This is a genomic window from Roseovarius lutimaris (assembly GCF_900115165.1).
GTDB classification, from domain to species: domain Bacteria; phylum Pseudomonadota; class Alphaproteobacteria; order Rhodobacterales; family Rhodobacteraceae; genus Roseovarius; species Roseovarius lutimaris.
This window is the reverse complement of record NZ_FOVP01000001.1, coordinates 169,817-280,588: the sequence shown is the minus strand read 5'-3', so window position 1 is coordinate 280,588 and position 110,772 is coordinate 169,817. Positions and strand designations below refer to the sequence as shown.

Genomic DNA, 110,772 nt, shown 5'->3' with positions numbered 1-110,772 from the left:
CCAGCCGGCCGCATTGCCCGCCCGCCAGGTTTCGCTGCCTTCGGTATAGCGGCGCAACCACTCTGCGGCAGGGCGCAGGTGGCGGGCACGGGTGTCGGGCTCTGCTTGCCAGAAATGCTTTAGCAGGGGCTGACCCGGCACATGTTCGATCGCCAGGATGCCATGCTCCGGCAGATGCAAAAGCGGCTCGGCCACGCGGTAGGGGCCGCTGTTCATATAGGGCCATATCCGCGTCATTTCGCGCCATTCGCGCGTCGAGATATCGCCTTGCTCAGGCTCGAAGATGCGAAAGACGGCTGCGCGCCCGGCAAGCGTGCCTTTCAGGATCGCGCGCTTGCCGGGCACAATGCGTAGCACCTCGCCGAGGTCTGCGGTTTCAAGTTCCGGGCAGGCGTTGCGCGCCGCTTCAAAGCGCCGATGCAGGGCAAGCAGCCTCTCAGGGTCGGGCAGAGGGGCAGGGGTCGGCAGGTCACTCATGGCGCCAATGTCCCGCAGCCGCAAACGGGCGTCAACCGAATTGCACCCCCCGGCTGACATGGTTATGGTGATGCGTGAAAAACCAGCAACAGGATGCCCGCAATGCCCGATACTCCCCTGTCCGAAATGTCGTTTGAACAGGCGATGAAAGAGCTCGAACAGGTTGTCGGACGGCTGGAGCGTGGCGATGTGGCGCTTGAAGAATCAATCACCCTTTACGAGCGCGGCGCAGACCTCAAGAAGCGCTGCGAGGCCAAGCTGAAAGAGGCCGAGGAAAAAGTCGCCGCGATCACGCTTGACGGCGACGGCCAGCCCACCGGCACCACCCCGGTCGAGGGCCTTTGAAGGCGATGAAAACCGGGCTTTCCGGGGATGCGGTGCTTATTCAGGCGCATTTTGACAGCGTTCTGGCGGGTTTCGGCAGTGGTGACGTGGCGCAGGGCATGGGCTATGCGACGCGCGGCGGCAAACGCATTCGCGGCTTTCTGGTGATGGAAACCGCGCGCCTTCACGATGTGGCGGGCGAGCGTGCGATCTGGCCTGCCTGCGGCATCGAGGCGCTGCATGCCTATAGCCTCGTGCATGACGACCTTCCGGCGATGGATGACGATGATCTGCGCCGGGGCCAGCCGACGGTGCATGTCAAATGGGATGAGGCAACGGCGATTCTTGTGGGTGACGCCCTGCACTCGCTGGCGTTCGAGTTGGTTACCCACCCCGACGGCGCAGAGGCCGCCGACATTCGCGCCGACCTCGCCCTCAGCCTTGCGCGCGCCGCCGGTGGCCAGGGCATGGTTCTTGGTCAAGCGCTTGATATCGCAGCCGAAACCGCAGCAACCCCGCTAAACCTTGCCGAGATCACAACCTTGCAGGCGGGCAAGACCGGCGCTCTGATCACCTGGGCCGCGACCGCCGGGGCGCGCATGGGGGCAGGCGATCTTGCCCCTCTGACGCGCTATTCAAAGGCGCTTGGGCTGGCCTTTCAAATTCAGGACGATGTGATTGACGTGACCGGCGATGCGGCGCAGGTCGGCAAGGCCGTGGGCAAGGATGCCGCGGCCGGCAAGGCCACCTTCGTGTCGCATCTCGGGCTTGATGGCGCGCGTGCCGAGGCCAGGTCGCTTGTTGACGCGGCCTGTGATGCGCTATCATGCTATGGTGACAAGGCCGACACCTTGCAGCAGCTTGCGCGCTTCGTTATCTCGCGCCAGACCTGAGTTGCCACCGCCGTGACTTTCACCCCGCAAGGAGGGGCCCCGCAATGCCGAACCGCCCAGACACACCGCTGCTTGATCAGGTCGCCACGCCTGCCGATCTCAAACGCTTCTCGGATCCCCAGCTGACGCAGCTTGCGCATGAATTGCGCGCCGAGACGATTTCGGCGGTCTCGGAAACCGGCGGCCATCTTGGCGCCGGGCTTGGCGTGGTCGAACTGACCGTGGCGCTGCATGCGGTGTTTGATGCGCCCCGCGACAAGATCATCTGGGACGTCAGCCACCAATGCTATCCCCACAAGATCCTGACCGGGCGGCGCGACCGGATCCGCACCATTCGCCAAAAGGACGGGCTGAGCGGCTTTACCAAACGCAGCGAGAGCCCCTATGACCCGTTCGGCGCCGCCCATAGCTCGACCTCGATCAGTGCCGCGCTCGGCTTTGCCGTGGCGCGTGATCTTGGTGGCAATTGCCCCACCGGGCATGGCGATGCAATTGCGGTAATCGGCGATGGCGCGATGAGTGCGGGCATGGCGTTTGAAGCGCTGAACAATGCCGGCCACCTCAAGAAACGCCTGATTGTCATTCTCAACGACAATGAAATGTCGATTGCCCCGCCGGTGGGGGCGTTCTCGTCCTATCTCTCGCGGCTTTATGCGGGCGAGCCGTTTCAGGAATTCAAGGCCGCCGCCAAGGGCGCCGTGTCGCTGTTGCCGCCGCCCTTTCAGGAGGGCGCGCGGCGCGCCAAAGAAATGCTCAAGGGCTTGGCGGTCGGCGGCACCTTGTTCGAAGAGCTTGGCTTTTCCTATGTCGGCCCGATTGACGGCCATGACATGGATCAGCTTTTGCCGGTTCTGCGCACGGTGCGCCAACGCGCCACCGGGCCGATCCTCATTCATGTGATGACCAAAAAGGGCAAGGGCTATGGCCCGGCCGAAAGCGCAAGCGACGGCGGTCATGCGACGGCGAAATTCGATGTTCTGACCGGCGAGCAGAAAAAGGCGCCCTCGAACGCGCCAAGCTATACCCGCGTCTTTGCCGACGCTCTGTTGGCCGAGGCGGCGCGGGATGACAAGATCTGTGCGGTGACGGCAGCGATGCCCGATGGCACCGGGCTTGATCTGTTCGCAAGCCGCCACCCGTCGCGCTGTTTTGACGTTGGCATCGCCGAGCAGCACGCGGTGACTTTCTCGGCGGGGCTTGCGGCGGGGGGCCTCAAGCCGTTCTGCGCGCTTTATTCCACGTTTCTCCAGCGCGGTTATGATCAGGTCGTGCATGATGTGGCGATCCAACGCCTGCCGGTGCGCTTTGCGATTGATCGTGCCGGGCTTGTCGGGGCCGATGGCGCGACCCATGCGGGGGCGTTCGACATCGCCTTTCTTGCCAATCTTCCGGGCTTCGTGGTGATGGCCGCCGCCGATGAGGCCGAGCTTGTCCATATGGTCGCCACCGCCGCCGCGCATGACGAGGGGCCAATCGCTTTTCGCTATCCGCGCGGCGAGGGGATGGGCGTCGAGATGCCCGAATGCGGTGAGGCGCTTGAGATCGGCAAAGGCCGGATCATCCAAGAGGGCAAGCGCGTCGCGATCCTGTCGTTCGGCACCCGTCTTGGCGAGGTTCTGAAATCCTCCGAGGCATTGCGCGCGCGCGGCATCACGCCAACCATCGCCGATGCGCGCTTTGCCAAACCGCTCGACGCGGTGATGATCCTTGATCTGGCTGCCAATCACGAGGCGCTGATCACCATTGAAGAAGGCGCCATCGGCGGCTTTGGCAGCCATGTCGCGCAGTTGCTGGCCGAACATGGCATTTTTGACCGGGGCTTCAAATTCCGCTCGATGGTTCTGCCTGATATCTTCATTGATCAGGCTAGCCCGGCGGATATGTATGCGGTGGCAGGGCTTGGCGCGGCCGAGATCGAGGCCAAGGTGCTTGATGTGCTCGATATCGCGCAAATAAGTGGAAAACGCGCCTGAGACCCCCCATATGACTGCGATGCACCTGTGTTATCGCATCTGAATAGGGAGGGTCATGTCCCGTTTCGCCGCAGCTCTTCTTGCCCTGATCCTGGCGGTCGGCCCCGCCCATGCCCTTGACAGCAGCGTCGGCACGCTGACCGTGACGCCTGTGATCAAAGGGCTGGATCAGCCCTGGTCGATCGGCTTTCTGCCGGATGGCGGCGTGTTGATCACCGAACGGGGCGGGCGGCTTTTGCTGATCGACGACAAGGGTCGGCAAAGCGTCAAGGGCCTGCCCAGGGTGGCGACGGGCGGGCAGGGCGGGTTGCTCGACGTGCTTGTGCCGCGTGACTTTACCCGGAGCCGCCAGCTCTATTTTACCTACGCCAAACCGCAACAGGGCGGCGAGGGCACGGCGATTGCCCATGCTCGCCTTGCCCCCGGCGCGGATCGCCTCACCGATTGGACGGTGATTTTCGAGCTTACGCCCGGTTCCTCGGGCGGGCGCCATTTCGGAAGCCGCCTTGTCGAGGGCCGCGACGGGTATCTTTACGCCAGCATCGGCGAACGCGGTGACCGGCCTTCGGCACAGGATCTTTCGCGCGAAAACGGCAGCATCATCCGCATTGCCCGCGATGGCAGCATTCCCAAGGATAACCCGTTCACCGATACCCCCGGCGCACAGCCTGAAATCTGGTCTTACGGCCATCGCAACCCGCAGGGCGCGGCGCTTGATCTTGAGGGCGACCTCTGGGCGGCTGAACACGGCGCGCGCGGCGGCGATGAGGTGAATCGGATCAAATCCGGCGCCAATTATGGCTGGCCGGTGATTTCCTATGGTCGGCACTATTCCGGCCTGAAAATCGGCGAGGGCACGGCCAAGCCGGGGATGGAGCAGCCGGCGCATTACTGGGACCCTTCGATCGCGCCCTCGGGGTTGATGATCTATTCCGGCGTGCTCTGGCCCGAATGGCGCGGCGATTTCTTTGTCGGCAGCCTCAAGTTCGGCTATATCTCTCGCCTCTCGGGCAGCCCGCTCACCGAGGCCGAACAGCTCAAATCGCCCGAGACCAAACGGGTGCGCGACATCCGCGAAGCCCCCGATGGCAGCATCTGGTTCCTAAGCGTGGCCCAGGGCGCGGCTTACCGGATCACCCCCGACTAGGCTCTCTCATGCTCTGGTTTCTTCTGGCGTCAAATATCCCGGGGTGTGGGGCTGGCCCCACTGACTCCGCCTGCGTCGTCAGACCGAGAGCCGCGAGGCCTGCGCGCCGCGTTCGCGGTAAGGCGTGGTGTTGTAATGCGCCCGGTAGCATTTCGAGAAATGCGAGGGGCTGGCAAAGCCACAGGCAAGCGCGACATTGATCACCGTCATATCGGTCTGCATCAACAGGTTGCGCGCTTTTTGCAGGCGCAGTTCCATGTAATACCGCTTCGGGCTGCGGCTTAGATAGCGGCGAAACAGCCGTTCAAGCTGGCGGGTCGACATGCCGACATCCTTGGCCAGGATCGACGGGCTGATCGGCTCTTCGATATTGCCCTCCATCATCTGGATCACCTGGCTCAGCTTGGGATGGCGCACCCCGATGCGGGTTGGCACCGAGAGGCGCTGCGTGTCCTGATCGGTGCGAATCGAGCTATAGATAAGCTGATCGGCCACCGCATTGGCCAGTTTCTCGCCATGATCGTCGGCGATCAGTTTCAGCATCAGATCAATCGAGGATGTGCCCCCCGCCGTGGTCATCCGGTTGCCGTCCACCACAAAGACCGATTTGGTAAGCTCGACCTCTTCAAATTCTTCGAGGAAACTGTCGTGGTTCTCCCAGTGGATCGTCGCGCGCTTTCCATCCAGCAGACCGGCCCTGGCCAGAACATAGGCGGCCGTGCAGAGGCCCCCCATCCTGACACCGCGCCGCGCCTCGCGCCGGACCCAGTTAAGGATCCGTTTGGTGGTGGCCGCCTGCACATCCATGCCGCCGCAGATCATCGGGATATCGTCCCGGCCAAGCTCTCCAAGCGGGAAATCGACATGAAACCGTGCGCCCGCCGAACAGGTTACCGTATCCTCGGTGTCGCCGGTGACAGCCCATTGATAAAGCTCATGCCCCGACATCCGGTTGGCAATCCGCAGGCATTCCACGGCAGAGGCAAAACTCAGCAAGGTAAAGTTGTCCACCAATACAAAAACAAAGCGTTTTGCCGTCTTGGGGGCGCTGACTTGGATTTTTGTGGCTTCGGATTTCATGCTTGTCGAATCCCTGCATAAATAGGCCGTTTATCGGGTCTGTCACAAAAACAGTCTTATTGACAAGACATACGGGCGCGAATTGCATGAATTCCTGCAATACATATATGGTCACTTGAGGGTCACCTTAGTATAGACCAAGCCTGTAATTCGACAAAGCGGAGAAAGACAATGACGCAATGGCAAAAATCGGACTGGCGCGCGAAACCGCGGATCCAGATGCCAGAGTATACCGATGCCGCCGCACTTTCGGCGGCCGAGGCCCGGCTGACGCAGTATCCTCCGCTGGTTTTTGCAGGCGAGGCACGCCGCCTGAAAGAGCAACTTGGCGCGGCGTCGCGCGGCGAGGCCTTCCTGCTTCAGGGCGGCGATTGCGCCGAGAGCTTTGAGCAGTTCAGCGCCGATGCGATCCGCGACACCTTCAAAGTGATGCTGCAAATGGCGATGGTTCTGACCTATGGTGCCAAGGTGCCGGTGGTCAAGGTCGGCCGGATGGCCGGGCAATTCGCCAAGCCGCGCTCGGCCCCGACCGAGGTGGTCAACGGTGTCGAACTGCCAAGCTATCGCGGTGATATCATCAACGATCTGGCCTTCACGCCCGAGTCGCGCATTCCCAATCCCGACAAGATGTTGCAGGCCTACACCCAGGCGGCGGCGACGCTGAACCTGTTGCGGGCCTTTTCGACGGGGGGGTATGCGGATGTGCATCAGGTCCACGCCTGGACGCTCGGCTTTACCGAATCCGAAAAGGCCGCGAAATACCGCGAAATGGCAAATAACATCAGCAATGCCCTGGATTTCATGAAGGCGGCCGGCATTGACAGCGATCGCGCGCATACGCTCAAGACGGTCGATTTCTATACCAGCCACGAATCCCTGTTGCTGGAATATGAAGAGGCGCTGACGCGGCTTGATTCGACCTCTGGCAAATGGCTGGCGGGATCGGGTCATATGCTCTGGATCGGGGATCGCACACGCCAGCCGGATGGCGCGCATGTGGATTTCCTGAGTGGCGTGCTGAACCCGATTGGCCTGAAATGCGGTCCGACCATGACAAGCGAAGATCTCAAGCTGCTTCTGGCCAAGCTCAATCCGGGCAATGAGGCCGGTCGCCTGACCCTGATCGCGCGGTTTGGCGCGGGCAAGGTCGCGGACAACCTGCCGCGTCTGATCAAGACCGTAGAAGAAGAGGGCGCCAATGTGGTCTGGGTCTGTGATCCGATGCATGGCAATACGATCAAATCGGCCACCGGATACAAGACCCGACCGTTTGAATCGGTGCTGCGCGAGGTCCGCGAATTCTTTGCCATCCACAAGGCCGAGGGCACCATTCCCGGCGGTGTGCATTTCGAGATGACCGGTCAGGATGTAACCGAATGCACCGGCGGCATGCGTGCGCTCAGCGATGAAAACCTGAGTGATCGTTATCACACCGCCTGCGATCCGCGCCTGAATGCAAGCCAATCGCTTGAGCTGGCGTTTCTGGTCGCCGAAGAACTTTCGGCGCTGCGGGTTGAACGTCAACAGGCCCAAGCTGGATGAGCCTGGCGCCCTAACGGTTTGAAATTAAATTAAAAGGCGGCGCAGGATTTTCTTGCGCCGCCTTTTTAATGAGGCAAACATGGGCCAATGCCCTTTGACTTATTTGACCACGCGCAGATAATCGCGGCTGTTTTTGCTGACCGGGGAACTTCTGGGGTCGGTCAATCCACCGGGCAGGGCGCGCATGCCATTGGGTTCAACCCTGGCGACGAGCGGCTCGACATGGCTGTTCACGATCTCGAACCGGCGCGAGGCGCGCCCGATCTGGCCTTTGCTTATGAGACACCCAAGCGCGCGTGACACATCGCCCAGATCGCTGCGCAGCGGCAGCAGGATCAACGTGCCGGTCAATTCCGGGCGCCCGACACCGGATTTGCTGCGCAGATCGAGGCGCAGCGCCGCGGGGCGATCAAACACATCAACCAGGTTGAGCGCGAAATTGTCACGATCGGCAGGCGCGATGAAGCTGCTGAGCGGCATGCCGCGCACTTCCATCCCCATGAGATCACTCAGATGCATGCCCGCGATCCGCAAACGTGTGACACCCGGCGCAATCCGCTCGGCGATAAAGGCGTTGGACAACAACGGCTCAATCCGGCGCGGGTCGATATCCGAGCGACGCGGCACATCATGGCCCTTGCGCATGCTGTTCCAATAGGCGCGAAAGGCGCGCATATGCTCGGCCTGCCGGTCATCCGCACTACCTGGGCGGGGGGGAACCACTGAACTGATTACGTCGTCCTGCATGTGTCAAAACCTTCTCTGAACGTCATTCTCCGTCTGCTGCGACGGTCATCGGCTTGCCTTAATTCTCACATGACTCACCGTACTATGACTTAAATGTGCCATATTTCAGCCTCTATTTGTCTAAAAATCGTCGTAATTGGTTAACTTCTCCGAAAGGCTTTGCCTTTGCCAGCCGCTTGCCAGCCGCCAGACCAGTGGCTAGGACAGGGCAAGACCGCAACAAGGAGCCAACCGCCGATGTTATATTCCATGACAGCCTTTGCCGCCGCCAAAGGCGAGTTTGAGGGTCAGAGCTGGGCCTGGGAATTGCGCAGTGTGAATGGCAAGGGGCTTGATCTGCGCTTGCGGGTGCCCGACTGGATCGAGGGGCTTGAGGCGGGGTTGCGCGCGCGTCTGAGCAAGGCGATGGCGCGTGGCAATGTCTCGCTGTCCCTGCGGGTGCAAAGCGATGAGCGCGGCGGCGCGCTGAGCGTCAACGAGGCACTGCTTGAGGATGTGCTTGCGGCCATGGCCGGGATCGAGGCCCGCGCGATGGATCGCGGGCTGTCGCTGGCGCCCGCCAATGCCGCCGATATCGTCGGCCTGCGCGGGGTGCTTGAAACCGGCACCAGCGCGCAGGACACCGGTGCGCTCGGTCGCGCACTCCTGGCGGATTTCGAGTCCGTGCTGGAGAGTTTCCTGGACATGCGCCGCGCCGAAGGCGCCGCCCTGGCGCAGGTTCTGGGCGCGCAGCTTGACGAGATCGAGACGCTGACCAAAGAGGCCGCCGAGGTTGCCGAGGCGCGCAGGGATGATCTGTCGCAAAGCTTTCGCGCCGCTCTCGCGCGGGTGATCGAGGGTGCCAGCGGCGCCGATGAGGGGCGCGTGGCGCAAGAGCTTGCGATGATGGCCGTCAAGCTTGACGTGACCGAGGAAATCGACCGCCTGCGCGCCCATGTCGGTGCCGCGCGCGAACTGATCGCGCAGGGCTCGCCGATGGGGCGTAAGCTTGATTTTCTCAGCCAGGAGTTCAATCGCGAAGCGAACACGCTCTGTTCCAAGGCGCAGAACACCGGCTTGACGCGCATCGGTCTTGGCCTCAAAACCGTGATCGACCAGATGCGTGAACAGGTGCAGAATGTAGAATGATCAGGCGCCGGTGTGACGTGAGGCGGCGGTGAGTTTGAGTATTTCTGGAAAGATGAAAGACAGGGCATGACAGATGTGATGCCAAACGGGAAAGTGAATGCAATGAGTGATCGCCGCGGCCTTTTGATTATTCTGTCGTCGCCCTCGGGCGCGGGCAAATCCACCCTGTCGCAGCGGCTTCGGGCCTGGGATCCGACGATTGCGTTTTCCGTTTCGGCCACCACCCGCACGCCGCGAGAGGGCGAGGTTGAAGGCCAGGATTACTTTTTCCTGACCCAGGATCAGTTCAAGCGCGATGTGGCGGCCGGTGACATGCTTGAGCATGCGCATGTGTTCGGCAATTTCTATGGTTCGCCCAAAGGGGCCGTGCAAAGCGCGATCGAGGCCGGGCGCGATGTGCTGTTTGACATCGACTGGCAGGGCGCGCAGCAAATCCGCAACTCGGCGCTTGGCGCGCATACGCTGTCGATCTTTCTGCTACCGCCCTCGATTGGCGAGTTGCATCGCCGCCTTGAAACCCGAGGTCAGGACAGCGCCGAGGTGATTGCCAAGCGGATGGAGAAAAGCTGGGATGAGATCAGCCATTGGGATGGCTATGATTTCGTATTGATAAATGACGACCTTGACGCCACCGAGCGCAAGCTGAACACGATCATCGAGGCCACCCGGCTGCGCCGCAGCCAGCAACCGGGGCTTATCGCACATGTGCGCCAATTACAGACCGAATTCGAGGAGACAAGATGACCCTTTATGCGCTTGACGGCCACGCGCCGCAGACCCCGGAAGATGGCGATTTCTGGGTTGCCCCGGATGCCAGTGTGATCGGCAATGTGGTGCTTGAAGCCGCCACCTCGGTCTGGTTTGGCGTCACCTTGCGGGGCGACAATGAGGTGATCCATATCGGCGCGGGCAGCAATGTGCAGGACCACACCGTCATGCACACCGATCCGGGCTATCCGCTTGTCATCGGGGCGGGCTGTACCATCGGGCACAAGGCGATGCTGCACGGGTGCACCATTGGCGAAAATTCCCTGATCGGCATGGGCGCGACCATTCTGAACGGGGCAAAGATCGGCAGGAACTGTCTGATCGGGGCCGGGGCGCTGATCACCGAGGGCAAGGAAATTCCTGAGGGCAGCCTTGTGATGGGCGCGCCGGGCCGGGTGATCCGCACTCTGGATGCGGCGGCCATCGAGGGCCTCAAGGCCGGTGCGCTGCATTATCAGCGCAACATGCGCCGCTTTCGCACGGGCCTGACAGCGCTTTGACAGAGGTGCCGGACCAGGGCATCGCCTCGGTTCTGGCCGCGCTTCCGCTTGCGGCGGTTCTGATCGGGCCAGACGCGCATATTTCGGCCGTCAACACCCTGGGCGCCGATCTCTTGGGGCGTGCGATCGAAGGGCGCCATTTCATGACCGCCCTGCGCCAGCCCGATGTGATCGACGCGGTCGAGGCGAGCCTGGCCGACCGCCAGCCACGCGATACCCAATACCACAGCAGTGATGCCGGGCGCGACACCAGCTTTGCCGTGAGCCTTGGCTTTGTCGAGATCGGAGCCACGAGCGGCGTCTTGCTCTGCTTTGAGGATCTGTCGGAAAAGGAACAGGCAAGCCAGATGCGCCGCGATTTCGTGGCCAATGTCAGCCACGAGTTGCGCACACCGTTGACCGCGCTGATCGGGTTTATCGAAACCCTTCAGGGGCCTGCGCGGCACGACGACAAAGCGATCGACCGCTTTCTGGGGATTATGCAATCCGAGGCCGCAAGGATGGAGCGGCTGGTGCGCGATCTTCTGTCGCTCAGCCGGGTGGAAAGCGAGGAACGGGTGCGCGCCAAGGACCCGGTCGATCTTGGCCGGATCATCGGCTCGGTGCTGCATACGCTGCGCCCGCTGGCCAAAGAGAGCGCCTGTGAGATCGCATTTGATCCGCCCGATGGCGTGCGTGTTCCGGGCAATTCCGATCAGTTGCAGCAGGTTTTTACCAACCTTGTTGAGAACGCGATCAAATACGGTGGCAAGGGCAACGCGATCACCATCACGCTCGACCCGAGCCCGCCAGAGACAACCTTGCGCGTGCCTGCCGTGGTGGTGCGGGTCAGGGATCGCGGGCCGGGGATTGATCCGCGGCATATCCCGCGCCTGACCGAGCGGTTTTACCGGGTCGACACCCACCGCTCTCGCGAGAGGGGTGGCACAGGGCTTGGCCTTGCGATCGTGAAACACATCGTCAATCGCCACCGCGGGCGACTTCGAATCGACTCCACGCCGGGGCAGGGTAGCGCGTTTACCGTGATTTTGCCGCGCTGGACGCACAGCGCATAAAGCTTTTCGCGGTGTCAACCGCGCGAATCCCCGAGAAATCTCCTCCTGTCATAAAACGTTTACAAAAACGTAACAAAAGCGTCGTTGCAACCACCTAGCAGGGCCGCAGAGGTCGCCAATACGGGCGCCCCGTGAACCGAACCCAGGAGCACTCCATGTCGCTTTTCAAACTGACTGTTTCCACGCTGGCCCTCTCTGCCGCTGCTGTAGGCGCCGCACAGGCGCGTGACGAAATCCGCATTGTCGGCTCGTCCACCGTGTTTCCATATACCCAGGCCGTTGCCGAGCAATTTGCCAATGTGACCGGCGCCCCCTCGCCGATTGTCGAATCGACCGGCACCGGCGGCGGCATGAAGATTTTCTGCGCCGGCATCGGCGAAGCACACCCCGATCTGACCGGGGCCTCGCGCGCGATGAAGGCCTCGGAGTACCAGCTTTGCCAAAACAACGGCGTGACCGATATCACCGAGGCGATGATTGGCTATGACGGTCTGTCGATTGCAATCTCGCGGGCGGCCGAGAATGACTGGGATCTGACGCTGGAGCAGGTGTTCCTTGCGCTTGCCGCCGAAATTCCGGGCGAGGGTGGCTGGATCGCCAACCCCAACAAGACCTGGGCCGATGTCGATGCAAGCCTGCCTGCGGTTGAAATCCTGGCCTATGGCCCGCCGCCCACATCGGGCACCCGCGACGCCTTTGTCGAACTGGCGATGCATGCCGGCTGCGAGGCCACCCCGTTCATGAAAGCCCTGAAAGAGGCCGACAAGGCCGGATATAAGGCAACCGTCAAGGACAACTGTTCGCGGATGCGTCAGGATGGCCCGTTTGTCGAGGCGGGCGAGAACGACAACCTGATCGTGCAGCGCCTGAACGCCGACGAGCATGCCATGGGGATCTTTGGCTATTCCTTCCTTTACGAGAACATGGATACGCTGAAGGCCGTCAGGATTGCCGGTGTCGAACCGAGTGCCGAGACCATCGGTGATTTCTCCTACCCGATCTCGCGCCCGCTCTACTTTTACACCAAGAACGCGCATCGCGGTGTGATCCCGAACTTTCAGGAGTTCATCGAGGAATACATGTCCGATGACGCGATGGAGCCGGGCGGCTATCTGAGCGAGCGCGGCATGGTGGCCCTTCCCGACGATCTGCGGGCCGAAACACAGGATGCTGTGATCGACGGCAAGACAATGGCGCCGAAAGAGTAAGCGCCCAAACCTGTCGCCGCCCGGCCAAGCGTCGGGCGGTGTTGCATTTTAACAAATCCCGAGAGCGCCATGACAACCGCCGCCTTTGCCTGCCTCTTTGTGTTTTCCGTGATCGGCTATGTCTGGAACCGTCAGGCGGCCACCGCGATCCGGCGTGACGGGGCGCGGCTTCACTCGCTGGTCGGGTTTCATGGCGCCTATTCGCTTTTGGTGGTTCTGGTGCCCGTGCTTGTTCTGATCCTGCTGTGGTTGCTGCTTCAGGGGCCGGTGATTGACCTGATTCTAAAATCCAAGATCGCCGCGCATTTGGACGGGTTTGGCAGCGGCGAGGTGCAGCTTATCGTCGCCGAGATCAAATCCGTCGCCCGAGGCGTTGTCTTTGGCACGCCCGAGCCGTGGAAGACCGAGGCAGCCCAGTATCTGACCGCCCTACAGGCGCGCGCGGGGCAGCTCTTGCTGGTGGTTGTCACGGCACTGTCGTTGGTGCTTGTGGCGTTCAGCCGCCGCAAGGTCAGCGCCGGGTTTCGCGCCCGCCACGGGGTCGAGCGATTCATTTCGGGGCTGATGATCTTCTGTTCGGTTGTGGCGGTCTTTGTTACACTCGGCATTGTCGCCTCGCTGATGGTCGAAACCTCGAGGTTTTTCGCCAAGGTGTCTTTTGTCGAGTTTCTGTTCGGCACCAATTGGGAGCCGCAGATTCCGCTGCGCGACGATCAGGTCGCCGCCGAGGGCGCCTTTGGCTGGTTGCCGGTCATGCTTGGCACTCTCGTGATCACGGTGATCGCGCTTGTGATAGCGGTGCCGGTGGGGTTGATGTCGGCGGTTTACCTCAATGAATTCGCGCCGCGAAAATTTCGCGCGGTGGCAAAGCCGCTTTTGGAAATCCTCGCCGGAGTGCCCACTGTCGTCTACGGCTTTTTCGCCATTCTCGTGGTCGCTCCGGCGATCCGCAGTTTTGGCCAGTCGCTTGGGCTTGATGTGTCGCCCAACACGGCGCTCGCGGCGGGCGGGGTGATGGGGATCATGCTTATCCCGTTCATTTCATCCTTTGCCGATGATGCGCTGTCGGCGGTGCCGCAGAGCTTGCGCGACGGGGCGCTTGGCCTTGGGGCGACGCGGGCCGAGATGATGACCGGGGTTCTCTTTCCCGCCGCCATTCCCGGCATTGTCGGCGGTGTGTTGCTGGCCGTAAGCCGCGCCATCGGCGAAACCATGATCGTGGTCATGGCCGCCGGGTTGATCGCCAAGATGACGATGAACCCTCTCGATAGCGTGACCACCGTCACCGTGCAGATCGTGACCCTGCTGATCGGCGACACCTCGTTTGACAACCCCAAGACGCTGGCAGCCTTCGCGCTTGGGATGATGCTTTTCCTTGTGACGCTGATGATCAATATTTTCGCCCTGCGCATCGTGCGCAAGTACCGCGAAGCCTATGATTAAGGACCCCGCGATGACCGATCTTTCAAGCCACAGCGCGCGCAGCCATCTCAAGCGGCGCAATCGCCATCAGACGATGATCAAGGGCTTTGGCATGGCCGCCATCGGCTTTGCCGCGCTGATGCTGTTTATCCTTGTGTCATCCTTGGTCAGCTCTGGCTACAAGGCCTTTACGCAAACCCATATTACCGTCGATGTCTTCGTCGACCCGGCCGAGATCAAGGATGATCGCCTGCCGCGCGGCGGGTTTGACGATGTGCTTTTGGCCAGCCTCAAGACCTATTTTCCGGACGTCAGCGGGCGGGCCGATGAAAAGGCGCTTGAGGGGATATTTTCAAACGGCGCGCAGTTTTCGCTGCGCGACCGCATCGTTGCAGACCCCTCGCTGATCGGGCAGAGCGTCACCGTGACGGTGCCGGTGTCTGACCCCTTCGATCAGCTGGCCAAGGGGTTGGTCAAGCGCGACACCCCCGAGGCACAGCGCCGCGTCAGCGACCGTGAAATCGGCTGGTTCGACACACTGGATCGGGCAGGCGCGATTTCACAGCCAATCAATTGGGGATTGATCACAAATACCGATAGCCGCTTTCCCGAACTGGCCGGCCTGAAAGGCGCGCTTGTGGGAAGCTTCTGGGCGCTTCTGGTCTGCTTCGTGATCGCCTTCCCACTTGGCATAGGAGCCGCGATCTATCTTGAGGAATTTGCACCGCGCAACCGGTTGAGCGATTTCATCGAGGTCAATATCAACAACCTCGCGGCGGTGCCCTCGGTGGTGTTTGGCCTGCTCGCCCTGGCGGTGTTCATCGGCTGGATGGGCCTGCCGCGCTCGGCGCCGCTTGTGGGCGGGATGACGCTGGCGCTCATGACGCTGCCGACGATCATCATCGCGACGCGCGCCGCGCTCAAGGCGGTGCCGCCCTCGATCCGCGAGGCGGCGCTTGGGGTCGGGGCCTCAAGGCATCAGGTGGTGTTTGGCCATGTGTTGCCGCTGGCCATGCCCGGTATCCTGACCGGCACCATCATCGGCCTCGCGCAGGCGCTTGGCGAGACCGCGCCGCTTTTGCTGATCGGGATGAACGCCTTCATCACCTCGGCGCCGGACACACCGTTTGATAGCGCCACCGCACTTCCCACCCAGATATTCATCTGGGCCGACAGCCCCGAACGCGGCTTTGTAAGCCGCACCTCAGCCGCCATTCTGGTGTTGTTGACCTTTCTCATCACCATGAACGCCATCGCCATTTATCTGCGCAGCAAGTTCGAACGGAAATGGTAAAGAAGGACAGACCGATGTACGACGCGCCAACCCCGGAGAGCCCCGTGACCACCGAAACAATGAAATTTTCCGCCCGCAACGTGCATGTGTTCTATAACGAGGCCGAGGCGATCAAAGGGGTCGATGTCGATATCCTCGACAAGACCGTGACCGCCTTTATCGGCCCGTCGGGTTGTGGCAAATCCACCTTTCTGCGGTGTCTGAACCGGATGAATGACACCATTGCGATCTGTCGCGTGACCGGCGATATCCGCCTTGACGGGCAGGATATCTATGACCGCTCGATCGACCCGGTGCAATTGCGTGCCAAGGTCGGCATGGTGTTTCAGAAACCCAACCCGTTCCCCAAGTCGATTTATGATAATGTCGCCTATGGGCCGCGCATTCACGGGCTTGCCAACACCCGCGCCGATCTTGAAGGGATCGTCGAGAAATCCCTGCGCCGCGCCGCGCTCTGGGATGAGGTCAAGGACCGGCTTGATACCCCCGGAACGGGTCTTTCGGGCGGGCAGCAACAACGGCTTTGCATCGCCCGCGCGGTGGCCACACAGCCCGAGGTTCTGTTGATGGACGAGCCTTGTTCGGCGCTTGACCCGATTGCCACCGCGCAGGTCGAAGAGTTGATCGACGAATTGCGTCAGGAGTATTCGGTCGTCATCGTTACTCATTCGATGCAACAGGCCGCCCGCGTCAGCCAGAAAACCGCGTTTTTCCATCTTGGCCATCTGGTCGAGTTTGGCGAGACCAGCCATATTTTCACCAACCCCACAGATGAGCGCACCGAAAGCTATATCACCGGGCGCATCGGCTAAGGACGAACCCCATGTCAAACCAACATATCGCCTCGGCTTTTGACCGCGACCTTGAAACCATTCAGGCCCGGATCATGAAAATGGGCGGGCTGGTGGAACGCGCCATCAGCGACGCCGCCCGCTCGCTTGAAACCCGCGACGAAGAACTTGCCGAAGAGGTCCGCGGGCGCGACAAGGCCATCGACATCCTCGAAGAGGAGATCAACGAAGAAGCGGCCCGCGTGATTGCCCTGCGCGCGCCCACGGCCGGCGATCTGCGGATTGTGCTGTCGGTGATGAAAATCTCGGGCAATCTTGAGCGGATCGGCGATTATGCCAAGAACATGGCCAAGCGCACCTCGATCCTGACCCAGATGTCGCCGGTCAGCGGCTCGCCCGCGGCGCTGCGCCGGATGGCGCGCGAGGTCGAAACGATGCTCAAGGACGCGCTTGATGCCTATATTCAGCGCGACATCAATCTTGCCCATGAGGTGATACAGCGCGACCGGGATGTCGATCAGATGTACAACGCGATCTTTCGCGAATTCCTGACTTTCATGATGGAAGACCCGCGCAATATCACCGCCTGCATGCATCTGCATTTCATCGCCAAGAATACCGAACGGATGGGCGATCATGTGACCTCGATCGCCGAACAGGTGATCTATCTGGTCTCGGGCGAGATGCCCGATGATCCGCGCCCCAAAGACGATCAGACTTCGACTGACCCGTCTATTTCATCATCGTCCTGAACAGGAGAGCCTGACAATGGCCGTCGATCAACCGACCGTCCTTCTGGTCGAAGACGAACCCGCACAGCGCGAGGTTCTGAGCTATAACCTTGAGGCGGACGGGTTTCACGTGCTCGTGGCCTGCAATGGCGAAGAGGCTCTCTTGATCGTGGAGGAATCGCCGCCCGATATCATCGTGCTCGACTGGATGATGCCGAATCTGTCGGGCATCGAGGTCTGTCGCCAACTCAAGACCCGCACGCAAACCCGCGCCATTCCGATCATCATGCTGTCGGCGCGCTCTGAAGAGGTGGATCTTGTGCGCGGTCTTGAAACCGGCGCTGATGACTATGTGATCAAACCCTATTCGGTGGTCGAGCTTTTGGCGCGGGTGCGCGCCCAATTGCGCCGCACGCGCCCGGCGACAATGGGCGAGCGGCTTGAATATCTTGATATCGTACTGGACGCCGAAACCCACCGGGTGACGCGCGCGGATGAGCCGTTGAAGCTTGGTCCGACCGAATTTCGCCTGCTCTCGACCTTCATGGAAAAGCCGGGCCGGGTCTGGTCGCGCGATCAGCTTCTGGATCGGGTCTGGGGGCGCGATATCTATGTCGATACCCGCACCGTTGACGTCCATATCGGACGGCTGCGCAAGGCGCTCTGCCAGTATGGCGGCGACGATCCGCTGCGCACGGTGCGTGGCGCGGGCTATGCCCTTGGTTAGGCGATTGACTTATCGGGGCAGGGGATCTTCATCCTCGGCCTGACCGGCCAGCCAGTCGCGAAACTTGAGCAACGCCGGATCGCGTGCATTGCGTAGCGGCCAGACCAGATAGTAGGCCCCGGGCGTTTGCGCGGCCCCACCCCATGCACAGACCAGCCGTCCGGTCGCCAGATCCTGCTCGGCCAGGTAGTCGGGCAAAAGTGCCACGCCCAACCCATGCAGCGCGGCCTGGGTGATGGTTGAGAATTGGTCATAGACCGTGCCAGTCACCTGTGCGCCCATCACCCCATGCGCCGCAAGCCAGGCCGCCCAGGCTTGTGGCCGGGTCTCGATATGCAAAAGCGGCAGGCCAAGCAAATCAGCGGCACCTGCAAGGGGCGGTCGAGTGGCCAGCAACTCGGGCGTGCAAACCGGCAGGACCGCCTCGGTCTTGAGCCGCAGTGCCTGTGTTCCGGGCCAATCCGATTTTCCAAAATGTATCGCTGCATCAAACGGTTCACTGGCAAAGTTAAACGGCTTTAGGCGCGTCGAGAGGTTGATCGTCACCTCCGGGTGCAGGCGCGCGAAATCCGCCAGACGCGGCACCAGCCACCGCATGCCGAAGGTCGGCAAAATGGCCAGTGTCAGGCTTCCGCCGACCGGGTTGACCGTCAGTTTTAGCGAGGCCTGCGTGATCTGCTGCAAGGCCCCCCGGATTTTATCGGCATAATCCGCCGCCTCGGGCGTCAAAACCAGGCTGCGCCCTTCGCGAATGACAAGCGTCACGCCAAGCTGTTCTTCCAATGTTTTCAATTGCCTGCTGACCGCACTTTGAGTTTGCGACAGCTCTTGTGCGACCGCCGTCGCACTGCCAAGGCGGTCAAGCGCCTCAAGGGCGCGCAGCGAGGCTATGGAGGGCTGGAAACGGCGGGACAGGCTCATACTTGCGCTTTGCTCATGGGTTAATGTGTAAATATCGCTATTCCATGCCGTTTTACCAGTGTAACCTAGGATCAACCTGAAAAAAACTCATAAGGATGTCTCCCATGAACGCCAATACGCCCGTCCTGCGCGCCAAGGATGCGCCGGACCTCAATAGCTTTGAGTGGGCCGATCCGTTTCGCATGAATGATCAGCTTAGCGAAGAAGAGCGGATGATTGCGGAAAGCGCGCGCACATTTGCCCAGGAAACGTTGCAACCTCGGGTGATTGACGCCTATCGCGAAGAACGGGTCGATCCCGATATTTTCAAGGAAATGGGCGATATGGGCCTTCTGGGCACGACCATCCCCGAGGAATATGGTGGCCTTGGGGCGGGCTATGTCAGCTATGGCCTCGTTGCCCGCGAGATCGAGCGCGTCGATTCCGGCTATCGCAGCATGATGAGCGTGCAATCGAGCCTTGTGATGTATCCGATCTATGCCTACGGCAGCGAAGAACAGCGCCGTAAGTATCTGCCAGGGCTGGCAAAAGGCGAGTTGATCGGTTGTTTCGGTCTGACCGAACCCGATGCCGGTTCTGACCCCGCAGGCATGAAGACCCGCGCTGAAAAGACCGAATCGGGATACCGTATCACCGGCACAAAAATGTGGATTTCCAACAGTCCGATCGCCGATGTCTTTGTTGTCTGGGCGAAATCCGATGCGCATGACGGCAAAATTCGCGGCTTTGTTCTTGAGAAGGGCATGAAGGGTTTGAGCGCGCCGAAAGTGGGCGGCAAACTTAGCCTGCGGGCCTCGGTCACGGGCGAGATCGTGATGCAGGGCGTCGAGGTGTCGGAAGACGCTATTTTGCCGAATGTTCAAGGCCTTAAAGGGCCTTTTGGATGTTTGAACCGGGCCCGCTATGGCATCGCCTGGGGGGTGATGGGCGCGGCAGAGTTCTGTTGGCATGCGTCACGGCAATACGGGCTGGATCGGCGTCAATTCAACCGTCCGCTGGCGCAGACCCAGCTTTTCCAACTCAAGCTCGCCAATATGCAGACCGAAATTACCCTGGGCCTTCAGGCTGCTTTGCGGGTCGGGCGGCTGATGGACGAGGCCAATGCCGCGCCTGAAATGATCTCGATGATCAAGCGCAACAATTGTGGCAAGGCGCTTGAGATTGCCCGCCATGCGCGCGACATGCATGGCGGCAACGGGATTTCCGAGGAATTTCAGGTCATTCGCCATATGGTGAACCTTGAAACCGTGAATACCTACGAGGGCACGCATGATGTTCATGCACTTATCCTTGGACGGGCACAAACGGGGTTGCAGGCGTTTTTCTAAGGCGGCACAGTCGGCGCAAACGTTTGATACAGGGCTTGCATGGATCGCGCAGAAATTGTTCACGAAAACTTCCTGAAACGCGTCAGCGCGGGCGATTTGCCCGCGCTTTCGACGTTGACGGCGAAACAGGCCGGGCTTGATCACGCAGCCCTGTTGACCTTGTTTCGCGCTCAGGTCATCAGCCGACAGCTCGACCGCGTCGCGCGCCAGCTTCAGGCGCAGGGGCAGGGGTTTTACACCATCGGCTCCAGCGGGCACGAAGGCGTCGCGGCGGTAGCACGCGCGCTGCGCCCCAGTGATCCGGCGTTCCTGCATTACCGCGACGGCGCGTTTCAGGTGGCCCGCGCGCAACAGGTGCCGGGGCAGGATCCGCTTTGGGATATGCTGCTGAGCTTTACCGCCTCTGCCGAGGACCCGATCAGCGGCGGGCGGCACAAGGTGCTGGGCAGCAAAGCCTTGAATATTCCGCCACAAACCTCGACCATCGCCAGCCATCTGCCCAAGGCGGTTGGGGCGGCCTATTCCATCGGTCTGATGCGGCGCTCACCGCCGCCCGCGCCGGAATATGCGCCCGATGCGATTGCCTTTTGCAGCTTTGGCGACGCCTCGATGAACCATTCCACCGCGCAGGGTGCGCTGAATTGCGCCGGTTGGACAAGCTGGCAGGGCGCGCCATTGCCTTTGCTTTTTTTATGCGAAGACAATGGCATAGGGATCTCTGTTAAATCACCGGAAGGCTGGGTTTCGGCGGTGCTTCAATCGCGCCCCGGCCTGCGGTATTTCGCCTGCAACGGGCTTGATCCGGTTGAAACATATTCAGTCGCCCGCGAGGCCGCCGATTGGGTACGGCGGATGCGCAAACCGGCGGTTTTGCACATGTCCTGCGTGCGGCTTTACGGGCATGCCGGACCGGATGTCGAGGCGGCCTATCGCCCGATGGCTGAGATCGAGGCCAATGAGGCCCATGATCCGCTGCTCTATTCTGCGGCGCGTTTGATTCGCGAAAAAGCCGCGAATCGTTCTGAAATTCTCGATATTTATCAGTCTGTTTTCGAGGAAACCTCATCCATGGCCAAAGAGGCGGTCAAGCGCCCCAAGCTGACAACTGCCGCCGATGTCATGGCCTCGATCATCCCGCCATCTCGCAAGGCCACCCGCGCCAACGGCCCCGACCCGGCGGCGCGCGCGGCCTGTTTCGGCGCGTCGGACATGCGCGCGCTTGGAACGCCGCAGCCGATGAACAAGCTGATCAATCTTGGCCTGACCGACCTTATGCTGGAGTATCCCGAGATCGTCATGGCAGGCGAGGATATCGGCCGCAAGGGCGGGGTTTACGGCATCACCAAGGGCCTGCAATCGCGCTTTGGCGCGCATCGGATGATCGACAGCCTGCTGGATGAGCAAAGCATTCTTGGCCTGTCGTTGGGCTTGGCACAGAACGGTTATATTCCAATGCCGGAAATTCAGTTTCTGGCCTATCTGCACAATGCCGAGGATCAAATTCGCGGCGAGGCGGCGACGCTTTCGTTCTTTTCCAACGGGCAATTCAGCAACCCGATGGTGCTTAGGGTCGCTGGCCTTGGCTATCAGAAGGGCTTTGGTGGGCATTTTCACAACGATAATTCCCTGGCCGTTCTGCGTGACATACCGGGCATCATTATAGGTTGCCCGTCAAATGGTTATGATGCGATCCTCATGTACAGAGAAGCCGTCAGACTGGCCCGCGAGGAGGGCCGCGTCGTGGTCATGGTCGAACCGATCGCGCTTTACCCGATGCGCGATCTGCACGCGGCGGGGGATGGCGGCTGGATGCGGCGCTATCCCGAGGCGCAGGCAAGCGCGCCCTTGGGGCAGGTGGGCGTCACCGGCACGGGCAATGATCTGGCAATCGTGACCTATGGCAATGGCTGTTACCTGAGCCATCAGGCCCTGGCAGAGCTGGGCGATGGGGTGCGGGTGGTTGACCTGCGCTGGCTTGCGCCGCTGGCCGAAGAGGCGCTTCTCAAGGCGGTTGAGGGCTGTGAACGCATCCTGATTGTCGATGAATGCCGCCGCACCGGCGGGCAGGCCGAGGCGCTTGCCGCGTTCTTTGCCGAACGCCTTGATGTGCCGGTGGCTCGCGAGGTGGCCAAAGACAGCTTTATCGCCACCGGCCCTGCCTATGGCGTCACGATGCCGTCAAAGGCCTCGATCATCGCCGCCGCAGAGCGGATCTTGCGCGGATGAGCGGGCTTGGCAATCTTTGGCAAGAGAGTGCCGCAGAAACCTTTCAGGCGCCCGGATTTCAAGGCGAACTTGGCGTCGATCTCGTGATTGTCGGCGGCGGTTTTACCGGGCTCTCGGCCGCGCTTGCCGCCGCAGGGCAGGGCGCCGAAGTGGCGGTGCTTGAGGCCAACACCGTGGGTCATGGCGGGTCGGGGCGCAATGTGGGGCTGGTCAATGCCGGGTTATGGCTGGCGCCCGACGATGTGTGCCGCGCCTTGGGCGAGGCGGCGGGCGAGCACCTTAATACCGTGTTGGGCGGCGCGCCGGATGTGGTGTTTGACCTGATCGCGCGCCATGCCATTGACTGCGAGGCGACGCGCGCGGGCACCTTGCATCTGGCGCATGCCCCAAAGGGCGAGGGTCAGCTCAAGGCGCGCCTGGCGCAGATGCAGGCGCGCGGCGCGCCGGTGCGCTATCTTACGGCGGATGAGGTCGCGAGACGCACCGCAAGCACGGCCTTCGGTGGCGCGCTTCTTGATGCGCGCGCCGGCACGATCCAGCCGCTTTCCTATGCGCGCGGCCTTGCCCGCGCCGCTATGGCACAGGGCGCGCGGATTTACGAGAACAGCCCCGTCACCGGCGCCGCGCGGCACGGCGGTCAATGGGTTGTGACAAGCCGGTCGGGCAAGATCCGGGCGCGCCACCTTTTGGTGGCGACCAATGCCTATCACCAACCGCTGGCGCATATGGCGATACCTTCTGTGCCGGTGGTGCAGTTTTTCCAGCTGGCGACCACACCGCTTGGCGCGAACCTTGCCGGCGATATTCTGGCGGGGGGCGAAGGGGCCTGGGATACCGGGCTGATCATGTCCTCGATCCGCAGGGACAAGGCCGGTCGTGTGATCATCGGCGGCATGGGAAGCGAGGCCGCGACCCACGCCAACTGGGCCGAACGCAAGCTCGCAAAGCTGTTTCCCCGGCTTGCCGGCTCCGAAATCGAGCACGCCTGGAGCGGCAAAATCGCCATGACCGAGGATCACTTGCCACGCATTTTGCGGCTTGGGCGCGACGGGCTAGCGGTGTTTGGCTATTCCGGGCGGGGCATCGGGCCGGGGACGGTGTATGGCCGCGCGGCGGCTCTGGCCTTGCTCAATGACGACGAAAGCGGGCTGCCGGTGCCGGGCGTGGATGCCTATGCCGAAAGGTTCTGCACCCTGAAAACGCTATTCTATGAAACCGGCGCGCGACTTGTGCATCTGGGGGCGGCGCGCAGCTAGCCATCGGCGCACAATCACTGTGTGTTGACTTGTTTCCCATTGCGCTGACGCAAGACAGCTATATGTGCTGCCTCCAGACCAGATATCGGAGCAGGACATGGCCGTTCAGGATACAGGCGCAAGTTTCACCTCAGGCAGCCTTATGCGGCATGTCTCTGTCATGTCGTTCACCTCAAGCATCGGGCTGATGGCGATTTTCGCGGTCGATCTGCTGGATATCGTGTTCATCTCGATGCTGGGGCGCGACGAATTGGCGGCGGCAGCGGGCTATGCCAGCACGATCATGTTCTTTTTCAGCGCGGTGAATATCGGTCTGTCGATCGCGGCAGGCGCTCTTGTGGGGCGGTCCATGGGCGCGGACAAGCCGCTTGATGCGCGCGAATATGCCACGAGCGTGGCGGTGGTTTCGGTTCTTGTGGGGATTGCCCTTCCGGCCCTGGCCTTGCCCAACATCGCGGCCCTGCTGGCCCTTATTGGGGCGACCGGGCAGGTGGCAGAGCTTGCGACCGGCTATCTCTGGATCATACTGCCCACGACCCTGGTCTCGGGGCTGTCGATGGTCGCGGTGGCGGTTTTGCGCGCCTATGGTGATGCGCGCGGTGCGATGTATCCGGCGCTTTTGGGGGGCGGGGTCAATGCGGTGCTGGACCCGCTCTTGATCTTTACGCTTGGCATGGGCCTTAATGGGGCGGCCCTGGCCACGGTGGCGGCTAGGATCGCGACAATGGCGATGGCCATGGGGATTGCGGTGTTACGCTACAGGGCCTTTGCCGTGCCGCGCCCGCAATGCGTGGCACGCGATTTCCGCGAGGCCGTCGGCATCGCCTTGCCGGCGGTGCTTGGCACCGTCGCCACGCCCGTGGGCACGGCGATTGTCACCCGGGAAATGGCAAAATACGGCCATGACGCAGTCGCGGGTCTGGCGGTGATCAACCGGATGGTGCCGGTGGTGTTTTCGGTGGTTCTTGCGCTGTCGGGCGCGATCGGGCCGATCTTTGGCCAGAATTTCGGGGCCGGGCGTCTGGACCGGGTGCAGCAGACGTTTTTTGACGGGCTGAAATTCCTGGCAATCTATGTCCTGGTGATGTCGGCACTTTTGTTTTTATTGCGCGCGCCGATTGCCGGGCTTTTCGATGCCACCGGTACGATGCGCTCGCTGCTTTATCTCTATTGCGGTCCGCTGGCGCTTGCGTCGTTCTTCAACGGGGCGATTTTCGTCTCGAACGCCTCGTTCAACAACCTTGGGCATCCGGGCTATTCAACCGGCGTGAACTGGGGGCGCCAGACCCTTGGCACCATGCCCTTTGTTCTGGCCTTCGGCGCGATCTGGGGCGCGCATGGCGTTTTGATCGGTCAGGCCGTCGGCGGCGCGGTTTTCGCCGGGGTTGCGATCTGGCTTGGTCTCAGGGTGATCCAGGCGCCCTGCCGTGATCCGCTTCGGGGGCAATACACATGCCCGGACATGCGGATGCAGGTGATGTCGAACCGCTCTTTCAGGTAAGCGGATCTGTAACGGTTCGATGTGACCGCTGTGGCTTTTGCGACCTTGTTTCGAGTATTTTTGGAAAAGTGAAAGGATCAGGACGCCTTGGATTTGGCGCCGCTTTCGCCGTTCTTGGTCTGACCGGGATAGACAAGGCCGGCCGAAATCACCAGTTTCGCCGCATCCTCGATGCTCATGTCGAGTTCGATCACATCCTCGCGCGGAAAGAACAGTAGGAAACCGGAGGTCGGGTTTGGCGTTGTCGGCACGAAGACACTGACCAGATTGCTGCCGGTCTGGGCCTTTTGGTTGATCTCGCCCTTGGCCTCGATCGAAATAAAGCCGACCGCCCAGATATCCTTGCGCGGATATTGAATGAGGCAGGCCTTCTCGAAGCTGCTTTCGGATTGGGCAAACACGGTTTCGGCGATCTGTTTGACGCCAGAATAGATCGAGCGGACCACCGGCATCCGGTTCACCAGCGATTCGGCAAAGTGGATCAGCGAGCGCCCGATCAGCCCCTTGGCAATCCAGCCGACAATCACGGTAAAGATCAGGAAGATGACCACGCCCACGCCGCGCAGGTTGATACCGATGTATTCTTCGGGCTTGTAGCCATGCGGGATAAGCGGCAAGACAAAGCCGTCGACCCAGCCCACCACAGACCACATCAACCAGAGCGTCAGGCCGACCGGCGCGATCACCACCAGGCCGGTCAGGAAGCTGGCGCGCAACCCGGCAAAGCGGCGCGGTTTCTTGGCAGGGACTTGCAGTTCGTCAAAGGGGGTGGTCATCGGGTATCCAAATGCTGAGCCTTGCAGGTATCTAAGGGCAATGGCGCCCTGCGACAATGGCCCAATGCGCGCGCTGCCACGCGCGCGTGTGAAAAACCCGGGGCAGGGGTTGCGGCGGCGCGCAACGGGCGCTATACGCGCGGCATTGTAATCCGCAGGTAGGGGCGGGCCAATGGGGGAGACATCCCTGTTTGTCCACCGGTTGAAGCACCCCGCTTCTCATCCCGTACCGAGGCGAAAACCGGAAAAGGAAACGACCATGGCTCTTCCCGAGTTCACCATGCGTCAGCTGCTTGAAGCTGGCGTTCACTTTGGCCACCAAACGCAACGCTGGAACCCCCGTATGGGCGAGTTCATCTATGGTGCGCGCAATGGCATCCACATCATGGACCTCACACAAACCGTTCCCATGCTGGACGCGGCGCTGAATGTGATCCGTGAAACCGTTGCCAAGAACGGCCGCATCCTGTTTGTCGGCACCAAGCGCCAGGCCGCAACGCCGATCGCCGAAGCCGCAGACAAATGCGCACAGTATTACATGAACCACCGCTGGCTTGGTGGCACGCTGACCAACTGGCAGACCGTGTCGAAATCAATCCAGCGCCTGAAGCACATCGACGAAGCCCTTGAAGGCGGCGCCGAGGGTCTCACCAAGAAAGAACGTCTTGGCATGGAACGTGACCAGGGCAAGCTTCAGGCCTCGCTTGGCGGGATCCGTGAAATGGGCGGCGTGCCGGACCTTCTGTTCGTCATCGACGTGAAAAAAGAAGCCCTTGCCGTGGCCGAAGCCAACAAGCTTGGCATCCCGGTTGTGGCTATTGTCGATACCAACTGTTCGCCCGACGGCATCGACTATATCATTCCCGGCAACGACGACGCGGCCCGCGCCATTGCGCTTTATTGCGATCTGGTAAGCCGCGCGGCACTTGACGGCATGACCGCCCAGATGGGCGCCGCCGGTGTTGATCTTGGTGCGATGGAAGAGGCCCCGATGGAAGAGGTGCTCGCCGAGGCCGCACCTGCCGAGACCGCCGCCGCCGAGAGCTAAGCGACGTCGCAACATTGACATGGGGGCAGGGGACGATCCCGCCCCCAATCCCTGACTGATTTGAGGAGAGCCGAGATGGCGATCACTGCTGCAATGGTAAAAGAACTGCGCGATTCGACGGGCGCAGGTATGATGGACGCGAAAAAGGCGCTGACCGAAACCGATGGCGACATGGAAGCCGCGGTTGACTGGCTGCGCACCAAGGGCCTTGCGAAAGCAGCCAAGAAATCGGGCCGCACCGCGGCCGAAGGTCTGGTTGCGGTTCAGGTCGACGGCGGCCGCGGGGTTGCTGTTGAAGTGAACTCGGAAACCGACTTTGTCGCAAAAAATGCCGACTTCCAGAAGATGGTTGCCGGGATCGCCACGGCGGCCCTTGGGGCGGCAGATCTTGAGGCGCTTCTGGCGACCGACATGGGCGGCAAGAACGTTGCCGACACCGTGAACGCCAAGATCGCCACCATCGGCGAGAACATGTCGGTGCGCCGCGTGAGCGCGATCGAGGGCGACACGGTTGTGTCCTATGTCCACAATGCCGCCACTGACGGCATGGGCAAGATTGGCGTTCTGGTCGCTCTGAAAGGCGACGCGGGCTTTGGCCGTCAGGTTGCGATGCATATCGCCGCCACCAACCCCGCCGCGCTGGACGAAGCCTCGCTTGACCCGGCGGTTGTCGAAAAGGAAAAGCAGGTTCAGATCGAGATCGCCCGCGAATCCGGCAAGCCCGAGGCCGTGATCGAAAAGATGATCGTCGGTCGCATGGCCAAGTTCATGTCCGAAGTCACCCTTATGGGCCAGGGCTTCGTGATGAACCCCGACCTTACCGTCGAGGCAGCCGCCAAAGAAGCCGGTGCCGAGATCACCGGGTTCATTCGCCTTGAAGTTGGTGAAGGCATCGAGAAAAAAGAAGAAGATTTCGCTGCGGAAGTGGCCAAGGTCGCCCAAGGCTAAGGCCCGCGACCCAAGGAAATATCAAAGGGCGTCTTCTCGCGGAGGCGCCCTTTTCCGTTATATGTCGATGGACCGAAAAAGCGGTGCCACCTGTGATGGCGACACCGCTTTTATGACCGGTCGTCTATTGGGGATGAAACGACGGTCAAGGTGCGTCGACCGCCAACCCTGAAAAATAAGGGCTGACGGCCGACATCCGGTAAGACCGGAAGGACGGCTTTTCCCATAATAAAAGGTAGAACCACCCCAATGCTCCCGGGCTATAAAGCCACCACTCACGGAACTTGATCATAATGCTATTTTCCGTAAAGTCATGAAAGTATGGAATTCCATACCCAATTATAACCTGTTGTTATCGAACAAGTTATTTTTCAAGAATAAATATCTGATTCTGAAATGCGGCTTTTAACACCGCCTGCGCCGTGGTTTCGACATTCAGCGCCGCGCGCGCCAGCCGCAAATGCTTTTCGACGGTGGCCGGTGTGAGGCCGATCAAAAGAGCGATGTCCTGAACGGTCTTGCCATCGCCGACCCAACCCAGCACTTCACGTTGCCGAGCGGTCAATCCACGGCCCGGCGCAGCATAGGGCAGGGACAGGATGCGCAGATGCGTCAGGTTGTTCAGCGCCAGAATAATTTCGCCGTCCCGGTCCCACATCTCATCGACGTCGCGCTGGCTCAAGCCGCGACGCGCGGTCAGAGCAATCGCGCCTTTGGTGCGAGGCGACAGAGATTTGAAGCTGATCGAATAGCCCGCAGAGATATTCTGCGTCCGGTTGAAATCGTAAACCTTTTGTTCCTCCGGGGACATCGTACCGCTGGCCGTCATTTCCTTAAGTCGAGACCATGAACAGGCACCATCATTTTCAAGCGCCCAACGTACCATCGGCGCATGAAAGTAGAGACCCTCACCAATGAAAACATCAGTATAGTCGTTGCTGTGATTTGTCAGAATCACAAAATCATCAGGATTGCCCAAGGATGTCGCCGTGCGATAGCGCGTATAGCCGTAGATCAATCTGTCGAAACCATAGTCGGCCATATACTGAGTATGGAGGTTCCATAACTCTTCGATGCTTGAGGAATTCAGCAGCGAATTGACCTTTTTGGCTTCGATCATCCGCTGCTCTCCAGATGACCAAGCATAGCCTCAAGCGCCAGAGCATAGCCCCTGGCGCCAAAACCGCAAATCACACCCACGGCAACGGCCGAGATGAACGATTTATGACGGAATTCTTCGCGGGCATGCACGTTGGACAGATGCAGCTCAATCATCGGCACGTCAACCGAACTTATCGCGTCGCGCAGCGCGACCGAGGTATGGGTATAGGCGCCGGCATTCAGGATGATGCCATCAAAGCGCCCGCGCGCACCATGGATCTCATCGACTAAAGCGCCTTCGTGGTTGCTTTGGCCAAAGCCAAGCTCGATCCCAAGCGCCTTTGCCTTGTTGCGGCACATGGCCTCGATATCGGCAAGGGTGGTGTGGCCGTAGACATCCGGTTGGCGCGTGCCAAGAAGGTTGAGGTTCGGGCCGTTCAGGATCAGAATTGCAGTCATGTCAGTGCTCCTAGACATCTGTCATAAACTGCTAATCGTTGACCTGTCGAGACCCGCCAGGCGCTGAAATCGCTTACATTTTGCGGTGTGACTTGCATGCTCAACACACTACATCGCGTGATATCAATTTTCATCAAGCCGACCGTAAAAGGATAACATGAAGTATGGTCGCTAGATGTCCGTAAATAAATGTAAATACTTAAAATATTCGGATACTTCCCTGCCTTGCTTGGCAGTGTATTAACATAATACTGATTATGCGTTTTTCCTCTGTAGCCGGGCACATTCTAAACTGGGTTGCGACAAATCCCCTATCTTGCTGAAAAGAAAGCAGATGAAATCACAGAACCGGCTGAGGTGAACCGAATATCGGAACTTGCACTTCACCGTGAGGTCACCCCCTCAGACCCGATGCTTTGCGCCATCACCTCAATCATCTGATCTATGTCGGCGGCGGTGCAGATATATGGCGGGCTGATCGCAAGTGTGTTGTTGATAATGCGAAACAGAACGCCCCGATTCTCGACCGCTTCACCGACGCGGCGGGCACGGTCCGGGTCGGGTGCGCCATCCCGCGTGAATTCTATCCCGGCCACCAATCCGATACAGCGCACATCGCCCACTCCATCCATGTAGACGAGAGACTCCAACACGGTCGCAAGATGGCCTCCCAACTTGCGCACATGTTGCGGAAGGTTCATTTCGTCATAAATCGAGAGCGTCTCAATGGCGGTGTGAACTTCAGCCGATCGGCAAAGGCCGGGATGATGACACGACCCTTACCCCAACCTTTGCCTTGAGCGCGAGCGCGTCGCGTTCATTTGAATGTACGCGACACGCCCTAACGTATTGATTTCGCGTGTTCGCGAAGTTTTAAAGCGCGGTCCAGCCGCCATCGACACTGATCGTGGTGCCGGTGATTTGCGCCGCCGCATCCGAGCACAGGAAAAGCGCCGTGCCGCCAAGCTGTTCCACCGTGGCAAATTCTTTCGAGGGCTGGCGTTCCAGCATCACCTTCTTGATCACCTCATCGCGGTCCATGTCGTATTTTTTCATGGTGTCGGGGATTTGCGCCTCGACCAGCGGCGTCAGAACATAGCCCGGACAGATCGCATTGGCGGTGATCGGCTCTTGCGCGGTTTCAAGCGCCACAACCTTGGTCATGCCGACGACGCCGTGCTTGGCGGCGACATAGGCCGATTTATACGGGCTCGCCGTCAAACCATGGGCGCTTGCGATGTTGATCACCCTGCCCCAGCCCGCGGCGCGCATCTTGGGCAGCGCAGCGGCGGTGGTGTGAAAGGCCGAAGTCATGTTGATGGCGATGATCGCGTTCCACTTTTCGGTGGGAAATTCGTCAATCGGCGCGACATGCTGAATGCCGGCGTTGTTGATCAGGATATCGCAGGTGCCGGCTTGTTCGATCAGATTGCGGCATTGCTCGGCGTCCGACATATCCGCCTTTATATAGCGCGCGGTAACGCCGTGCTCTTTGGCGATCTCTGCCGCAAGGGCGTGATCCTCGTCCGAATCGGTAAAGGAATTGAGAACGACGTTCACGCCCGCGCGTGCGAGCTCTTGGGCGATGCCCAAACCGATGCCGGAATTCGATCCGGTGATGACTGCTGTTTTACCTTTGACGCTCATGGAGATTCTCCCAATGCATGTTGCAGGCGCAGCGTAAACGCTGCAGATGCGAATTGCACGAGGCTTGACAGTCACGTCCCTGAGAGGCGGAAATCCGGGGCAAGCTCTGGCCAAAAAAAAACGCCCGCGCGAAGCGGGCGTCAAGTTATTGAGGCAGGTTTCATACAGGCAAGAAACCTATCGAGCAGTAAGACCTTTATAAGCAATCCGACGCCGCAGTCCAAGCTAAAAGTTTGATAATGCATGAATCCGCCTCTAGGGTCCGGGCCAGCGAAACAAGGACTATCGGGGATTGTCGCCAAAATGAGATCAGATATTTTCCGCTTTGTCCGGGCAGGATTGCTTGTTTGCGGGCTGGGCCTGGTGGCCACACCGGGCGCGGCGGCGCCCGCCCATGGCATAGCTATGTATGGCGATCCCGCCCTACCACCTGATTTTGTGTCCCTCCCCTACGCCAACCCCGACGCGCCCAAGGGCGGTGAGGCGGTGACCGGTAATGTCGGCGGCTTTGATTCGCTCAATCCGTTCATCCTGCGCGGCTCCGCGCCCTGGCAGTTGGCAAGCCTCACCCACGAGAGCCTGATGGGGCGATCCATGGACGAGCCGTTCACGCTTTACGGTCTTTTGGCCGAATCGGTCGAGACCGGACCGAATCGCGATTGGGTCGAATTCACCCTGCGCGAGGGGGCGACATTCTCTGACGGAACGCCAGTCACGGTCGAGGATGTGATCTGGTCCTACCGCGAACTTGGCAGTAACGGGCACCCGCGCTATCGCGGATTCTGGCAAAAGGTCGGCGAGATCGCCCAGACCGGCCCGCGCAGCCTGCGCCTGACCTTCAACGAGGACGACCGCGAGCTTGCGCTTCTGGCCGGGTTGCGCCCGATCCTGCAAAAGGCGCAATGGCAGGGGCGCGACATAAGCGAGGCGGGAATCGAGGATATCCCGCTCGGCACCGGCCCCTATGTGGTTGAAAGTTACGAGATTGACCGCTCTGTCGTCTTGCGTCGCAATCCCGCTTATTGGGGCAAGGATCTGGCGTTGCGGCGCGGCACCAACAACTTTGACGAGATCCGGATCGAGTTTTACGGCGACGACACTGTCCTTAAAGAGGCGTTCAAAGCCGGGCTGATCAGCTATGTGCGTGAGTTCAACGCCGAGGCCTGGGCCAATCAGTATGATTTTCCCGCCGTTCAGCGCGGTGAGATCGTCAAATCAGAGATACCCCATCAAAAGCCCTCGGGCATGACCGGTTTCGTGATGAACACCCGGCGCGCGCCGCTGGATGACTGGCGGGTGCGCGAGGCGCTGATCACCGCGTTCAACTTTGAATATATCAACGACACCCTGACCGGCGGGCGTCAGCCGCGCATCACCTCGTATTTCTCGAATTCTGAACTGGCGATGGATCACGGCCCCGCGACGGGCCGGGTGCGTGACCTGCTTGAGCCGTTCAAGGCAACGCTCTTGCCCGGTGCGCTTGCGGGCTATGACCTGCCCATCGGCGATGGCACCGCGCGCAACCGCAAGAATATCCGCCGCGCCATGGCGCTCTTGAAAGAGGCCGGCTGGCGGGTGCAGGACGGTCGTCTTGTGAATGCGCAAGGTCAGCCGCTTGAATTGACGGTTCTGCTGCAACAGGACGGCTTGATCGGTCAGGCGACGGCGATGATGGATATCTATGCCCGCGCGCTTGAACGGCTTGGCATTACCCTGACCACCCAGATGACCGACAAGGCGCAATACGCCGAGCGCGAGGCACAATATGACTTTGATCTCACGCTCATGCGCCGCTCGCTGTCGCTCAGCCCCGGCAATGAACAGATGTTCTATTGGGGATCGCAAGGCGTCAACCAACCCGGAAGCCGCAATCTGATGGGCTTGGTATCGCCCGCCGCCGAGGCGATGATCACCCATATGCTTCAGGCCAGGGACCGCGATGAATTCGTCGCCGCGACCCGCGCGCTTGACCGGGTGCTGACCACCGGGCGCTATGTGATCCCGATCCATCAATATAGTGTCGGGCGTATTGCCCATAAGTCACAGTTGAAATACCCAAAGGACCATCTGCCGATCTACGGGGATGGAATTGGCTTTCTTCCCGAGGTATGGTGGTACGAGGCAGACTAAGAAAACAGGCAACAAACTATAGGCAGGAGCTATGCGAAAACTGATTGCATTCGCCCTTATCGCCCTGATGGCCGGCTGTGCCACGGTGGATGGCGTGGGTCGTGACATATCCGGTGCAGCGCGCGGCGTTCAAAGCTGGTTCTGAGGATACAGCAGTTTTGCACGCCTTATTCTCTTTCGTCACCTCGGGCCTCTGGGGGCCGGGGTGCTTTGTTGCGCCTGCCATATCCGCCTGACGGCGGTGCGGCGACGCGCTTTCCCCTTGACCCTCACGCCCATCCTGTCAAAACCCAGCCATGAGCACCGCAATTCTGACCATTGATCTTGATGCCATTGTCGCCAACTGGCGCGCATTGGATGCCATGACCGCGGGTGAAACCGCGGCCGTGGTCAAGGCCGATGCCTATGGGCTTGGCCTTTCCCGCGTCGCCCGCGCCCTCGCGCGCGCCGGTGCGCGTACCTTTTTTGTCGCCGTCGCCGAAGAAGGCGCCGCGCTGCGCGAGGCGCTTGGTCCGGGGCCGACAATCAACGTGTTTTCCGGGCATATGCGCGGTGACGCCGATATGATCGGCGACATGGATCTTGTGCCGATGATCAATTCGCTCGATCAGCTTATCCGCCATGTCGAGGCCCTGCCCGGTCACCCGTTTGGCATTCAGCTTGACAGCGGCATGAACCGCCTCGGTATGGAGCCCGCCGAATGGTCCGCCGTGCGCCAGATCGCAATGGCGCAAAAGCCGCAACTGATCATGAGCCATCTTGCCTGCGCCGATGAGCGCGATCATACGATGAACCCGCAACAACTCGCGACCTTCCGCGAGATGACTGATGATATCGACGTGCCGCGCAGCCTTGCCAATACCGGCGCGATCCTGCTTGACGAGGCCTATCACTTTGATCTCGCCCGTCCGGGGATCGGCGTCTATGGCGGGCGCCCCTTCGTCGATGCGCGCCCGGTGGTCACGCTTGATGTGCCGGTGATCCAGTGCCGCGATCTGAGTGCCGGGGAAACCGTCGGTTATGGCAATAGCTTTAGCGCCACCCGAGACACGCGGATCGCAACGATTTCAGGCGGCTACGCCGATGGCATCCTGCGCGCGATGGGCCCCAAGACCATGCTCTGGGCCGAGGATACCCCCTGCCCCATTGCCGGGCGCATTTCCATGGACCTGATTGGCGTCGATATCACCGATCTGGGGTATGATCCGAAAACGCTTGAACTTCTGGGGCGGCATCAGTCTATTGATACGCTGGCCGACAACGCCGACACCATCGGTTATGAAATTCTGACATCTTTGGGGGCGCGCTATATGCGGCGATATCTGGGCGGATGACGGTGGCCATGTCATTCTTGGCCGCGATCGGGCGGTATGTGCTGGGCACATTGGCGGCGATCGGGCGGATCGGGCTTTTTGCTGCCCGCACCATAAGCCACCTTGCGCGCCCGCCGTTTTACTGGCGCGAATTTGGCCATGCTCTTGTTCAGATCGGCTGGCTGTCGCTGCCGGTCGTGGGCATGACCGCCGTCTTCACCGGCGGCGCGCTTGCGCTTCAGATCTACGCGGGCGGTGCGCGCTTTAACGCCGAAACCGTGGTGCCCTCGATTGTCGCCATCGGCCTTACCCGTGAACTTGGCCCGGTGCTTGGCGGCCTGATGGTGGCGGCGCGCGTCGCCTCTAGCATTGCCGCCGAGATCGGCACCATGAAGGTGACCGAACAGATCGACGCGCTCACCACCCTGTCGACCAATCCGATGAAATACCTCACCCTGCCCCGAGTTTTGGCCGCCACGCTTGCGGTGCCGCTTCTGGTCGCAGTGGGCGACTCTCTCGGGATCATGGGCGGGTTTCTGGTCGGTGTCGGGCGGCTTGATTTCGGCGCGGCGACCTATCTGCACAACACGATTGATTTCCTCGAACAATGGGATGTCATCTCTGGCATGATCAAAGGCGCGGCGTTCGGCTTTATCGTGGCGCTGATGGGGTGCTATTACGGGATGAATTCGAGCCGCGGCGCACAGGGTGTCGGCAGCGCGACCAAGGCCGCCGTGGTGGCCGCAAGCGTGCTTATCCTTGCGTCCAACTACCTTCTGACAGAGTTGTTTTTCTCGGCATGATAGAGCTCACCGACGTTCATAAAGCCTTTGGCAACAATCACGTGCTTCGCGGCGTGAACCTGACCGTTGAATCGGGCACCTCGATGGTCATCATCGGCGGGTCTGGCACCGGGAAATCTGTTGCGCTGAAAAGCATTCTTGGCCTTGTTACGCCCGATAGCGGCAAGATCACCCTTGATGGCAAGGACGTCACCACCGGCGACCGCGACGCGTTTCTGGCGCGCTTTGGCATGCTGTTTCAGGGGGGTGCTCTGTTTGATTCACTTCCCGTCTGGCAGAATGTCGCCTTTCGCCTGTTGCGCGGCTCGCTGGCCCGACCCCGGGAAGAGGCCCGCGAGGTCGCGATAGAAAAGCTGCGCCGCGTCGGGCTCAAGCCGGATGTGGCGGATAAATTCCCGGCCGAACTGTCGGGCGGCATGCAAAAGCGCGTCGGCCTTGCCCGGGCCATCGCCGCCGAGCCCGAGATCATCTTTTTCGACGAGCCGACCACCGGCCTTGATCCGATTATGGCGGGCGTTATCAATGACCTGATCCGCGAGATCGTGGTCGAGATGGGCGCCACTGCGATGACCATCACCCATGACATGACAAGCGTGCGCGCGATTGCCGACAATATCGCGATGCTGCATGACGGGGTGATCAAATGGACCGGCCCGGTGGCCGACATGGACAATTCCGGCGATCCCTACCTCGATCAGTTCATTCATGGCCGCGCCGAGGGGCCGATCGAGGCGGTCCGGTGAAACCTCGGCAAGCGGCCAATTGGGCGCTCAGACTTGCCAATCTTTCGCTGCTTATCCTATTCCCTATCGCCTGGTTCGCGCCGCTTATCCGTGCTGGCATTCTGCCGTTCTTCGCCCTTGACGAGATTAGCGTCATCACCGGGTTGCAAAGTCTCTGGCAGGCGGATGTTTTCCTTGCGCTGCTGGTCACGGTCTTTGCCCTCTTCGCGCCCTATCTCAAGACCATCGGCCTTGCCCTGATCCATTTTAATCTGTTGGAAAGACGGGTCTTGCCGGTGCTTCAGGTGCTGGGCAAGCTGGCGATGGCGGATGTTTTTCTGGTTGCGCTTTATATCATCCTGTCGCGCGGTGCCGGGCTAGGCCGGGTCGAGACGGCCTGGGGGCTTTACCTGTTCAGCTTTTGTGTAATTGCCTCGGTTGTCATCGGCTGGCTGACTGGAAAATACGGCGAAAACCGCAGAATTGTTGAGAAACCGGAAACAAAAAACGTGCGGTAACGCCCGGATTTCCAAGACTTTACCGGTAGTTGATCAAATTAATCCTTTGCGTTTCCGACAATAAGCGTAAACTTGCCTATATTAAGGAAATGATCTTTCAGGGGGGAAGTCATGGCCGGACATTTGAAATCTGTCGCGCTGCTGACCCAATATTTACTACATCGGCTTGCCGTTATTGTCTTTGTTTTGTCTGCGCTCGGATTGAGCGCGATCACGATTGCCAGCTTTTTCGGCCTCTTGCCATGGCTTGAATTCAACGTGAGCTTTGGTGGCGTAACATATGAAAACGCAGGACAAATTGCTCAAATAGGCCTGACCGCTTTGGCCGTTCTTCTGTGTTTTTACCTGCCTGCGAATGGGCGCATCATGGCACTGGAAAACTCGCATCGCCGGTTTTCGCTCGGCATGCAGGACGTGGCGCGCGCCTATGCCGCCGCCCATGCCGCCGACAGAACCGGCGTTTTTCAGCTTTCGTCAGAATTTGACGCGGTGCGCGAACGCCTTGCCTACCTGCGCGATCATCCCGATCTTGGCGGGCTTGAGCCGGATCTTCTTGAGGTCGCGGCGCAGATGTCACACATCAGCCGCGAGCTTTCCGACGTCTATTCCGACGAAAAGGTGGCCCGCGCCCGCGCCTTCCTGACCCAACGCCAGCAAGAGATCGAGGCCTTCAATGCCCGGCTTGATCAGGCCAAGCAGATCAGCCGCGAACTTAAACACTGGGCGCATGAGGTCGATCTTGAGGAAAGCGTCGCCAGTAGCCAACTGACGCGCCTGCGCGACGATCTGCGCGATGTGCTGCCCGAGCTTGGGCTGGAAGAGATGATCCGCCAGGATGGCCGGGTGATCGACCTGACCCAAAAGGCGGCGGAATAGGCCAGAGCCCGCTTTCGGGTTTGACCGGACGCGCCAGTTGGGGCATCACCCGGGCATGGCGAAATCCAATTCCTTTTCCTGCACGTCCTGTGGTGCGACGCACTCGCGCTGGTCGGGGCGCTGTGATGCCTGTGGCGAGTGGAACACGATCGTTGAAGAGGCGCCGCTGTCCACCGGGCCCAAGGGCAAATCGCTTGGCGGCAAGCGCGGCTCGTTCCTGACGCTGACCGACCTTTCGACCGAGGAAACCCCGCCGCCGCGCACCCTCTCGGGCATTGGCGAGCTGGACCGTGTTCTGGGCGGTGGGCTTGTGCCGTCAAGCGCGGTTCTGGTCGGCGGCGATCCCGGCATCGGCAAATCGACGCTTTTGCTTCAGGCGGCGGCGCGCTTTGCCGCCGCGGGCCTCAAGACGTTTTACATCTCGGGCGAAGAGGCAAGCGCACAGGTTCGCATGCGCGCGCAACGCCTTGGGCTTGGCGAGGCACCGGTCAAGCTGGCGGCGGCGACATCTTTGCGCGATATCCTGACCACGCTTGAGGCCGAGCGCCCCGATCTGGTGATCATCGATTCGATCCAGACCGTGTGGTCCGACACCGTCGAGGCCGCCCCCGGCAGCGTCAGCCAGGTGCGCGCCGCCGCGCATGAACTGACCAGCTTTGCCAAGCGCTCCAACACAAGCGTCATTCTTGTCGGTCATGTCACCAAGGACGGCCAGATCGCCGGCCCGCGCGTGGTCGAGCACATGGTCGATTGCGTGCTTTATTTCGAAGGCGAACGTGGGCACCAATTCCGCATTCTGCGCTCTGTCAAGAACCGCTTTGGCCCCGCCGACGAAATCGGCGTGTTTGAAATGACCGGCGCGGGGCTTGCCGAGGTCTCCAACCCTTCTGCGCTTTTCCTGTCGGGGCGCGGTACGCCAAGTCCCGGTTCGGTGGTGTTCTCCGGTATCGAGGGCACCCGCCCCCTGTTGGTGGAAATGCAGGCGCTGGTCGCGCCGACCCCGCATTCGCAACCGCGCCGCGCGGTCGTGGGGTGGGATGGCGCGCGCCTTGCGATGATCCTCGCGGTGCTTGAGGCGCGCTGTGGCATTCCGTTTGCCGGGCTTGATGTTTACCTCAACGTGGCCGGCGGCCTCAAGATAAGCGAGCCGGCCGCCGATCTGGCGGTTGCCGCCGCGCTGCTGAGTGCGCGCGAAGATACCGCCCTGCCCGCCGATACGGTGGTTTTCGGCGAAATAAGCCTGTCTGGCGCGCTCAGACCGGTGGGACAGACCGAAAACAGGTTGAAAGAAGCGCAAAAACTTGGTTTCACAGCCGCAATTACCCCGTCTGGTGGAAAACCGGGTGGTGACAGCGGGCTCAAACTCACGCATATGGGCGATCTGACCGCGTTTGTCGGTGACATTTTCGGCGCAGGCTAGGCGCCCAGAGGGACAGGAAGAGACGAATGGAAGGTTTCACCATCATTGATGGCGTCGTGGCGCTGTTTATCGTTTTATCGGCGCTCTTGGCCTATTCGCGTGGCTTTGTGCGCGAGGCCCTGGCGATTGCCGGCTGGGTCGTGGCGGGCATTCTGGCGTTTCTGTTTGCCCCACAGCTTGAACCGCTGGTCAAAGAGGTGCCGGTTGTGGGCGATTTCATCGCCGACAGTTGCGAGCTGAGCATGATCGCCGCCTTTGCGGTGGTCTTTGCCATCGGTCTGATCGTCGCTTCGCTGATCACGCCGCTGTTTTCATCGCTGGTCCAGCGCTCCGCGCTTGGCGGGATTGATCAGGGTCTTGGCTTTGTCTTTGGCGTGGCGCGCGGTGTGCTTTTGGTCGCGATTGCCTATTTCGTTTATGAAACGGTGATCACCTCGCAATCCATCGACATCATCGACGATAGCCGCTCGGCGCGGGTGTTCGCCAAGCTGACCGGCTCTGTCGAGGACGGCAATCCCGAACAGGCGCTTGGCTGGATCACCCGGCAATATGAAGAGCTTGTAGGCGCCTGCGACACGCCGCAATAGACCCCGCAATGCCGCAAAGCCCGCTTCTTGCATTGATCTTTATGGCGGTGGCCGGTGTGGCCATCGCGCTTCAGGCGCCGATCAACTCGGCGCTTGGGCGCAGCATCGAAAGTTCTTTGGCGGCGGCGACGATCTCCTTTGGGGTCGGCTTTGTCGCGCTTCTGGTGCTTGTGGCGCTTGGCGGCGAGGCGGGGGCGATCGCGCGCGTTGCCACCCTGCCTAAATGGCTGCTGCTGGGGGGCGCACTTGGGGCGGTTTACGTCTGGGCCGCGCTCTGGAGCGTGCCGATCCTTGGGGTTCTGACCACAATCACGGTTTTGATCCTCGGCCAGATGGTGGCGGCGCTGGTGCTTGATTACATCGGCGCCTTTGGCCTTGTGGCGCGCGATCTGTCGCTGACCCGCATCCTCGCGGCGCTTTTGGTGGCGGGCGGGGTGATCCTGTCGCGCTATTGACAGGGCCAAACGCCACGTCGCCCCCGATATTTTGTGATAGTTTCGTGACACGGCGCGCCCAAGGGCGTAAGAGAGGCCCCAAGCGAAATGACCGGATTTGGAGTTGCACCGCTTTGTCCAGACAAATGCCCCCCGCGCACCCTTTTGATGATGACAAGCTGAAGGAGGAATGCGGAGTTTACGGCGTCATCGGCGTGACCGATGCCGCGAACTTTGTCGCCCTTGGCCTGCACGCCCTGCAACATCGCGGACAAGAGGCCGGCGGCATCGTCAGCCACGACGCCGAGCAGGGCTTTAACAGCGTGCGCCGCTTTGGCTATGTGCGCGACAATTTCACCCGACATAGCCTGATGGAAACGCTGCCGGGGCCGCTGGCCATCGGGCATGTGCGCTATTCCACCGCCGGCAGTAAAGGTGCTGCGATCCGCGACGTTCAGCCCTTCTTTGGCGAGTTTTCGATGGGCGGCGCGGCGATTGCCCATAACGGCAATATCACCAATGCCAATGCCCTGCGCAAAGAGCTGGTCGAGCGTGGCTCGATTTTTCAATCAAGCTCGGACAGTGAATGCATCATCCACCTGATGGCGCGCTCGCTTCAGCGCAATATCCCCGAGCGGATGGAAGACGCCCTGCGCCGGGTCGAAGGCGCGTTCTCGATCGTTGCCATGACCGGCAGTGAGCTTATCGGTGTGCGCGACCCGCTTGGGGTCCGCCCTCTGGTGCTTGGTCAGGTTGCCGATGGCTGGGTGCTCAGTTCGGAAACCTGCGCGCTTGATATCATCGGCGCGACCTATGTGCGCGAGATCGAGCCCGGCGAGATGGTGGTGATCTCGGAAAAGCATGGCGTCGAGAGCCATTACCCGTTCCGCCGCGTGCCCGCGCGCTTTTGCATTTTCGAGCATGTCTATTTCTCGCGCCCCGATTCGATCATCGGCGGGCGCTCTGTCTATGAAACCCGCCACCAGATCGGTGTCGAGCTGGCGCGCGAAGCCCCGGTTGACGCTGACCTTGTCTGCCCGGTGCCCGATAGCGGCACCCCGGCGGCGATCGGGTTTAGCCACGAATCGGGGATCCCCTACGCCATGGGCATCATCCGCAATCAGTATATGGGCCGCACCTTCATCGAGCCGACCGAGCAGATCCGCAACATGGGGGTGCGCCTCAAGCTCAACGTGAACCGCGCCCTGATCAAGGGCAAACGGGTCATTCTGGTGGATGACAGCGTCGTGCGCGGCACAACCAGCCGCAAGATCAAGGAAATGATCCTCGATGCCGGCGCGAAAGAGGTGCATTTCCGTATTGCCAGCCCGCCGACCGCCTGGCCGTGTTTTTACGGTGTGGATACCCCGCAGCGCGAAAAGCTGTTGGCGGCGACCATGACCGAGGATGAAATGCGCGACCATCTTCAGGTCGACAGCCTCAAGTTCATCTCGCTCAACGGGCTTTACCGCGCCGTCGGCGAGGCCGAGGGCCGCAATTCCAATTGCCCGCAATATTGCGATGCCTGCTTCTCGGGGGAATACCCGGTGGCGCCAAGCGATATGATCGAACAGGGGTTTGAGCTGAAAGCCGCCGAATAACACCCCGATTGTGGGCCTTTTGGCGGGCCTCGGCGCCAAAAACCGCGAGGGAATGCTGCAATGCGGCATCTTTCCGCTGGTGCGCGAGGAGCGCCCCTTTGCATTTCCCCTGACCTCGACTAGATGCCCGGCTCACGATTCAACGCCAGAGGCACAAATGTCAGAGACCACCCAAACCTCGGAGGCCACGCTGGCCGCCGCCACCACGCAAGATGCGCTGCCCGATGCACGGCTGTCCTTGCTTGGCACCCTGCTGGGCCCCGATATGTCGCATGCGCTTATGCGGATCGGAAAATCCACGGTTGCGCGGGTGACGGTCGGCGATGTCATCGACGGCGCAACCGTGGCCGCGATTGGCGAGGGCGTGGTCATGCTGGCGCGGGCCGGTCGCACCGAACGCCTCAGCCTGCCGACGATTTAAGCCCAAGCGGTTTGGACATCGCGAAATTCTCAAGGGTTACCCCGGCGCGCTGAACGCTCTGCGCCTTGTCCACCTGCCAGCCCTGACGCTGAAAGAACCGGCGCGCGAGGTGGCTTGCCTCGGTGCTCAGGCGCGGCAGGGACGCGGCGCAGGCATGGGTCTCGACCTCCTCATAAAGGGCCTGCGCCACGCCCTGCCCCATGACTGCAGGCGCGACAAAGGCGAAATCCATGTGTCCGTTGGGCGCAAGGGTCATGAAGCCGATCACCTGATCATCCACAGGCGTTACAGCAACCCAAACCCCCAACCCGCTTAGCCGCGCGGCCATCGCATCGGCATCGACAAGGGCCGCCGCCCAGGCCGCGCGCTGAGCGGTGTCATAAAACCGCGCCGCCCCTTTGGTGATGGCCGCCTGAAACACCCGCAGCACGGCGGGCGCATCGGCTTGGTCATAGGCCCGGACACGGATATTCGGCGCAGGTCTGGCGGTTGTCTGGTCATCCTCGCCCATGGGCGCAGTCCCTTTCCGGCGGTGCCATACCGCCCGACTTTTTCGCGGTATCTGCAATAAAGTCAACGAAGCCTCTTGATTTATACCCCGTCTGGTGGGATTTGCCCCACTATGAGCGAAAACACACCCCCCCCTATCGCCCTTGTGACCGGCGCCTCGCGCGGTCTTGGGGCGGCCATGGCCGAGGCCCTGGCGAAAACCCATCATGTGGTCGCGGTGGCGCGCACCACCGGCGCATTGGAAGAGCTGGATGACCGCATTCAGGCCGCTGGCGGACAGGCGACGCTGGCGCCGATGGATATCACCAACAAGGATGCCATGGCCCAGCTGTGCCGCTCGATTCACGATCGCTGGGGCGAGGTTGCGATCTGGGTACATGCGGCGGTGCATGCCGCGCCGCTGATGCCTGCGGCCCAGCTTGTCGAGGGCGACTGGACCAAATCGCTCACCTGCAACGTAAGCGCGACGGGCATTCTCATTCCCTTTATCGCGCCGCTTCTGGGTGAGGCCGGTCAGGCGGTGTTTTTTGACGACACCCACGCGGGTGAGAAATTCTTCGGGGCTTATGGCGCCACAAAGGCCGCACAGATTGCCCTTGCCCGAAGCTGGCAGGCCGAGACCGCGCGCACCGGTCCGAAGGTGCATGTGCTCAACCCCGCGCCGATGGCCACCGCCACCCGCGCCCGGTTTTTCCCCGGCGAGGACCGCGCCGCGCTCGCCGCGCCGAAGGATGAGGCAAAGCGCCTTCTGGCCCTGCTCGCCTGAAGCGGGGGCCAGTGCCCGCTTGCCGCTGGGGCGGCGCGAGGATAGACAGGGGGCAGAGCAACGCAGGGGGCAGGATAATGCGCATTCTCATCACCAATGACGACGGAATCAACGCGCCGGGTCTTGCGGTTTTGCACGAGATTGCCACCGATCTAGCCGGCCCGGACGGCGAGGTCTGGACCGTGGCCCCCGCCTTTGAGCAATCCGGCGTTGGCCATTGCATTTCCTACACGCGCCCGATGATGATTGCCAAGATGGGCGAACGCCGCTTTGCCGCCGAAGGCAGCCCCGCCGATTGCGTGCTTGCGGGTCTGCATGACGTGATGAAGGATGCGCGCCCCGATCTGGTACTTTCGGGGGTAAACCGGGGCAACAACTCGGCCGAAAACGCGGTCTATTCCGGCACTGTCGGCGCGGCGATGGAAGCGGCGCTGCAAGGTGTACCCGCCATCGCGCTCAGCCAGTATTACGGCCCCGACAATCGCGATCTTGACGACACATTCGAGGCGGCGCGCGTGCATGGGCTGCAAACCCTGCGCACCCTGCTGGACAAGGGCGTGTGGAGCAAGGACGACTACGGCATTTTCTACAATATCAACTTTCCGCCCGTTCCGGCATCCGGGGTCAAAGGCCTGCGCGCCGCGCGTCAGGGGTTTCGCCGCGACATGGGCTTTGGGGTAGAGCCGCATATGGCGCCTTCGGGGCGGCGCTTTTTGTGGGTCACGGGCGCGCCACAGCAAAATCCGACAAGTCCGGGCTCGGACGCCGATGTGAACCTCAAGGGCTATATTTCGGTCACGCCGATGCGCGCCGATTTTACCGCCCATGACGCACTGGAGAAGCTGAAAGCCATCGAATGAGTGACGAGGCCGACGAAATCGCCGAACGCAAGATGCAGTTCCTCTTCGCGCTGCGCTCAAAAGGCGTGACCGATGCGCGGGTTCTCACGGCGATGGAAAAGATTGATCGCGGCCCGTTCATTCGCGGCTATTTTTCCGAGCGCGCCTATGAGGATATGCCGCTTCCGATTGCCTGCGGTCAGACGATCAGCCAGCCGTCGGTTGTCGGGCTGATGACACAGGCGCTCAGGGTGAGCAATCGTGACAAGGTGCTTGAGGTCGGGACCGGCTCTGGCTATCAGGCGGCGATCCTCAGCCTTCTGGCGCGCCGGGTCTATACGGTGGATCGCCACAAGCGGCTGGTGCAGGACGCGACCGAGATTTTTAACACGCTTGATCTGACCAATATCATCGCGCTGACGGCCGATGGCAGCTTTGGTTTGCCCGATCAGGCGCCGTTTGACCGCATTATCGTGACCGCCGCCGCCGAAGACCCCCCCGGCCCCCTATTGGCCCAATTGAAAATCGGGGGTATCATGGTTGTGCCCGTGGGCCAATCAGATGCCGTGCAACGGTTGATCCGGGTGACCCGAACCGAGAGCGGGTTTGACTATGACGAATTGCGCCCGGTGCGCTTTGTGCCCCTTGTCGAAGGGCTTGGGCGCGATGGCTGACCCGGCGCCCGGAAGTGACTGAGTGAACGTTTAGGAACCAAGCCCCGGCCAACAAGGGGCAACAAACGAGGATAGATCGAGATGCGTTATTTCCCGCGATCAGCGCCGCTTGTGGCTGGCATGGCTGTTTTTCTGGCCGGCTGCGATAAACCGCTTGATCTTGACCTGCGCGGTGCCTTTGGCAATGCGCCCTCTACCGCCGAAGCCGCGCGTAACGCGACCCAGGCCCGCCCCGAACCCGACAGTCGTGGCATCATCTCTTATCCCGGCTATCAGGTGGCGGTGGCGCAGCGCGGTGATACGGTGGCCACGCTGGCCACGCGGATCGGCGCCAATCCGCAGGAACTTGCCCGCTTCAACGGCATCCAGACCGGCGACCCGCTCCGCCCCGGCGAGGTGATCGCCCTGCCCGGTCGCGTCGCCGAACCGACCGGCGGGCCAATTCAGCCGCCCTCGGGCGTGGATATCTCGACGCTGGCCAATGGCGCCATCGCGCGCGCCGATGCGCAAAAGGTTCAGACCAGCGCACTTGATCCGGCCCCGCGCGTCGGCGTTGAACCCGTGCGCCACCAGGTTGCGCGCGGTGAAACCGCCTTTACCATCGCCCGGCTTTACGATGTCTCGATCCGAAGCCTTGCTGACTGGAACGGTCTTGGCCCCGATTTTGCCGTGCGCGAGGGTCAGTTCCTGTTGATCCCGGTCGCGCTTCCGGGCGAAGACACAGCGCCGTTCGATGCGAGCGAAGCGGCGGTCGTGACCCCGCCGGGGGCCGGATCGCCGACGCCAACGCCGCCCAGTGCCGCCAAACCGCTGCCCGATGAGGTCACCGTGCCCAAGGCCACGCCAGTCAAGACCACCGCCGCGCCCGACCTTGGAAAAACCGAAAGTGCCGCGAAACCCGGCCGCATGGCCTTTCCGGTACAGGGCGACATCGTGCGCGAATATGCCAAGGGCCGCAATGACGGTATCGACATTTCCGCCACTCCCGGCGCGACGGTCAAGGCCGCCGATGACGGGCTTGTGGCGGCGATCACAGAGGATAGCAACGGTATCCCGATCATCGTGGTCAAGCACTCGGGCAACCTCCTGACGGTTTATTCCAACGTCGGCGGGCTTGCCGTGGCCAAGGGCGATAACGTCAAGCGTGGACAGAAGATTGCCGAAATCCGGCGCGAGGGCAGCGCCGCACTTCATTTCGAGGTTCGCGACGGCTTTGATAGCGTCGATCCGATGAGCTATCTCGTGCCCGGTTAAATCTGGCGGGTATCACGACATGACAAACGGGCCGGTCTTTGATGACTGGCCCGTTTTTCGTTGTGCTGCGGTTACTGTGCCGGTGGTGGCGCCGCGCAATGCGCCCCGGTGGCCGCCAGGCCCGAGCCAAGTGAAAAGAGCGGTGGCGCCGTATAGGGATTGAGCGGCGCAGAATTGGCAAAATCCAGCCCCAGAAACACCGTGACCCCCAGCAGGGTAATGAAAACAACGTGGCCGCGGGTCATCTGCGTGCCTCCAGCCCTAAAAGCGGACGCAGCCGGATGCCAAACCACGATCCCGCAAAGGCTGCGACAAACCAGACCCAGCCATGCAACGATCCGGTGCCGATCCCGCTAAAGAACGCGCCGATGTTACAGCCAAAGGCAAGCCGCGAGGAATAGCCCAGAAGCAGCCCCGCAATGATCACCGAGGCCCAGGCCCGGAGCGGGTATTTCCCGATCGGTGATCCAAGCCCCGCGCGCCACCACGCCACCAGAGCCGCGCCACCGATCAGGCCAAAATCCGTCAGCGAAGTCACATCGGTCAAAACGCTTGCGGAGATCCGTTCGGCATTGCCCGGCGCCACCCAGAACGGCGAGCCGGACAGGTCCGCGCCCATGGCAACCACGCCCTTGGCGACCCAGAGACCGAGGCCATAGACCACGCCCCAGGGCTGGCCCGCGACCGCCAGATGCAGGATCGCAAGGCCGGCCAGCGCCGCCACCGCCATCCAATAGCGCGCCGGAATGCGCCAACTGTTCCTGGCCCCGAGCAGGATTGCCAGCACGCCTATCGCCGCAAGCCCGGCCAGCGTGATCGCAAGGCCGCTGGTGCCGCTGAGCGCGATGACCGGCAGGCTTCCTAGCGATGTCCACCAGGTGAGGTGATAGGCGCCGCCAAAGCTTCCGATGGCGAAGAACGGCAGGGCAAGGGCCGCCACCGCATTGCCACTTCCGGCATTGACAAGCGTACCCGAGCCACAACCCATGACGATCTGCATCGAGGCGCCAAAGACAAAGGCCCCGCCGATCATGGCAAGCCCGATCGGAGCATGCGCGCCTTTGATTTCGGCGCCGTTGTTTGCCAGCATCGGAAAGGCGAAGAGCGCCACGATGGCAATACAGATCAGCTGCGCCAGAAGGCCAGAGGCATCGCGCTGTAGGATCATCCGCCGCCATGGCCCGGTAAAGCCAAAGCGAAACCCCTCAAGTGCAAGACCAAAACCCATGCCGATCGCCAGAAGCGCGCCATAGCGCGGCCCCGCCACCATGGCCAGGCCCAAAAGCATCGCCGCCACCCCCAGCAGCACCGCGCTGCGGGATATGAAACCGGGGGGCGATGGTGGCAGCGCGGTGGTGGTTGCGGACATGTTTACCTCAGTATTTACCAGTGATCTTGTTCATCATGTTCTGGAAGAGTCCCGGAACATTGGCCATCTCATAGCCGGTCTGCGACCAGCCGACCATGGATTCGGGATAAAGTTTCACCCCGTCGATACCGGCAACTTCGCTGAGCGCGAACCAGTTGGTCGCCGCCCAATGCCCGGTATTGCAGAATGACACCAGCTTGTCGCCCTGCTCAAAGCCGTTGTCCGCCGCCAATGTGAGGATCAGCTCTGGTTTGATCAGGGTCGGGTCATCCGATGCGAACCAGCGGTCATGGGTGAAGTATTTCGATTGCGGCAGGGTGCCCGGCTTGGCGGCGGCGGCGTGTTTGGTCTCGCCTTTCCAAAAGCTTTCGGGGCGCGCATCGACCAGTTCGGCCAAGGTTTTGCCATCGACGATATCCTTGATATCCTCGCGGGTGGCGAGCCATTCATGCGAATAATTCACCGTGATGTCGCTTGGGCTAACCGCCTCTTGCTCGCCTTTCTGGACGCGCATTCCGGCCTTGAGCCAGGCATTCATGCCACCATTGAGGATCGCAAGATCGCTCACGCCGCTTGATTTCAGCGTCCAGTAAACCCGCGCAGCGGCGCCAAAATCGGTCTGGTCGCGGCCCTGGTGGACAACCACGACGGGCCGGTCGGTGGTGATGCCGAACCCGCGCAACACCTCGGTCATCCTGTCCTGCGGCACAAGCAAGCCGGGGTTGTCGCCGGGGCCGCGGAATTGGCCATAAGACGCCGACAACGCGCCGGGAATATGCCCCTCGACATAAGCGCCGCCGCGAATATCAAGCACGATCGGGTCTTGCTCGGTGAGGGCCGCATCAAGCGCCGCGGGGTCGATCAACGGACCAAGGCTAGCGGCCTGTGCGGCCAATGGCAGAACCGCCACGACGGCGGCAAGGCAGGCATTTTTGAACGTATGGAACATGGTAAATCCCCTTGTTTCTCTGGCGCCGAACCTAGGCTTGTCACAGGGTAACAACAAGGTCGCCTGCGTCATATTCATCTTTTGGTGAACGTAAAAGGAACCATGGCAATGAACGCTCTGGATTTTCGTGATCCTATTCGGATGTTGCCACGGAAGAGCGATCATAATTCCGGGTTTTTGCGAATTATGGAACAATAGTCCAAGACCCATTGCCTGATCGCCATATCGGCGGGGTTTTGTTCAATTTACGCAGGCTGTCAGAAACGCGATGATCGGTGCGGTAAACAGCTCCGGTTGCTCGATCAGGCCAAGGTGTTTCAGTCCCGGCACGGTGATCACCTCTGCGCCGTCGATCTCATCGGCGATGGTTTGCGCCATTGCGGGCGTGCTGCCGCTGTCGAATTGCGAGGTCATCACAAGGGTCGGGTGACGGATCGCTATCTTTGGGCGGATCAACTCGGTCACCCCTTCGGCAAGCACCTGGCGGTGCTGCGCATAATTTACCGGATCATTGGCCAAGACCACGCGCCGGATTGCGGCCACCGCATCGGGGTGCGCTGTCCGGAAATCTTCGGTGAACCACCGCGCAAGGGCGGCGTCAATCGTCGCCTCCGGCCCGCCTGCGCCCGCGTCGCGCGCGGCGGCCTCGACCTGTTGCTGCAAGGTGGGCCCGCGCTCATGCGGCGAATTGAGCACCACCAGCGACGAAACCCGCCCGCCATGATCCATGGCACAGCGCCGGTTGATCATCCCGCCAAGCGAAAAGCCGACGAGGGCCGCCTGCCCAATCCCAAGCTCATCCATCAGCGCGATCAGTTGCTCAGAGAGCACCGTCAGGCTGGAGCCATCGGGCGGCAAGATAGACTGACCATGCCCGCACAGATCATAGCTGAGCACGCGAAACCGTTGCGACAGCATTGGCGCGATGGCCCCCCATGTGCTTTGGCGCGTCAGGCCAAGCCCATGGATGAGCGCGACAACCGGCGCGCCCTCGGGGCCACTCAGGTCATAGGCGGTGCCGCCCGCCGACAGAACCATTCAGACCCCCGCCGGATTATCAGGATCATGGCCCATCTCGCGTAGATCGGCGTAGCGGTCGCCGATCCGGTGATTGGGATGCCCGCCCACCGAGGCACCAAGCGCGATGATGATCTCGTCATCGGCGGGGGCGTCGGGCACGGTGGTGTGGATCGTCTGATAATGCGAGCGCCGTCCGGCATCGTCCTTGTCCATCAACGGGATCATGAGCGATGTGCCCGCCGCGCCGCGGGTGTTGGTAAAGGCGAGATAGGTCTTGGCCTTGAGCGCATCGCGGAACTTGTTGCCAAACCACAGCGTATGCGTCAGCCCTTGCGCATGCTCGATCTCGCCGCCCATGCCGACAATCGAGGCCTTGCCATAGCCCTCAAGCGTGTCGCCGGTCACCGCAAGGATCATATCGGTCAGAAGCTGGCCAAGCACCGGCCCGGCGGCGCGGATTTCGGGGCCAAGGTCTTCGACATGGCCGCGCCCGAACCAAGGGTTGCGGATGATTGCAAGCGCCGAAACAAGCTTGGTGGGGTCTGCCACCTCCTTGAAGCCTTCCTTAAAGGTGGTTTGCACCAATGTGAGCGTGCGCCTGATCTCAACCGGCATGGGCCAGCTCCTTTTGGGCGAAGGCGGGCATCACCTTGTCTATGAACAGGCGAAGCGAGCGTTTCTGCTGCTCCATATCCAGACCCATTGAGGCGTAATAGATAAAGGCACCGACGCCAAGCTCTTGATATTTGGCAAGCTTTTCGACCACCGCATCGGGCGACCCGAACATGAGGTTTTCCTCAAGCATCTCGGGATCAACCCGCGCGTTGCCCGCCATCTCTTCCAGAGGCACCGGATCGGGAAAGCCGTTCACCACCTCGCCGCGCTTCATCATCAGGTTGCCGAATTGCCCCAGCACCCGGCGCAGCGAGGTCATTGCGTTACTGCGGTCCTCTTCGGTCTCATAAACAGACGTGTGACGCATCAGGGCCCACCGCCCATCATAGCGCCCGCCATTCCTGGCAATCGCATCGTCAAGCCGCGCGCGATACGCCTCGGCCTCGGAAAACGGCATGGTCAGCGGCCAGCTCATGATGTCACAGCCATGTTCGACCGCGTAATCAAAGGTGATCGGCGCGCGCGCGGCAACCCAGACCGGCACCTTGTCCTGCACCGGCTTGGGGCAAGACGTGGCGGTGGGAAACTGCCAATAGGTGCCGGCGTGCGCATAATCGCCGGCCCATAGCTTTTGCACCACCGGAAGCGATTCCTGCATGTATTGCCAGCTGTCGCGCTGATCGAGACCGGGCATCATGCGGTCAAACTCGCGCTGATAGGCGCCCGAGCCGATGCCAAACTCAAGCCGCCCGTCACTGAGCAGATCAAGCATCGCCGCCTCACCGGCAAGCTTGATCGGGTGCCAATAGGCGGCATTGGCGACACCGACACCAAGGCGGATCGTCTTTGTATGCTCGCCCCACCATGTCAGGATCTGAAACGGATTGGGCGCGATGGTCATCTCAAGCGCGTGATGCTCTGCCGCCCAGGCAACCTCAAACCCGGCGGCCTCGGCCATTTGCACCATCTCAAGCGTGTGATCGCGCACCGCCTTCATATCAAGCGAAGCATCGAGGCGCTCAAGATTGATTGCCAGATGAAATTTCATTGTCTTGTCCTTTCTCAGCGCATTTGAAACGGATTGGCGAGCGGCTCGTCCGACATGTTCATCCAGACGGTCTTGGGGCGGGTGTAGTCATAGACCGCCTGAAACCCGCTTTCGCGCCCATAGCCGGAACCCTTGGTGCCGCCAAATTCGGCCACCGGGGAAATCGCGCGATAGGTATTGACCCAGACGATCCCCGCGCGCACCGCGCGGCTCATCCGCAGGGACCGCGCGCTATCGCGGGTGAAAATCCCCGCCGCAAGCCCGTGTTCGCTATCGTTGGCAAGGGCGAGCGCCTCGGCCTCGGTGGCAAAGCGCAGCACGCAGAGGACCGGACCGAAAAGCTCGGTATCGACAATTTTAAGGTCGGCACTCGGGCACTCGACAATCGTCGGCTCAAAGAACAGCTGCCCCGCAGCCGCCCGCTTGCCACCACAGAGGATGGTGCCGCCCTCGGCCACGGCTTGGCGTAATTCGCGCTCGATGGTCTCAACCTGGCCCATGGTGCAGAGCGGGCCCATCTGGGTTGCCTCCGCCATCGGGTCGCCAATCACGATATCGCGCGCGATGGCGGTGAGGCGGGCAAGGAATTCGTCCGCCACATCCTCGTGCACGATAAGGCGCGAGCCCGCGACGCAGCTTTGCCCCGAGGCACCAAAAATTCCGGCCACCGCGCCATTGACCGCGCTTTCAAGATCGGCGTCCTCAAAGACGATGAAGGGCGATTTGCCGCCCAACTCAAGACTGACTTGCGCGAAATTCTGCGTCGAGTTCATCAACACGTGGCGCGCCGCACCCGGCCCGCCGGTAAAGCTGATGCGCGCCACAAGCGGATGACTTGTCAGGGCCTTGCCGCAAGGGTCGCCATGGCCGGTGATGATATTGACCACCCCGTCGGGAAAGCCCGCCTCGGCCAGCAGTTCGCCAAACTCAAGGATCGCGGCGGGGGCGTGTTCGCTGGTTTTCAGCACCACCGTGTTACCGGCCGCAAGCGCCGGGCCGATCTTGACGGCGGTCAGGAAAAGCTGGCTGTTCCAGGGCACGACGGCGGCCACCACGCCAAGCGGTTCGCGGTTGGTAAAGACGAACATGCCGGGCTTGTCGATCGGCAGGGTCTCGCCGCTGATCTTGTCGGCGGCGCCGGCGTAGAAGTGGAAAAACTCACTGATATACTTTGCCTGCCAGCGGGTTTCCTTGAACATTTTGCCGGAATCTCGGGTTTCTGTCTCGCCCAAGGCCTCGGAGCGTTCGGCCAAAAGATCCCCCAACCGGTGCAGGCATTGACCGCGCGCTGTTGGCGTCATGCTGGCCCAAGGCCCTTCATAACAGGCGCGATGCGCGGCGCGCACGGCTCGATCGACATCCTCTGCCGTGGCCTCGGGGGCGGTGGCCCAAACCGTGCCGGTGGCCGGGTTGAAGGTCTCGAACGTCGCCCCGTTCGAGGCCGCGAGCCAGGCCCCTTCAATCAGCATTTTATAGGTCTTCATCATCGCCCTGCCCGTTGTCATTCTGCCGCCATCCGGTGCGCGCTCTCGGTCGGCACGACCCGGTGATAGCCGCCCTCGCGCCAGGCCAGCGGCGGTGCCTCGCCATCCAGAACATCATGCACAGTGCCGATCACGATAAGATGGCTACCCGAGGTCACGCATTGTTGTACCTCGCAGAAAAATCCGGTTGCCCCATCAATCAGCGGCGCGCTGCCCGGCGGGCCAAAGGTGTTCACCCCCGAAAAGCGATCGGCGATCTGCGCGTCGTGGCGCCCGGCAAAGCGGTCGGCAAGCTCCGGCCCGGATTCGGGCAAGACATTCACGCAAAAGCGGCCATTCCGTGCCACCGCCTTGGCGATCCGGCTCGCGGCATTCAGACAGATCAGAACCGACGGCGGATCAGCGGAAACAGAGGAAAACGCGCTGACCGTCGCGCCAAAGCGCCCGGCAACACCGTCAGTCGTGACCACCGTCACCGAGGCCGCAACCCGCCGCATCGCGCCAATAAAGCGATCGCGCTCTACAAGTGGTCTGGTCTCAGTCAGCATCGCCGGTCCTTTCGTCATTTCAAAGCCCTGGAAAAGGTTCATGTTAAACTGGCATACTATTTCAATTCTTGATAACGAATTATTTTGCGCACTATGTGCAATAAATTCGAATTGAGAGCGCCAATCATGAACCTCACCGCCTTGCAAACCTTTCTGGCGATTGTCGATACCGGCAATCTGGTGCGCGCCTCGCAAAAGCTTCACGTGACCCAATCGACCGTCACCGCGCGCCTCAAGACGCTTGAGGACGAGCTTGGCCAGCAGCTTCTGAACCGTCAGAAATCGGGCACCACGCTGACGCCTGCGGGCACCAAACTTTTGCGTTATGCACGGGTTATCAACGGGTTATGGCGGCAGGCGCGCTATGAAACCGGCCTGCCTGCGGGGCTAAGTTCGGTCTGTACCTTTGGCTGTGACCGCGAGCTTTGGCATGGACCGGGGCGCGCGTTTTTTGACGGCGTGGTGTCGGGGCACCCGGAAATGGCGGTCTCGGTGCATCAGGGCAATGCGCGCGATCTTGAGGAATGGCTTGGCTCGGGGCGTGTCGATGTGATTCTGAGCTATGAGACGGTGACCCACGGCGCCCAGACCGTGCACGCCCTGCCCGCCGAAGAGCTTGTGCTTTATTCCGATCGCGCGGTAACGCCGATCAAGGCCGACCCGTCCTATGTCTTTGTCGATCACGGCGAAGATTTTCGGCGCAGCCATGGCGAAAGCTATCATGATGCGGGCATCGCCCGGATCAGCTTTGACAGCTCGTGGTGGGCGCTTCAGTTCCTGCTTGATCGGGGCGGTTCGGCCTATCTGCCGCGCGCTTTGGCGGCGCCGCATATCAGCGCCGGTGACCTGTTTGAGATGGTTGAGGCCCCGGTATACACCCGCAAGAAATACCTGATCGTCAATGACACGGCGGCACAAAACTGGGAGTGGTTCGCCCCGCTGGTGGCCCGGCTTGGTGAAAATAACCCGGGTTGAACGGCGCCCGCGCAGTTTTCGCTTTCGCCCGCAAATCACAGTTTGTAACGCTTGCAGGGCAAACCCACAAAATGGCGGGCGGCAATGACTGCAGAGTATGATTTCATCATCATCGGGGCGGGGTCGGCAGGCTGCGTGCTGGCCGAGCGGCTAAGTGCGAATGGCCGCCACAGCGTTCTGATCCTTGAGGCAGGCGGGCGTGGCCGCTCGCCCTGGATCGCGCTGCCGCTTGGCTATGGCAAGACGTTTTTCGACGAGCGTGTAAACTGGAAATACGAGGCCGAGCCGGACGCGGCCCTCGCCGGGCGGCGCGCCTATTGGCCACGCGGCAAGGGCGTGGGCGGATCGGGGTCGATCAACGCGCTGGTCTATGCGCGCGGCTTGCCGCATGATTTCGACGATTGGGAGGCGTCTGGCGCTACCGGCTGGGGCTGGGACACGGTGCGCGAAACCTATGAGGCGATGGAAACCCAGGTCGCCCCGGATGGCACGCGGGTGGGCAGCGGCGCGATGCATGTGCAGGATGTCTCGGATCAGATCCACCCGGTCAACCGGCATTTCTTTGACGCGGCCCGCGAACTTGGCCTGCCGCTCTGCGATGATCTTAACGGCACGACCTCGGAAGGCGCGACGATCTACCGGATCAACACGCGCGGCGGGCGGCGCAATTCCTCGGCACGCGCCTTTCTTAAACCGGCGCTCAGGCGGGCCAATGTGACGCTTGTCACCGGCGCGATGGTTGGTCAGATCGGCTTTGACGGGCGGCGGGCGGTCTCGGTCGAGTATCACCACCGGGGCACGGTCAAAACCGTGCGCGCGGGGCGCGAAATCATCCTTTCGGCGGGCAGCGTGGCCTCGCCCTGCCTGTTGCAGATATCGGGTATCGGTCCGGCAGAGCACCTGAAATCGCTTGGCATCACGCCGATCATGGATGCGCCGCATGTGGGCGGCAATCTTCAGGATCACCTTGGCATCAATTACTATTTTCGCGCCACCGAACGCACCCTCAACAACGAATTGGCGCCGTTTCTTGGCAAGCTGCGCGCCGCCCTGCGCTATGCCCTGACGCGGCGCGGGCCGCTAGCGCTTTCGGTCAATCAATGCGGCGGCTATTTCCGCTCGTCTGATGGGGTGAACCGCGTCGACCAACAGCTTTATTTCAACCCGGTCACCTATACCACCGCGCCCAACGGCAGCCGCAGTGTAATCAAGCCAGATCCGTTTCCCGGCTTTATCCTTGGCTTTCAACCCTCGCGCCCAACAAGCAGCGGGCGCATTGATTTGCGCGCCAATGATTCGGCGGCCCCGCCGCTCATCCGGCCCAATTCGCTGGCCACCAAGGAAGACCGCGCGCAGGTGATCGCGGGCGGGCGTCTGTGCCAGCGTCTTATCACCAGCACAGCCCTGAGCGGCCTTGCGGCCTCGGCCATGGGCGAGGATCTGCGCGAGATGGACGATGCCGCGATCCTTGAGGATTTCCGCCACCGCTCTGGCACGGTGTTTCACCCGGTCGGCACCTGTCGGATGGGGGCGGATGCGGCGAGTTCGGTGGTTGACCCAGGCCTGCGGCTGCATGGCATAGAAGGGCTGCGCGTGGTCGATGCCTCGGTCTTTCCCAATCTCACCTCGGCCAATACCAATGCGCCAACCATGATGCTGGCGCATCGCGCGGCTGACCTTATTCTTGCGGAAATCTAGCGCCGCTCAGGTGCCGATCCGCAGGGTCGCCGTCATCTGGCGCAACAGGGCGATCACGCTTTGCGCGGTGATCCGCCCGGTGGCGGGGTTGTCATCGCTTGGGCGCCCCTCAATCGACATGGTGAAATCAGAGCTGTCGGAGGTAACCCGCACGCTGTGAACATTGCGCGTCACCTTTGGGTCGACCCAGATTTCCAGCTTTGTAAGATCAGGGCCAAGCCCGGCCAGACTAATGGCGGCGGCAACATTGACGTTGGCGGGAAATTCGCGGGCGATCTCCGAGACGCTGCCGGACATGATACAGACCGGCTCTGTGATGCCGCCGAGGTCGATGCCGTTTTTGACAAGATAGGGCGCGCCGATGAGCCCGGCGACCGGCTTGCGGGTTGTCATGCTGACCGAGGTGAGCCGGCCCACCGCGGCCGCCTTTATCGCATCAAGCCCAAGCATGGCGCCCGAGGGCACGATGATCTTGCCGCCATGCGCCTCTGCCAGATCGACAAGATCGCCCTGCTGCAAAAGCTGGCTTGCTGAGAGCACGACAAGGGTTTTGCCGGCCAAAAGGACCGGGCGGGCGATCTCGGGGAAAAGCTGTGGTGGCAGGCATTCGATAATCACGTCACAATGCGCGGCCAGCCCGGCAAAATCATCGACCGGCACCGGCGTGGTAAGCGCGGCGTTAACCTCTGCCGCGCGCTCGGCCCGGCGGGTGCTTATCGCGGTAAGGGTGAAACCGGGGATTTCGCCCGCATCGAGGGCGCGCGCCACAGTGAGACCAATCGCGCCGGTGCCCGCTATGCCAACCTTCATGCCCTGCCCTTTCCGCACCACGCCCGACGGGACGCGCTCAATCGCCCTCGGGGTAAAAACAGGCGGCGCTATGGGTCCCGCCCGCAAGCGGCGGCACCGCGTCGCGGCAGTCGGATTGCACCTTCCAGCATCGCGGCGCGAAGGGACAGCCATCGGGGATCGCCATCGGCGAGGGCAGTTCGCCGATCAGCTTGATCCGCTCCTTGGCCGCATTCGGCGTGGTGCGCGGCGTGGCCGATAAAAGCGCCTTGGTATAGGGGTGCATCGGGTTTGCAAAGACATCCGCCTTGGGGCCCTTTTCAACCGCGCGCCCAAGATACATCACGATCAGATCATCCGCCACATGGCGCACCACACTGAGGTCGTGGCTGATGAAAAGATAGGCCAGATGCAGCCGTTCCTGCAATTCGCGCAAGAGGTTCAGGATCGAGCTCTGGATCGACAGATCAAGCGCCGAAACCGGCTCGTCGAGCACCACGACCTTGGGGTCAAGCATCAAGGCGCGGGCAATCGCGATCCGCTGACGCTGACCGCCGGAAAACATATGCGGATATCGGTCGAAATGCTCGGGGCGAAGCCCGACAAGGCGCAGCATGTCGCGCGCCTTGGCCTGACGGTCCTGCTTGCTTATATCCTTGCGGTTGATGATCAGCGGCTCCTGCAAGATCGCACTGATCCGCTGGCGCGGGTTAAGCGAGCCATAGGGATCCTGAAACACGATCTGCACCGATTTGCGCAGATCGGCCCATTCCTGCGGCAGCACAGGCCTGCCATCAAGGCTCAGCGTGCCCTCGGTCGGCTCTTCGATCATCGCCACCATGCGCGCCAATGTGGATTTGCCACAGCCGCTTTCGCCGACCACGGCAAGGGTCTTGCCGGGGGTCAGGTCAAAATCGACCCCGCCGACCGCCCGCAGAACCCGCGTCTTGCCAAACAGCCCGCCGCTGACGTTGTAATGGCGCTCAAGCGCGCGCGCCTGCATCACCGGTTCGGTCATGATGCGATCCTTTTGTCAGAGTTGACGGGATAAAAACACCGCGCATAGCCAAGATCGGCGCCAAGCGGCGGCGGCGGCGTGGTCTTGCATTTTGCATCCGCGAATTTGCAGCGCGGCGAAAACAGGCACCCCGAAGGACGGTCAAACTGTCCCGGCACCACACCGGGGATGGTCGGCAGGAACTTGTCCGTCGCCCGTTCCGGCAGCGCATCCAGAAGCGCCGCCGTATAGGGGTGGTGCGGGGTGGCGAAAAGATCGACAACCGGCTGTTCCTCGACCTTCTGACCGGCGTATTGCACGCTCACGCGCTCTGCGGTTTCGGCCACCACGCCCATGTCGTGGGTGATCAGCACAAGGCCCATGCCGGTCTCGTCACGCAGGGTGGCCAAGAGATCGAGAATCTGCGCCTGAATGGTCACGTCAAGCGCGGTTGTCGGCTCGTCCGCGATCAAGAGCTTGGGTTTGCAGGCAATCGCCATGGCGATCATCACGCGCTGGTTCATGCCGCCCGACATCTGGTGCGGGAAGGCCGATAGGCGCTTTTCGGGATCGGGGATGCCGACCTGTTCGAACAGTTCGATCGCGCGGGCGTGGCGCGCGCGCCGGTCAAGCCCGAGGTGATAGCGCAGCGATTCCTTGATTTGCCAGCCGACCGTGAAACACGGGTTGAGCGAGGACATCGGCTCTTGAAAGATCATCGAAAGATCGTTGCCGATGATGCGGCGCTTGGCGCGCGTGTCCATCCTCAGCAGGTCCTTGCCGTCAAAGCTCATCTCGTCGGCGGTGATGGTCGCGGTCCAGGGCAAGAGCCCCATGAGCGCCAGCATCGACACCGATTTGCCCGACCCACTTTCGCCGACGATGGCCAGAATTTCGCCGGTATCGACGTCCTGATCGACCCCGTCAACGGCACGAAAGGCGCCCGATGCGGTGGCAAAATCAACGCTCAGATTGCGAATGCGTAGCAGTGACATGGCCTCAGCTCCGTTTCAGCTTGGGATCGAGCGCATCGCGCAGCCCATCCCCCATCAGATTGATCGCCAGCACGGTGACAAGAATCGCGAGACCGGGAAAGGTCACGACCCACCACGCGCGCAGGATGAATTCGCGCGCCTCGGCCAGCATGGTGCCCCATTCCGGCGTCGGCGGCTGTGCCCCCATCCCCAGAAAGCCGAGCGCGGCGGCGTCAAGAATGGCGGTCGAAAACGACAGCGCGGCCTGCACGATGATCGGCGCAAGACAGTTCGGCAAAACCGTCACGAACATCAGCCGCGCAAGCCCGGCACCGGCGACACGCGCCGAGGTGACATAGTCTTTTTGCAGCTCGGACATCACGCTGGCCCGCGTCAGGCGCACGTAATGGGGTTGCAGCACGATGGCGATGGCAATCATCGCATTGGTCAGCGACGGCCCCAGGATCGCCACCAGAACCAGCGCCAGCAGGAGCGAGGGAAAGGCCAGGATGATATCCATCACCCGCATGATGATGCTATCGACCCATTTCGGCGCAAACCCTGCCAGCAGGCCGATGATGATCCCGCCAGACGCGGCAACCGTGACCACCACGACCCCGACAAAGAACGAATAGCGCGCACCGACGATCAGCCGCGACAGCATATCGCGCCCCAACGGATCGGTGCCAAGCACATATGTCCAGCTTCCGCCCTCCTGCCAGGCCGGCGGCAACAGGGTAAATTCGCGGGCCTGCGCGGTGGCGTCATGCGGCGCGATCCATGGCCCGAACAGGGCAAGGAACGCAAAGACCGCGAAAATCCAAAGGCCAATCACCGCGCCACGATTCTCGCGGAAATAGAACCAGAACTCGCGCAGCTGTCCGGGGCGTTCGGGGCCATCCACCGGGGCGCCCTGCCCCTCGTTTGAGGTTGTCTCGGTCATCAGCGTTTCCTGATCTTGGGGTTGATCACACCATAGAGCATATCCACGGTCAGGTTCACGATCATCACCATCACCGCAATCAGCAACAGGCCGCCCTGCACCACCGGGTAATCGCGCCGGAAAATGCTATCGACCATCCACTTGCCGATCCCCGGCCAGCTAAAGATCGTCTCGGTCAGGATGGCGCCCGCCAGCAAGGTGCCGACCGACAGGCCGATCACGGTAATGACCGGGATCAGGGCGTTGCGCAGGGCATGGATGCCGTTGATGCGCCCCGGCGACAGGCCCTTGGAGCGCGCGGTGCGGATATAATCCTCGCCCAGCACCTCAAGCATGGCCGAGCGGGTCTGACGCGCGATCACCGCCAGCGGGATGGTGCCAAGCACGATCGTCGGCAGCAATAGATGCCGCACAGCCGAGAGAAACGCGCCCTTCTGCCCCGAGGCGATACTGTCGATCAGCATGAAGCCGGTCGGATCGGGAAAATAGTACAAAAGGTCGATCCGGCCCGAGACCGGCGTCCACTGAAGGTTGCCGGAAAAGACGATGATCAACAAAAGCGCCCACCAGAAAATCGGCATCGAATAGCCGACAAGCGCGGTCGACATCAACGCGCGATCAAAGAACTTGCCGCGATTGACGGCGGCAATGACCCCGGCGGGCAGGCCAAGCACCACGGCAAAGATCATCGCGCAGATTGAGAGCTCAAGCGTGGCCGGAAACAGCGCGAAAAATTCATCCCAGACCGGGCGTTTGGTGACAAAGGAAGTGCCAAGATCGCCCTGCAAGACCCCGGTCAGATACTCGAAGAACTGCACATATACCGGCCGGTCATAGCCAAATTGCGCCGATAGCTCGGCATAGCGTTCGGGGCTGACCCCGCGCTCTCCGGCCATGACGATGATCGGATCGCCCGGCAGCAGCCGGATGAACATGAAGGAAATCAGCGTGACCCCGATAAAGGTGGGCACAAAGGTCAACAGACGGCTCAGGACATAATTCAGCATTTCAGCACCATGAGCTCCTTTGGGAATGTGGTGAGGGAGAGCGCGCCGGTGTCAGTCACAAGCACGTCGTCTTCGATGCGCACGCCGAATTTGCCGATCTCGTAAAGCCCCGGCTCGTTGGTATAGACCGTTCCGGCAGGCAGCGGCATCGGGTTGCCGCGCATGATATAGGGCGCCTCGTGGACGTCACGCCCAAGGCCGTGTCCGGTCTTGGTGCGAATCCGGTCGGCAAAGGGCGAGGCCTCAAGCACGCCGGTGACCGCATCGTCAATGGCATGCGCCGTGACGCCGGCGCGTGTCACCTCGAACCCTTTTAGGTTGGCGCGCAGGACCGTGTCATAGACCGCGCGCCCCTCGTCGGTGGCGTGATCGAGAAACACGGTGCGGGTGATATCGGCGGCAAAGCCATCCTTGCGCGCGCCGAAATCGAGCAACAGGGCATCGCCCGCCTTTACCGCATAATCGGCGCGGGCACTGGCATGCGGGCGCGCGGAATTGTCACCCGCCGCGACAATCGGCGTGAATGACAGATCATCGGCACCCTCGGCAAACAGGGCCTCTACCAGGGCGCGTTCGATAGCCTTTTCGCTCTGGCCAAGGCCTATCTGATCCAGCGTGCGTGCAAGGGCGCGCTCGGAAATCTCGATCGCGGCCTGAAGGGCGGCAATGTCATCGTCGGTCTTGATCATGCGCAGCGCGGAAATCTGGCGCTCGGCATCGATGATCCGCAATCCGGGCTGCGCGCGCATCAGGGCGTGATGCACGAAAACCCGCATCACCTGTCCTTCGACCGCCAGAGATTGCAGGCCAAGATGCGCCGTCAGCGCGGCGAATTCCTTGTCATATCCGGTCTGATCGCGCCAATCAAAGGTCACCCCGTCAAAGCCGACCATATCCCAGCTTCCAAGCTCCAGATTCGGCACCAGGGCGGCGGGCGTGGTCATGCTCCCGCTTGCGGGGATAACCACCAGAAACGGGCGTTCATGGCTCATGAAACCATGCCCGAGCGCGCGGGTAAAATTCGGCCCCGGCACAAGCGCCACGGCATCCACCCCAAGTGCGGCGGCCACGCCTGCATATTCAGCCAAACGAGAAGAAAGGAGCTGCGTCATGCAACCTCGCAGTCAAAAAAGGCGAAGGGGACAGCGCGCGCGGCGCTGTCCCCGGTCGTGATCGGTCGCTTATTGCGACAGGCCGACCTGATTGAAGATATGGCCACCCAGCGGGTGAACCACATAACCGTCAACCTCGGGGCGCATGGTCATGTAGACAACCGAATGCGCGATCGTCGCCCAGGGCGCCTGTTCCTTGAAGATCACCTGCGCCTTTTCATAAAGCGGCGTGCGTTCGGCTTGCGTCGGCAGAACCTTGGCCGCGTTGATCGCCTCGTCAAACTCTTCATTGCACCATTGGGCACGGTTCGAGGCGCCAACCCCATCACAGCCCAGAAGAACGGCAAGGAAGTTGTCGGGATCACCGTTGTCCCCGGTCCAGCCAAGCAGAACCGCACCATCGCGATCCTCGGCTTTCGAGCGATCAAGATATTCGCCCCACTCATAGGACACGATTTCGACGTTGACGCCGATTTTCGAGAAATCCTCTTGCATGAGTTCGGCCATACGGCGCGCATTGGGGTTATAGGGCCGCTGTACCGGCATTGCCCAGATCTTGAGGTTCAGATCGCTGACACCTTCGTCAGCCAGCATCTTCTTGGCCGCCTCGGGATCATAAGCGTCGTCTTCAACGGCCTCGTTATAGGACCACATAGTCGGCGGGATCGGGTTTTTGGCAATCTGGCCAGAGCCCTGGAACACCACGTCAATGATCGCCTGCTTGTCAATCGCCATGTTGAGCGCCTTGCGCACCTTGGGATTGTCATAGGGGGCAACTTTGGTGTTATAGGCAAGATAGCCGACGTTCAGGCCTTCCTGTTCCATCACCACGACGTCTTCGGCATCTTTCATCGCCTGAACATCCGCCGGGTTGGGATAGGCCATGACGTGACATTCGCCTGCCTGAACCTTCTGATAGCGCACGCTTGCATCAGGGGTGATCGCAAAGATGAGCGATTGCACCTTGGCGGCATCGCCCCAATAGGCGTCATTGCGCAGATAGCGGATCACGGCGTCTTTCTGATAGGCCTGGAACGCGAAGGGACCGGTGCCAATCGGCGCCTGATTGAGCATTTCGGGGGTGCCCGCCTCCATCATCGCATCGGCGTATTCCTTGGACACAATCGAGGCAAAATCCATCGCCATATTGGCAATGAACGGCGCCTCGGGGCGGGTCAGGTTGAACTTGACGGTATAGTCATCGACCTTTTCGATGCTGCTGACCAGTTCGGGCATCGACATGCCGGCGAAATATTCCCAGGTGCCGCCGGAAACCTCGTTATAGGGGTTGTCGGGGTTGCCCTGGCGATCAAACGAAAAGATCACGTCATCGGCGTTGAAATCACGCGTCGGGGTGAAATTGGCGTTGGAATGAAACTTGACGCCCTTGCGCAGGTTGAAGGTGACCGTCTTGCCGTCTTCGGACACTGTCCAGCTTTCGGCGAGTCCGGGCAAAACCTCGGTGGTGCCGACCTTGAATTCGGTCAGACGGTTATAGATCGGATGGCTTGACGCATCAAAGGTCGTGCCAGCGGTATAAAGCGCCGGGTCAAAGCCTTCGGGCGAGCCTTCCGAGCAATAGACCAGCGATTGCGCCGAGGCGACCGATGCCCCCAAAGCGGCGCAGGCGACCCCTGCGAATAGTGAAAGTCTGAAGGACATACCTCTATCTCCTGTTGTTGCAGATTGTTCGTTGTCGGACTCTTGCGGCCCGGCATGCCCCTACCCTGCATGGCTATTTCAGGAAAGCAAACCGATTATTCCGAAAAACTTTGGGCAGGCCTTGCTTTCCGTCGGGTCACAGGCGCAGCATCAGGGCCACGCCACAAGCTTGGCCCGCTGTCGCGATGAAAGTAAACGGAAACGGGCGCAACGGCCATTGGGGTGAGGACGCGCAACATCGCGCATCTTTGCCGACATGCAACGGATTTCCTAAATCCTATCATGGGGCTGCGCCACGCAATATAGCCCCAAACGCCAAGTAATTCTGACCTAAAGCGAACCTTCATAACATTATGTACCAAGGTCGGTTGTGCGGACTTAGCTTCCGCTCGTCCAAAACCACCGAATCTCTGCTTTCGTCTTGCGGATCAGACAGTTAAGCTGTCCTTAAATCGCAAGATAGGCAATGTTCATGAGACTGTACCGAGTTTCCATCAAGAAAATGCATCAGCATCCTGAATACGGGCGCTTTGTGGAAAAGATGTCTGAGCTTAACGCAAAGCATCCTGACTATGGCGGCGGTATGAATGGTGCTCTGGTGCGCCATCATACGGACCCCAAAACCGTCAAAGCAATCGTAGCCGAAAAAATGAGTAGTGACCGAGACATAGTTGTCGAAGAAGTCACAATCGAAAGTTTAGAAGCCAGTCATGTTGGGTACAGAGAATTGGTCGAAAGGTACTTTCTGCCATACGATGAGTATCCCGAAATCGAGTAGCAGTCCGACAGGAATAACGCACTCCCAATGCTTAACGCATACGAGTGGGTCGATAGGTCGAGGAGGCTTGGGGCACTCCAATTTATGCGGTTCTGCACTTTGAAGCAGGCTTGAGTTTATGCAAGACAGTTGAAGCTGTTGATCTCGTCAAAGCGATCATTTGTGTGACGTGCAGCATCAGTCAAAATGGGCTCGAACCGGCCGTTAGCTGCGCAATGTACCAAGGTCGGCTTTGCTGATTTTTCGGATTTAGGGCAGTTATTGACGCAAAGGGCAAAGTCATCTGACCTTTAACAAGGAGTAAATGGTGGTCCCGGCGCGATTCGAACGCGCGACCTTTCGCTTCGGAGGCGAACACTCTATCCAGCTGAGCTACGGGACCATTGGAAACGGTCGATAACCATTTCCTGCCAGGGCTTCAAGTGTCGAAGTCGCGCCAAATCAAAATCCTCGTCTTGATCGGCGTTTTTCCTGATCTCGCGCCCCGCCACCGCAGCTTCAGGCGAAAAGCTCGTGCGCCAGTTCAAGCGCGTCGATCAGCGCATCAACCTCGGCGCGGGTGTTATACATCGCAAAAGACGCGCGACAGGTGGCCGTCACGCCCAGGTGATCCATCAACGGACCGGCGCAATGATGACCGGCGCGCACCGCAACGCCCTTCTTGTCAAGGATGGTCGAAATATCATGCGCATGCGCCGCGCCCTGCATGGTGAACGAGAATATCGCCGCCTTGTCAGGCAAGGTGCCCTGCTGCGAGATCCAGTTCAGCCCGGCAAGCCGCGCCTGTGCGTAATCGCTCAGATCGTCTTCATGGGCGGCAATCGCCTCCATGCCGATTCCCATCATATAGTCAAGCGCGACGCCAAGGCCGATGGTTTGCACAATGCCGGGGGTGCCGGCCTCGAACTTCATCGGCGGGTCGTTATAGGTGACCGCGTCCTTGCTCACTTCGCGGATCATGTCGCCGCCGCCCATGAAGGGGCGCATTTCGGCCAACCGCTCTTTCTTGACAAAGATCGCCCCGGAGCCCGACGGCCCATAAAGCTTGTGCCCGGTGATGGCATAGAAATCACAGCCAAGGGCGTCGATATTGACCGGCATATGCACCGCGCCCTGGCTTCCGTCGACCAGCACGGGCACGCCCTTTGCATGGGCCGCGTCGCAAATGGCTTTGACATCAACTTTGGTGCCCAACACATTGGAAAGTTGTGTAATTGCGATCAGCTTGGTACGCGGTGTGATGGCGTCGATCACCTTTTGCGGATCAAGATAGCCGCGTGCATCGACATCGACCCATTTTAGGGCGACGCCTTGCCGTTCGCGCAGAAAATGCCAGGGCACGATATTGGCGTGATGCTCCATCACCGACAGGATGATCTCGTCGCCCGCCTGCATGCGCGGCATCGCCCAGCCATAGGCAACCATGTTGATGCCCTCGGTGGTGCCGGAATTCAGCACGATCTGATCCTCATCGGCGACGCCCAGAAAGCGGGCAATCGTGCCGCGCACCGCTTCGTATTTCTCGGTCGCCAGATTGCTGAGGTAATGCAGCCCGCGATGGACATTAGCATATTCATTGGAATAGGCCGTTGTGATCGCATCAATCACCACCTGTGGCTTTTGTGCGGATGCCCCATTGTCCAGGTAAACCAAGGGCTTGCCGTTCACTTCTCGTGCAAGAATCGGGAAATCGGCGCGAATTTTATTGACATCGAGCATCTCATGCCCCTCCCATGACGGCGACGCCGATGATGCTTAGCAAAATGGACAGGCCCACGACCATTGCGACCATCGCCAGAACAATCACCCCCGCCGCCTTGAACATATTGCCAAAGCGATGCGCGGCATCGACAAATCCGATCAGAATATAAATGCCCCAGAGCGAGGCTGTGAAAATCACCAGTGCGCCAAGCACAGGCGCGACAATCACCAGAACCGCGACCACCACTTGAAGGATAAGCCGAAGCACCTGAAGCCAGCAGATCAGCACAAGCACATCATCCATGCGCCCCTGACCGCCAAGCCCCTTCCCGATCCAATAAAGCGCCAGCACCGTGATCGCCAGTGCCCCGAACAGGAACATCGTGAACAGGACCGGCGAATGAAACGCCGGTGGCATCATCGCGGTGGCCATCGGATCGCTTGTCGGGGTCAGGCGAAGCGAGACCGAATAAACAATCGAATTGAGCACCGACATCAGCGCAAGCGCCGTCCACAGCCATCGCTGCGGCAGGTTGAGCGCGATCAGACCCTCTGCGGCGCGGCGCGGGGCAAACAACGTCTGCACCAGAAGTGCCTTGAACCCGGCCTGTGTCATGCTTTGCTCCATTCCGCCTCTAGCCAGCCTGCGACCCAGAACCAGCCAAAAAAACCAAGCCAGATCAGCCCGACCGCCTGCAACCCCGGTCCCGGACCGATAAAGCCGGCCACCAGCCCATGCAAGAGCATGATCGGGCTTGTCGCCAGAAGCGCCCAGAAAAGCGCCACCCGCGCGCCATAAGCAGTGCCCTTCGCGCCAAGGACGCGGGCAATGCCATGGCTGATCAGCGCCAGCGTGTAAAGAATAAGCGGCGCAATGAACACCCAGGCCAAAAGCGTGCCCCCGAGCATCGGGTTCAGCTCTTGACCGGTGAGATGCGCCTCGCGCGCGAGGCGCGGCCATTGCGCAATGAAAATCACCCCGCAGGCAGCCACCAAGATCACAAGCGCGCGGTCTTCGCGTTGGCCGATATCAAGCAGGCGCCGCACCACCCGGCGCGGCCCCTTGTAGGTGGCGACAATGTCGCGTGTGACCGGCATCAGCCGCGCCGACGCACCAGCCAGCCCTCAAGCCGACTGTTGATTTCCTCGCGCAGGCCTTCATCCTCGATTTCCTCGACCGCTTCGGCGAGAAACGCCAGTGTCAAAAGGTCGGTTGCAATGGATTTCGGCACCCCGCGCGCGCGCAGATAGTAAAGCGCATCCTCGTCGATCGCCCCCGAGGTGCTACCGTGGGAACAGGCCACGTCATCGGCGTAAATCTCAAGCTCGGGCTTGGCCAGAAACTGGCTGTCGCCATCGAGCAGGAGCGACTGGCTGATCTGATAACCATCGGTCTTTTGCGCCCCGGCCTTGACCAGGATCTTGCCCTGAAACACGCCGGTCGCCCCGTTGCGCAGCACCTTCTTGAACACCTGACGGCTTTCACAGCGTTCGGCATCATGGGTGATGAACACGGTGTCATCCTGATGGAAATCCCCGTCGCCCATGGCCGCGCCCGCCACATGGGCGATGGCATCATCGCCGGTAAGCTCGATCACGCATTCATTGCGCGTCATCACGCCATTGGCGGTCATGGTAAAGCTTTTGAACGCGCTTTCGGTGCCAAGGCGGGCAAAGATATGCGTCGCCGCGCGCCGCTCGTGATCGCGCCCCTGGGTGCGCACATGGTGGAAGGTCGCGTTATCGCCAATCTCGACCTCCATCACCTTGTTGAACCGCGCAGCCGCCGGACCGTTTTCCAGAACCGTGACTTCGGTGCCACTGTCGAGCTTGATCAGATTATGCAGGATCGCATCGGATGTTTCTGATTTGTGGACATAAATCAGATTGATCGGTTTACTCACCGCGCCCATCACATGGATCAGGACACCATCTGTCGCCAAGGCCGTATTGAGCGCCGCAAGCGGGCGGGCCACCGGCGTCTGGCCGCGCTCTTCGAGCACGCCATAGGTGTCCTTGGCCCAATGGATATCGCTTTGGCCGGCCTCGGCCAGCCGCTCGATCCGCACGCCCTCTAGCGTAAGATCGTCGCTGGCCTCGGCGTCAAACACACCGTCGACAAAGACGATCCTGAGCCGCTCGACGCCGTCGAAGATCTCGGCCTCGTCGCCATTGTCAAACAGCGCCGCCCGCGGGGCCTCGGCCTGGGTCAGGGTATCAGGACGGGTGAATTTCCAATATTCATCGCGCCGTTCGGGCAGGCCCATGGCCCGCAGCCGATCAAGCGCCGCGCCGCGCGCCGCCGTTGCCCATGTCGCGCCGTCGGGCAGGTGAAGCCCCGCCAGATATTCCTGATTCGCTGTCATTTTTGCCTGCGGGGCCGCCATCATGCCACCTCCGACAGGATATCGGCATAGCCGTTCTTCTCGACCTCAAGCGCCAGTTCCGGCCCGCCGGTCTTGATGATCCGGCCATCGGACATGATGTGCACCACGTCGGGTTTGATGTGGTCCAAAAGCCGCTGATAGTGGGTGATCACCAGAAAGCCGCGACCCGCATCGCGCAGCGCGTTCACGCCTTCCGACACAAGCTTCATCGCGTCAACGTCAAGCCCGGAATCGGTTTCGTCCAGAATGCACATTTTGGGTTCAAGCATCGCCATCTGAAGGATTTCATTGCGCTTTTTCTCGCCCCCCGAAAAGCCGACATTGACGGGACGCTTGAGCATCTCGGCGTCGATTTTCAGGGTTTTCGCCTTTGCGCGCACCAGCTTGAGGAAATCGGCGGCGCTGATTTCATCCTCACCGCGCGCCTTGCGCTGCGCGTTCATCGCCGTGCGCAGAAAGGTCATGTTGCCGACGCCGGGGATTTCAACGGGATATTGGAACGCTAGGAAAAGCCCCGCCGACGCGCGCTCTTCGGGCTCCATCGCAAGGATATCCACGCCCTCAAGGGTAGCGCTGCCTTCGGTCACACGATAGCCATCGCGCCCCGAGAGAACATAGGACAGGGTCGATTTTCCCGACCCGTTCGGCCCCATGATCGCATGTACCTTGCCCGCCTCGACCGTCAGGTTCACACCCTTCAGGATGGTCTTTTCCTCTTCTTCAAGATCGACGTGCAGGTTCTTGATTTCCAACATTTTATGTCCTCACCGTATGTTACGTTCTGACCCGTCTCAAGGCCGGGTCATCATCTCGATTATGCTCAAAAGCCGATCCGCCGGCAGGGCCATCGGCTTGACGTCAAACTCGGCCATGCGGCCATGCAGGCGCAAAGGCGCGCCCAGAAACTCTTCGATTTGATGGTACTGTTCGCGACGCTTGTAATCGTCAACCAATACCACCACCGGCCGGGTGCTGCGCAAGGCCACCGCCATGGCACAACCGGTGCGAAACCGCCCATCGACCAGCACCACATCGGGCTGGCGGAATTCCGGCAGGTCCCAGACCTCGAGCGGATAGCGCGCATAGCGTTGCCAGCCGCTATTGTTGCGGGGATACCCCCAATCCTTGGTCGGCCCGATATCGGACCAGATCACATCCACCTCGGTCGCCTCGGCGGGCGGATTTTGCGCCAGAAAGGCGCGCATCATCTGTGCCCACTCCTGATCGCTTTCGACGCTAAACACCTGTTTTCCGGGCATTTCCGACGCCAGCACCGTCGAACCGCCCGATCCATACTCAAGGATCACCGAGGCCCGCTCATAGGCCGCACGCACCGCTGCCGCCTCCGCCTCGGGCAGGGTCAGCTCGGGGCGATCTATGATCGGCGCGCCCGACATCCTAGCCCAGCACCACCGCGGTGCCAGAGGCCGACACCATCAACATCGAATCGCCCACAACCTCGTAATCAAGATCGACCCCAACAACCGCCGTCGCGCCAAGCGCCGCAGCGCGCTGTTCCAGCTCTTGCAGGGCAATCTCGCGCGCATCCTGAAGCTTGCTTTCATAGGCACCAGAGCGCCCGCCGACCACATCGGTGATCTGGGCAAAGAAATCGCGCACAATATTGGCCCCCATGATCGCCTCGCCGACAACAATGCCGCGATAGTCGGTGATGGGGTGCCCTTCGACGTTTTGGGTGGTGGTGATGATCATCGCATTCAAGCCTTGCTATCGGTCGTGCGTAGGGTGGGTGAAACCCACGCCTTACCCGACAGATCCTTCCAGGGAAATCGCCACCAATTGCTGCGCCTCCATGGCAAATTCCATCGGCAGCGCCTGAAGCACATCCTTGCAGAACCCGTTCACCACGAGCGCCACGGCCTCCTCCTCGTCCATACCGCGCGACCGGCAATAGAACATCTGGTCGTCATCCACCTTGGATGTCGTCGCCTCATGCTCCACCCGCGACGAGTTGTTGCGCACCTCGATATAGGGCACCGTATGTGCGCCACAGTTACCGCCGATCAATAGACTGTCGCATTGGGTGTAATTGCGACTGTCCCTGGCCTTGGGATGCATTGACACAAGCCCGCGATAGGTGTTCTGCGCATGGCCCGCGCTGATGCCCTTGGAAACGATGCGCGAGCGGGTGTTCTTGCCCAGATGGATCATCTTGGTGCCGGTATCCGCCTGCTGATAGTTGTTGGCGATAGCGATCGAATAGAACTCGCCCTGACTTTCATTGCCACGCAGGATGCAGCTGGGGTATTTCCAGGTCACCGCGCTTCCGGTCTCGACCTGGGTCCACATCACCTTGGCCCGATCACCCCGGCAATCGGCGCGCTTGGTGACAAAGTTATAGATCCCGCCCTTGCCGTTCTCATCCCCAGGATACCAGTTCTGCACCGTGGAATATTTCACCTCGGCGTCTTCCTCGATGATGATCTCGACGACGGCGGCATGAAGCTGTGCGACGTCCCGCTGGGGCGCGGTACAGCCCTCAAGATAGCTCACGTAGGACCCCTTGTCGGCAATGATCAGGGTGCGTTCGAACTGGCCGGTGTTTTCGGCGTTGATCCGAAAATAGGTGCTCAGCTCCATCGGGCAGCGCACGCCGGGCGGCACATAGACAAACGAGCCATCCGAAAACACCGCCGAATTCAGCGTGGCATAGTAGTTGTCACTCACCGGCACGACCGAGCCGAGGTATTTCTTAACCAATTCGGGATGCTCTTTGATCGCCTCCGAAATCGAGCAGAAAATGACCCCGGCCTTGCGCAATTCGGCTTGAAAGGTCGTGCCCACCGAAACGGAATCAAACACCGCGTCGACAGCGACCTTCCGGCCCTCGGCAGGCACATCCTCGGCGCCTTCAACCCCGGCCAGGATCATCTGTTCCTTGAGCGGAATACCAAGCTTTTCGTAGGTCGCCAAAAGCTTCGGGTCGACCTCGTCCAGTGACTTGGGCTTGACCTCCATGCTTTTGGGGCGGGCATAGTAATACTGCTTTTGAAAGTCGATCTTCGGATAATCGACCATCGCCCAGGTCGGTTCTTCCTTGGTGAGCCAGCGGCGATAGGCCTCAAGCCGCCATTCGGTCATCCATTCGGGCTCTTCGTTCTTCGAGCTGATCAGACGCACGATATCCTCGTCAAGCCCCATCGGGGCATAGTCCATCTCGATATCGGTTTCCCAGCCGTATTTATAGGCGCCGCCAACCTCGCGCACGGTATCGACGGTTTCCTGATCGACGCCTTCCTTGACCTGAACCTCGTCCAAAGCAGCCATTCCCTATCTCCTTAACCTCTCAGACCATGCGGCCCTGATGTTTTTGCCAGCGCGTCAGCCAGGTTTCGGCAAAGCGCATGATCTCATCTTCTGTCGTCGCAGGCCCAAGCGATACGCGTACCGCGCATCCGGCCCCGGCCTCATCAAATCCCATCGCCCGCAACACCTTGCTGGCGCGCACCTTGCCACTGGAACAGGCACTGCCCGCCGAAATCGCAAATCCGGCAAGATCCATCGCCATCACCTGCGTTTCGCCTTTCCAGCCCGGCGTAATGAAGCAACTGGTGTTGGGCAAGCGTTGTTCGGCTTTCCCGACAAAAATAGTCTCATTTGCGATCTGTGCAATAGTTGATTCTAGAATGTTTCTAAGTTTTTCCACGCGCGCCCAGGTTCCCGTCTCCAGATCACGCGCCGCGGCCTCGGCGGCGGCGCCAAAGCCGGCGATGCCAATCACGTTCTCAGTGCCCGCCCGGCGGCCCATTTCCTGACCACCGCCACGGATCTGCGCCACGATCTCGGTACCGCGTTTCACCACAAGCGCGCCAACACCCTTCGGCCCGCCAAGCTTATGCGCCGAGATAAGCGCCATCTGACAGCCCGACCAGTTGAACGCCAGCGGCAGCTTGCCAAACCCTTGGGTCATGTCGCTGAGCGCCAGACCCTCGGGCAAGGTCTGAATCACCCCGGTTTCCGAATTCGCCAGTTGCAAGACCGACGCCGCCGGATCGCTCACCCTCACCTGGCCGGTCCGCTCCACCTCAAGATCATCGCCAACCCAGGCCCCGACGGCGTCATGCTCGATTGCAGCTCCGCTCAATCCGCGCCCGCCACAGGCCAGCGCCGCGCCCTCGGTCGCCCCCGAGGTGAAAATCACATCGGCGCCCTCGGCGCCAAAGGCCGCGGCAACCTGCGCGCGCGCGCGCTCGACCAGACCCTTGGCCGCGCGCCCCTCGGCATGTACACTCGACGGGTTGCCAACAAGGTCCATCGCCGCAATCATCGACGCCCGTGCCTCAGGGCGCAGCGGCGCCGTCGCGTTATGATCAAGGTAAACCCGTGCCATCACGCCACATCCGCTTCTTCTTGGCTAAAATACTCGCGCCGCAGGCCCAAATCGGCGCCCGTCAGGGCGCGTCGCCGCGACGCCGAAGGCGGCGCAACCCCTTTACACGCTGCCTTCATTCCTCATCCACCACGGAAAACAGATGCGGCACCGCCGGACAGGGCGCCAGCGTATTGCCAACCACATCGCTCAACCTGGTCTGATGCAAAAATACATAGACCTGCGCGCTCAGACCTTCCCAGAGCCGGTTGGCCATGGACTGCGCGCGCGAGCCGCTCGCCCCGCCAGAGGCCCCTGCCCCCTTGTGAAGCGCATCCACCGTCTCATCGACAGCCGCCAGGATATCGGCCACCCGGATTTCCGACGCCGGACGCGCAAGGCGATAGCCGCCCCCCGGCCCACGCACCGAAGCAACAAGCTCGGCCCGGCGCAATTTAACGAAAAGCTGCTCAAGATAAGGCAGCGAAATATCCTGCCGACGTGACACTTCGCCAAGCGTCACCACCGCGCCCGGCGGCTGAAGCGCAATATCCACCAGCGCAACCATCGCATATCTGCCCTTTGTACTCAGTTTCATTGGCCTACTCCCCCGCGAACAGATTGACCTTACGCACCGCAAGGCTTATCTCCCCTTGAGCCATTATGGCCCTGGTCGCAATTTAGAACAGTTCTAAGGTGCTTGAGCGATTTCGTCAAGATTATCGCGCGCACCTCACAGCAAGGACAAAGGGAACACATGCCCGAGGTTATCTTTCCCGGCCCAGAAGGCCGACTCGAAGGCCGCTATCACCCACAAAAAGAAAAAGACGCCCCGATTGCGATCGTGCTCCACCCGCACCCGCAATTTGGTGGCACGATGAACAACAAGGTTGTCTACAACCTTCATTATGCCTTCTATAACATGGGCTTCACGATTCTGCGCTTCAATTTTCGCGGCGTCGGTCGAAGCCAGGGCGAATATGATCAGGGCGTGGGCGAATTGTCGGATGCGGCCTCGGCGCTCGACTATCTGCAATCAATGAACAACAACTCCAAACATTGCTGGGTTGCGGGCTTTTCCTTCGGCGCCTGGATCGGCATGCAGCTTTTGATGCGTCGGCCCGAAATCACCGGCTTCATCTCGGTCAGCCCGCCGGCCAATATGTATGACTTCTCGTTTCTTGCGCCCTGTCCGGCCTCTGGCCTGATCATCAATGGCAGCAATGACCGCGTGGCGCCGCCCGCAGATACCACCGCCCTGGTGAACAAACTGCATGAGCAGCAGGGCATCACCATCACCCATGAAGAGGTCGATGGTGCGGGCCATTTCTTTGAAGAGCCGCATATGGACCCGATGATCGGCAGCGTGACCTCCTATGTCAAACGCCGCCTGACAGAGAACTCGCGCTAGGAAAAAGGGGGCCATACCGATGGGTGTCACCGAAGATCTGGCGGATGAACTTGCCCGCGACGTGATCAAGGCAATCGAGGCCACAGGCGATGAAGAGCTTGTCGCCGAGATCCAGAAGGTCCTCGGCGCCGGATCGCAAACCGCTGAAGAGGCGTTTCTGACCTCGGTGCGCGTGCGCCGCGCCAACATCAAGGCGCGCGCCTACCTTGTTGAAAGGCTGAAGAAATTCAAAGCCGAAAAACAGGCGCAACAATCTTCGGACGGTTAGACCATCCGCCGCGCCCCCTTTAGGGTGGGTGAAACCCACGCAGCTTGCATATGCCCCTAGGCAGGCGTGGGTTTCACCCACCCTACATCACACCCGCGCAATGGCCTGCGACGGCCCGCGCGCCTCAGGCGCGCAGCCGGGCGCCGCTTGGGTCAAACGGTGGTTCATGCAGGATGCGCGCCCTGTGCGGCCGCCCCAGCACCATGACCTCGACGCCATCCCCCGGCGCGGCCCCTTTGACATAGCCAAGCGCAAGGCTCATCCCGACGCTATAGCCATAGCTGCCCGAAGTGACCCGGCCAACCCCCTTGCCATCCTTCATGATCGGCTCGCCACCGGTGGCATCGGCGTTCGAGGCGCTTACATCCGCCTCGTCGAGATGCAACAGCACCAGCGTTTCGCGCGGGTCCCTGGCAAGCACCTCCTGCGCGGCGGCCTTGTTGAGGAAGTCCTTGTCCATCTTGCACAGCCCCGCCAGCCCGACCTCTTGCGGCCAGTATTCCGGGCTGTATTCGCGGCTCCAGGACCCATAGCCCTTTTCGATACGCATCGACATCAGGGCGCGGCTGCCGACCGACCCCGCGCCAACCTCTTTGCCCGCCTCAAGAAGCGCATCGTACAATTGCGCCTGATCCTCCATAGCGCAATGCAATTCCCAGCCAAGATCGCCGGTAAAGCTGACGCGCAGGGCGACACAGGCCACCCCGCCGAGAGTGATGCGCTGCGAGCGCATGAAAGCGAAATCTTGCGTCGCGAGCGAGGCATTGGTCAGCCCCTGCAACATCTCGCGCGATTTTGGCCCGGCGACGTTGAACCCGCAAACCGCCTCGGTCAGGCTTTCGAATGTGGTGCCATCGGGCAAGGGCACGACATCGAAGAACCGCTTGTGATAGCGCTCGGCCATGCCCGAGGAAATCACCCAGAACTCATCCTCGGCCAATCGCGTCACCGTGGCATCCCCGGCAATCCCGCCACGCACCCCGATCAGCGGCGTGAGACAAGAGCGCCCCACCGCGCCTGGCATCCGGTTGGCAAAGACGGCATTCAGCCAATCCTCGGCCCCCGGCCCCTTGACGCGATATTTGGCAAAATTCGAGATGTCGATGATCCCTGCCCGCTCGCGCAGCATTTTGCATTCCTCGCCCACCGGCCCCCACCAGTTCTGGCGGGTAAAGCCGTTGGTATCGACCGTGCCGGGGGTATCCGCATACCAAAGCGAATGCTCCCAGCCATAGTTGAGACCGAACACCGCGCCCAGCTCTTTTTGCCGCGCATAGACCGGGCGGGTACGCAGCGGGCGCCCGGCACTGCGTTCTTCATTGGGGTAATGGATCGCAAAACGATGGGCATATTGGTCCTGCACCTTGGCCTTGACGAAGGCCTTGTCATTGGCCCAAAGGCCAAAGCGCGCGATGTCCCAGGCGAACATGTCATATTCCATCTCGCCGGTGGTGATCCATTGCGCCACCATCAACCCCATCCCCGCCGATTGGCTAAAGCCGGGAATGATACCACCGCACATGAAATAGTTCTTCAACTCGGGCACCGGCCCCAGGATCACGTTGCTGTCAGGCGACCAGATCATTGGCCCGTTGATCACCCGCTTGACCCCGGCCTCGGCGGCCAGCGGCACCCGGTCCATGGCGCGCATCACATTCTCCATGATCCGATCGAGATCATCGGCAAAAAGCTCATGGGCGAAATCAAGCGGCGTGCCCTCCTCGGCCCAGAATTTCATGTCCTGCTCATAGGCGCCGATCAAAAGGCCCTTGCCCTCCTGGCGCAGGTAATATTCGCCGTCCCGGTCCGCGACCGACGGCAACCGGCGATCCATCGCGGCAATCTCAGCGATGGTCTCGGTCACGAAATACTGGTGTTCGGTCGGTTGCAACGGCACCTTGATCCCGGCAAGGGCGGCCACTTCGCGCCCCCAGAGACCGCCGGCATTGATCACCCACCGGGTTCTGATATCGCCCTTGGGCGTGCGCACGATCCATGTGCCATCGGGCTGTTGCTCGGTGCCGGTGACGGGGGTAAAGCGGTTGATCTCGGCGCCCTTCTGGCGCGCCCCGGCGGCATAGGCGTTGGTCACGCCGGATGGGTCGACGTTGCCACCATCGGGTTCCCACATGATGCAACGAATGCCATCGAAATTGACCAGCGGATGCAGGCGCTCTGCCTCATCGCGGGTGATCTCATGGAAATTCATCCCGTAAAGCCTGGCCTTGGCGGCCTGCAAGCGCAGCTGATGCTCGCGGTTTTCGGTCTGCGCAAGATAAAGGCTGCCGGGTTGAAACACGCCACAGGACTGGCCGGTTTCTTCCTCGAGGCTGTTATAGAGGGTCATCGTGTAATGTTGGAGACGGCTGATATTGGCGCTGTCATGCAACCCGTGAATGTTGGCCGCCGCGTGCCAGGTGCTCCCCGAGGTCAGCTCGTCGCGTTCCAGCAAAACCACATCGGACCAACCAAGCTTGGTCAGGTGATAAAGAATAGAGCATCCGATTACGCCGCCGCCGATCACGACTGCCTGTGCATGGGTCTTCATGGATCATTCCTTGGCTTCAATGTCTTTGCACAGTCTGAAGGCCCTGCACGGCCACGAATTGCCAATCTCCGACATGCTCTGTCGTTGTGGTTCCATCTTCTGACTTTTCTCAGCGCCCTGACATCCGCCTCCACCTTCTTCTTGGCGCAAGCACTCCGGGGAGTCTGAGGGGCAGCGCCCCTCATCAAAACACCACCCTGCGCGGCGCAGCCGCTCCGCTTGTAAATTCCGCAGAATTGAAACAAACGACACAATCTGTCGTAAAAGGGCATGCATACCCCCCAAAGGACTTCACTCTGACCGCTAAAACCGCAAAGGAGATCCGCCATGAAAACCACCACCCGTGTCGTCGTCATTGGCGGCGGCGTCGTTGGCTGTTCGGTGCTTTATCACCTGACCAAGCTTGGCTGGTCCGATGTCATGCTGCTTGAGCGCTCGGAACTGACCTCGGGAAGTACATGGCATGCCGCGGGCGGATTTCACACGCTGAATGGCGATACCAATATGGCCGCGCTTCAGGGCTATACCATCCGGCTTTATAAAGAACTCGAAGAGATCACCGGCATGTCCTGCGGCTTGCATCACGTCGGTGGCGTGACACTGGCCGATAACAGCGATCGCTTTGACATGCTTTTGGCCGAGCGCGCCAAACATCGCTACATGGGGCTTGATACCCACATCGTGACCCCCGAAGAGATCGCGAAAATCGCCCCTGTGACCAATATCGACGGCATCCTTGGCGGGCTCTATGATCCGCTCGACGGGCATCTTGATCCCTCCGGCACGACCCATGCCTATGCCAAGGCTGCGCGGATGGGCGGCGCGTTGATTGAAACCCATTGCATGGTGCGCGAAACGAAACAGCGCGCCGATGGCACATGGGATGTGGTCACCGACAAGGGCACCATTCATACCGAGCATGTGGTCAATGCCGGTGGCCTCTGGGCGCGCGAAGTGGCGGCGATGGCCGGGATTTACCTGCCGCTGCACCCGATGGAGCACCAATATATCGTCACCGATGACATCCCCGAGATTTACAATCGCGACGCCGAACACCCGCATGTGATGGACCCGGCCGGCGAGAGCTATCTGCGCCAGGAAGGGCGTGGCCTCTGCATCGGGTTTTATGAGCAGCCCTGCAAGCCCTGGGCGGTGGATGGCACGCCCTGGGATTTCGGGCACGAGTTGCTGCCTGATAATCTGGACAAGATCGAGGCCAGCATTGAATTTGCCTATCGCCGTTTTCCTGTACTGGAAACGGCCGGGGTCAAATCGGTCATTCATGGCCCCTTTACCTTTGCGCCCGATGGTAACCCTCTGGTCGGTCCGGTGCCGGGAATGCCCGGATACTGGTCGGCCTGTGGCGTGATGGCGGGGTTCAGCCAGGGCGGCGGCGTCGGGTTGATGCTGGCGCAATGGATGACGGAGGGCGAGTGCGAGCGCGATGTGACGGCGATGGATGTGGCGCGGTTCGGTGATTGGATCACGCCCGGTTATACTCGCCCCAAGGTGATCGAAAATTACCAGAAACGCTTTTCGGTGAGTTACCCCAACGAAGAACTGCCCGCCGCGCGCCCGCTGCGCCAGACGCCGATGTATGATCTGTTTGACGGCATGGGCGCGGTCTGGGGCGCGCAATACGGGCTTGAGGTGGTCAATTACTTTGCCATCGGCGATGAGCCGCGATATGAGACTCCGTCGTTTCGCCGCTCAAACGCCTGGGAGGCCACCGCGCGCGAAGTGAAAGCGGTGCGCGAGGCCGTCGGCATCAACGAGGTGCATAATTTCGGCAAATACCTGGTCACCGGCAAAGGCGCGCGGGCCTGGCTTGACCGGATCATGGCCGGGCGCATTCCCAAGCTTGGGCGCCTGTCGCTGACGCCGATGCTTTCACCCAAGGGGCGGCTCTGGGGCGATTTCACGGTATCCTGTCTCAATGAAGAAACCTTTCAGCTGACGGCGTCTTATGGCGCACAGGCGTTTCACATGCGCTGGTTCGCGATGAATGAGGCCGAGGACGTCCGGGTCGAGAATATCAGCGACCGCCTGAACGGGTTTCAGATTGCCGGGCCCAAGGCGCGCGCGGTTCTGAGGGCCGTAACTCGAGACCGGGTTGAGGACATGAAGTTCATGGATATCCGCCACGCCACCATCGGCATGGTCGACTGCCTTGTGCAACGGGTCAGCTATACCGGCGATCTGGGCTATGAAATCTTCTGTGATCCGATGGCACAGCGCGCGCTGTGGGATGTGCTCTGGGCCGAGGGGCAAAACCACGGCATGCGCCCCTTCGGGATGCGCGCAATGATGTCCTTGCGGCTGGATCGGTTCTTTGGCTCTTGGATGAATGAGTTCTCCCCCGATTACACCCCGGCCGAGACCGGCATGGACCGCTTTATCAGCTTTACCAAGAATAGCGATTTCATCGGGCGCGCAGCGGTCGAGGCCGAGCGTCACGCGGGCGCGAAACGCAAGTTGGTGGCCTTCGAGGTCAACGCCGAGGACGCCGACGTAAACGGCTATGAGCCGATCTGGATCGACGACGCGGTGCGCGGCTTTTGCACCTCGGGCGGCTATTCGCATCACGCCAGAAAATCCATCGCCCTTGGTCTGATTCCGGCAGAACAGGCAAAGGCGGGTCTGGCCGTGGAAATCGAGATTCTGGGGAAACGCTATCCTGCCAAACTGATCACCGAGCCGCTGTTTGATGCGGACGGTGCGCGGATGCGGGGGTGAACATTTCGGGCGTTGGCCGTGATAGGCAAGCGCCGGAATTTGAGTATTTTTGCCAAGAAGAAGCAGCGGGTGGTTTTACGGGGATCACTTGTCAGGGGCGTCGGGATCGGCCTGTCCGACGCCTTTGAAAATGAACTTGAACGGCAGGATCCAGATAAAGCCAAGCCCCACATAGATCAGCAGTTCCAGCCATGGGGCGGGCCGATCCAGCAGGCCGACGGTGCTGATCGCGACCACCACATAGGCGGGCAATCCGATCAGCAAGATCACCAGTGACCAGCGTCGGCGCGCCTTGTAACTCAGGGCCATGTTTATCCTCAATCCGCGAAGGGGTCGGTCACGAGGATCGTATCCTCGCGCTCGGGTGAGGTAGAGAGTAGCGCCACGGGGCAATCAATCAACTCTTCGACGCGGCGGACATATTTGATCGCCTCGGCTGGCAGGTCGGCCCAGCTTCGCGCGCCCTCGGTCGAGTCGGACCAGCCCGGCATTTCCTCGTAGACGGGCGTGCAGCGGGCCTGTTGCTCGGCGGCGGTCGGCAGGTAGTCAAGCCGCGTGCCGTCAAGATCATAGGCGACGCAGATCCTGAGCGTTTCAAAGCCATCGAGCACGTCAAGCTTGGTCAGGGCGATGCCGTTGACGCCCGAGGTGGCGCAGGTCTGGCGCACAAGGCAGGCATCAAACCAGCCACAGCGCCGCTTGCGCCCGGTGACGGTGCCGAATTCATGGCCCCGCTCGCCAAGCCGTTGACCGTCGTCGTCGTCAAGCTCGGTCGGGAACGGGCCCTCGCCGACGCGGGTGGTATAGGCCTTGACGATGCCAAGCACATAGTCGATCGAGCCGGGCCCGATGCCGGTTCCGGTGGCCGCCTGCCCGGCGATCACGTTCGACGAGGTCACAAACGGATAGGTGCCAAAGTCGATGTCGAGCAGCGCGCCTTGCGCGCCCTCAAACAGGATGCGTTTGCCGGCGCGGCGCTTTTCGTTGAGCACCTTCCAGACCGGCGCGGCGTATTGCAGGATTTCCGGCGCAATCTCTCTGAGTTGGGCAATCAGCGCGTCGCGGTCGATGGGATCAATCCCGAGGCCCTTGCGCAGCGGATCATGATGCTGCAACGCGCGGTCCACATGCGCCACAAGCGTCGCCTCATCAGCCAGATCGGCCACCCGGACCGAGCGCCGCCCGACCTTGTCCTCATAGGCGGGACCGATACCGCGCCCGGTGGTGCCGATCTTGGTGCCCTTGCTGGCGGCCTCTTCGCGGGCGCGATCAAGTTCGCCGTGGATCGGCAGGATCAGCGGCGTGTTTTCCGCGATCATCAGCGTTTCTGGGGTGATTTCGACGCCCTGTTTGCGGATCGAGGCGATTTCCTTGACCAGATGCCAGGGGTCAAGCACCACGCCATTGCCGATCACACTGAGCTTGCCGCCCCGCACCACGCCCGAAGGCAGCGCGTTGAGCTTGAAAACCTCGCCATCAATGACAAGCGTGTGGCCCGCGTTATGGCCGCCCTGAAAGCGCGCGATCACATCGGCGCGCTCGCTGAGCCAGTCTACAAGCTTGCCTTTTCCCTCGTCGCCCCACTGGGCACCGACTACGACGACATTTGCCATGATTATCCTCTCGGCATTTGGTCAAAACCGGAGCCCCGTATAGCGGCGCGCCGCGGCGGGCGAAACCATTAAATCGCCGCAGCCCCTAGACAGATCGCGGTGCCTGCGCCAAATCAGGAGGGATTGGCAGGAAAGGACCGGCAGATGGGGTTTGTTTTACGTTGGGCGATGGCCTTTGTTCTGTTGTCGGCGACGTTCAATCCGAGCCAATGGAATTATGTGCGATGGGCACAGATGCGGTTTGACGATCAGATGCCGCTCACCATCCTGTTGGGGCTGTTGCTCATGGTGGGCTATATCATCTACCTGCGCGCGACGCTGCGCTCGATCGGGGGTTTTGGCATGGGGCTTGTCATGGCCATCGTCGTCGCCGGTTTATGGGTGCTATACGATTATGGCATCCTCAGGCTCGACAATCCGTCGTTCAATGTCTGGTTCGGGATTCTGGCGCTGTCGCTGGTGCTTGGCATCGGCCTCAGCTGGAGCCTTGTGCGCCGCAAGCTGTCGGGTCAGGCGGATATGGATGATGTGGATGAATAGAGGCGGTGAGGGGTCGGTGTGAGTGGCTGGTTTGAGGCCATCACGGCGATATTCTGCAATGCAACCAATGGCTGCTATCATTGAAGCGGCAAAAACCTTCAATAACTGCTTGGGTTTTGAACAGGGTATTTGGTAGCGTAAATCGAGGTGGTTGGCGCTTGTTCCTAAAAGGAGGGTTTTAGGAGTGGATACGAAGTCAAACAAGAATTGAGTATAATCGTGGCGGCTATACAGTCGCCCAGAATTAAACTAGCCAGGCCAAGCAGCATATGAATACACCAAAAACCGTTAAATCGTTGGAAGATCTTGGCCGCATACGGCTGTCTAAGTCATTTTTTATGCGTGACATGCTCTACTCTGAAATATCAAACTTTCATGGCATTCCCAATATTCCTGACGATCCAGACCTAGCCATCTATGTCTCTCGCAAGCTGTGCGAGACTTTTCTGGAACCACTACAGGATAGGTTTGGAAGGATCAGCATTCGCTCCGCGTATCGCTCACCAGCAGTTAATGAATTCGGCAATAAAAACAAACTGAGTTGCGCCAGCAACGAGGCGAACTACGCGGGCCATATTTTTGATAGGCGTGACGCGAGTGGCGCTTGTGGAGCGACGGTGACAGTCGTGGTAAATAGCTTCATCGATTACTATGAAGAAACAGGCGATTGGCAGGCCATGGCATGGTGGATTCACGATAATCTGCCTCCAACAAGCCTCTACTTTTTTCCAAAGCTTGCCGCATTTAATATATCGTGGCACGAAAAACCGGACCGGAATATTAAGAGCTACGTATCACCAAAAGGAACCTTAACAAAACCTGGAATGGATAATTTTACGGGTTCGCATGAAAGTGAGTTCGCTGATTGGCTTCTCCAATACGCAAAAAATCAACTTTAAAATAGAATATTACCCCCTCCCAAAAACCACCGTTTGTTGAACGGCTTCCCCGAAACCGGCATTGGTGCGCTTGCAGCGATCGCACGCTTTGTTCCGCAGAGCCGCCCCTCCACTCCGTTTTTATCCATGCTTCTAAGATTGCCATGCCGACACGCGCAGGTCACAAAATCGCACTCGGCCTCCGCCAACACCCCAGTCATCGACATTGCCGGGTTGCGGGGGCTGGCGGAATTGCATAGATAGCGCCTGACCAAGCAAACTTATAGGCCCGTGCTTCATGGAAAACGTCGTCCTTACCATCCATCTCCTTCTGGCACTCGCGCTGATTGGCGTCGTGCTTTTGCAACGCTCTGAAGGGGGCGGTCTGGGCATGGGCGGCGGTGGCGGGGCCGTCAGCGGGCGTTCGGCGGCCACAGCGCTTGGCAAGATTACCTGGATATTGGCCGCGGCCTTTATCGTGACCTCGATCACGCTGACCATCATCGCCGCGCAGAACGCCGCCGGGGTGTCGGTGCTTGACCGTCTGACAGACGCACCGCCCGCCCCCGCCGCAAGCACACCTGCCCTGCCTGATGCGGACACGCTTTTGCCGCCGTCAAGTGGCGACACGGCACCGCTAACACCGACCGCCGACTAACCACAAAGAATTGATGGCAAAAGCCACACCGCAACAGCATCTTGCGGTTGGCTTGCGCTATTGTTGCGAATCCTATAAGGGTTGAGCCCCGTGATGCCTCGGTCTTTTGGGACCGGACTGGGCGCTTTACCGCATATCACACAGACGAAATCACGGGGGGCGCCAGGCGCATGGCACGTTATATTTTCATTACCGGCGGCGTTGTTTCATCCCTTGGCAAGGGGCTTGCCTCTGCGGCCCTCGGGGCGCTGCTTCAGGCGCGCGGATTTTCGGTGCGGCTGCGCAAGCTTGATCCCTACCTTAACGTTGATCCCGGCACGATGAGCCCGTTTGAGCATGGCGAGGTCTTCGTGACCGACGATGGCGCCGAGACCGATCTTGATCTTGGCCATTACGAGCGTTTCACCGGCGTGCCCGCCAGGTTGACCGATTCCGTAAGCTCGGGGCGGATATATTCCAACGTGCTGGAGCGCGAGCGGCGGGGTGATTATCTTGGCAAGACCATTCAAGTGGTCCCGCATGTCACCAACGAGATCAAGGAGTTCCTCAAGATCGGCGATGACGAGGTTGATTTCATGCTCTGCGAGATCGGCGGCACCGTGGGCGATATCGAGGGCCTGCCGTTCTTCGAGGCGATCCGCCAGTTCAGCCATGACAAGCCGCGCGGGCAATGCATTTTCATGCATCTCACCCTGTTGCCCTATCTCGCCGCCAGTGGCGAGCTCAAGACCAAGCCGACCCAGCATTCGGTGAAAGAGCTGCAATCCATCGGCATCGCGCCCGATATCCTTGTCTGCCGGTCCGAGCATCCGATCCCGGAAAAGGAACGCGAAAAGATCGCGCTGTTTTGCAATGTGCGCAAAGACGCCGTGGTGGCCGCCTATGATCTCAAATCCATCTACGAGGCGCCGCTGGCCTATCACCGCGAGGGGCTTGATCAGGCGGTGCTTGACGCCTTTGATATCTCGCCCGCGCCCAAGCCCGACCTTACGATCTGGCAGGATGTGTTCGATCGCACCCATAACACCGATGGTGAGGTGAATGTCGCCATTGTCGGCAAATACATCCAGCTTGAGGATGCCTACAAGTCGATCAAAGAGGCGCTGACCCATGGTGGAATGGCCAACCGGGTCAAGGTCAACGTGCAATGGGTCGATGCCGAGGTGTTCGACACCGAAGATCCCGCGCCGCATCTCGAAGGGTTTCATGCCATCCTTGTACCCGGCGGCTTTGGCGAGCGCGGCACCGAGGGCAAGATCAAGGCGGCCGAATTCGCCCGCACCCGCAAGATCCCCTATCTTGGCATCTGCCTTGGCATGCAAATGGCCGTGATCGAGGCGGCGCGCAACGTCGCGGGCCTGCCGGACGCGGGATCAGAGGAATTCGATCACGAGGCCGGTAAAAAGCGGTTCGAACCGGTGGTCTATCACCTCAAGGAATGGGTGCAGGGCAACGAAAAGGTCAAGCGCAAGGTCTCGGACGACAAAGGCGGCACGATGCGCCTCGGGGCGTATGATGCCACCCTTGTGAAGGGATCGAAAGTGGCCGAGGTTTATGGCGCGCTATCGATCGAGGAACGCCACCGCCACCGCTATGAGGTGGACACCAAGTATCGCGCCAAGCTTGAAGAAGTCGGCCTGCATTTTTCCGGCATGTCCCCCGATGGGCGGCTGCCTGAAATCGTTGAATGGGCGGACCACCCCTGGTTCATCGGGGTACAGTTCCACCCCGAGTTGAAATCCAAACCCTTCGCACCCCATCCGCTTTTTGCCGATTTCGTGCGTGCGGCGATTGAAACCTCACGGCTTGTCTAGGCTCAGCCGCGCGGAGGTTTGTGTTTCAACAGGCGCCGGTCAACGCCAAGCGACAGGATCGGGCTGAGCAGGTCACGCCAGAGGCTTGGCTTTTGATAGCGATCCGCCTCTGACGCGCGGTCGAGCCGCAGCGCGTCTTTCAGCATCGGTTCAAGAATGCGCTCGTCCAGAATCCAGCGCCCGCGGCGCCCCTCTTTGCGGTCGCTGTTCTGATACTCCAGCCATTTCATCAGCGTATCGCGACACTCTGTGTCTTCGCCGGGATAGATAAGGTAGAACCCGCTGTTGATCCGCAAGCAAATGTTGTCAAGCACCCGCGCCGCGCCGCGATAAGCCTCTGGAACGTGATGTTTGGGCATGTAATTGAAACGCTCCGGCTCGCCGTTGAAAAACGCGACCATGGCAGAGCAAAGATCAATGCCCTTTTGTGCCATCGCCCAGCCCAGCACCGCTTCCGGGTAGTGGGACCAGTCATAGGTCCTGATCATCGCGCGCAGATCATCCGGGGACAGCGCGCGCACTTGTGCCAAATGAGCAACCTCGGACGTGTCCGACCAGTTAAATGTATCGCGGGGGGGCATCAAACGCTCCGTCTGCCTTGAAATCACGTGTTGCCAGATTTGCCCGGACAAAACGTGTTTTCTTGGGAGCAAATGTGACACCTTTGCGACCTTCGCCCGAGCCCTGGATTGGAAACGCCGAAATCGTTTCGGCCGGGATCAAGAATTTTCTTGGGCGGCGCAGAAAACGGCGCTAGCCTGCGATCATGATTACCAGAATTCTGCACGCCTTTTCCGCCCCCAAACCGGCCCCCCTGCCCGAGCCGGATGAGAAACTTGCGCTTGGCGCCCTGATGGTGCGTGTGGCCAAGTCCGACCATCATTACGAGGTGTCTGAAATCAAACGCATTGACCGACTCTTGGCGCGGCTTTACGGGCTCAAGCCGATCGAGGCGGCCAAGATGCGCGCCACCTGTGAAAAGCTGGAACATGCCGCGCCCGATACCGCCCGCTTTGCCCATCTGATCCGCGAAACCGTCAGCATCGAGGCGCGCGTCAACGCGCTTGAGGCGCTGTGGGAGGTGGTGTTATCCGATGGCGCAAGCCAGCCCGAAGAATTGCAGGTGCTTGATGTCGCCCGCGAGGCGATGGGCCTAAGTCACGGCGATAGCGACACCGCCCGCGCCCTTGCCGAAAACAGCTAAAAAGGCATTGGCCTGACCGGTCTTGCGCCCTATACCTGTGGCATGTTTGGCGAATTTCTAAAAAAGCTGGTACAGCCAGCCCCGGAACCTCTGGCCGATGCGGATGCACGGCTGGCCCTCTCGGCGCTTTTGGTGCGCGTCGCGCGCAGCGATGGCGATTATGCCGCCGATGAAATCATCCGCATCACCCGGATCATCGCCACGCGCTATGGCCTGTCGAAACCCGATGCCGAGGCCCTGCGCCAACAGGCCGAATACCTTGAGGCCGAGGCCCCCGACACCGTGCGCTTTACCCGCGCCATCAAGGATGCCGTGCCCTATGAGGACCGCCTTGGCGTGATCGAGGCCCTCTGGCAGGTCGCCCTCGCCGATGGCGTGCGCGAGGCCGGTGAGGATGCGCTTTTGCGGCTTGTGGCAAACCTTCTGGGCGTCACCGATCTCGATAGTGCGATGGCGCGCCAGAGGATGACACCGCCCGCATGATCGCAAGCCTGCCGATGTATGACCGCGTTGAGACGCGCGCGGCCAATGACCGGCTCTGGCAAGCGGTGCACACGCATCTGGGCTATGGCCCGGATCATTTGACCCGCGGCGGCGATGTCTGGGACCATTGGCAAAGCCCCGACCTTATCCTGTCGCAAACCTGTGGCTATCCCTATCGCGCGCGCCTGCATGGGCATGTCGCGCTTGTGGGCACGCCGGTGCTTGATCTGCCCGATTGCCCGCCGGGGCAGTATTACAGCGTCTTTGTCGTGCGCGCCGATGATCCGCGCGAAACGCCGGGCGCGTTTGCCACGGCGCGCTTTGCCTATAACGAGGCGCTGTCGCAATCGGGCTGGGCCGCTCCCCAGACCTATGCCGCGGCACATGGCTTTAGCTTTTCCGCGCCCACGCAAAGCGGCGCGCACCGCGCTTCGGCCCGCGCCGTGGCCGAAAACCGCGCCGATATCGCCGCGCTTGATGCGCTAAGCTGGCAGATGATGGCGCGCTATGATCGCTTCGCCGCTTCGCTTCGGGTGCTGGCGCGCACGCCGCCAACGCCGGCCCTGCCCTATATCACCGCGCTTGGGCGTGATCCGGCGCCGCTGTTTGACGCGCTCAAGGCAGGTCTTCGCGGTCTCTCAGAGGCCGACCGCACAACCCTTGGGATACGCGATCTGACCCGGATCGAGCCCGAGGCCTATCTGGCACAGCCCAATCCGGCACCGCCACCGCCGAATTGAGCGTAACCTGCGCCATTCTGGCGCTTCACCAGTGAAATCAATCGTTTTGCACGTTGCATTGGCCCATTTTTTCGGCCCTATTAACACCTGACCTGAACACCTAACCGAAACGGAACCTCGCCTTGCCTGACGCGACACCGGTCCTTGAAATCAGCAACCTGCACAAGGCCTATGGGTCGCTTGAGGTCATCAAGGGCGTTTCGATCACCGCGCGCAAGGGCGATGTGGTTGCGCTGATCGGCTCTTCCGGGTCGGGCAAATCGACGGTTCTGCGCTGTGCCAACCTTCTGGAAGACAGCCAGCAGGGCGAGATCCTGTTCAAGGGCGAGCCGGTGACATGGCGCGGCGAGGGCCTTGGCCGCCATCCTGCTGACCCCGCGCAGGTGCTGCGCATCCGTACAAATCTTTCGATGGTTTTTCAACAGTTTAACCTCTGGGCGCATATGACCATCCTGCAAAATGTGATGGAGGCCCCGGTGACGGTTCTGGGGCGTAACCGTGCCGAGGTTGAGCCCATTGCGCGCAAATATCTCGACAAGGTCGGGATCGGTGACAAATGCGATGTTTTTCCCGCGCAACTTTCCGGCGGCCAGCAACAACGCGCCGCAATTGCCCGCGCGCTGTGCATGGAGCCCGAGGCGTTGTTGTTTGACGAACCCACAAGCGCGCTTGACCCCGAGCTTGAACAAGAGGTGATACGCGTAATCCGTGATCTGGCCAACGAGGGCCGCACCATGATGATCGTCACGCATGACATGAAAATGGCCGCTGATGTCAGCGACCACGTGGTGTTTCTGCACCAAGGGCTGATCGAAGAACAAGGCCCGCCCGAAACACTTTTTGGCGCCCCGAAATCCGAGCGCCTGCAACAATTCCTCAGCTCAACAAATCCGAGCTGAGGGGAACATACCAACCAAGGGAGAACTCACATGAAAAAACTTATGCTGACCACCGCAGCCCTCGCGCTGACCACTGGTTTCGCGATGGCCGAAACTGTCCGTCTTGGCACCGAGGGCGCCTACCCCCCCTATAACTTCATCAACGACAAAGGCGAGGTTGATGGCTTTGAACGCGAGCTTGGCGACGAGCTTTGCAAGCGCGCCTCGCTGACCTGTGAATGGGTCACCAACGACTGGGACAGCATCATTCCCAACCTCGTGTCGGGCAACTATGACGTCATCATTGCTGGCATGTCGATTACCGATGAGCGCGACGAAGTCATTGATTTCACGCAAAACTATACTCTGCCAGATCCGTCAGCCTATATTGCCACCTCGGCGGATATTGACCTGAATTCCGCCGTCATCGCGGCCCAGACCGGCACGATTCAGGCCTCGTTTGTTGCCTCAAGCGGTGCCACCCTGGTGGAATATGCCACCCCAGAAGAAACCGTTGCCGCCGTGCGCAATGGCGAGGCCGACGCGGTTCTGGCCGACCGCGCCTATCTTCTTCCCATCGCCGAAGAGGATCAGGGCCTTGAAATGCTTGAGAAAATGGAACTTATCGGCGGCGGCATCGGTCTTGGCCTTCGCGAAAGCGATACCGAGCTGAAAGAGACGTTTAATAAAGCGATCCAGTCGATGAAAGACGACGGCTCGCTGAACGCCCTGATCGAAAAATGGGACATCGGCGTCACCTTCTGATCAACGCCCCCGGCGGGGCCATCACCGGCCCCGCCCTTTCCCGATAAGGCCAGACGCAATGTTTTCATACTGCTCTGATCCGGCGGCCCTTGAGGGGCTGAATTGGTTGTCGTGTTATTTGACAACCACAAAGCATATGCAGCTTTATTATGCGGTCGCGACGGTTTTGTTGCTTCTGGCGATCACCGCCCCGACGGCATTGGCCTTTGGCTTTGGCGGGGCGATGGCGGCGCGCTCGCATCTGTTGCCGATCCGCTGGTTCGGTAAATCCTATATTTCGGTGGTGCGCGGCGTGCCCGACATCGCCTTTTTCCTGTTTTTCGTGATTGCCCTTGATCAGGGCTTTGAATGGATGCGCCATCAGGTGCTCTGTCCGGATTGGGATCAACCGGTACGTCAGGGCAATGATTTCGTGGTCTGTCAGGCGGCCAAGCTTCCGCTTGGAACCTCGCCGCAATGGGTGCATGAAACCTATGGGTTTTTCCTTGCGGTTCTGACCTTTGCCATCGTGTTCGGTGCCTTTGCGGCCAATGTCCTGTTCGGCGCCATGCGCGCCGTGCCGCGCGCGCAAATGGAAACCGCCGAGGCCTATGGCATGACCCGCCGCCAAAGCTTTTGGCGCATTCTTGTGCCGCAAATGTGGGTCTATGCCCTGCCCGGTTTAAGCAATCTGTGGATGGTGCTGATCAAGGCGACGCCGCTGCTGTTCCTGCTCGGGGTCGAGGATATCGTCTATTGGGCGCGCGAACTTGGCGGTACGGCAAATCCGCGCTTTACCGAGTACCCACATGGCGATTGGCGGATGTGGTATTTTCTTGGGCTGATGGTGTTCTATCTCGGCTTTACCCGCATCTCCGAGGTGTACCTTGAAAAGCTGATGATGAAACTCAGCCACGGACAGGCCACCACCGGCGGCGAAGCCCAGAGAAAGGCCGCGGCATGAGCTGTTTGCAGACCATTCAGGATTACGCCCTGCGCAGCATCGGCATAGGTGAACGGCTGTTGCCACGGGATAATTTCACGCTCTGTGACCAGATGACCCTGATCGGGTCGGGCATGATCTGGAATTTCTACTTCGGTGCGCTTGCGCTTTTGACCGGTTTTGCACTGGCCACTGCCGTGGCACTTGGCAAGGCCTCGCCCAATCCGCTTTTGCGCAAACCCTCCGAGTGGTTCATCTTTGTGTTTCGCGGCTCGCCGCTGTTTATCCAGTTCTTTTTCGCCTATTTCTTCTTTCTCTCGCTCAAGTCGGTCAGCCCGTTCTTTGGCGTGCTGACCTCGGCCTGGCTTGGGGCGTTGATCGTGCTGTTTCTCAACACCGCCGCCTATTCCGGCGAGATCTTTTATGGCGCGCTGCGCTCGATTCCCAAGGGCGATGTCGAGGCGGCCGATGCCTATGGATTTTCCGGCATGAAACGGTTTCGCCGGATCATCTGGCCGACCATGCTGCGGCTTGCCTGGCCTGCCTATACGAATGAGGCGATCTTTCTGTTTCACGCCACGACGCTGGTGTTCTTTTCCGGATTTCCGGTCTGGCAACAGCGCGGTGATGCGCTCTATTACGCGAAATACTTCGCCGACAAGACCTTCAATCCCTTCGTGCCCTACCCGATTCTCGCCGGCTACTTCATCCTGCTGACACTTGGGGTGATCACCTGTTTTGGCCTGATCAACCGCCATCTTAACCGGCATCTGCCGCAAGAGGCGCGGCGCGGGCTCAAGATTCGGATGAACATGATCCGCTAGGGCGCGCACCTGAAGGGAACCGAGATGCCCGAAATCCTGCTGCTTATTCCCGCCGCCGGCGCGTCCTCGCGGATGGCGCCACGTGACAAGCTGTTGGAACCGGTGGACGGCCTGCCCCTTTTGCGTCGACAGGTTTTGATGGCGCTGCAAACCCGTTGTGACCTATCGGTGACCTTGCCCCCGGACCGACCGGCGCGGCGCGCGGCGCTTGCCGGGATCACCGATCAGCGCCTGCATCTTCAAGAGGTGCCCGACGCGGCTGAAGGCCTGGCCGCCTCGATCCGGCGGGGGGCTGACTGGGCTGCACGCCGCCGGGCGGGTGGGCTAATGGTGGTTCTGGCCGATATGCCGGACCTAGAGGTGAGCGACCTTAAGATGATGCTTCAGGCGTTTGATTTCAAAAACATTTACCGCGCGACAGATGCCGACGGCAAAGCCGGTCATCCGGTGATTTTTCCGGCCAGCCTTTTCCCCGCGCTCAAACGTCTGACGGGCGATCAGGGTGCGCGTGACATCCTGCGCGCTGAGCCGGTGATGCAGGTCATGCTACCCGGCACCCATGCCACGACCGATCTCGATACCCCCGAGGCCTGGGCCGCATGGCGGGCAGGCAGCGGGCGTTAGCTTTTTGTTACCTCTGAAATGGAAACAATCCCGGCCAGTGACCGGGATTGCTCACGAATTTGAAACCGGGTCAGCCCCCGCAACCGATTTCTGGCAAACCCACCCCCCAAAGGGGATGGGCAAGCCGGCTGCAAACCGGGTGACTTATTTAACCAGCAACTGTGCTTCGTGCCGCTTGAGAGAGCGCCGCGCCGCCTGATAGGCCTCAAGGCCTTTGACATCGCGCAGTTCCGGGAACAGGTCATAGATTTCATCGCGCTGTTCGCTGCCCATGCCATCCAGAACCTGTTCGCCAGGCTGGAAGCTTTCGGTCCAGGCGCCGTTCGACAGAACCACTTCGTGTTGATCGAACATGAAGTGAATATAGGTCGTGCCGCTGCTTTCCACCGTATCCACACCGTCCAGACCGGTCAGGTGTTTCGCCGCCGCCAGAACTTCGCGCTCTTCAAAGTAAAGCGCTGCACGTTCGTTGTTGAGCAGGATCCGGTGCTGCGGGCTGACCAGCATGTCACGCTCTGGCAAACCATGGCCCAAGGCCCCCGCCCGGATCAGAACCGGCTTGAGATGCGGAGACTTGATCAGATCCTGACCGCCAAGCGCGCGGTTTCCGATCCAGCGGATTTCTTGAAGACCATTGTCGCGGGTGATGATCCGATCGCCAACCTGCAACTCTTCGACAAGCTTTTCACCACGCGGCGTTGCAATCACCGTGCCGGGCGTGAAACAGGGGATCAGATTCTCGATTTCACGGAACTCAAGAGAGCCGGTTACCGCATCATCGGCCCCAAGAAACTCGACAGTACCGCTGGTCGAATCGCCGTCAGGATCGACGGTTTCGTCAACCACGCGAAGCCGCCCCAAACCTCGGAGGTCTAGCGTATCGAAATCCTCACCCGTGGTGACACCCGTGCCGCCATCAATCGTGTCACCGGCACCAACATCAAGGAAGACATCCGCATCGGCCCCCCCCAGCAAAACATCCGCGCCCTCGCCGCCCGAAATGGTGTCGTTGCCATCGCCGCCCTCGATCGAATCCGCGCCTGCGCCGCCGATCAGAACATCGTCGCCCGCTTCGCCAAACAGGGTGTCATCGCCGTCACCGCCGATCAGGGTGTCGTCGCCGGGCGCGCCGGTGTCGATGGCGCCGCCGGGGGCGTCGAAATAGACGTCGGTCACGTTGATTCCGTCGCTATCGGGGCCGGATTCGGCATAGCGGATCACCAGCGAAACAGCCGGACCCGGAATATCGACCAGAACCGAATTGTCAGCATCATCATCGGCCAGCGTTGCACTGCTGTGGGTGCCCTCTGCCACGTCAGACCCAGGTGAAACCACCGCGGCGCCGGGGGTCAGTTCGACGGGAACGAGGTTGTCGAATTCGTCGAACGCAAAGACCCGGATATTCTCGTCGCCATCCAGATCGTTAATCCGGAAGGAAATATTCTCGACCCCATCGGAAAACGCCAGCTTAATGTCGGTAAAGGTCCGCTCGCTCTCTAGATCGACGGCAAGCGAGCTGTTGGGGTCAGCCGGGGCGCCATCGGTGTCGATGCCATCCACGTTTTGCGGGTTGTCCGCAAAATCGGTGCTGCTCGGGCCGGTGGCTGCCAGTTGCGAAAAGGTGACATCCACTGTGCCGGTGTTCTGGGTGAACCCGCTGATCGGATCGCCGTTGTCGATCGGGGCGGCATCATCGGGATCGGGTGCGAGGTCCCATTCAAAGCTTTCGCGCGCACCGGCATCGGGGCTGGAACTATCACCAAATATGACATCATTGCCCGCGCCGCCGTCGACGAGGTCATTGCCGGACCCGGCATAGACCGTGTCGTTGCCCTGTTCCGACAGAATTGTGTCATCGCCGCCAAACCCGTCAACCACATCGTCGTTGGAGCCGTCTGCCGCATCGTTGTTGTCGATCCGATCACCTTCAACATCGGCAGCATAATCAAGATCAATCCGGTTCGCGGCGTTATCGCCTTCCACTTTATTAATCGGCATGTTCTTCTCCTATGACACGCAGACACACCCGTGCCCTGGTCGTTACAACAAATATCCCATTGCCGACGATGTGTTGGCGCACGGCGACCTGCACAACTGAAATACAAGAGGGAGATTGTCGAAGATCGACAATATCGGGTGTCGGAGTTCAACCCACACCACGTGCCATTCATGCGTTGTTATCAACAACTCAGCGAACGCACCTCTTGCCGCATCAGATGATGCGTAAATTGTGCGGTCGCCCCCACGACCTACAGACATCGCCCCCCAGTTGGGCTAACTCTGTTTTACCGAATGGAACGAGAACTCCAAAGGGAATTTTGTTCGGAACGCGTCAGAATGATGTTTGAAATCAAGCTAGAATCGGGTTTTGCGGCTAATTTGATTTATCGTCACGTCGGTATTGTTTCCAAAAATAGCCCTTAATTTTCGTTAAAACGCCTGTTTTCCCGGCAATTATCACAGGCTCAAGGGTCAAAAGCACACTTTAAACGTGAATTTGTTTCTGAGTTTGAACCGTCCGACGTCCGCGCAAACTTACGCCATATTTTGACCACATCCTTAACGGCTCAACCTTAAAAGATGGATCAATCCTTAACTTCGGCGGTCATAGTTTACAAAATGGAAACAAACGACCGGCGAAATGCAGGACATTAGAATGATTCGCAACTTGCGACCGCGTCGTGATCACTTTTTCGCGAAATGTGGTGAGGGCAAGAGGATGCCCACGAGCCCGCCGGGCCTCAACCGTCGACAGAGCAAGGCCCGACCTCGCAGGCTGTTCGCAGAAGGATCTTTTGAAGTCTCCATGAAATAGTGCAAACCTCGGGTCCAGATGAGGTGGCCATCGGCCACCTGGCTGTGGACGTTGCGAAACAGGAAACGCTCGGCAAACGAATCGCAAAGAGAGGTCGCACGCCACCCAGCCGGCGCCCGGTATGACAATCCGGGGGCAACGCAAAATAGCGATACCATCGAAAAATCCACGGAAATCCCTGCAAACGCAGGTTGGTACCCAAGGCCGGACTCGAACCGGCACGCCCGTTAGGGCGGGGGATTTTGAATCCCCTGCGTCTACCATTCCGCCACTTGGGCACGGGCGACTCTCTAGCGAAGCCCGCGCCCGGCGTCCAGTGCCCTATCGGGGTTTTTGCATCGTTTTTGCGCCCGCTGCCCCCCGAGGGCCTTGACCCCACCCGCCCTGCGTGTTGTCTCGCGGTCAATCAAGGGAAAGATCGCCGCGATGATAAAGCGCCTTTATGACTGGACCCTGCGCATGGCAGAGCATCCACACGCGCTTTGGGTGCTTGCGGCCGTGTCGTTCATTGAAAGCTCGGTCTTTCCGATCCCGCCGGACGTGCTGATCATTCCAATGATCCTTGCGCGCCCGTCCCGCGCCTGGCTGATTGCCGGTGTGGCGCTCGTGGCTTCGGTCATTGGCGGCCTGTTGGGCTATGCCATCGGCGCGCTTGCCTATCAGGAGCTTGGCCGACCGATCCTTGAGGCGCTTGGCAAGGGCGACGCGATCGAGGCGTTCCGCATCCGGTTCAACGATTTCGGCTTTTGGGCGGTGCTGACCGCCGGGGTCACGCCCTTTCCCTATAAGGTGATCACGATCATGTCCGGCGTCACAGGCATGCCGCTTGTCACCTTCGTCGCCACCTCGATCCTTGCGCGCGGCCTGCGGTTCTTTATTCTCGCGGCGCTGTTGCGCCGGTTTGGCGAACCGATCCGCGATTTCATCGAGCGCCGCCTTGGCATATTGAGCATTGTCTTTGTGGTCCTGCTGTTTGGCGGCTTTTACCTGGCGAGGCACCTATGATCCTTCCGTCCCAACGTACCTTGATCCTTTTGGCGGCAGGCGGTTCTGCCTTGATGATGCTTGGCGCGCTCGCCTTTCAGCATCTGGGCGATATGGCACCCTGCAAGCTGTGCATCTGGCAACGCTGGCCGCATGTGATCGCGATTGGCTTTGGTGTGCTGGCGCTTTTGGTGGCGCCGCGCGTGATGGTGGTTGGCGGTATGCTGGCGGCCTTTGCGACCGCCGGGATCGGATTTTACCACACCGGGGTCGAACGCGGCTGGTGGGAGGGCCCGACCACCTGCACCGCAGGCGATGCGGCACGCCTGTCCACCGACGATCTTCTGGCCCAGATCATGGCCGCCCCACTTGTGCGCTGTGACGAGGTGCCGTGGGAGATGTTGACCCTGTCGATGGCAAGCTGGAACGCGATTGTGTCGCTCGGGCTGGCCGGGGTCTGGATTTTGGCGATCCGGCGCGGTTAGGGGCTGTCGCGTTCATTCGAATTCACGCGACAGCCTCTAACGTATTGATTTCGCATGTTCGAGAATCTCAAAACCGGTTCCCACTTTTGAGCAACATGCTCTAGCTGCCCGATTTGCGGGTGTTGAGCAGAAGGCTGGTTTCGGAATGGGCGATCCCGTCGAACCGGCGGATCTGCCCCAGCACCTGATCAAGCTCTTCCAGGGTCGGCGTGCCAACCTCGACGATCACATCCCAGCGACCGTTGGTGGTATGGGTCGCACGCACAGCACTTAGCCCGTTCAGCTGGCGGATGATGCGATCCGCGCCGCGCCCCTCGATACCAAGCATCATAAGCCCGCGCACCGGATCGCGCGCCGTATCGCCGCGCAGAACGACGCTGAAGCCGACAATCTCGCCGCGCTGACGCAACCGTTCGATCCGGCCCCGCACCGTGGTGCGCGACACCCCAAGCCCAAGCGCAAGATCCGAAAGCGAGGCCCGCGCATCATGGCGCAGCGCGGAAATCAACTTGCGGTCAATATCGTCCATTTCGAAAGTTTTCCCATTCACTTTGTTCAAACTCCTGCCGATTAGCGCAAAATAGCGGCTATAAATCAACCCGAATTGGCAGGATGTTGCGACTGACCCGTAAATGAAAGAGATTTGTCATGACCACACAGACCTGCATTCTGGTTGGCGCGCCTGTTGATAGCGGCAAAAATCGTCGCGGTTGCCTTATGGGCCCCGATGCCTATCGTACCGCCGGCCTTGCCGAAGCCCTGTCGGACCTCGGGCATGAGGTACAGGATATGGGCAATCTCAGCCCTGCCCCGGCAGAGCTTGACCCGAAATTGCCGGGCCATGTCTTTGCCGCAATCGAAACCGCAGGCTGGACCGCCACGCTCATGCAGGCCGGCCAGGTGGCCATGGCGCAGGGTCTGCCGATCTTCCTTGGCGGCGATCACAGCCTGTCTCTTGGCTCGGTCGCCGGTGTGGCCGCCCATGCCGCAGCGACGGGTCGGCCACAATTCGTGCTCTGGCTCGATGCCCATAGCGATTTTCACACGCCGCAATCGACCGCCTCGGGCAACCTGCATGGCACGCCCTTGGGCTATGTGACCGGGCGCGAGGGGTTTTACGGCTTTCCCGAGGTCAACCACCCGGTTGCGCAAGACAACATCTGCATTCTCGGCCTGCGCTCGGTCGATATGGCCGAACGCGAGGCACTTCAGCAAAGCGATATCCGCTATCACGACATGCGCGCGATTGACGAGCAGGGCATTGCCGCGCCCTTGGCGGCATTCCTTGACGATGTCGCGGCGGAGGGTGGCGCGCTGCATGTCTCGCTGGACGTGGATTTCCTTGACCCCTCGTTTGCCCCGGCGGTCGGGACTACCGTGCCCGGCGGCGCCACCATCCGCGAGGCGCATCTGGTGATGGAAATGATCAGCGACAGCGGTCTGATGACCTCGCTTGATCTGGTCGAGCTGAACCCGTTTCTCGATGATCGCGGGCGCACCGCGCAAGTGATGGTCGATCTGGCCGCCTCGGCGCTTGGTCGTCGGGTGTTTGACCGCCCGACGCGCGCGTTTTCCTGAACCACTCTGCCCCTATTTTCATGAGGTATCCGCATGACCACCCTGACCCCCTCTGACAAGGCCCTCGTGCCTTTTGTTTCTGTCGACAACATGATGCGCCTTGTGCATCACATCGGGATTGAACCAATGCTGCGCGGGCTGGCCGAGTATATCGAGGCCGATTTTCGCCGTTGGGAGCTGTTTGACAAAACGCCGCGCGTCGCCAGCCATTCCGCCGAGGGTGTGATCGAGCTTATGCCGACCTCGGATGGCGAGGTCTACGGTTTCAAATACGTCAACGGCCACCCCAAGAACACCGCCGAGGGGTTCCAGACCGTGACCGCCTTTGGCCTGTTGGCGAATGTCGGCAATGGCTATCCGGTGCTGTTGTCGGAAATGACCGTGCTGACCGCGCTGCGCACCGCCGCCACATCGGCGATGGTGGCAAAACATCTCGCCCCCAAGGGGGCCGATACGATGGCGATGATCGGCAATGGCGCGCAATCGGAATTTCAAAGCCTGGCGATGAAGGCGATTTGCGGCATCAAGACCGTACGCCTCTATGACACCGATCCTGCCGCCACCGCCAAAGCGGCGCGCAATCTCTCTGGCATGGGCCTCAACGTCGTGGCTTGTAAATCCGCCGAAGAGAGCATGGAAGGCGCACAGATCATCACCACCTGCACCGCCGACAAGCAATATGCCACCATCCTGACCGACAACATGATCGGCGCGGGTGTGCATATCAACGCCATTGGCGGCGATTGCCCGGGCAAGACCGAACTGGCCCCGGCGATCCTGCAACGGGCGGATATCTTTGTGGAATACCCCGAGCAAACCCGGATCGAGGGCGAAATTCAACAGCTTGCCGCCGATCATCCCGTCACCCAGATGTGGGAGGTGATCAACGGCACCGCGAGGGGGCGCACCTCGCCCGAACAGATCACCCTGTTTGACAGTGTCGGCTTTGCAATCGAGGATTTTTCGGCGCTGCGCTATGTGCGCGACAAGATCAAGGGCACCGGTCTTTTTATGGATCTTGACCTGTTGGCCGATCCCGACGATCCGCGCGATCTTTTCGGGATGCTGCAACGGGCCGCGCCGGTTTAGCGACACGGCCCGTCAGCCCGCCGACGGCTGTGCACTCTGGGGAAAATGCGCAACCGCCGACGGGGATGCCGGTGAGTGTTTAGTTCACCGACATATCCGGCAAGAGGCCCTGTTCCTGGCCTGCAATCAGTTCGCTGTCGTCAAGCGCGCCATCGCCATTGGTGTCGACCTCGGAAAAGGTCTCGGCGCTGATGTCGGGATAGGCCGCTTGCACTTCGCTCACGCTCAGCATGCCATCGCCGTTGGCGTCCAGCTCGGCCACGGCTTCGCCCATGGCGATCGCCGAATTTGCCAGCATGCCAAGTCCAAGCACAAGTACGATGAATTTCGTCATCTCTGTTCTCCTTTAAGGTCAGGTTGAAAGGCCGCGACAGCCGCGAACCTTACACCCCTAGACGCGCCAGCGGCGCAACGCGTCCCGCCGATGGCGGCGCAGGGGACGAACGCGCGAGGCCTCGCCGATAGAGGGTGTGCGAACCGGCGAAGCCTTGCCCAAAAAGGCCCGTTCGGCGGCATCGGCGGAATCTGCCCATTTGATCGCGCGCGGGCAAGGCCGCAAGACTAGGACCTCACCCCAGGAGGTTGCCATGCCTGATCCCGATCCCTTGACCGACCTGATGCCCGATCTGCTGCGCGTAGCCCGTCGCCTGACCCGTGGCGCGGATCAATCGCAGGATCTGTGTCAGGAGGTGTTGCTCAAGCTGTGGATACGGCTTGATGGGGGGGCGGAAATTGACGACCTGCGCGCCTATGCGATGACCGCGCTGCGCAATCAGCACCGCCAGAGCCTGCGCCGCGACCAGATCCCGCTTGGCGCGCCGGAGGTGGTCACCATCACCCTGCCCGATGCGTTTGACGCCTGCGCCCTGAGCGACGTGATGCACGCCATTGCGCGCCTGCCCCCCGATCAGGAGCGGCTCATGCGGCTGGTGGCGGCGGGCGAAACAAGCCCGGCCGATCTGGCCCGGCGCACCGGTCTGGCCCCCGGCACGGTGATGTCGCGTCTGGCGCGCGCGCGGGCGCGGCTTCGCGTCGATCTCGGGCACAAAACTGCGGTCCCGCAAACTTGAAGGAACAGGTTTAGTGTGCCATAGCCTCAGCACCGGTTTGGGAACAAGGAAAGCACCTATGCAGTGTCCCATCGTAACGTCGATACCGCCGTTTTTCTCAAGAAAAGACGCGACAGGCAAAGAGATAGGCGAGGCTTATCTAGGTGCATGTATCGAGTCGTGGCGGGCCTGCGGGTTTGCCCCTGTGAGCGTCAACGCCGAGACCGAGGCGCTGCATCCGCTGATCAAGCGGCATGACGTCAAGGTGCTGCGTGTACCGCGCGATGCCTCTGCCCTTACCGGGCGCCCGCAGGTATTTCTCGGCGATCTGCTGGCGGCGGCCCTGTCGTTGCCATCTGAGCGGATTTTCATCATCAACGCGGATATCGAGCTTGAGATGGATAACCGCGCCAAGGCGCGCCTGATGGCGCTTGGGCCAAATCAGGCGGTCGGCGTGCGGCGGCGCACCCACGCGGGCGACAAGACCAAGGCAGAGCCTCCCTATGACTGCGGTCTTGATCTGATCGGCGCCGGGCGCGACGCCCTCGCCAACATCGACTGTGGTCAGTTGATCCATGGCATGCCCTGGTGGGATCATTACCTGCCCTTGATGCTGTTGTGGCAAAATTGCGAATTCTTGCCCGAAACCGGGATCAGGCTCTGGCATCTTGCCCACGGCGGGCGTTGGACCAAGGCGCAATTCATCCGCTCTGGTCAAGAATTTCGACGCCTGATCGAGCACAGCGATCCGGCCCTCAGGCAAAACGCCTTTGTCGATCAGCATGTGAAGGATTTGGCCCGCATCGCACGCGGGCACTATGGGTCTTCGCCTATTCGGGCCATCGAGGCGCGGCTTTTCGCGGCCTTGCTGCCCGGCTCCAGCATCCACATGCGCCGGGTTTTGCGCGAAACATCGCGTCATAACAGGTTTCTTCTGAACGAAGTCACAGGATCGCCCGCCAATGGATAATAGCTGTCGCCACCGTATTCTCGGCCCCGTGGTAAAAGGCTAAGAGAGGGGATGGAGTTTACCATCATCATTCCCGTCCTCAATGCCGGGGCCAAGATCCGCAGGACACTTGAGAGCTTGCTGTCCCAGACCGCCCTTGCCAGTGGCGCGGCGCGGCTGACCTGCCTTGTGGTCGATGGTGGCTCGACCGATGATACGCTCGATCATGTGCGCGCGTTTGATGATCCGCGCATTGCCATCCTGTCGCAGAAAGACAGCGGCATGTATGAAGCGCTTGCCAGAGGGCTTGCGCGGGCGGGCGGTGATGTGACCGGATATATTTCCGCCGGCGAGGCGTTTGATCGCCATGCCTTTGCTGTCATCTGCGAGGTTCTGACGCGCTATCCGGATATTCACTGGCTGACCGGCCAAGAGGTGACGCGCAACGAACAGGGCCAGATCATCGGGTGCCGCCTGCCGCATCCGTTCCGGCGTTCGTTTTTCGATTGCGGCATGTACGGCACACGCCTGACGGTGTTGCAGCAGGAAAGCACGCTCTGGCGCAGCGGGTTGAACAGGCATTTCGATCTGGAAAGGCTGGCGGCCTGCACGCTTGCGGGCGATTACTTTCTCTGGCGCTCGCTTGCGCGGCATCAGGAGCTTTACGTGATCGACACCCATATCGGATCTTTCACGGTCGAGCCGGATCAACTCTCGAAACAGACGCCCGGCGCATATCGCCGCGAACTTCGCGCCCTGCGTCGCCGCCCCGCCCTCTGGGAGCGGTTGCACGCGCTGATCTATCGCCAGTATGTGAAACGCACGCGCCCCGGCAAGACGGCAGCGCGGATGCTGCGCTATGACCCCGCGAAACAGCAGTGGCTGTTGCGCAAACCCTAAACCAGGTCAGGCGGTTTTGCCGGGTATCAGGCGAAAGCCGACATCGCTGATCTTCTCGGGCGTACCACCCGTGAACCGCTCAATCAGGTGGCGCGCGGCCTCGATGCCGATGGCGGCGCGGTTCGAGGCAATCGAGGTCAGCGGCACCGGCAGCGCCTGACCGATCTCAAGCCCGTTAAACCCCGCCAGAGCGAGATCACCGGGCACCGATATCCCCGCCGCCATGCAATGAAACACCCCGCCCACGGCCATGTCGTCATTCGAGAAATAGACCAGATCGGGCGGCTGCCCGGCCTCGGCCAGAAGCCGCGCCAGCCCCTCGCGCCCCAGTTTGACTGAAGAGGACCCCGCAAGCGTCAGGCATTGCGCAAGCGTCTGTCCGGCTTCGCCAAGGGCACCGCGAAACCCGTCAAGGCGGGCAAGCGCGCGCAGGTCACTGTCAATCGCATGGCCAAGATAGGCAAAGCGCCGATAGCCCCGCCCCAACAGGTAATGCGCCATCGCGCGCCCCGCCGAGTGGTGCGAGATTCCGACCGCCATGTCGGTCGGCGCCGCATCGACATCCATGATTTCAACCACCGGCAGATCGGCCCGCACCAGCAAGGCGCGGCTTGCCTCGGTCATATCCGCCGGTGCGATGACGATGCCGGCCGGGCGCCAGGACAGGAGGTTTTCAATAAGCCGTTGCTCGCGCGCCGGGTCATAGTTCGATATCCCCAGAACCGGCTGATAACCGGCATCCTCAAGGCGGTCCTCTAGCCCGTTCAGCACATCGGCAAAGACACTGTTGGACAGCGACGGCAGGATCACCCCCACCTGACGCGAGGATCCGCCCGCAAGCGTGCCCGCAAGGCGGTTTGGAACATAGTTGAGATCACGCGCGGCCGCCTGTACCCTGTCGGCGGTCGCCTTGGCCACAAGGCCTCCGCCGCGCAGGGCGCGGCTTGCGGTGATCTCGCTGACACCGGCGGCGGCGGCCACCTGTGACAGGGTCGGGCGGCGCCCTGACGGGGGCGAAACTGGGGTATTGTGATCATCCATGGCGCGGCTACCATGGCCGTAAATGACAGGGCTGTCATTTCTTTTTGGACAATTGGCGCCGCTTTTGTGATTCATGACGCCCCTATTGACAGCGCTGTCATTGAATGCCAGCTTGCCGCCCGGGAGGATGAGGATTTGCGAATACTCGTTACCGGCGCGGCCGGCTTCATTGGCCGTATGGTTGTCGGCGCGCTTGCGGCGCGTGATACGATCGTGGTGAACGGACAAGAGCGACGCATCTCGGCAATCCTTGCCGCCGACATGGCCGAGGGGCCGCTGGCCGATCTTGCACGGACGCACCGCCGCGTGCATGCCCTGCCCGGCGCGCTGTCGTCGCCCGACACATTGGCGCGCATCACCGAGGATGCGCCTGACCTCATCATCCACCTTGCCGCCGTTGTTTCGGGTCAGGCCGAGGCCGATTTCGACCTTGGCATGGCGGTGAACCTGCACTCGACCATCGACCTGATCAACGCCTGTCGCGCCATGGCGCGCGCGCCGGTGTTGATCTTTTCCTCCTCGGTTGCGGTGTTTTCCTGCGCCGCGAATGATACCATTTCCGAAGAAACCCTGCCCGCGCCGCGCTCGTCCTATGGCACACAAAAACTTATCGGTGAATTGCTGGTGCGCGATGCCACGCGCAAGGGCTTTATCCTCGGGCGCAGTCTTCGGTTTCCGACGATTTCCGTGCGCCCCGGCGCGCCGAACAAGGCCGCGTCGAGCTTTGCCAGCGGCATCATCCGCGAGCCGCTCGCGGGCCAGGAGGCATTATTGCCGGTCGGGCGCGATCTGCGGCTTCACCTTGCCTCGCCTTCCAAGGCACTTGAGTATGCGCTTGCGGCCTGTGGCCTTGAGCAGCGCGCGCTTGGTGGTGACACGACGATCACCCTGCCCGGCATCACCGTAAGCGTCGGCGAGATGTTGGATACCCTGCGCCGCATCGCGGGCGAGACTGTGGCAGAGCGCGTGAAACCTGCCCCCGATGCCGCGATTGCCGCCATCGTCAATAGCTGGCCCGGCGAGATCATCACGCCGCGCGCCCGCGCCCTTGGCTTTACGCCGGACCCCGAGTTTGCCAATCTTGTTCAGGATCACATGACCCACATGGGCCTGAGTCGGACCTAACCACAAACACTTTCAGGGAGGATACCAATGAAACATTTCCTAACCGGCGCCATCGTCGCCGCCGCAATGGCCACCTCGGCCCATGCACAGCAAAATATCGTCGTCGGCCATGCCCTTTCGACGACCTCGCATTACGGCGTTGGCGCGCAGGCCTTTATCGACACCCTGACCGAGCTTTCGGGCGGTGCCTTTACCGGCGAACAGGCCCCCGCAGGCCAGCTTGGCGGCGAGCGCGACATGATCGAGGGGCTTCAGATCGGCTCGCTTGATGTGGTGATCACCTCGACCGGCCCGCTTGGCAACTTTGTGCCGGAAATCTATGCGCTCGACCTGCCGTTCCTGTTTCGCGATTACGACCATGCCCGCACCACGCTTGACGGCGACATCGGTCAGGAGCTTTTGGACAAGATCGGCGAGAACAACCTTGTCGGCCTCGCCTGGTCGGAAAACGGCTTTCGCCATGTGACCAATTCACAACATGCGGTGCGCACCCCGGCCGATCTTGATGGGCTCAAGCTTCGCACCATGGAAAACAAGGTTCATATGGCCGCGTTCGAGGGCATGGGCGCCGCGCCTACCCCGATGGCCTTTCCCGAGTTGTTCACCGCGCTGCAACAAGGTGTTGTCGATGGTCAGGAAAACCCGGTCACGGTGATCACCTCGTCGAAATTCTGGGAGGTGCAGAAATATGTCTCGCTCACCGGGCATGTCTATTCGCCCGCCGTGGTGCTCGCCTCGCCCGTTCTGTTTGACGGGCTGAGCGACGAACAGAAGGGCTGGTTTCAGGCCGCTGCCGATGCCTCGGCCGCCGCAACCCGCGCCGAAGTGAACCGCCTCGAAGAGGCCGGCGTGGCGCTGTTGCGGGAAAACGGCATGGAGGTGATCACCGATATCGACAAGGCCCCCTTTGCCGAACTGGCTGCGGCGTCGTCTTACAATGTCTACACCGATCAATATGGATCCGAAATGGTTGAGCGTATTCAGGCCGTTAAGTAGCACACTTAAACCACAAAAACCGGCGCGGCATGGTCTGGGCCGGTTTCTTTGTCACCGGGGGAGTGCATGGGCCTGTTTTTGAAATTCGAGGATCTGACCACCGGCATTGCGCTGCGTCTGTCCATGCTGTTTCTGGTGATCGCCACCTCGCTGGCGCTTTATCAGGTCACCACCCGCTTTGTCTTTGGTCACCCGTCGACATGGTCCGAGGTGATTACCCGTTCGGCCATGGTCTGGTCGATCTTTACCGGCGTCGCGGTGGCGTTTCGCCATGGCTCGATGATCGCGGTCGAGATCATTCAGCGCATGCTGCCGCCCCGCCTTGGGCTTGCTCTCTATCTCTTGGCATCCTCGCTTTCAGTCATCTTTTTCGCGATCCTGTTCTGGCAGGGCTGGTCGATGACCCTGCGCGTCATGCGCCAGAAACTGGCGGCCTTGGAAATCTCGATCGCCTGGGTCTATGCGGCGCTGCCGGTGGGCGCGGTCTTTACCATCATTGCCATTCTGGCCTGCATGCTGCGCGCCTGGCAAACCGGGTTGGAGCCGGTGGCAGAGGTGCAGACATGAACGCGGCCCTCGCCCTCTCCGTCGCGATCTTCTTTCTGCTTGGCGTGCCGATTGCGGTGGCCATCGGCCTTGCCTCGGTCATCGGTATCGAGGTGCAGGGTCGTCTCCCGCTCCTGCTTGTGGCGCAGCGCATGTTCACCGGCGTCGACAGCTTTCCGCTGATGGCGATTCCGCTGTTCATTCTGGCCGGCAACCTGATGTCGGCGGGCGGGATATCGCACAGGCTTGTCGAGCTGGCAAAATCCATCGTTGGCGGCATTCAGGGCGGGCTTGCGGCCTCTTGCGTGCTGACCTGCATGATGTTCGCAAGCGTCTCGGGTTCGTCGGTGGCCACCACCTTTGCGATTGGTGCGATCCTCATTCCGGCGATGGTCAAGCATGGCTACCCGGCGCCAATGGCGGCCTCGGTTCAGGCCAGCTCTGCCGAGTTGGGCGTGTTAATTCCGCCCTCTATCCCGCTTATCCTTTATGGGGTCTCCACCGACACCTCTATCGGGCAGCTGTTTCTGGCCGGCATCGGGCCGGGTTTTCTCGTCGCCGGCTCGTTGATGGCACTGGTGCTGATCCTGTGTCGACTGCGCGGGATCGGCAAAACCGATGGGGCGGACCGCCCGAACCTTGGCGCCGCCCTGATCGCCGCCCTGCCCGCGCTCATCGTGCCATTTGTGATCATCGGCGGCATCTATTCCGGCATCTTCACCCCAACCGAGGCAAGTGCCGCCGCCGTCGCCGCCGCGATCCTTGTAGGGATGGTGTTTTATCGCGAACTCAAAGCCAAAGACTTGCCCGCGATCCTGAAATCGACGGTGATTTCGACCTCGGCGATCATGCTGATCATCTCGGCGGCCTCGCTGTTTTCCTTTCTGATCACCCGCTCTGGCCTGCCCAATGAAATCGCCGCCTGGTTCAAGGATATGTTCGAAAGCCGCATCGCCTTTCTTCTGGCGGTCAATATCCTGCTGCTGATCGTGGGGATGTTCCTTGAAACCTCGGCGGCGATCCTTGTGCTGGCGCCGATCCTTGCGCCGATTGCGGTCGCCTACGGGGTTGATCCGGTGCATTTCGGCCTGATCATCGTGGTCAATCTGGCGCTTGGCATGATCACCCCGCCGCTTGGCGTGAACCTCTTTGCCGCCTGCGCGGTGGCCAAGCTTCCGGTCGAGGCGATCATCCCCCAACTGATCTGGTTCGTCGCAACCGTCTTTGGCGCGTTGATGATCATCACCTATGTGCCCGCCATCACCCTCTGGCCGATGCAAACCATTCTGGGGATCACACCATGACAACGCAGATCATTCACATTCTTGGCCTTGGCTCGATGGGGCTTGGCATGGCCAAATCGCTATTGCGCGCGGGTCACGAGGTATACGGGCAGGACACCAATGCCGAGCGTCTGGCCGCCTTCACGGCGGCTGGAGGTGCGGTTCTGACCCGTGAAAGCCCAGCGGCACAGGTCTTGGTCAGCGTCGTCCTGAACGCCGATCAGACCCGCGCGGCGCTGTTCGGCAAGGACGGCTGGGCCAGCGGGTTGATGCCTGGCGGCACGATCATAAGCTGCGCCACCGTCGCGCCCGCATTTGCCATCGAGATGCAGGAAATCGCCGGGGACCGCGGGCTGGCCTATCTTGATGCGCCGATATCCGGCGGGGCGATCAAGGCGGCCGAGGGCAAGCTTTCGATCATGGCCTCGGGCACGGCAGCGGCCTTTGACGGCGCTGCTGGCGCACTTGCGGCGATGGCCGAAACCGTTCACCGATTGGGGGATGCGGCCGGCCCCGGATCGGCGATGAAGGCGGTCAATCAACTCTTGGCCGGCGTGCATATCGCCGCCATGGGCGAGGCGCTTGCCTTTGCCACCTCGCAGGGGCTTGATCTTGCCCGTGTGCTTGACGTGATCCGCGTCTCGGCCGGCACATCGTGGATGTTTGAAAACCGCGCCCCGCATGTGATCGAGGCCGATTTTGCGCCGCGCTCCAGCATTGATATCTGGCCCAAGGACCTTGGAATCGTGACCGATATCGCGGATGGCGCCGGGCTTGATCTGCCGCTCACGAAAACCGCGCTAGAGGAATATCGCGCCGCCTCTGCTGCCGGGATGGGGGCGATGGATGATGCCGCCATCACCCGGCATGTCGCAGCGCGTGCGCGCCTGCGCCTGCCGGGGGATGACTGATGCTTTTGGGCTGCATCGGCGATGATTTCACCGGCTCGTCGGACCTTGGCAACACCCTGACCAAGGCGGGCATGCGGGTTGTGCAATATGTCGGCGTGCCGGGTGTGCCCGCCGCGCCGGATGTCGAGGCCGGGATTGTCGCGCTCAAATCCCGCTCGATCCCGGTGGCCGAGGCCGTCGCGCAATCGCTGGCGGCGCTGGACTGGCTGCGCGCGCAGGGCTGTACGCAGTTTCTGTTCAAATACTGTTCCACCTTTGATTCCACACCCGAGGGCAATATCGGCCCTGTCGCCGAGGCGCTTGCCGATGCCCTGAACGCGCAACAGGTCATCGTCTGTCCCGCCTTTCCCGCCACCGGGCGCTCGATCTATCAGGGGCATCTTTTTGTCGGTGATCGCCTGCTCAGCGAGAGCGGCATGCAGCATCACCCGCTGACCCCGATGAGCGATCCCGACATCCGCCGCTGGCTGGCGCATCAGATATCCGGCACCGTTGGCCATGTGCCCGCCACCGCGGTGCTGGGCGGCGTTGAAAGCACCCGCGCCGCGTTGCGTCGCGAGACGGCAAAGGGCCATCGCCTTATCGTGGCCGATGCGATCACCGATGCCGATCTTGTCACCCTCGGTCATGCCGCCGCCGATCATCTGCTGGTCACCGGCGGGTCGGGCATTGCCATGGGCCTGCCGGATAATTTTCGCGCCAGGGGGCAGCTGTCGGAGACTTCGGGCGCCTGGCGTGCGCAGGTCGGCCCGGTTGTGGCGCTCTCAGGCTCTTGCTCGACCGCGACCCGTGCGCAGGTCACGATGCATGCCGCCACCCATCCCAGTCGCGAACTCACCGCCGATGCGGTGATGAGTGGTGAGGTAAATGCCGACACTCTCGCCACTTGGGCAGTTGGTCAACCCGGCGTGCCGCTGATCTATTCCTCTGCCGATCCCGATAGCGTGGCCGCCGCACAGGCGCATTATGGCGCGTCGGCCCTGGCCGGGGCGATTGAAACGCTATTTGCCGATCTTGCCCGCGCGCTTGTCGCCAAGGGCGTCACCCGCCTTGTCTCGGCGGGCGGCGAAACCTCGGGCGCGGTGGTGTCCGGCCTTGGGCTGACACAGTTGGAAATCGGCCCCGAGATCGACCCCGGCGTGCCGATGATCCGCGCCGACGACGGCCTTGTTCTGGCGCTCAAATCCGGTAACTTCGGTGCTGCGGATTTCTTTGCCAGGGCCGCCGCGATGATGGAGGGCACGCCGTGAGCGACAGCAAACTGCGCGAAGATATGTGCTTTTGGGCCGCCTCGCTGTTTGACCGTGGCCTTACCGGCGGGGCCTCGGGCAATATCTCGGTGCGCACATCCGATGGCGGGCTTTTGGTGACCCCCACCGGGGTGAGCCTTGGCCGCCTTGATCCCGCTGCGCTAAGCCGGTTTGACGCGCAGGGCCAGCATATCGACGGGCCTGCCCCGACCAAGGAAATGCCGCTTCACTCGGCGTTCTATGAAACTCGCACCAATGCCGGCGCGGTGGTGCATCTGCACTCGACCCATTCCGTGGCGCTCTCGATGCTGCCCGAGACCGACCCCGAGGATGCAATTCCGCCGCTCACCGCCTATGCGGTGATGCGCGTCGGCAAGGTGGCGCTGTTGCCGTTCTTTGTGCCGGGCGATCCGGCGATGGCCGATGCGCTGCGCGGGCTTGGCGGGCGGCGTTCGGCGGTCTTGCTGGCCAATCATGGCCCGGTCGTGGCCTCAAAAGACCTTGAGGCAGCGGTGTTCGCCATGGAAGAGCTGGAGGAAACCGCAAAGCTGGCGCTCTTGCTGCGCGGCACCGGGGCGCAACCGCTTCGCGGCGATCAGATCGCGCAGGTCGTGGATAAATTCAAGCTGGACCGGGACTGATGCAGTTTTCCGCCAACCTCGGCTTTCTGTTTACCGACCTCCCCCTGCCCGAGGCCATTCATGCCGCCCATAGGGCCGGGTTTGACGCGGTCGAATGCCATTTCCCCTATGACACGCCCGCCGCCAAGGTGGCCGAGGCGCTGCGCGACACCGGTCTGCCGATGCTTGGGCTGAACACCTGGCCGGGCAATCGCGGCGCGGGGGATTTCGGCCTTGCCGCCCTTGCCGGGCGCGAGAAAGAGGCCCGCGCGGCCATTGCCCAGGCGGTTGAATACGCATCCGAAATCGGCGCGCGCGCGGTGCATGTCATGGCCGGGATCACCGATGGGGGCGCTGCGGCCGAGGCAAGTTTTCGCGCCAATCTGGCCTATGCCTGCGATCTGGCCGCGCCGCATGGGATCGGTATTCTGATCGAGCCGATTAACCAACGCGATGTACCGGGCTATCATCTGTCAACAACCGATCATGCCGCGCGGATTATCGGTGATCTTGAGCGCAACACCCTCAAGCTGATGTTTGATTGCTATCACCTTCAGATCATGGAGGGCGACCTTATCACCCGCTTTCAGGCGCTTTTGCCCGTCATCGGCCATGTGCAATTCGCCGCCGTGCCCGACCGGGGCGAGCCGGACCTAGGTGAGGTCAATTACGCCTGGCTTTTGCCCGCGATGGCGGCGGCGGGATATTCCGCGCCCATTGGCGCTGAATATCGCCCGCGTGGCGAGAATACGGCCCGAGGGCTTGGCTGGATGGAGGCGTTCGGGCGCTAGAGACCACCCGGACAAAGACGAAAGGACAAAGCCGATGCTGACCCTTGACGCGGCACGCTCGCACCTTCTGGTGATCGACTTTCAGGCGCGCCTCATGCCCGCCATTCACGACGGTGCCCGGGTGGTGCAAAACGCGCATCGGCTCTTGTCGGCGGCGCGGCGGCTCAAACTGCCGATAAGCTATACCGAGCAGAACCCCGAGGGCCTTGGCCCCACCCTGTCCGCGCTTGCGCCCGAGCCGGGCGAAACCGTGTTGCACAAGATGACATTTGACGCCTGTCGCACGCCCGAGGCGGCCGCGCATCTTGCGGGGGATGCCGATTTTGTCGTGATCGGGTGCGAGGCGCATGTCTGCCTGCTTCAGACCGTTCTTGGCCTTTTGTCGGCGGGGCGAAAGGTTTACGTCGTGGCCGACGCCATCGGGTCCCGTATGGTTGAAAGCCGGACCACCGCACTGAGGCGTATGGAGCGTCACGGGGCCGAAATCGTGACCACCGAGATGGTCGTGTTCGAATGGCTCGCCAGTGCCGAACACCCTGACTTCAAAGCGCTCCTAAAGCTCATTAAATAGATATATTACAAGGGATTAAGACGCGCTCTCAAGGCGTGCCATTCATCCACCCTTGAGGCGGCGCAGCAAGACCACCTCGCTCTCCTCCGAAATTGGCGTGAACCAGCTGTCGTTGTAAACGCGCCCGTCAATTGCCACCGAAATCCCGCGCTCAAGCTGCGGGCGCAGGCCGGGATACTCCCCGGCCAGCCCATCGAGCAATTCGCGCAGGGTGGTCGCCTTGATCTCTACCTCGGTTTGCCCTTCGGTAAATTCGGCCAGAGACCCCCAGACGCGCACCTTGACCATGCCTTAGCCGCCCTTTTGCCCCTGAATGGCGGCAAGAACGCGCGGCGGTGACATCGGCAGATCGGTCATCCGCACGCCTGCCGCCTCTGAGACCGCATTGGCAATCGCGGCGAGCGGCGGCACGATCGGTGTCTCGCCCACCCCGCGCACACCATACGGGTGCCCCGGGTTGGCGATCTCAAGGATCACCGTGTCGATCATCGGCAGGTCAGAGGCGACCGGAATACGGTAGTCAAGGAAGCCGGCATTTTGCAAAATGCCATCCTCGCCATAGATATATTCCTCGTTCAGCGCCCAGCCGATGCCCTGCACCGCGCCGCCCT

The 110,772-nt window shown here is 60.9% G+C and carries 116 protein-coding genes and 2 tRNA genes (2 of these 118 only partly in view); 71 read left to right on the top strand and 47 right to left on the bottom strand.

Annotated features, from left to right (window positions below; genetic code table 11):
• Positions 1–477 carry the start of a phosphotransferase gene (locus BMZ91_RS01360; protein WP_092833647.1) on the bottom strand. It extends 495 nt beyond the left edge of the window, so 477 of the gene's 972 nt are visible here — the first part of the coding sequence; the start codon lies at positions 475–477; its stop codon lies beyond the left edge, outside the window.
• 102 nt (positions 478–579) lie between these two features.
• Here BMZ91_RS01360 and BMZ91_RS01355 point away from each other — a divergent pair, with 102 nt between their 5' ends.
• The 4 genes from BMZ91_RS01355 to BMZ91_RS01340 are packed head-to-tail and all read left to right on the top strand — an operon-like array spanning position 580 to position 4,814.
• Positions 580–822 carry an exodeoxyribonuclease VII small subunit gene (locus tag BMZ91_RS01355; RefSeq protein ID WP_092833646.1) on the top strand — a complete coding sequence of 81 codons (243 nt, stop codon included), beginning with the start codon at positions 580–582 and terminating at the stop codon, positions 820–822.
• Between the two features lie 5 nt (positions 823–827).
• Complete coding sequence (locus BMZ91_RS01350; protein ID WP_092833491.1) at positions 828–1,694, top strand: polyprenyl synthetase family protein; 867 nt, start codon at positions 828–830, stop codon at positions 1,692–1,694.
• A gap of 44 nt (positions 1,695–1,738) precedes the next feature.
• Positions 1,739–3,667: a 1-deoxy-D-xylulose-5-phosphate synthase gene (gene dxs / locus BMZ91_RS01345; RefSeq protein ID WP_092833489.1), complete on the top strand. Its 1,929-nt coding sequence runs from the start codon at positions 1,739–1,741 to the stop codon at positions 3,665–3,667.
• A 55-nt stretch (positions 3,668–3,722) separates the two neighbouring features.
• Entirely contained in the window at positions 3,723–4,814 is a 1,092-nt protein-coding gene (locus BMZ91_RS01340) for a PQQ-dependent sugar dehydrogenase (RefSeq protein ID WP_092833487.1), read from the top strand.
• A 78-nt stretch (positions 4,815–4,892) separates the two neighbouring features.
• Here the strand turns inward: BMZ91_RS01340 and BMZ91_RS01335 are convergent, their stop codons facing one another.
• Complete coding sequence (locus BMZ91_RS01335) at positions 4,893–5,894, bottom strand: GlxA family transcriptional regulator (RefSeq protein WP_092833485.1); 1,002 nt, start codon at positions 5,892–5,894, stop codon at positions 4,893–4,895.
• A 171-nt stretch (positions 5,895–6,065) separates the two neighbouring features.
• On the opposite strand from BMZ91_RS01335, the gene BMZ91_RS01330 reads away from it, so the two are divergent.
• Complete coding sequence (locus BMZ91_RS01330) at positions 6,066–7,436, top strand: class II 3-deoxy-7-phosphoheptulonate synthase (RefSeq protein WP_092833483.1); 1,371 nt, start codon at positions 6,066–6,068, stop codon at positions 7,434–7,436.
• Between the two features lie 99 nt (positions 7,437–7,535).
• Here the strand turns inward: BMZ91_RS01330 and BMZ91_RS01325 are convergent, their stop codons facing one another.
• Positions 7,536–8,183 (bottom strand): PAS domain-containing protein, encoded by a 648-nt coding sequence (locus tag BMZ91_RS01325; protein WP_092833482.1) that lies wholly within the window; start codon positions 8,181–8,183, stop codon positions 7,536–7,538.
• 237 nt (positions 8,184–8,420) lie between these two features.
• Here BMZ91_RS01325 and BMZ91_RS01320 point away from each other — a divergent pair, with 237 nt between their 5' ends.
• The 10 genes from BMZ91_RS01320 (at position 8,421) to phoB (ending at position 17,807) form a co-directional block, all read left to right on the top strand.
• Entirely contained in the window at positions 8,421–9,311 is an 891-nt protein-coding gene (locus BMZ91_RS01320) for a YicC/YloC family endoribonuclease (protein ID WP_092833480.1), read from the top strand.
• Between the two features lie 102 nt (positions 9,312–9,413).
• Positions 9,414–10,055 (top strand): guanylate kinase, encoded by a 642-nt coding sequence (gmk, locus tag BMZ91_RS01315; RefSeq protein ID WP_092833645.1) that lies wholly within the window; start codon positions 9,414–9,416, stop codon positions 10,053–10,055.
• Positions 10,052–10,579 (top strand): gamma carbonic anhydrase family protein, encoded by a 528-nt coding sequence (locus BMZ91_RS01310; RefSeq protein WP_092833478.1) that lies wholly within the window; start codon positions 10,052–10,054, stop codon positions 10,577–10,579. Before gmk ends, BMZ91_RS01310 begins: the two co-directional genes overlap by 4 nt.
• Positions 10,580–10,584: 5 nt before the next feature.
• The gene (locus tag BMZ91_RS01305; RefSeq protein WP_092833644.1) at positions 10,585–11,634 is read left to right on the top strand and encodes a sensor histidine kinase; all 1,050 of its coding nucleotides are present in this window, start codon (positions 10,585–10,587) and stop codon (positions 11,632–11,634) included.
• A gap of 155 nt (positions 11,635–11,789) precedes the next feature.
• Complete coding sequence (locus tag BMZ91_RS01300) at positions 11,790–12,842, top strand: substrate-binding domain-containing protein (protein ID WP_092833477.1); 1,053 nt, start codon at positions 11,790–11,792, stop codon at positions 12,840–12,842.
• 69 nt (positions 12,843–12,911) lie between these two features.
• Positions 12,912–14,285, top strand: a complete 1,374-nt coding sequence (pstC, locus tag BMZ91_RS01295) for a phosphate ABC transporter permease subunit PstC (protein WP_092833476.1) — start codon at positions 12,912–12,914, stop codon at positions 14,283–14,285.
• 10 nt (positions 14,286–14,295) lie between these two features.
• Positions 14,296–15,558: a phosphate ABC transporter permease PstA gene (gene pstA, locus BMZ91_RS01290; RefSeq protein WP_245736173.1), complete on the top strand. Its 1,263-nt coding sequence runs from the start codon at positions 14,296–14,298 to the stop codon at positions 15,556–15,558.
• Between the two features lie 14 nt (positions 15,559–15,572).
• Positions 15,573–16,370: a phosphate ABC transporter ATP-binding protein PstB gene (gene pstB, locus BMZ91_RS01285; protein WP_092833643.1), complete on the top strand. Its 798-nt coding sequence runs from the start codon at positions 15,573–15,575 to the stop codon at positions 16,368–16,370.
• 11 nt (positions 16,371–16,381) lie between these two features.
• Complete coding sequence (phoU, locus tag BMZ91_RS01280; protein ID WP_092833472.1) at positions 16,382–17,101, top strand: phosphate signaling complex protein PhoU; 720 nt, start codon at positions 16,382–16,384, stop codon at positions 17,099–17,101.
• A gap of 16 nt (positions 17,102–17,117) precedes the next feature.
• A complete protein-coding gene (gene phoB, locus BMZ91_RS01275; RefSeq protein WP_092833470.1) occupies positions 17,118–17,807 on the top strand; it encodes a phosphate regulon transcriptional regulator PhoB in 690 nt (229 codons plus the stop codon).
• A gap of 9 nt (positions 17,808–17,816) precedes the next feature.
• Here phoB and BMZ91_RS01270 read toward each other — a convergent pair whose 3' ends face one another.
• Positions 17,817–18,728 carry a LysR substrate-binding domain-containing protein gene (locus BMZ91_RS01270; RefSeq protein ID WP_092833468.1) on the bottom strand — a complete coding sequence of 304 codons (912 nt, stop codon included), beginning with the start codon at positions 18,726–18,728 and terminating at the stop codon, positions 17,817–17,819.
• 104 nt (positions 18,729–18,832) lie between these two features.
• On the opposite strand from BMZ91_RS01270, the gene BMZ91_RS01265 reads away from it, so the two are divergent.
• The 4 genes from BMZ91_RS01265 (at position 18,833) to BMZ91_RS01250 (ending at position 25,039) form a co-directional block, all read left to right on the top strand.
• Positions 18,833–20,056 carry an acyl-CoA dehydrogenase gene (locus BMZ91_RS01265; protein WP_092833466.1) on the top strand — a complete coding sequence of 408 codons (1,224 nt, stop codon included), beginning with the start codon at positions 18,833–18,835 and terminating at the stop codon, positions 20,054–20,056.
• A gap of 39 nt (positions 20,057–20,095) precedes the next feature.
• On the top strand, positions 20,096–22,282 hold the full coding sequence (locus tag BMZ91_RS01260; RefSeq protein ID WP_092833464.1) for a dehydrogenase E1 component subunit alpha/beta: 2,187 nt from the start codon (positions 20,096–20,098) through the stop codon (positions 22,280–22,282).
• Positions 22,279–23,538, top strand: coding sequence for an NAD(P)/FAD-dependent oxidoreductase (locus BMZ91_RS01255; RefSeq protein ID WP_092833462.1), 1,260 nt, complete (start codon positions 22,279–22,281; stop codon positions 23,536–23,538). The genes BMZ91_RS01260 and BMZ91_RS01255 overlap by 4 nt, the downstream gene beginning before the upstream one ends.
• Before the next feature lie 97 nt (positions 23,539–23,635).
• A complete protein-coding gene (locus tag BMZ91_RS01250) occupies positions 23,636–25,039 on the top strand; it encodes an MATE family efflux transporter (protein WP_092833460.1) in 1,404 nt (467 codons plus the stop codon).
• A 77-nt stretch (positions 25,040–25,116) separates the two neighbouring features.
• Here the strand turns inward: BMZ91_RS01250 and BMZ91_RS01245 are convergent, their stop codons facing one another.
• Positions 25,117–25,815, bottom strand: coding sequence for a DUF502 domain-containing protein (locus BMZ91_RS01245; RefSeq protein ID WP_092833458.1), 699 nt, complete (start codon positions 25,813–25,815; stop codon positions 25,117–25,119).
• A gap of 259 nt (positions 25,816–26,074) precedes the next feature.
• Between BMZ91_RS01245 and rpsB the strand changes: the two genes are divergently transcribed.
• Complete coding sequence (rpsB, locus tag BMZ91_RS01240) at positions 26,075–26,863, top strand: 30S ribosomal protein S2 (protein WP_092833456.1); 789 nt, start codon at positions 26,075–26,077, stop codon at positions 26,861–26,863.
• A gap of 75 nt (positions 26,864–26,938) precedes the next feature.
• Complete coding sequence (gene tsf, locus BMZ91_RS01235; protein ID WP_092833454.1) at positions 26,939–27,811, top strand: translation elongation factor Ts; 873 nt, start codon at positions 26,939–26,941, stop codon at positions 27,809–27,811.
• Between the two features lie 364 nt (positions 27,812–28,175).
• Here tsf and BMZ91_RS01230 read toward each other — a convergent pair whose 3' ends face one another.
• The 4 genes from BMZ91_RS01230 to BMZ91_RS01215 form a co-directional block, all read right to left on the bottom strand.
• A complete protein-coding gene (locus BMZ91_RS01230) occupies positions 28,176–28,931 on the bottom strand; it encodes a LuxR family transcriptional regulator (RefSeq protein WP_092833452.1) in 756 nt (251 codons plus the stop codon).
• Positions 28,928–29,371: a type II 3-dehydroquinate dehydratase gene (aroQ, locus tag BMZ91_RS01225; protein ID WP_092833450.1), complete on the bottom strand. Its 444-nt coding sequence runs from the start codon at positions 29,369–29,371 to the stop codon at positions 28,928–28,930. Before aroQ ends, BMZ91_RS01230 begins: the two co-directional genes overlap by 4 nt.
• A gap of 383 nt (positions 29,372–29,754) precedes the next feature.
• Positions 29,755–30,099 carry an aminotransferase class III-fold pyridoxal phosphate-dependent enzyme gene (locus BMZ91_RS01220; RefSeq protein ID WP_281243314.1) on the bottom strand — a complete coding sequence of 115 codons (345 nt, stop codon included), beginning with the start codon at positions 30,097–30,099 and terminating at the stop codon, positions 29,755–29,757.
• Between the two features lie 145 nt (positions 30,100–30,244).
• Positions 30,245–31,018 (bottom strand): 3-hydroxybutyrate dehydrogenase, encoded by a 774-nt coding sequence (locus BMZ91_RS01215; RefSeq protein WP_092833446.1) that lies wholly within the window; start codon positions 31,016–31,018, stop codon positions 30,245–30,247.
• Between the two features lie 303 nt (positions 31,019–31,321).
• Between BMZ91_RS01215 and BMZ91_RS01210 the strand changes: the two genes are divergently transcribed.
• The 12 genes from BMZ91_RS01210 (at position 31,322) to BMZ91_RS01155 (ending at position 41,843) form a co-directional block, all read left to right on the top strand.
• Entirely contained in the window at positions 31,322–33,148 is a 1,827-nt protein-coding gene (locus BMZ91_RS01210; RefSeq protein ID WP_092833444.1) for an extracellular solute-binding protein, read from the top strand.
• A 31-nt stretch (positions 33,149–33,179) separates the two neighbouring features.
• On the top strand, positions 33,180–33,293 hold the full coding sequence (locus BMZ91_RS01205) for an entericidin EcnA/B family protein (RefSeq protein WP_092833442.1): 114 nt from the start codon (positions 33,180–33,182) through the stop codon (positions 33,291–33,293).
• Positions 33,294–33,444: 151 nt separating this feature from the next.
• Positions 33,445–34,482: an alanine racemase gene (alr, locus tag BMZ91_RS01200; RefSeq protein WP_092833440.1), complete on the top strand. Its 1,038-nt coding sequence runs from the start codon at positions 33,445–33,447 to the stop codon at positions 34,480–34,482.
• A gap of 8 nt (positions 34,483–34,490) precedes the next feature.
• Positions 34,491–35,264 (top strand): MlaE family ABC transporter permease, encoded by a 774-nt coding sequence (locus tag BMZ91_RS01195; RefSeq protein ID WP_425441521.1) that lies wholly within the window; start codon positions 34,491–34,493, stop codon positions 35,262–35,264.
• The gene (locus tag BMZ91_RS01190) at positions 35,261–36,007 is read left to right on the top strand and encodes an ABC transporter ATP-binding protein (protein ID WP_092833436.1); all 747 of its coding nucleotides are present in this window, start codon (positions 35,261–35,263) and stop codon (positions 36,005–36,007) included. The genes BMZ91_RS01195 and BMZ91_RS01190 overlap by 4 nt, the downstream gene beginning before the upstream one ends.
• Complete coding sequence (locus BMZ91_RS01185) at positions 36,004–36,504, top strand: paraquat-inducible protein A (protein ID WP_245736172.1); 501 nt, start codon at positions 36,004–36,006, stop codon at positions 36,502–36,504. Before BMZ91_RS01190 ends, BMZ91_RS01185 begins: the two co-directional genes overlap by 4 nt.
• A gap of 111 nt (positions 36,505–36,615) precedes the next feature.
• Positions 36,616–37,380: a DNA repair protein gene (locus BMZ91_RS01180; RefSeq protein ID WP_177193754.1), complete on the top strand. Its 765-nt coding sequence runs from the start codon at positions 36,616–36,618 to the stop codon at positions 37,378–37,380.
• A gap of 55 nt (positions 37,381–37,435) precedes the next feature.
• Positions 37,436–38,800: a DNA repair protein RadA gene (gene radA, locus BMZ91_RS01175; RefSeq protein ID WP_092833432.1), complete on the top strand. Its 1,365-nt coding sequence runs from the start codon at positions 37,436–37,438 to the stop codon at positions 38,798–38,800.
• 26 nt (positions 38,801–38,826) lie between these two features.
• Entirely contained in the window at positions 38,827–39,387 is a 561-nt protein-coding gene (locus BMZ91_RS01170) for a CvpA family protein (RefSeq protein ID WP_092833430.1), read from the top strand.
• A gap of 8 nt (positions 39,388–39,395) precedes the next feature.
• Positions 39,396–39,842, top strand: a complete 447-nt coding sequence (locus BMZ91_RS01165; protein ID WP_092833428.1) for a DMT family transporter — start codon at positions 39,396–39,398, stop codon at positions 39,840–39,842.
• 125 nt (positions 39,843–39,967) lie between these two features.
• Entirely contained in the window at positions 39,968–41,422 is a 1,455-nt protein-coding gene (gene purF / locus BMZ91_RS01160) for an amidophosphoribosyltransferase (protein ID WP_092833426.1), read from the top strand.
• A 157-nt stretch (positions 41,423–41,579) separates the two neighbouring features.
• Entirely contained in the window at positions 41,580–41,843 is a 264-nt protein-coding gene (locus tag BMZ91_RS01155; protein WP_092833640.1) for a type II secretion system protein N, read from the top strand.
• Here the strand turns inward: BMZ91_RS01155 and BMZ91_RS01150 are convergent.
• Positions 41,824–42,354: a GNAT family N-acetyltransferase gene (locus tag BMZ91_RS01150; RefSeq protein WP_177193753.1), complete on the bottom strand. Its 531-nt coding sequence runs from the start codon at positions 42,352–42,354 to the stop codon at positions 41,824–41,826. The genes BMZ91_RS01155 and BMZ91_RS01150 overlap by 20 nt on opposite strands.
• 111 nt (positions 42,355–42,465) lie before the next feature.
• On the opposite strand from BMZ91_RS01150, the gene BMZ91_RS01145 reads away from it, so the two are divergent.
• The 4 genes from BMZ91_RS01145 (at position 42,466) to BMZ91_RS01130 (ending at position 45,886) form a co-directional block, all read left to right on the top strand.
• Positions 42,466–43,119, top strand: coding sequence for an SDR family NAD(P)-dependent oxidoreductase (locus tag BMZ91_RS01145; protein WP_092833424.1), 654 nt, complete (start codon positions 42,466–42,468; stop codon positions 43,117–43,119).
• Positions 43,120–43,196: 77 nt separating this feature from the next.
• On the top strand, positions 43,197–43,979 hold the full coding sequence (surE, locus tag BMZ91_RS01140; RefSeq protein WP_092833422.1) for a 5'/3'-nucleotidase SurE: 783 nt from the start codon (positions 43,197–43,199) through the stop codon (positions 43,977–43,979).
• Positions 43,976–44,632, top strand: a complete 657-nt coding sequence (locus BMZ91_RS01135; protein ID WP_092833420.1) for a protein-L-isoaspartate(D-aspartate) O-methyltransferase — start codon at positions 43,976–43,978, stop codon at positions 44,630–44,632. Before surE ends, BMZ91_RS01135 begins: the two co-directional genes overlap by 4 nt.
• An 81-nt stretch (positions 44,633–44,713) precedes the next feature.
• A complete protein-coding gene (locus BMZ91_RS01130) occupies positions 44,714–45,886 on the top strand; it encodes a peptidoglycan DD-metalloendopeptidase family protein (protein ID WP_092833418.1) in 1,173 nt (390 codons plus the stop codon).
• Between the two features lie 71 nt (positions 45,887–45,957).
• Here the strand turns inward: BMZ91_RS01130 and BMZ91_RS21330 are convergent, their stop codons facing one another.
• From BMZ91_RS21330 to BMZ91_RS01090, 8 genes are all read right to left on the bottom strand, one after another.
• Positions 45,958–46,131, bottom strand: a complete 174-nt coding sequence (locus BMZ91_RS21330) for a hypothetical protein (RefSeq protein ID WP_092833416.1) — start codon at positions 46,129–46,131, stop codon at positions 45,958–45,960.
• Positions 46,128–47,255: a YeeE/YedE family protein gene (locus BMZ91_RS01120; protein WP_092833414.1), complete on the bottom strand. Its 1,128-nt coding sequence runs from the start codon at positions 47,253–47,255 to the stop codon at positions 46,128–46,130. Before BMZ91_RS01120 ends, BMZ91_RS21330 begins: the two co-directional genes overlap by 4 nt.
• A gap of 7 nt (positions 47,256–47,262) precedes the next feature.
• Positions 47,263–48,204, bottom strand: a complete 942-nt coding sequence (locus tag BMZ91_RS01115) for a sulfurtransferase (protein WP_092833412.1) — start codon at positions 48,202–48,204, stop codon at positions 47,263–47,265.
• Between the two features lie 240 nt (positions 48,205–48,444).
• Positions 48,445–49,242 carry an alpha/beta fold hydrolase gene (locus tag BMZ91_RS01110; RefSeq protein WP_092833410.1) on the bottom strand — a complete coding sequence of 266 codons (798 nt, stop codon included), beginning with the start codon at positions 49,240–49,242 and terminating at the stop codon, positions 48,445–48,447.
• Entirely contained in the window at positions 49,243–49,839 is a 597-nt protein-coding gene (locus BMZ91_RS01105) for an amino acid synthesis family protein (protein WP_092833408.1), read from the bottom strand. It abuts the gene before it with no gap.
• Positions 49,829–50,887: an LLM class flavin-dependent oxidoreductase gene (locus tag BMZ91_RS01100; protein WP_092833406.1), complete on the bottom strand. Its 1,059-nt coding sequence runs from the start codon at positions 50,885–50,887 to the stop codon at positions 49,829–49,831. The genes BMZ91_RS01105 and BMZ91_RS01100 overlap by 11 nt, the downstream gene beginning before the upstream one ends.
• 14 nt (positions 50,888–50,901) lie before the next feature.
• Entirely contained in the window at positions 50,902–52,392 is a 1,491-nt protein-coding gene (locus BMZ91_RS01095) for an aldehyde dehydrogenase (RefSeq protein ID WP_425441520.1), read from the bottom strand.
• Positions 52,389–52,937, bottom strand: a complete 549-nt coding sequence (locus BMZ91_RS01090; protein WP_245736171.1) for a flavin reductase family protein — start codon at positions 52,935–52,937, stop codon at positions 52,389–52,391. Before BMZ91_RS01090 ends, BMZ91_RS01095 begins: the two co-directional genes overlap by 4 nt.
• Positions 52,938–53,045: 108 nt before the next feature.
• Between BMZ91_RS01090 and BMZ91_RS01085 the strand changes: the two genes are divergently transcribed.
• Complete coding sequence (locus BMZ91_RS01085; protein ID WP_092833634.1) at positions 53,046–53,894, top strand: LysR family transcriptional regulator; 849 nt, start codon at positions 53,046–53,048, stop codon at positions 53,892–53,894.
• A gap of 84 nt (positions 53,895–53,978) precedes the next feature.
• Complete coding sequence (locus BMZ91_RS01080) at positions 53,979–55,592, top strand: GMC family oxidoreductase (protein WP_092833632.1); 1,614 nt, start codon at positions 53,979–53,981, stop codon at positions 55,590–55,592.
• A gap of 6 nt (positions 55,593–55,598) precedes the next feature.
• On the opposite strand, the gene BMZ91_RS01075 is transcribed toward BMZ91_RS01080, so the two are convergent.
• The 7 genes from BMZ91_RS01075 to BMZ91_RS01045 all read right to left on the bottom strand — a co-directional run bounded on the left by BMZ91_RS01075 (position 55,599) and on the right by BMZ91_RS01045 (position 63,076).
• Positions 55,599–56,402 carry an aspartate dehydrogenase gene (locus BMZ91_RS01075; RefSeq protein WP_092833631.1) on the bottom strand — a complete coding sequence of 268 codons (804 nt, stop codon included), beginning with the start codon at positions 56,400–56,402 and terminating at the stop codon, positions 55,599–55,601.
• Positions 56,403–56,439: 37 nt separating this feature from the next.
• Positions 56,440–57,399, bottom strand: a complete 960-nt coding sequence (locus BMZ91_RS01070; protein ID WP_092833402.1) for an ABC transporter ATP-binding protein — start codon at positions 57,397–57,399, stop codon at positions 56,440–56,442.
• Complete coding sequence (locus tag BMZ91_RS01065; RefSeq protein WP_092833400.1) at positions 57,396–58,373, bottom strand: ABC transporter ATP-binding protein; 978 nt, start codon at positions 58,371–58,373, stop codon at positions 57,396–57,398. The genes BMZ91_RS01070 and BMZ91_RS01065 overlap by 4 nt, the downstream gene beginning before the upstream one ends.
• A gap of 4 nt (positions 58,374–58,377) precedes the next feature.
• On the bottom strand, positions 58,378–59,295 hold the full coding sequence (locus BMZ91_RS01060) for an ABC transporter permease subunit (protein ID WP_092833398.1): 918 nt from the start codon (positions 59,293–59,295) through the stop codon (positions 58,378–58,380).
• Positions 59,295–60,302 carry an ABC transporter permease subunit gene (locus BMZ91_RS01055; RefSeq protein WP_092833396.1) on the bottom strand — a complete coding sequence of 336 codons (1,008 nt, stop codon included), beginning with the start codon at positions 60,300–60,302 and terminating at the stop codon, positions 59,295–59,297. The genes BMZ91_RS01060 and BMZ91_RS01055 overlap by 1 nt, the downstream gene beginning before the upstream one ends.
• Positions 60,296–61,414, bottom strand: coding sequence for a M24 family metallopeptidase (locus BMZ91_RS01050; protein WP_092833394.1), 1,119 nt, complete (start codon positions 61,412–61,414; stop codon positions 60,296–60,298). The genes BMZ91_RS01055 and BMZ91_RS01050 overlap by 7 nt, the downstream gene beginning before the upstream one ends.
• A 69-nt stretch (positions 61,415–61,483) precedes the next feature.
• The gene (locus BMZ91_RS01045; RefSeq protein WP_092833392.1) at positions 61,484–63,076 is read right to left on the bottom strand and encodes an ABC transporter substrate-binding protein; all 1,593 of its coding nucleotides are present in this window, start codon (positions 63,074–63,076) and stop codon (positions 61,484–61,486) included.
• A 472-nt stretch (positions 63,077–63,548) separates the two neighbouring features.
• On the opposite strand from BMZ91_RS01045, the gene BMZ91_RS01040 reads away from it, so the two are divergent.
• Positions 63,549–63,854: a hypothetical protein gene (locus tag BMZ91_RS01040; protein ID WP_143076278.1), complete on the top strand. Its 306-nt coding sequence runs from the start codon at positions 63,549–63,551 to the stop codon at positions 63,852–63,854.
• Between the two features lie 305 nt (positions 63,855–64,159).
• On the opposite strand, the gene BMZ91_RS01035 is transcribed toward BMZ91_RS01040, so the two are convergent.
• The 11 genes from BMZ91_RS01035 to iscR all read right to left on the bottom strand — a co-directional run bounded on the left by BMZ91_RS01035 (position 64,160) and on the right by iscR (position 72,870).
• Positions 64,160–64,236 (bottom strand) — tRNA-Arg (locus BMZ91_RS01035).
• A gap of 116 nt (positions 64,237–64,352) precedes the next feature.
• On the bottom strand, positions 64,353–65,573 hold the full coding sequence (locus tag BMZ91_RS01030; RefSeq protein WP_092833388.1) for a cysteine desulfurase: 1,221 nt from the start codon (positions 65,571–65,573) through the stop codon (positions 64,353–64,355).
• Position 65,574: 1 nt separating this feature from the next.
• Positions 65,575–66,171, bottom strand: a complete 597-nt coding sequence (locus BMZ91_RS01025) for a Yip1 family protein (protein ID WP_245736170.1) — start codon at positions 66,169–66,171, stop codon at positions 65,575–65,577.
• Complete coding sequence (locus BMZ91_RS01020) at positions 66,168–66,653, bottom strand: YIP1 family protein (protein ID WP_092833384.1); 486 nt, start codon at positions 66,651–66,653, stop codon at positions 66,168–66,170. The genes BMZ91_RS01025 and BMZ91_RS01020 overlap by 4 nt, the downstream gene beginning before the upstream one ends.
• Positions 66,653–67,942, bottom strand: a complete 1,290-nt coding sequence (gene sufD, locus BMZ91_RS01015; RefSeq protein ID WP_092833629.1) for a Fe-S cluster assembly protein SufD — start codon at positions 67,940–67,942, stop codon at positions 66,653–66,655. Before sufD ends, BMZ91_RS01020 begins: the two co-directional genes overlap by 1 nt.
• On the bottom strand, positions 67,942–68,697 hold the full coding sequence (gene sufC, locus BMZ91_RS01010) for a Fe-S cluster assembly ATPase SufC (protein ID WP_092833382.1): 756 nt from the start codon (positions 68,695–68,697) through the stop codon (positions 67,942–67,944). The genes sufD and sufC overlap by 1 nt, the downstream gene beginning before the upstream one ends.
• A gap of 36 nt (positions 68,698–68,733) precedes the next feature.
• Positions 68,734–69,339, bottom strand: a complete 606-nt coding sequence (locus tag BMZ91_RS01005; RefSeq protein ID WP_092833380.1) for a hypothetical protein — start codon at positions 69,337–69,339, stop codon at positions 68,734–68,736.
• A 1-nt stretch (position 69,340) separates the two neighbouring features.
• Complete coding sequence (locus BMZ91_RS01000; RefSeq protein WP_092833378.1) at positions 69,341–69,655, bottom strand: heavy metal-binding domain-containing protein; 315 nt, start codon at positions 69,653–69,655, stop codon at positions 69,341–69,343.
• 51 nt (positions 69,656–69,706) lie between these two features.
• Complete coding sequence (gene sufB, locus BMZ91_RS00995; protein WP_092833376.1) at positions 69,707–71,230, bottom strand: Fe-S cluster assembly protein SufB; 1,524 nt, start codon at positions 71,228–71,230, stop codon at positions 69,707–69,709.
• 19 nt (positions 71,231–71,249) lie between these two features.
• A complete protein-coding gene (locus tag BMZ91_RS00990; RefSeq protein ID WP_092833374.1) occupies positions 71,250–72,293 on the bottom strand; it encodes a cysteine desulfurase family protein in 1,044 nt (347 codons plus the stop codon).
• 115 nt (positions 72,294–72,408) lie between these two features.
• Positions 72,409–72,870 (bottom strand): Fe-S cluster assembly transcriptional regulator IscR, encoded by a 462-nt coding sequence (gene iscR / locus BMZ91_RS00985; RefSeq protein WP_092833372.1) that lies wholly within the window; start codon positions 72,868–72,870, stop codon positions 72,409–72,411.
• Positions 72,871–73,029: 159 nt separating this feature from the next.
• Here iscR and BMZ91_RS00980 point away from each other — a divergent pair, with 159 nt between their 5' ends.
• Both BMZ91_RS00980 and BMZ91_RS00975 read left to right on the top strand, forming a co-directional pair.
• Positions 73,030–73,683 (top strand): alpha/beta hydrolase, encoded by a 654-nt coding sequence (locus BMZ91_RS00980; protein ID WP_092833627.1) that lies wholly within the window; start codon positions 73,030–73,032, stop codon positions 73,681–73,683.
• A 19-nt stretch (positions 73,684–73,702) separates the two neighbouring features.
• Entirely contained in the window at positions 73,703–73,951 is a 249-nt protein-coding gene (locus BMZ91_RS00975) for a hypothetical protein (RefSeq protein WP_092833370.1), read from the top strand.
• 124 nt (positions 73,952–74,075) lie between these two features.
• On the opposite strand, the gene BMZ91_RS00970 is transcribed toward BMZ91_RS00975, so the two are convergent.
• Positions 74,076–76,499: a GcvT family protein gene (locus tag BMZ91_RS00970; protein ID WP_092833368.1), complete on the bottom strand. Its 2,424-nt coding sequence runs from the start codon at positions 76,497–76,499 to the stop codon at positions 74,076–74,078.
• Positions 76,500–76,826: 327 nt separating this feature from the next.
• Between BMZ91_RS00970 and BMZ91_RS00965 the strand changes: the two genes are divergently transcribed.
• Complete coding sequence (locus BMZ91_RS00965; RefSeq protein WP_092833367.1) at positions 76,827–79,235, top strand: GcvT family protein; 2,409 nt, start codon at positions 76,827–76,829, stop codon at positions 79,233–79,235.
• Positions 79,236–79,319: 84 nt separating this feature from the next.
• Here BMZ91_RS00965 and BMZ91_RS00960 read toward each other — a convergent pair whose 3' ends face one another.
• Together BMZ91_RS00960 and BMZ91_RS00955 are read right to left on the bottom strand one after the other, a co-directional pair.
• Positions 79,320–79,544 (bottom strand): DUF2842 domain-containing protein, encoded by a 225-nt coding sequence (locus tag BMZ91_RS00960; protein ID WP_092833365.1) that lies wholly within the window; start codon positions 79,542–79,544, stop codon positions 79,320–79,322.
• Positions 79,545–79,552: 8 nt separating this feature from the next.
• A complete protein-coding gene (locus BMZ91_RS00955; protein ID WP_092833363.1) occupies positions 79,553–80,848 on the bottom strand; it encodes an adenylosuccinate synthase in 1,296 nt (431 codons plus the stop codon).
• Between the two features lie 144 nt (positions 80,849–80,992).
• Here BMZ91_RS00955 and BMZ91_RS00950 point away from each other — a divergent pair, with 144 nt between their 5' ends.
• The 4 genes from BMZ91_RS00950 to BMZ91_RS00935 all read left to right on the top strand — a co-directional run bounded on the left by BMZ91_RS00950 (position 80,993) and on the right by BMZ91_RS00935 (position 84,738).
• Entirely contained in the window at positions 80,993–81,388 is a 396-nt protein-coding gene (locus tag BMZ91_RS00950) for a DUF6524 family protein (protein WP_092833361.1), read from the top strand.
• A 269-nt stretch (positions 81,389–81,657) separates the two neighbouring features.
• Positions 81,658–82,287 (top strand): peptidase M15, encoded by a 630-nt coding sequence (locus BMZ91_RS00945; RefSeq protein ID WP_092833359.1) that lies wholly within the window; start codon positions 81,658–81,660, stop codon positions 82,285–82,287.
• 277 nt (positions 82,288–82,564) lie between these two features.
• Complete coding sequence (gene secG, locus BMZ91_RS00940; RefSeq protein ID WP_092833357.1) at positions 82,565–82,924, top strand: preprotein translocase subunit SecG; 360 nt, start codon at positions 82,565–82,567, stop codon at positions 82,922–82,924.
• Positions 82,925–83,094: 170 nt separating this feature from the next.
• Entirely contained in the window at positions 83,095–84,738 is a 1,644-nt protein-coding gene (locus tag BMZ91_RS00935; protein WP_092833355.1) for a CTP synthase, read from the top strand.
• A gap of 2 nt (positions 84,739–84,740) precedes the next feature.
• Here the strand turns inward: BMZ91_RS00935 and BMZ91_RS00930 are convergent, their stop codons facing one another.
• Positions 84,741–85,319 carry a hypothetical protein gene (locus BMZ91_RS00930; protein WP_092833353.1) on the bottom strand — a complete coding sequence of 193 codons (579 nt, stop codon included), beginning with the start codon at positions 85,317–85,319 and terminating at the stop codon, positions 84,741–84,743.
• A 185-nt stretch (positions 85,320–85,504) separates the two neighbouring features.
• On the opposite strand from BMZ91_RS00930, the gene BMZ91_RS00925 reads away from it, so the two are divergent.
• The 8 genes from BMZ91_RS00925 to BMZ91_RS00890 all read left to right on the top strand — a co-directional run bounded on the left by BMZ91_RS00925 (position 85,505) and on the right by BMZ91_RS00890 (position 91,178).
• Positions 85,505–85,942 carry a tellurite resistance TerB family protein gene (locus BMZ91_RS00925; RefSeq protein ID WP_092833351.1) on the top strand — a complete coding sequence of 146 codons (438 nt, stop codon included), beginning with the start codon at positions 85,505–85,507 and terminating at the stop codon, positions 85,940–85,942.
• A 42-nt stretch (positions 85,943–85,984) separates the two neighbouring features.
• Positions 85,985–86,425 (top strand): tellurite resistance TerB family protein, encoded by a 441-nt coding sequence (locus tag BMZ91_RS00920; RefSeq protein ID WP_092833349.1) that lies wholly within the window; start codon positions 85,985–85,987, stop codon positions 86,423–86,425.
• Positions 86,422–87,165, top strand: coding sequence for a phosphate/phosphite/phosphonate ABC transporter substrate-binding protein (locus BMZ91_RS00915; protein WP_092833347.1), 744 nt, complete (start codon positions 86,422–86,424; stop codon positions 87,163–87,165). Before BMZ91_RS00920 ends, BMZ91_RS00915 begins: the two co-directional genes overlap by 4 nt.
• 122 nt (positions 87,166–87,287) lie before the next feature.
• On the top strand, positions 87,288–88,064 hold the full coding sequence (locus tag BMZ91_RS00910; protein ID WP_092833345.1) for an ABC transporter ATP-binding protein: 777 nt from the start codon (positions 87,288–87,290) through the stop codon (positions 88,062–88,064).
• A gap of 30 nt (positions 88,065–88,094) precedes the next feature.
• Positions 88,095–88,808 (top strand): transporter substrate-binding domain-containing protein, encoded by a 714-nt coding sequence (locus tag BMZ91_RS00905; protein WP_092833343.1) that lies wholly within the window; start codon positions 88,095–88,097, stop codon positions 88,806–88,808.
• Between the two features lie 58 nt (positions 88,809–88,866).
• Positions 88,867–89,751, top strand: coding sequence for an ABC transporter permease (locus BMZ91_RS00900; protein ID WP_092833341.1), 885 nt, complete (start codon positions 88,867–88,869; stop codon positions 89,749–89,751).
• Positions 89,748–90,554 (top strand): ABC transporter permease, encoded by an 807-nt coding sequence (locus BMZ91_RS00895; RefSeq protein ID WP_092833339.1) that lies wholly within the window; start codon positions 89,748–89,750, stop codon positions 90,552–90,554. Before BMZ91_RS00900 ends, BMZ91_RS00895 begins: the two co-directional genes overlap by 4 nt.
• A gap of 24 nt (positions 90,555–90,578) precedes the next feature.
• Entirely contained in the window at positions 90,579–91,178 is a 600-nt protein-coding gene (locus BMZ91_RS00890) for a nucleotidyltransferase family protein (RefSeq protein WP_092833337.1), read from the top strand.
• Between the two features lie 144 nt (positions 91,179–91,322).
• Here BMZ91_RS00890 and BMZ91_RS00885 read toward each other — a convergent pair whose 3' ends face one another.
• Both BMZ91_RS00885 and BMZ91_RS00880 read right to left on the bottom strand, forming a co-directional pair.
• Positions 91,323–93,176: a Hint domain-containing protein gene (locus tag BMZ91_RS00885; protein ID WP_092833335.1), complete on the bottom strand. Its 1,854-nt coding sequence runs from the start codon at positions 93,174–93,176 to the stop codon at positions 91,323–91,325.
• 1,009 nt (positions 93,177–94,185) lie between these two features.
• A tRNA-Leu gene (locus BMZ91_RS00880) sits at positions 94,186–94,271 on the bottom strand.
• A gap of 148 nt (positions 94,272–94,419) precedes the next feature.
• On the opposite strand from BMZ91_RS00880, the gene BMZ91_RS00875 reads away from it, so the two are divergent.
• A complete protein-coding gene (locus BMZ91_RS00875) occupies positions 94,420–94,998 on the top strand; it encodes a YqaA family protein (RefSeq protein WP_092833625.1) in 579 nt (192 codons plus the stop codon).
• Positions 94,995–95,462, top strand: a complete 468-nt coding sequence (locus BMZ91_RS00870; RefSeq protein ID WP_092833333.1) for a disulfide bond formation protein B — start codon at positions 94,995–94,997, stop codon at positions 95,460–95,462. Before BMZ91_RS00875 ends, BMZ91_RS00870 begins: the two co-directional genes overlap by 4 nt.
• A 100-nt stretch (positions 95,463–95,562) precedes the next feature.
• Here the strand turns inward: BMZ91_RS00870 and BMZ91_RS00865 are convergent, their stop codons facing one another.
• Entirely contained in the window at positions 95,563–95,991 is a 429-nt protein-coding gene (locus BMZ91_RS00865; protein WP_092833623.1) for an Lrp/AsnC family transcriptional regulator, read from the bottom strand.
• Between the two features lie 119 nt (positions 95,992–96,110).
• Here BMZ91_RS00865 and rocF point away from each other — a divergent pair, with 119 nt between their 5' ends.
• Together rocF and BMZ91_RS00855 are read left to right on the top strand one after the other, a co-directional pair.
• Positions 96,111–97,040, top strand: coding sequence for an arginase (gene rocF, locus BMZ91_RS00860; protein WP_092833331.1), 930 nt, complete (start codon positions 96,111–96,113; stop codon positions 97,038–97,040).
• 33 nt (positions 97,041–97,073) lie between these two features.
• A complete protein-coding gene (locus BMZ91_RS00855; protein WP_092833329.1) occupies positions 97,074–98,129 on the top strand; it encodes an ornithine cyclodeaminase in 1,056 nt (351 codons plus the stop codon).
• A 79-nt stretch (positions 98,130–98,208) separates the two neighbouring features.
• On the opposite strand, the gene BMZ91_RS00850 is transcribed toward BMZ91_RS00855, so the two are convergent.
• Complete coding sequence (locus BMZ91_RS00850) at positions 98,209–98,463, bottom strand: EF-hand domain-containing protein (RefSeq protein ID WP_092833327.1); 255 nt, start codon at positions 98,461–98,463, stop codon at positions 98,209–98,211.
• A 253-nt stretch (positions 98,464–98,716) separates the two neighbouring features.
• On the opposite strand from BMZ91_RS00850, the gene BMZ91_RS00845 reads away from it, so the two are divergent.
• The 3 genes from BMZ91_RS00845 (at position 98,717) to BMZ91_RS00835 (ending at position 101,027) form a co-directional block, all read left to right on the top strand.
• The gene (locus tag BMZ91_RS00845) at positions 98,717–99,199 is read left to right on the top strand and encodes an RNA polymerase sigma factor (protein ID WP_092833325.1); all 483 of its coding nucleotides are present in this window, start codon (positions 98,717–98,719) and stop codon (positions 99,197–99,199) included.
• Positions 99,200–99,383: 184 nt separating this feature from the next.
• Positions 99,384–100,148 (top strand): hypothetical protein, encoded by a 765-nt coding sequence (locus BMZ91_RS00840; protein WP_092833324.1) that lies wholly within the window; start codon positions 99,384–99,386, stop codon positions 100,146–100,148.
• Positions 100,149–100,199: 51 nt separating this feature from the next.
• The gene (locus BMZ91_RS00835) at positions 100,200–101,027 is read left to right on the top strand and encodes a glycosyltransferase (protein ID WP_092833322.1); all 828 of its coding nucleotides are present in this window, start codon (positions 100,200–100,202) and stop codon (positions 101,025–101,027) included.
• A 6-nt stretch (positions 101,028–101,033) separates the two neighbouring features.
• Here BMZ91_RS00835 and BMZ91_RS00830 read toward each other — a convergent pair whose 3' ends face one another.
• The gene (locus BMZ91_RS00830) at positions 101,034–102,068 is read right to left on the bottom strand and encodes a LacI family DNA-binding transcriptional regulator (RefSeq protein WP_092833320.1); all 1,035 of its coding nucleotides are present in this window, start codon (positions 102,066–102,068) and stop codon (positions 101,034–101,036) included.
• A 135-nt stretch (positions 102,069–102,203) separates the two neighbouring features.
• On the opposite strand from BMZ91_RS00830, the gene denD reads away from it, so the two are divergent.
• The 9 genes from denD to BMZ91_RS00785 all read left to right on the top strand — a co-directional run bounded on the left by denD (position 102,204) and on the right by BMZ91_RS00785 (position 110,161).
• Positions 102,204–103,193 (top strand): D-erythronate dehydrogenase, encoded by a 990-nt coding sequence (gene denD / locus BMZ91_RS00825; RefSeq protein ID WP_092833621.1) that lies wholly within the window; start codon positions 102,204–102,206, stop codon positions 103,191–103,193.
• Between the two features lie 27 nt (positions 103,194–103,220).
• Entirely contained in the window at positions 103,221–104,189 is a 969-nt protein-coding gene (locus BMZ91_RS00820) for a TRAP transporter substrate-binding protein (RefSeq protein ID WP_092833318.1), read from the top strand.
• A 66-nt stretch (positions 104,190–104,255) separates the two neighbouring features.
• Positions 104,256–104,756 carry a TRAP transporter small permease gene (locus BMZ91_RS00815; RefSeq protein ID WP_092833316.1) on the top strand — a complete coding sequence of 167 codons (501 nt, stop codon included), beginning with the start codon at positions 104,256–104,258 and terminating at the stop codon, positions 104,754–104,756.
• Complete coding sequence (locus tag BMZ91_RS00810; protein WP_092833314.1) at positions 104,753–106,039, top strand: TRAP transporter large permease; 1,287 nt, start codon at positions 104,753–104,755, stop codon at positions 106,037–106,039. The genes BMZ91_RS00815 and BMZ91_RS00810 overlap by 4 nt, the downstream gene beginning before the upstream one ends.
• On the top strand, positions 106,036–106,929 hold the full coding sequence (gene ltnD / locus BMZ91_RS00805) for an L-threonate dehydrogenase (RefSeq protein WP_092833312.1): 894 nt from the start codon (positions 106,036–106,038) through the stop codon (positions 106,927–106,929). Before BMZ91_RS00810 ends, ltnD begins: the two co-directional genes overlap by 4 nt.
• Positions 106,929–108,179 carry a 3-oxo-tetronate kinase gene (otnK, locus tag BMZ91_RS00800; RefSeq protein WP_092833310.1) on the top strand — a complete coding sequence of 417 codons (1,251 nt, stop codon included), beginning with the start codon at positions 106,929–106,931 and terminating at the stop codon, positions 108,177–108,179. Before ltnD ends, otnK begins: the two co-directional genes overlap by 1 nt.
• Entirely contained in the window at positions 108,176–108,820 is a 645-nt protein-coding gene (gene otnC, locus BMZ91_RS00795) for a 3-oxo-tetronate 4-phosphate decarboxylase (protein ID WP_092833308.1), read from the top strand. Before otnK ends, otnC begins: the two co-directional genes overlap by 4 nt.
• On the top strand, positions 108,820–109,590 hold the full coding sequence (locus tag BMZ91_RS00790) for a hydroxypyruvate isomerase family protein (protein WP_092833306.1): 771 nt from the start codon (positions 108,820–108,822) through the stop codon (positions 109,588–109,590). The genes otnC and BMZ91_RS00790 overlap by 1 nt, the downstream gene beginning before the upstream one ends.
• 34 nt (positions 109,591–109,624) lie before the next feature.
• A complete protein-coding gene (locus BMZ91_RS00785) occupies positions 109,625–110,161 on the top strand; it encodes an isochorismatase family protein (RefSeq protein ID WP_092833304.1) in 537 nt (178 codons plus the stop codon).
• 42 nt (positions 110,162–110,203) lie between these two features.
• On the opposite strand, the gene BMZ91_RS00780 is transcribed toward BMZ91_RS00785, so the two are convergent.
• Both BMZ91_RS00780 and BMZ91_RS00775 read right to left on the bottom strand, forming a co-directional pair.
• Entirely contained in the window at positions 110,204–110,449 is a 246-nt protein-coding gene (locus BMZ91_RS00780; protein WP_092833302.1) for a MoaD/ThiS family protein, read from the bottom strand.
• A 3-nt stretch (positions 110,450–110,452) separates the two neighbouring features.
• Positions 110,453–110,772, bottom strand: the final stretch of a protein-coding gene (locus BMZ91_RS00775) for a xanthine dehydrogenase family protein molybdopterin-binding subunit (RefSeq protein ID WP_092833300.1). Its footprint extends 1,930 nt past the window's final position; the window shows 320 of its 2,250 coding nt (coding positions 1,931–2,250); its start codon lies beyond the right edge, outside the window; its stop codon occupies positions 110,453–110,455.

Bases quoted from the DNA above. Each gene is read 5' to 3' on its own strand.
- BMZ91_RS01355 (WP_092833646.1), top strand. From the start codon at position 580: ATGCCCGATACTCCCCTGTCCGAAATGTCGTTTGAACAGGCGATGAAA.
- BMZ91_RS01350 (WP_092833491.1), top strand. From the start codon at position 828: ATGAAAACCGGGCTTTCCGGGGATGCGGTGCTTATTCAGGCGCATTTT.
- dxs (WP_092833489.1), top strand. From the start codon at position 1,739: ATGCCGAACCGCCCAGACACACCGCTGCTTGATCAGGTCGCCACGCCT.
- BMZ91_RS01340 (WP_092833487.1), top strand. From the start codon at position 3,723: ATGTCCCGTTTCGCCGCAGCTCTTCTTGCCCTGATCCTGGCGGTCGGC.
- BMZ91_RS01335 (WP_092833485.1), bottom strand. From the start codon at position 5,894: ATGAAATCCGAAGCCACAAAAATCCAAGTCAGCGCCCCCAAGACGGCA.
- BMZ91_RS01330 (WP_092833483.1), top strand. From the start codon at position 6,066: ATGACGCAATGGCAAAAATCGGACTGGCGCGCGAAACCGCGGATCCAG.
- BMZ91_RS01325 (WP_092833482.1), bottom strand. From the start codon at position 8,183: ATGCAGGACGACGTAATCAGTTCAGTGGTTCCCCCCCGCCCAGGTAGT.
- BMZ91_RS01320 (WP_092833480.1), top strand. From the start codon at position 8,421: ATGTTATATTCCATGACAGCCTTTGCCGCCGCCAAAGGCGAGTTTGAG.
- gmk (WP_092833645.1), top strand. From the start codon at position 9,414: ATGAGTGATCGCCGCGGCCTTTTGATTATTCTGTCGTCGCCCTCGGGC.
- BMZ91_RS01310 (WP_092833478.1), top strand. From the start codon at position 10,052: ATGACCCTTTATGCGCTTGACGGCCACGCGCCGCAGACCCCGGAAGAT.
- BMZ91_RS01300 (WP_092833477.1), top strand. From the start codon at position 11,790: ATGTCGCTTTTCAAACTGACTGTTTCCACGCTGGCCCTCTCTGCCGCT.
- pstC (WP_092833476.1), top strand. From the start codon at position 12,912: ATGACAACCGCCGCCTTTGCCTGCCTCTTTGTGTTTTCCGTGATCGGC.
- pstA (WP_245736173.1), top strand. From the start codon at position 14,296: ATGACCGATCTTTCAAGCCACAGCGCGCGCAGCCATCTCAAGCGGCGC.
- pstB (WP_092833643.1), top strand. From the start codon at position 15,573: ATGTACGACGCGCCAACCCCGGAGAGCCCCGTGACCACCGAAACAATG.
- phoU (WP_092833472.1), top strand. From the start codon at position 16,382: ATGTCAAACCAACATATCGCCTCGGCTTTTGACCGCGACCTTGAAACC.
- phoB (WP_092833470.1), top strand. From the start codon at position 17,118: ATGGCCGTCGATCAACCGACCGTCCTTCTGGTCGAAGACGAACCCGCA.
- BMZ91_RS01270 (WP_092833468.1), bottom strand. From the start codon at position 18,728: ATGAGCCTGTCCCGCCGTTTCCAGCCCTCCATAGCCTCGCTGCGCGCC.
- BMZ91_RS01265 (WP_092833466.1), top strand. From the start codon at position 18,833: ATGAACGCCAATACGCCCGTCCTGCGCGCCAAGGATGCGCCGGACCTC.
- BMZ91_RS01260 (WP_092833464.1), top strand. From the start codon at position 20,096: ATGGATCGCGCAGAAATTGTTCACGAAAACTTCCTGAAACGCGTCAGC.
- BMZ91_RS01255 (WP_092833462.1), top strand. From the start codon at position 22,279: ATGAGCGGGCTTGGCAATCTTTGGCAAGAGAGTGCCGCAGAAACCTTT.
- BMZ91_RS01250 (WP_092833460.1), top strand. From the start codon at position 23,636: ATGGCCGTTCAGGATACAGGCGCAAGTTTCACCTCAGGCAGCCTTATG.
- BMZ91_RS01245 (WP_092833458.1), bottom strand. From the start codon at position 25,815: ATGACCACCCCCTTTGACGAACTGCAAGTCCCTGCCAAGAAACCGCGC.
- rpsB (WP_092833456.1), top strand. From the start codon at position 26,075: ATGGCTCTTCCCGAGTTCACCATGCGTCAGCTGCTTGAAGCTGGCGTT.
- tsf (WP_092833454.1), top strand. From the start codon at position 26,939: ATGGCGATCACTGCTGCAATGGTAAAAGAACTGCGCGATTCGACGGGC.
- BMZ91_RS01230 (WP_092833452.1), bottom strand. From the start codon at position 28,931: ATGATCGAAGCCAAAAAGGTCAATTCGCTGCTGAATTCCTCAAGCATC.
- aroQ (WP_092833450.1), bottom strand. From the start codon at position 29,371: ATGACTGCAATTCTGATCCTGAACGGCCCGAACCTCAACCTTCTTGGC.
- BMZ91_RS01215 (WP_092833446.1), bottom strand. From the start codon at position 31,018: ATGAGCGTCAAAGGTAAAACAGCAGTCATCACCGGATCGAATTCCGGC.
- BMZ91_RS01210 (WP_092833444.1), top strand. From the start codon at position 31,322: ATGAGATCAGATATTTTCCGCTTTGTCCGGGCAGGATTGCTTGTTTGC.
- BMZ91_RS01205 (WP_092833442.1), top strand. From the start codon at position 33,180: ATGCGAAAACTGATTGCATTCGCCCTTATCGCCCTGATGGCCGGCTGT.
- alr (WP_092833440.1), top strand. From the start codon at position 33,445: ATGAGCACCGCAATTCTGACCATTGATCTTGATGCCATTGTCGCCAAC.
- BMZ91_RS01195 (WP_425441521.1), top strand. From the start codon at position 34,491: ATGTCATTCTTGGCCGCGATCGGGCGGTATGTGCTGGGCACATTGGCG.
- BMZ91_RS01190 (WP_092833436.1), top strand. From the start codon at position 35,261: ATGATAGAGCTCACCGACGTTCATAAAGCCTTTGGCAACAATCACGTG.
- BMZ91_RS01180 (WP_177193754.1), top strand. From the start codon at position 36,616: ATGGCCGGACATTTGAAATCTGTCGCGCTGCTGACCCAATATTTACTA.
- radA (WP_092833432.1), top strand. From the start codon at position 37,436: ATGGCGAAATCCAATTCCTTTTCCTGCACGTCCTGTGGTGCGACGCAC.
- BMZ91_RS01170 (WP_092833430.1), top strand. From the start codon at position 38,827: ATGGAAGGTTTCACCATCATTGATGGCGTCGTGGCGCTGTTTATCGTT.
- BMZ91_RS01165 (WP_092833428.1), top strand. From the start codon at position 39,396: ATGCCGCAAAGCCCGCTTCTTGCATTGATCTTTATGGCGGTGGCCGGT.
- purF (WP_092833426.1), top strand. From the start codon at position 39,968: ATGCCCCCCGCGCACCCTTTTGATGATGACAAGCTGAAGGAGGAATGC.
- BMZ91_RS01155 (WP_092833640.1), top strand. From the start codon at position 41,580: ATGTCAGAGACCACCCAAACCTCGGAGGCCACGCTGGCCGCCGCCACC.
- BMZ91_RS01150 (WP_177193753.1), bottom strand. From the start codon at position 42,354: ATGGGCGAGGATGACCAGACAACCGCCAGACCTGCGCCGAATATCCGT.
- BMZ91_RS01145 (WP_092833424.1), top strand. From the start codon at position 42,466: ATGAGCGAAAACACACCCCCCCCTATCGCCCTTGTGACCGGCGCCTCG.
- surE (WP_092833422.1), top strand. From the start codon at position 43,197: ATGCGCATTCTCATCACCAATGACGACGGAATCAACGCGCCGGGTCTT.
- BMZ91_RS01135 (WP_092833420.1), top strand. From the start codon at position 43,976: ATGAGTGACGAGGCCGACGAAATCGCCGAACGCAAGATGCAGTTCCTC.
- BMZ91_RS01130 (WP_092833418.1), top strand. From the start codon at position 44,714: ATGCGTTATTTCCCGCGATCAGCGCCGCTTGTGGCTGGCATGGCTGTT.
- BMZ91_RS21330 (WP_092833416.1), bottom strand. From the start codon at position 46,131: ATGACCCGCGGCCACGTTGTTTTCATTACCCTGCTGGGGGTCACGGTG.
- BMZ91_RS01120 (WP_092833414.1), bottom strand. From the start codon at position 47,255: ATGTCCGCAACCACCACCGCGCTGCCACCATCGCCCCCCGGTTTCATA.
- BMZ91_RS01115 (WP_092833412.1), bottom strand. From the start codon at position 48,204: ATGTTCCATACGTTCAAAAATGCCTGCCTTGCCGCCGTCGTGGCGGTT.
- BMZ91_RS01110 (WP_092833410.1), bottom strand. From the start codon at position 49,242: ATGGTTCTGTCGGCGGGCGGCACCGCCTATGACCTGAGTGGCCCCGAG.
- BMZ91_RS01105 (WP_092833408.1), bottom strand. From the start codon at position 49,839: ATGCCGGTTGAGATCAGGCGCACGCTCACATTGGTGCAAACCACCTTT.
- BMZ91_RS01100 (WP_092833406.1), bottom strand. From the start codon at position 50,887: ATGAAATTTCATCTGGCAATCAATCTTGAGCGCCTCGATGCTTCGCTT.
- BMZ91_RS01095 (WP_425441520.1), bottom strand. From the start codon at position 52,392: ATGACAACGGGCAGGGCGATGATGAAGACCTATAAAATGCTGATTGAA.
- BMZ91_RS01090 (WP_245736171.1), bottom strand. From the start codon at position 52,937: ATGACGAAAGGACCGGCGATGCTGACTGAGACCAGACCACTTGTAGAG.
- BMZ91_RS01085 (WP_092833634.1), top strand. From the start codon at position 53,046: ATGAACCTCACCGCCTTGCAAACCTTTCTGGCGATTGTCGATACCGGC.
- BMZ91_RS01080 (WP_092833632.1), top strand. From the start codon at position 53,979: ATGACTGCAGAGTATGATTTCATCATCATCGGGGCGGGGTCGGCAGGC.
- BMZ91_RS01075 (WP_092833631.1), bottom strand. From the start codon at position 56,402: ATGAAGGTTGGCATAGCGGGCACCGGCGCGATTGGTCTCACTGTGGCG.
- BMZ91_RS01070 (WP_092833402.1), bottom strand. From the start codon at position 57,399: ATGACCGAACCGGTGATGCAGGCGCGCGCGCTTGAGCGCCATTACAAC.
- BMZ91_RS01065 (WP_092833400.1), bottom strand. From the start codon at position 58,373: ATGTCACTGCTACGCATTCGCAATCTGAGCGTTGATTTTGCCACCGCA.
- BMZ91_RS01060 (WP_092833398.1), bottom strand. From the start codon at position 59,295: ATGACCGAGACAACCTCAAACGAGGGGCAGGGCGCCCCGGTGGATGGC.
- BMZ91_RS01055 (WP_092833396.1), bottom strand. From the start codon at position 60,302: ATGCTGAATTATGTCCTGAGCCGTCTGTTGACCTTTGTGCCCACCTTT.
- BMZ91_RS01050 (WP_092833394.1), bottom strand. From the start codon at position 61,414: ATGACGCAGCTCCTTTCTTCTCGTTTGGCTGAATATGCAGGCGTGGCC.
- BMZ91_RS01045 (WP_092833392.1), bottom strand. From the start codon at position 63,076: ATGTCCTTCAGACTTTCACTATTCGCAGGGGTCGCCTGCGCCGCTTTG.
- BMZ91_RS01040 (WP_143076278.1), top strand. From the start codon at position 63,549: ATGAGACTGTACCGAGTTTCCATCAAGAAAATGCATCAGCATCCTGAA.
- BMZ91_RS01030 (WP_092833388.1), bottom strand. From the start codon at position 65,573: ATGCTCGATGTCAATAAAATTCGCGCCGATTTCCCGATTCTTGCACGA.
- BMZ91_RS01025 (WP_245736170.1), bottom strand. From the start codon at position 66,171: ATGACACAGGCCGGGTTCAAGGCACTTCTGGTGCAGACGTTGTTTGCC.
- BMZ91_RS01020 (WP_092833384.1), bottom strand. From the start codon at position 66,653: ATGCCGGTCACACGCGACATTGTCGCCACCTACAAGGGGCCGCGCCGG.
- sufD (WP_092833629.1), bottom strand. From the start codon at position 67,942: ATGGCGGCCCCGCAGGCAAAAATGACAGCGAATCAGGAATATCTGGCG.
- sufC (WP_092833382.1), bottom strand. From the start codon at position 68,697: ATGTTGGAAATCAAGAACCTGCACGTCGATCTTGAAGAAGAGGAAAAG.
- BMZ91_RS01005 (WP_092833380.1), bottom strand. From the start codon at position 69,339: ATGTCGGGCGCGCCGATCATAGATCGCCCCGAGCTGACCCTGCCCGAG.
- BMZ91_RS01000 (WP_092833378.1), bottom strand. From the start codon at position 69,655: ATGATCATCACCACCACCCAAAACGTCGAAGGGCACCCCATCACCGAC.
- sufB (WP_092833376.1), bottom strand. From the start codon at position 71,230: ATGGCTGCTTTGGACGAGGTTCAGGTCAAGGAAGGCGTCGATCAGGAA.
- BMZ91_RS00990 (WP_092833374.1), bottom strand. From the start codon at position 72,293: ATGGCACGGGTTTACCTTGATCATAACGCGACGGCGCCGCTGCGCCCT.
- iscR (WP_092833372.1), bottom strand. From the start codon at position 72,870: ATGAAACTGAGTACAAAGGGCAGATATGCGATGGTTGCGCTGGTGGAT.
- BMZ91_RS00980 (WP_092833627.1), top strand. From the start codon at position 73,030: ATGCCCGAGGTTATCTTTCCCGGCCCAGAAGGCCGACTCGAAGGCCGC.
- BMZ91_RS00975 (WP_092833370.1), top strand. From the start codon at position 73,703: ATGGGTGTCACCGAAGATCTGGCGGATGAACTTGCCCGCGACGTGATC.
- BMZ91_RS00970 (WP_092833368.1), bottom strand. From the start codon at position 76,499: ATGAAGACCCATGCACAGGCAGTCGTGATCGGCGGCGGCGTAATCGGA.
- BMZ91_RS00965 (WP_092833367.1), top strand. From the start codon at position 76,827: ATGAAAACCACCACCCGTGTCGTCGTCATTGGCGGCGGCGTCGTTGGC.
- BMZ91_RS00960 (WP_092833365.1), bottom strand. From the start codon at position 79,544: ATGGCCCTGAGTTACAAGGCGCGCCGACGCTGGTCACTGGTGATCTTG.
- BMZ91_RS00955 (WP_092833363.1), bottom strand. From the start codon at position 80,848: ATGGCAAATGTCGTCGTAGTCGGTGCCCAGTGGGGCGACGAGGGAAAA.
- BMZ91_RS00950 (WP_092833361.1), top strand. From the start codon at position 80,993: ATGGGGTTTGTTTTACGTTGGGCGATGGCCTTTGTTCTGTTGTCGGCG.
- BMZ91_RS00945 (WP_092833359.1), top strand. From the start codon at position 81,658: ATGAATACACCAAAAACCGTTAAATCGTTGGAAGATCTTGGCCGCATA.
- secG (WP_092833357.1), top strand. From the start codon at position 82,565: ATGGAAAACGTCGTCCTTACCATCCATCTCCTTCTGGCACTCGCGCTG.
- BMZ91_RS00935 (WP_092833355.1), top strand. From the start codon at position 83,095: ATGGCACGTTATATTTTCATTACCGGCGGCGTTGTTTCATCCCTTGGC.
- BMZ91_RS00930 (WP_092833353.1), bottom strand. From the start codon at position 85,319: ATGCCCCCCCGCGATACATTTAACTGGTCGGACACGTCCGAGGTTGCT.
- BMZ91_RS00925 (WP_092833351.1), top strand. From the start codon at position 85,505: ATGATTACCAGAATTCTGCACGCCTTTTCCGCCCCCAAACCGGCCCCC.
- BMZ91_RS00920 (WP_092833349.1), top strand. From the start codon at position 85,985: ATGTTTGGCGAATTTCTAAAAAAGCTGGTACAGCCAGCCCCGGAACCT.
- BMZ91_RS00915 (WP_092833347.1), top strand. From the start codon at position 86,422: ATGATCGCAAGCCTGCCGATGTATGACCGCGTTGAGACGCGCGCGGCC.
- BMZ91_RS00905 (WP_092833343.1), top strand. From the start codon at position 88,095: ATGAAAAAACTTATGCTGACCACCGCAGCCCTCGCGCTGACCACTGGT.
- BMZ91_RS00900 (WP_092833341.1), top strand. From the start codon at position 88,867: ATGTTTTCATACTGCTCTGATCCGGCGGCCCTTGAGGGGCTGAATTGG.
- BMZ91_RS00895 (WP_092833339.1), top strand. From the start codon at position 89,748: ATGAGCTGTTTGCAGACCATTCAGGATTACGCCCTGCGCAGCATCGGC.
- BMZ91_RS00890 (WP_092833337.1), top strand. From the start codon at position 90,579: ATGCCCGAAATCCTGCTGCTTATTCCCGCCGCCGGCGCGTCCTCGCGG.
- BMZ91_RS00885 (WP_092833335.1), bottom strand. From the start codon at position 93,176: ATGCCGATTAATAAAGTGGAAGGCGATAACGCCGCGAACCGGATTGAT.
- BMZ91_RS00875 (WP_092833625.1), top strand. From the start codon at position 94,420: ATGATAAAGCGCCTTTATGACTGGACCCTGCGCATGGCAGAGCATCCA.
- BMZ91_RS00870 (WP_092833333.1), top strand. From the start codon at position 94,995: ATGATCCTTCCGTCCCAACGTACCTTGATCCTTTTGGCGGCAGGCGGT.
- BMZ91_RS00865 (WP_092833623.1), bottom strand. From the start codon at position 95,991: ATGGACGATATTGACCGCAAGTTGATTTCCGCGCTGCGCCATGATGCG.
- rocF (WP_092833331.1), top strand. From the start codon at position 96,111: ATGACCACACAGACCTGCATTCTGGTTGGCGCGCCTGTTGATAGCGGC.
- BMZ91_RS00855 (WP_092833329.1), top strand. From the start codon at position 97,074: ATGACCACCCTGACCCCCTCTGACAAGGCCCTCGTGCCTTTTGTTTCT.
- BMZ91_RS00850 (WP_092833327.1), bottom strand. From the start codon at position 98,463: ATGACGAAATTCATCGTACTTGTGCTTGGACTTGGCATGCTGGCAAAT.
- BMZ91_RS00845 (WP_092833325.1), top strand. From the start codon at position 98,717: ATGCCTGATCCCGATCCCTTGACCGACCTGATGCCCGATCTGCTGCGC.
- BMZ91_RS00835 (WP_092833322.1), top strand. From the start codon at position 100,200: ATGGAGTTTACCATCATCATTCCCGTCCTCAATGCCGGGGCCAAGATC.
- BMZ91_RS00830 (WP_092833320.1), bottom strand. From the start codon at position 102,068: ATGGATGATCACAATACCCCAGTTTCGCCCCCGTCAGGGCGCCGCCCG.
- BMZ91_RS00820 (WP_092833318.1), top strand. From the start codon at position 103,221: ATGAAACATTTCCTAACCGGCGCCATCGTCGCCGCCGCAATGGCCACC.
- BMZ91_RS00815 (WP_092833316.1), top strand. From the start codon at position 104,256: ATGGGCCTGTTTTTGAAATTCGAGGATCTGACCACCGGCATTGCGCTG.
- BMZ91_RS00810 (WP_092833314.1), top strand. From the start codon at position 104,753: ATGAACGCGGCCCTCGCCCTCTCCGTCGCGATCTTCTTTCTGCTTGGC.
- ltnD (WP_092833312.1), top strand. From the start codon at position 106,036: ATGACAACGCAGATCATTCACATTCTTGGCCTTGGCTCGATGGGGCTT.
- otnK (WP_092833310.1), top strand. From the start codon at position 106,929: ATGCTTTTGGGCTGCATCGGCGATGATTTCACCGGCTCGTCGGACCTT.
- BMZ91_RS00790 (WP_092833306.1), top strand. From the start codon at position 108,820: ATGCAGTTTTCCGCCAACCTCGGCTTTCTGTTTACCGACCTCCCCCTG.
- BMZ91_RS00785 (WP_092833304.1), top strand. From the start codon at position 109,625: ATGCTGACCCTTGACGCGGCACGCTCGCACCTTCTGGTGATCGACTTT.
- BMZ91_RS00780 (WP_092833302.1), bottom strand. From the start codon at position 110,449: ATGGTCAAGGTGCGCGTCTGGGGGTCTCTGGCCGAATTTACCGAAGGG.